Origin of the sequence: Halobacillus litoralis, from assembly GCF_020171725.1 — a bacterium.
Taxonomy (GTDB): Bacteria; Bacillota; Bacilli; order Bacillales; family Halobacillaceae; genus Halobacillus; species Halobacillus litoralis_F.
The window spans coordinates 1-115343 of record NZ_JAIVAJ010000007.1 but is presented as its reverse complement, the minus strand read 5'-3'; the positions used below and the strand labels follow the sequence as shown (position 1 = coordinate 115343).

Below are 115343 nucleotides of genomic sequence, written 5' to 3'. Positions count from 1 at the left end.
TTTACGTGGACGACTCAGGAGATAAGACCGTATATTTAACTTTCGATAATGGGTATGAGCAAGGCTACACGGGCCAAGTGCTCGACGTCTTAAAAGAAAAGCAGGTGCCGGCCGCATTCTTCATTACTGGGCATTACATTGAAAGTGCACCGGATTTAGTGAAACGAATGGCAGATGAAGGCCACTTGATCGGGAACCACTCCTGGAGTCACCCCGATTTTACAAAGGTATCAAAGCAGGAAATGAAAAAAGAGCTCGACCGGGTAGATGAAGCCGTTCAAAAACTGACGAAGCAGGAAACGATGTCGTTTGTCCGTCCTCCAAGAGGAACGTTCAATGAACAGACGATGGAATGGGCAAAAGAATTCGGCTATACGCATGCCTTCTGGTCCGTGGCGTTCAAAGACTGGGAAACGGATAAACAGAAGGGATGGGAATATGCGTACCACAGCGTCATGGACCAGATTCACCCCGGTGCTGTCGTTCTCCTCCATTCCGTTTCTCAAGATAACGCAGAGGCTCTGTCTCAAATGATCGATGAACTTCGTAAGCGTGGGTATCAATTTGGAACGCTGAATGACCTCGTTGTGAAAAAATATATCCCGTCGCCTATATGGGCCCTGTAGAACGTCCTTATCCTTAGGGAAGATTGGAAAACCGCTGTGATCTTTTACAGCGGTTTTTTATATTGGATGTACATCCTTTCAACAAAAGAGGTTATAAAAAGGTGGATTCAGGGAAAATAATAATCACAATTTTTTATGCAGGAAGAAGGAACTTCCCGAACGATGAAGAAGATGTATAGAAAAGGCGTATGATAAATATTGGTGGTAGGAAGGACGTTTTGGCATGTGGAAGGAAACGTTTACGGCAGAGAGTTTTTACGATTTTGATTACACATTATTGAGATGGGCGTTCGATCCGCTGACGAAGCTGAACAGGGAAGAGCGGTGGGTGGATGTCCCCGTACGGTTAGGTGATGAAAGGCATGTAGTCCGGGTTACAGGTTCCGGCACAACGGCAAATCCGACCTTCGACGTATCGAGTGAAAGCGAAGAAGCAAAAGCTTCGCTGCTTCAACATATCCAGAATCTATTTCAGTGGGACAAAGACTTAGAAGTCGTCCAGGAACACTTTATGCATACCAACCTAAAAGAACTCTTTCAGGCGCACCCAGGGACGCCGATCGTCAAAGACTTTCATTTGTATGACTGCTTAATGAAAGTGATCATTCATCAGCAGTTGAACATGAAGTTTGCTCATACGTTAAGTACGCGATTTGTCCACAATTTCGGAAGCGAAGTGGATGGCGTCTGGTTTTATCCGACACCGGAAGAAGTTGCAAATCTTTCCTATGATCAGTTGAGGGAGCTGCAGTTCAGTCAAAGAAAAGCAGAGTATGTCATCGACACATCCCGTCAAATCGCAGCAGGCGAGCTGGACTTGGAGCACTTATCGACTTTAACGGACGAAGAAGTGATGAAACGCTTAGTGAAAATCAGAGGCATCGGCCCTTGGACAGCTGAGAACTGGCTGATGTTCGGACTCGGACGAGAAAACTTATTCCCTAAAGCGGATATAGGCATTCAAAACGCATTGAAAGTTTATTTCGGCATGGACAAGAAACCTTCTTACGAGCAGATGGAAGAGTGGAGCGGAGCGTGGCCGCCTTATATGAGCTACGCGTCTCTTACATTATGGAGAAGCATCGAAGGGTAATAGAAAAAAGTCATATTATAGAAAGTCGACGCGTATATTGTTGTAAACAAGCCGTTAATAATTCCAATGTAAATATTCAAAAATTTCCTATTCTACGTTATAATGAAAAAGCATTGTAAAAAATGAACGGTAAAGGAAAGAGGTCTTAATATTGGTGATTAGAGAAAGGTATTCTGACCAAGTTCACAGCAATGAGATTTTGGAAGTTCTTAGCATGAATGCAACACCTGCATGTTTACTTGACCTGCGTAACCAAACGGTCAGCATCAATCAGGAAATGCAAGGATTTCTTCGTATAGATCAAACAGAGCTGCCCCTGTCGAAGTGGATGCTTCTTTTGCCTCAGTCAGCGCAGCAAAGACTGCAGCAACTGATGCATCGACTGATGACCGAAGGGTTAAAAGAAAAGGCAGTCCATATTTCTGAGTGGAATATGCAGTGTCAGCTGATCCACCTTACAAATGGCCAAATTGCTTTGACAGTTAAAAATGTCATTGGTGAAGAGCCGGTACAGCGGCAACAGACAGAGACTGAAAGCGGACAACCTTTGAAGGAATCACCTTTTAAACAGAGCTCGATGTCTTATTTAAAGGAAAAAAGCTTTTCGGAGCGTGTCGACGTGCAAAATCTGCTAAATCGATTTCCTGTAGGAGTAGCCATCATCAGTCATGAATGGGACATCATGTATGCGAATGAAAAGATGGAAGAGCTTACAGGCTTAACGTTTAAAGAGAGCCATCGAAGTAAATTATGGGATCTCTATTCAATTGAAGAGTACTATGATTTTTTTCAGCACTACTTGAGGGCGATGGAAAAACAGGAGAGCGTCGAATTTGAAGGATTCTTAAGCGATCGTCAAATAACAGTTGAAGTGACCGTTCATCCTTCTGAAAGTGGACTACTCATCTTTCTTCAAGATGTTTCGAGTCATAAACAACAGCTTCAGGCTTTGAAGGAATCAGAGGAAAGGTTTGCTATACTTGCGAACAACATGAAGGATGTCTTTTGGATTTCTGATGAAAACTTCAGTCAGATTCATTACTTGAGCCCGGCCTTCCAAAGTCTATTTGGTATGTCGAGAAGAGAGGCATTGTCTGATCCTGAGAGTGTGTTGAAGGTTGTTCATCCAGAAGACGTGAAACGGGTAAAGGCTGGGTTAGCATTAATGCGCTCCAAGAAACATCAGGTTGAATACCGACTCAAACCTCCGAATGGTGATGAAAAGTGTATGCTGACCAAAGGGTTCCCCGTGCAGAACCACGGGACGACCTATGTGATCGGCATCCACGAAGATGTGACAGAGAAGAATGAGATGGCTCGACTTAAGGAGAAGTCTCAGCAGCTTTCCACCATTACGCAGATGTCTGCGGGAATTGCTCATGAAATTAAGAATCCGTTGACGGCTATTAAAGGATTCCTACAGATTGGAGCGGCTAATCCAGAACTGCGTGACCATTACCAAAATATTATTCTAGACGAAGTGAACCGAATCGAAGCCATTGTGCAAGATTTCATGATGTTGTCTAAACCTAAAGCCTCTTTACAGAAAGAGGAGGTAGAACCAGGAAGTGTTGTCAACTACGTGACCCGTCTCCTTCAACCGGAAGCAGATGAGAAGAACGTCCAATTGATTTACAACCCGAAAAGCCTGAATGACACCATCAACACAGAACCGAAGCGTCTGAATCAAATTTTAATCAACCTGGTGAAGAACGGAATTGATGCGGTCGAACACGGTGGAATCGTCTCGATCGTAGCAGAACTTTCAAGCCAGGAGCTAACGCTTTCCGTTAGCGACAATGGACCGGGTCTGAGTGCACAGGAATTATCAAAAATCGGTGAACCTTTCTTTACGACCAAGGAGAAGGGAACCGGCCTCGGCGTTATGGTTACTAAGAAAATTGTAGGCGACCTGAGCGGAACGATCTCATATAAAAGTAAAAAAGGGGAAGGGACGAAAGTGACCGTCCGCTTACCTCGCTAAAAACAACAGCTGCGGCTGTTGTTTTTTTTGGTTGCTGAAAAAAGTTCTGGATGAAGTAGAGTGAGTCGTGGGGTGGAAAATAGCTCGCTTTCCGCGGCGGACGCCGAGCTACCTTGACTTCGTCTTCGGGGATCTCGCCATTGTCCGTATAATCCCGCAGGAGTCTCGCCATTTTCCACCCCACTTTGCGATAACGGTGGGTCCAGAACCTAGCAACGATTGGATTCTAAAACGTTGAACTGTGCGAATACCTAATATTTGAAGGGTCTATCCAGTGTATATCTAAAAAGTTGCTTTGCTTGCCTGATTAATGAATCAACCTGAGTACATTTGCGATCACGGTGAAAAAAACAGCTGCAGCTGTTTTTTTTTGTTGCAAATTTCTCATGGGTTCGACGAGAATCATCTAACGACCTTTGTTAGGACAAGCCTCTATACTATGCGAATTGTAGCAATATTTCAGCATCAATCGCTTACAAAAACAAAATTATTTTTTTACATAGAAATCTGTTTACAAACCGAATTCAGGGCTCTATAATCCCGATTGTACTACAATTTTCGTTCGACAAATTATTCATATTTCATAGAAAAAGGAGGCTTTCTGATGCTTAAGAAATTATGGTCATTTTTACTAATGAATATCGGTGCCCTGGGGGTTGCCGTCAATGTTCATTTCTTCCTATCACCTAATGATCTGGCTACTGGTGGGGTCAGTGGACTTTCAATCGTTCTTGCGAAGGTTTTCCCTGACATGTCTTTAGGACTCATTATGCTTATTCTTAACGTAATTCTATTCATTGTCGGTTTTATCTTTCTAGGGTTCCAATTTGGTGCAAAGACGATTTATGCAAGTCTCGCACTTTCCTTTATGGTATGGGGGCTAGAAGCCTTCTTCCCGATGGAGCAGGCATTAAGTGATGATCTGCTGATCCAGCTCATCATTGGACAAATCATTGCCGCCTCCGGTATGGCCTTAGTCTTTCATCAGGGAGCTTCTACAGGCGGAACGGATATTCTGGCTATGATTTTAAATAAATATTTCTCTATTGAAGTTGGAAAAGGGGTCCTATTCTCAGATATCGCAATTGCGACTTCTTCCATCTTCATCTTTGGTCCGACAGTCGGTATGTATGCCTTCTTCGGTGTCATTCTGAATGGACTCGTCATTGATTATGCCTTGCAGCAATTTGATAACAACAAGGAAATTGTCATCATCAGTCGTGAAAGTGATCTTGTAAGGCACTTCATCGTCAACCAGCTTGGACGTGGAGCAACGATCCATTATGCAAAAGGTGCTTTCAACCAAGAAGACAAAGAGGTCATCACGACAATTCTTAACCGTAAAGACTATACGCGTTTGAAGAAGTATATGACGGATATCGATAACAATGCCTTTATTACCGTCCACTCCATGAACGAAATCTTAGGACAGAACTTCAAGCGACTAGCCTAAATGAAGGAGCGGTGTTCATGCAGGCGGCAGTAAGAGGGAATCAATCCATGACAGAGGTTGTGTACCAGGCGTTGAAAGAAGCCATATTACTGCGCGACATTTCACCTGGTACCCAATTAGTGGAACAGACGATTGGAAAGACGATGAACGTTTCCAGAACGCCGATTCGGAATGCTATGAAAAAACTGAACCAGGAAGGCCTCGTTCAGATTATCCCGAACAGGGGAGCATTTGTAGTAGAACCGAGTGTCGAAGAAATTAAGCAGGCTTTTCATATGAGGCGTCAATTAGAGAAGATGACAGTAGAGTTAATTAGTGAAACGATGACGACAGAAGAGATAGAGAAACTCGAATCGTGGATCGAACATGAGAAGGAAACGTATCAAACGAGGGATATTTTACAATATATTGAGGTCAATAAGCAGTTTCATATGACACTGGTCCGACAGACCAATCACCCGTTCTTGATCGATTTCACAGAACGCATGCTGGATCAGATAAATGTATATTTAATGCTGTATGACGTATTTTATGATGAAAACTTGGATGAGAAGAAAAGGTTCAAGGAACATGAATGGATTGTAGAGGCGCTGAAAGAGCGGAATCTTCCCCGCTTATTCACCTTGGTCGATCAGCACATGGAAGAAAGTCTGGCATACATGGCTATCGACTAATCTGTACCATCCTATCTTAATGTCACCTTGAGGTCGATAAACGAAAGGCTGCGATCAAATGATGATCGCAGCCTTTTTTCTCTTTGAATTGAAAGTATTGCAGTCCAAGTGGTTGAGGATCAGTAGTGATTGGTGTGCGGGGCTATCTGATTCCGGCTTTTTTGCTTTTGGTTCGTTTCGATTGAATGAGTCTCATGCCGACGTGTGTGGAAGCAATGGTCAGGGTTAGCAGAGAAGCATACCCATACGTAAAGTTGTTCGTCACGAAAGAAAGGATAAAGAAGAAACCTACAAACAGTGTAGAAAGAAAACCAATCATGACGTAAACATTACTTCTCATGTCGGACACTCCTCAAATGGTTATTATGAAGAGTTTAATTCAATCTTAATTATCTGTCAATTTACTCGACTCAAATGAGTTGCCTTAAGCAAATATAGTATTTGAATAATTTTGAAAATTTGATATAATAATTCCGACAGACTGAACAGTCGTTCATAATGATAAGGAGGAATGGATGATGAATCGAGAACAGTTAATCGCTCCTGAAACGTACAACGTCGTCTCGGAATTCGAAGGGTATTCAAATGATTCCAACCGGAAGGCTCTTGTTTGGTTGGATGAAGCAGGTAGGCAGGAGGACGTTACTTACACTGAACTACTCGAACGAGCGAACAAAATTGGTAACGCTTTCTTGGAGAGTGGTCTTCAAAAGGGCGATAAGGTATTAGTGATGATTCCAAGGCTGATCAAAGCGTATGAAGTGTACATAGCAGCCTTAAAAGTCGGTATGGTCGTCATCCCTAGTTCGGAAATGCTTCGTGCGAAAGATTTACAATACCGCATGACTCATGGTGAAGTGAGCGCTGTCGTCAGTTATCATCCATTTACTGAGCAATTCGAGGGAGTACCTCAGGTCGACCAAGTGAAGAAGTTTGTTGTGGGAGGTTCTAATGAAGGGTGGATGGATCTGGATTCATTGATGGACGATCAGTCCACAACCTTAACGGCAACAGAGACATCAAGGGATGACATGGCCTTCTTGTCCTATACGTCAGGCACAACAGGCAACCCTAAAGGCGTCGTCCATACACATGGATGGGGATACGCTCACTTGAAAACGGCAGCCGATCAGTGGCTCGCCATCCAGGACGGGGACAAAGTTTGGGCGACTGCAGGTCCCGGCTGGCAGAAATGGATCTGGAGTCCGTTCCTGTCTGTTTTAGGTACGGGTGCTACAGGTCTCATTTATAATGGGAAATTCAATCCTACCACCTACTTGCAGCTTATGGACGAACAGGATGTGAACGTTCTTTGTTGTACCCCGACAGAATATCGATTGATGGCAAAGGTCGATAACTTGAATGACTATAAGCTGACGGGACTTCACAGTGCAGTGTCGGCAGGTGAGCCGCTTAATCGTGAGGTCATCGATACGTTCCAAAAGCATTTTAACGTAACCGTGCGCGACGGCTATGGGCAGACAGAAAATACGCTCCTTGTCGGGATTACGAAGGATATGGAAGTCCGTCCGGGCTCCATGGGTAGACCGACGCCTGGTAACCAAGTCGAGATTGTCGATGAAATGGGAGTACCCGTTGGAGTAGGAGAGGTCGGGGATATTGCCGTCCATCTCGATACACCTGCGCTATTCAAAGAGTATTACAAAGATCCAGAGCGTACATCGATGTCACGTCGTGGGGACTACTATGTGACCGGGGACCAAGCTAAAAAGGACGAAGACGGGTATTTATGGTTTGAAGGAAGAAGTGACGATATCATCATCAGCTCCGGTTACACGATTGGACCTTTTGAAGTAGAGGACGCCCTTGTCAAACACTCTGCTGTGCAGGAGTGTGCCGTAGTCGCCAGCCCGGATGAAGTAAGGGGAAGTGTTGTTAAAGCTTTTATTGTGCTTCGAGAAGGATACCAAGGCGATGAAGCGCTTATCTCGGAGTTGCAGCAGCATGTGAAAGAGTTGACCGCTCCATATAAATACCCGAGAAAGATTCAGTTCATTAAGGAACTTCCAAAAACAACATCCGGTAAAATCCGCCGTATTGAACTTCGGCAGAATGAGAAAGCCACACGTTGAGGTGTAGAGGAGAGGTTTCGTTTGGTTAGGAGAGCAGAATCGTCCGATGCCCGCGAGCTAGCTGAGTTGATGAGGCATCTAGGGTATGACACAACAGAAAGCGATATGGAAGAGAGGCTCACGCCTATCTTGTCTTCGGATCAGTATTTTACAGCTGTACAAGAAGAACAGGGGAGTCTCATCGGGATGATTGGGATGACACACAGCCACGCCTACCATAGTAATGAGACGCACGTCAGAATCATTGCTTTTGTCGTAAAGGAACAGGCCAGAGGTAAAGGGGCTGGGAGACAGTTGATGGTGGAAGCGGAGAGGTGGGCGGAGTCTAAAGGCGCAACCACTCTTATCTTAAACAGCGGGAACCGGAAAGAGCGTGAAGGTGCACACGAGGTTTATCAACATTTAGAGTTTGAAGGGCGGTCCACAGGTTTTTACAAAAAATTAACGTAATGCCCTCATCACCATTACGAAAAGAAGAGGCTGAGACATCACTGTCCCAGCCTCTTTTTACATCATTTCGCCCATAGTTCCATCAAGGTTCCATTCCGTCCAAGCAAAGGGTCTGCGGTTGGGTAAGGAGCATCAGGTATTTCCTGTATAGCCTGTTCATATTCGTGTTTTTCACCTGTTTTTAAATCAAATGGTTTTCCGAAAGGATAGGCTCCCAACACTTTGAAATCATCAGAGGCTCCCTGGTTTTTATGAGCAACACCAGCTGGGAGGATGAGCACGTCCCCCTTTTCGATATCAATGACTTTTCCTTGAGGGCCACCAAGGGTGATGGTCGCAGCACCTTCCAGTACCGCAAGGACTTCATGGGTTTTGCTGTGGTAGTGGTGGTAATCGAAGATACCACCTGTCCATTGGTTGGTCCATTCGTTTTGTTTAAACGTTTCCTCAATGTATGAAAAATCCTCTATGGCTTGTGAGTAGACGAGTGTTGGTAAGTATCTGTGATTTGGGTAATAGCCGTCATCATCAAAGAAATAACTGTGAAACGTAGCGTTCATTATGATCTCCTTTCCATTGACTTTCTCATATGAAAATTACCATATTATTCAACATCTAAACCTTTTCTCAAGAATCTTTGTTCCGAAATCAGGGAAAAGTATTTTATACTAGATGTGGGAAAGAAATCACTGAAGGAGAGAGCAGCTGATGAATAAATGGTTTACCCATATATTTAACCTTATAATCGGTGTCCTGATCATAGCAGAAGGCGCCGTGTATATTTTTTGGAACAACAAAGACGGTGAGTTGCACTTGCGAAGCATCATCATGACGATCCTGCTGTTCCTTGCCTGGGGGATGTCTTATCGAAAGCAGCTGACCAGTGAGAATCCAACAGCCTGGCTGATTGTGACGATCATTATTACCATTCCGATGATTCTACCTTGGCTGTTCTTCATTTAACAAAGTCAGAACAGCCATTTCACAATTCCTGCTGCCATGAACATGAGTGCCGATACGAGGTAAATGTAGCCTAGAATGCGATGCTTCGTTTCTTCGCTGAATGTTTCAGTAAATCCAGCAAATAATAGAAACAAGAGTCCTGCCAGAAACATCGTCACATCCGTGCTCGAAAAGGGAGGGCTTTTTGTTATGCTCCAAACTTCGACTGGGAGTGCGGTGTATAAAGGCACGTAAAGAGGATTAAAGGAATTTCTTATTCGTTCGAACGACATCAAAAATCGACACACCTTTCATGAAAACGGTTTTATTCGACAAATTGTAAATCTAATCTTGAATATCTTTTTTGTACAGTTTATACTGTATAATCGGTTGGAGGGAGCGGTAGTATGATACTTATTCAAACAGAGGCTGCTTAACTGGACTTCATCATTTGCGTTTGGACTACCACTATTATGCCATTAGACTGATGACTCAGGAAATATGTATTCGACGAAATCCACTACATTTTTTATTTATTTGCATGAGTCGTTATTTTCACTGAGAACAGGGTATGGTTATGTTATACCCCCTTTAAGCCTCGAACAATGCTCATTCCACTTCTTACTACTTCGGTAATTGAGTAACCTCGTATGAGTTCATGCAGAATGAACAAACTAAACAATATGGATGGAAAGAAAGGATGAAACTCATGAAAACAAGGTTGATTGATTGGCCGACATTTATCGGTGCATTCATTCTTCTGCTTGGCGTGACCATCCCATTGATTGCTTTCCCAGAAGCAGGAAAAGTAATCGTGGCGGATGCCAACGAGTTTATGACAAATAATTTTGGTGTATTGTATATGATCATGGGGCTGGTCATTTTTGCGTTCTTGATTTATGTAGCCTTCAGTAAAAATGGTTCGATCAAATTGGGAGATGAAGGTGAGAAACCTGAATTCAATACGTTCTCCTGGGCGGCTATGCTCTTCGCAGCTGGAATTGGTTCTAGTATCCTTTACTGGGCTGTTATTGAATGGGCCTATTACTATCAGGGACCACCATTCGGTATCGAGCCTAGTTCAAAAGAAGCGATTCAGTGGGCCTCTGCTTATGGAATCTTCCACTGGGGACCGATTGCGTGGGCAATTTACACACTGCCGGCACTTCCGATCGCCTATTTCTATTATGTGCGTAAGAAGCCTGTACTTAAGGTAAGTGAAGCGGTACGGCCTGTACTCGGAAAGAGTGTAGACGGTCCGCTAGGTAATGTAATTGACATACTATTCATGTTCGGTTTACTTGGTGGTGCGGGTACCACCCTTGCCCTCGGTACACCGATGATTGCTGAAGGGATCAACTCCCTGACAGGCATACCAGCAAACTTAGGGATGAAATCAGCGATCATGTTACTCTGTACATTGATATTCGCCATCAGTTCTTATTCAGGATTGAAGCGGGGAATTAAAGTGTTAAGTGACGTAAACTTATGGCTTTCAATCTTTATTCTTGTATTTATCTTTATCTTTGGACCGACTCGCTTTATTGCGGAGACAACGTTCAATTCTCTCGGAATCTTAACAGATAACTTCTTCAAGATGGCAACGTGGATGGAGCCGTTTGGAAATCTGTCTCAATTTGAAGAAACCAAATTCCCTGAGTCGTGGACGATCTTCTACTGGGCTTGGTGGCTTGTGTACGCACCGTTTGTCGGATTATTCGTTGCACGGATTTCAAGAGGGCGTACGATTCGTCAGATGGTTCTTGGTACGATGATATACGGGACACTTGGATGTATTTTGTTCTTCGGAATCATGGGGAACTTCGGATTGTACATGCAGTTAACCGGAAGCTTTGACGTTATTGCCTTTATGGATGAAAATGGGGCACCCGCCACCATTATTGAAATCATCAACCAATTGCCACTTGCGAAGTTCATGGTTCTTGCCTTCACTGTGCTGGCCATTATCTTCCTTGCGACGACGTTTGATTCATCTTCCTATATTCTGGCATCCGTTGTTCAGAAGAAAGTGGAAGGTGAACCGCTACGCTGGAACCGACTGTTCTGGGCGTTCTCATTGTGTATTATGCCTCTTGCACTCATGTTCCTCGGAGGACTCGATACACTGCAGACCGCAAGTATCGTCGGTGGTTTCCCGCTGATCTTCATTATGTTCCTGCTTGCGTGGTCGTTTATGAAAGCGTCGAATACCGACATCCGTGCTTCAGACGACTATGAACCGAGCACGATTCATATTGAACGATGGAAGAAGAAAGGCAAGAAGAAGAAGAAACGCTCCGCTTTGGAAGCGTTGGAAGACAAACCTGAGGACGATGAGCGATAAAATTCAAAAGACAGTCTCACTTAGTGGGGCTGTCTTTTTTTAGGATCTAGGAAATGATGAATTTTTGAGCCTTTACTAACGCCTGTCGGGTAAGCTGCGACTAGCTCTCTAAGCGCGTCAAACCCGCCTGGTGCCATTGTCCTTGAAAAAATTTGTGGTAAATAGGATTGTCATTTCCAGGGGAGGGAATAAGATAAGAAAAGGAGGTGGCGTTATGCTTTTGAATGCGATCGGGATGACAATTGTCGGCGTTGGTGTTCTGACGATCATGATTTTTGTAGCTTACAAGCTTTTCATTAAGAAAGAGTCCATCGATACTTCAAGTGCCTATACACCTTTTGATTACATTGCAGGCCAGTCCAACAGGGAATTTCATACGATGGAGGATTGGGTGCAGGAAGAGAAGGAAGGTGGAGACGATGCCTCCACGCCTTAACTTCTATAAGAAATCTCCAAGACTCATTAGATTGACTTCCTGACTGTCTGAAATCAACTGCTTTAACAAGTGAAGGTGATCCCCTCCTGTAAACACAAGGATCCGTTCGCCGGGGTCTGCCAAACGAAGCACATTCGCCGTTATGGCAAGATCCCGGTGGTGCCATTGCTTCAGCCAATGAACGCCTACACTATGCTGTCGATCCCCCACCTTAGCAATCTTCATATACAATTGCCTCATTCGTTCGAGGTAGTGATCCTCATTCATCGCTTGCAACTTCCCCAAGAACGTGCCGTGCTGTCCGCTCTCCGCCTGAAGTTCTTGATGGGTATGTACGATATCTTTGAACAAATGGGGTTGATGCTGCTTGGCCCATTCAAACACTTCTTCAAGGGATGGGGTAGACATATCGACGATTTCATCTACCGCGTGAAGCTCGGGGAGTTCGGCTTTCTTGGCGATTTGGAATCCGAACTGCTCGACTTCATCGTATGCTGGAGGAATCTGCCCGTTGATAAACTCGTTGTATCTCCTGTTCATTTCTTCTTCTACATAAAAGGATTTCTCAACCGCGATTTTATTCGGCTCAAATGCCGCTAAGGCTTCGTTGATTTTACGGATCTCATCTTGGTGTTCGTTGACAAGGGACGGTTCGACTGCCATGTGGACCATCCCAACGAGTAATACATCCGGCTTTTTCATGTCTTCATACCTCCTGTTGAAAAGTAAGGGATAACCTCTTCCCCGATCTCCTGCATGACATCCTTTACAGGGCGTTCATTTTTGGACAGACCAAGTATGATGTGGTTGACTCCAATCGCACGGTACTTTTCCAACAGCCCCTTCAAATGTTTGCTTCCAATCCGATACCCGGCTGGAATTTTCTCTGGTGGGTGATGGGGGTCCTCGGTTAATTCTAAGGGGAGAGGCATAACAAATGGACGAAACGTTTCGCCGTGATATACTTGCACCTTCCTTCGATATTGAGCAATGGTATCCTTCTGTTTGTCAGGGCTTTGAGGGTAGAACATCCAGCCATCACCGTGTTCTGCCACCCAGTCCAACGTCTGCTGGCAATATCCCGTCATAAAAACAGGGATATGATCGTGTGGTTTCGGTACTAGGTTCGATTTGTGGAGTTTTCCAAATGAAGACTCCCATTCAGGGTACTCGTTGTAGAGCGCTTCCTGGAAGTATCGGAACGACTCACGAAACCATTCGCTTCTTTCCATAATCGGAATGTTCAACCCCTCGAAGTCTTTCCTTCGATCGCCGGAAGATAAACCTAAAACGAAACGTCCAGGAAATAACCGGTCGATGCTTGCGACTTCCTTTGCCATCCGTAATGGGTGGCGGAGCGGGGCTACAAGGGCAGCTGTTCCAAGAGCGATCGACTGTGTGTTTGAAGCGAGGTATGTGAGGTAAATTAAACTATCAAAAATCTGACCTGTCGCAGCATCTTCAAATGTCGGGTCTTCTAGTAATACGTCCTGAAACCACAGGCAGTGAAATCCCAGTGCCTCTGCCTGTTTGGCACGTTCTACCTGCTCCGTCATTTCAGGAGGGGTATCTTGATAGTTTTCCATAGGAACAGAAAGTCCTAGTGTCAGCTTGTTTTCTTGAAAGAGTGATGGGTAAGTAATGGAATGCTTCAACGTCATCCTCCTATTTGGTCCGGTTTTCTTCATTATAAAATAGGTCCCTGTCCAAGTGCGAATAAGTGGATTTATAAAATAGAAAAAAGCGCCTCCTGAAGTCAGGAGACGCATCTATAATGGTTTGATTCTATAAGTACAGCTTACAAAAAGTAGATCGCAAGATAAAGGACTCCAGTCAGAACAGCAGAACCACCAGCAACACTCGCAATTTCAGCCGCGTCATATTGAATACGTTTTTTCATGGTTATAAGCCCCTTTCCAATTTTGAATCGTGTACTAATATAGACGGATGAGCCTGCCAGAAAGTTTCAGTTTTATTACATAATTATTTCAATTATATTTCAACAACAAACGACATCTTTTAATCCTGTCAACAAGGTCCGTGACAAAGATGGGTTTTGCTTTTATTGAATACGCTTACCTGGCGGCATTACAATAAAGACATAGAAACAGAACAAGAGACGAAGGAGGAATGGTTGATGAGTGATCAACAACAAGCAGGAGTGAGGGCAAAAGTCCAAAAGTTCGGTAGTTTCCTAAGTAGTATGATTATGCCGAATATCGCCGCTTTCATTGCCTGGGGAATTATTACAGCGTTATTCATACCAGATGGCTGGTGGCCGAATGAAACGTTAGCTGGTATGGTCGGTCCGATGATCAATTACCTATTGCCATTATTAATTGCTTTTACAGGTGGTCGATTGATTCACGGTTTACGAGGTGGAGTTGTCGGTGCAACAGCTACAATGGGGGTTATTGTAGGTTCACCTGACAGTCCGATGTTCTTAGGTGCGATGGTGGCTGGTCCGATTGCCGGTTACGCCATGAAGAAAGTCGATGAATTCCTGGAAGGAAAAGTCCGTCAAGGATTTGAAATGCTGGTTAATAACTTCTCAGCCGGAATTCTAGCAGCGATCCTTGCAGTTGGCTCTCTTTATACATTAAGCCCGTTGTTCGCTGGCATTACCGATTTACTTGGAGTAGGGGTAGACTTCCTCGTATCCGCAGGTCTACTGCCGTTGGCAAACTTATTCATTGAGCCTGCCAAAGTCGTCTTCCTGAACAATGCGATTAACCATGGGATTCTGACGCCGCTTGGCACGGATCAGTCGCTTGAGACAGGAAAGTCGATCCTGTTCTTGCTGGAAGCGAACCCTGGCCCTGGTTTAGGTGTCCTTCTTGCCTTCATGTTCTTTGGCAAAGGAACATCTCGTCAAACAGCTCCAGGTGCAGCGGTCATTCAATTCCTAGGTGGTATCCATGAGATTTACTTCCCGTATATTCTATCTAAGCCACTTGTTATTCTTGGTGCGATTGCCGGAGGTATTTCTGGTACAGCAACGTTTGCCTTCTTTAATGCAGGACTGACTGCAGCTGCTTCACCGGGTAGTATCTTTGCTGTGCTCGCGATGACAGCAAGAGACAGTTACTTCGGAGTCATTGCAGGTGTCGTTGTGGCAGCCGCCGTTTCCTTCGTTGTATCTTCTATTATCATTAAACTTAGCAGTAATGATGAGGAAGATGGCATTGAAGAGGCGACAGCTAAGATGGAAGGAATGAAAGGAAAGAAGAGCAGCGTATCGGGTCAGTTATCCGGTAAACAGACTGCTGATGCAAAGGCAGCGGTTGATGGTGTCCCTTCATTAAATAGAAAGAATGTAGATAAAATCATCTTTGCCTGTGATGCGGGCATGGGATCCAGTGCAATGGGCGCTTCCCTTCTTAAAAAGAAATTTAAAGAAGCATCCATTGACATTGATGTCACGAATATGGCGATTAACGACTTACCGCAGGATGTAGACGTCGTCATTACGCATAAAGACTTGACGGAACGTGCAGTGCAGAAAGTGCCGAATGCCCATCACATTTCTGTGGAAAACTTCCTTAAGAGTCCTAAATACGATGAGCTTGTAGAAGAATTAAGTGACGATCGTGCAGAAGAAACAGATGCACCTCTTGCAAAAGAGAACGTAGACAAGATTATCTTTGCCTGCGATGCCGGTATGGGGTCAAGCGCTATGGGAGCTTCCCTGCTTAAGAAGAAATTCAAACAGGCAGACATTGATATTGATGTCACGAACAAAGCAATCAACGATTTACCTCAGGATGTTGATGTCGTCATCACACACAAAGACCTGACAGAACGTGCGAAGCAGAAAGTGCCGCATGCACGTCACATTTCAGTTGAGAACTTCTTGAACAGCCCGAAATATGATGAGCTGGTCAATCAACTGAAGAACCAATAACCCTTGCAGCAGGAAAGGCCTTTAACTAGCCCTTTCCTGTCTTTGCTGAAAAGAAAGGAGGGGTTAGCTTTTGTATGTTTCAGCTCGAGAACGAAAAATGATTGAGTATCTGATTGAAGCGCGCGATCCAGTTCCCGTCAAAAAAATCGCTGAAGCTTTGGGGGTGAGTACCCGTACCGTCCATCGAGACCTGAATGGACTGGAGCAGACGCTCAATGATTATGACCTGTTTTTGCAAAAGCAGACGGGAAGAGGCATTCAACTCCTAGGTGAACAGGAGGGGATCAAGAAGCTCAGAGGTGAAATTCATGAGGCGCCTTCTTTGGATTATACACCTGATGAGCGGAAGGTTCTCATCTTATCTTGGTTGTTGGATGCGAAAGAACCAGTCAAACTGATGAGCTTAGCTTCGGACCTGGGAGTTACGGTAGCGACTGCGAGCCATGATCTTGATCAAATTGAGGAAGACCTCTCGGCTTTTGACCTTCAACTCGTTCGCCGAAGAGGATATGGCGTTGAAGTTGTAGGGAAGGAAGTCAACATACGCGAAGCCTTGCAGCGGATTATGATGCAGCACATGAGTGAATATGACTTTTTGAAGCTGTTGAAGCAGTATATGAGTGTTCAAACGGACCCCTCGGCCCTTGATGCCGTCACGGAACATCTGCTTGGGCTTGTAAGTAAGGAACAAATTCATACGATTGAAGAAGTCGTAGAGTCCTATCGTTCTGAACTCACCTATCCCCTTGCAGATAGTGCTTATATCGGATTGATCATTCACTTGGCTCTGGCTATGGAGCGGATTAAACAAGGTGAGGAAATTCAAATGGAACCGGAATATTTGAACGAGCTCCGTCCGACAAAGGAATTTGACGTCGCCCTTCAAATGATCAGGCAATTAGAGAAAGACTTGGATTTAGTCATTCCCGAAGCGGAGATTGGATATATTACGATGCACCTGATGGGGGCAAAAGCCCGTTACAATAAGGATTCGGTCATTGAAGAGAGCAGTCTTCGGATTGCCTTCAAGGCAAAGCAGCTCATTGAATATGTGTCGAATGCTTTGCAGAATGATCTGCAGAACTCAGAGAAGCTTCTGAATGATTTAGTCGTCCACTTAAAGCCTAGTTTGTATCGTATACAGCAGGGTATGGATATTCAAAACCCGTTGCTTCAGCAAATCGAAGAGGATTACACGGATTTATTTGTCATCATCGAGGATGCCGTGAAGCATGTGTTTCCGAAGCTTGCCTTTCCTAAAGAAGAAACGGCTTTTCTCGTCATGCACTTTGCCAGTGCTTTGTTGAATTTAGAGGAAACCAAAAGGATTCGTGTACTGGTTGTCTGCTCGAGCGGGATTGGGACAGCGAAAATTTTGGCAGCCAAGTTAAAGCGTCAGTTCCATGAAATTGAGACCGTTGATCATCAATCGTTATTCGATTTAAGAGGGGTTTCTTTGGATCAATATGACTTGATTGTTTCAACCATACCCATTGATCATTTGGACCACTACGTTCTCGTTAACCCGATGCTGAGCAAAGCGGATATTCATCGAATTGAACACAGAATCCGCAAGATTAGAATTATCGACAGCATGAGACGCCATGACGGACCTGAACAGGAAGTGAAAGACCAAACGCTTGAATCGGTCCGCCACTCGGTGACAGCGGTCCAACAATATATTCAGACGATCAGTCATTTGTTGAACAGCTTATACACCTTTCAGCCATATGAAAACGAAAAAGAGCATGTGATTGTTGAGGTGTGCCGGAAGCTAGAGGAGCGAGAGGCGATTCGACAACCAGACGAAGTGTCGGCTAAGCTGATTGAGCGCGAGTCTGTTGGTGGGCTCGGGATTCCGGATACCGGAATCGCTCTATACCATACGAGAAGTCATCATATTCCGAAGCCGTCTTTCAGTGTAGCGTCTCTGCAGCAACCGGTGGCGGTTCAGTCGATGACTGGCGAGACGATGGACGCTTCAGTATTCGTGTTCCTTCTGGCTCCTGAGAGTCTGAGTGGAGAGGGCCTGGAAGTCGTCAGCTATTTGAGCACGCTGTTCATTGAAGATCCGGCAAGTGTTGAAGTGATGAACAAAGGCAGCGAAGAACAGATGAAGGACTATGTATCCAATCAACTGCACCGATTAATGAAAGAAAAACTATCATCTTAAGAAAGGGAGAGTTCAAATATGACAAACCAAATTTTAACTGAAAAAACAATCGAACTGAATCAGAAGTTTTCTACGAAAGAAGAGGCAATCCGTTATGTCGGAGGATTGCTGAACGAGCAAGGCTATGTTGATGAGACGTATATCGAGAAAATGCTTGAGAGAGAAGAAGTGACATCAACCTTCATGGGGAACTATGTAGCGATCCCTCATGGTACAGAGGATGCGAAGAAGGCTGTAAAAGAAACGGGAATTGCTGTCGTCACCGTTCCGGATGGAGTGGACTTCGGTGGTGGTAACATCGCCAAGCTGTTGATCGGCATCGCAGGAAAAGGTGATGAACATTTAGAGATTCTATCTCAAATTGCAGTGGTTTGCTCAGAAGAGGAAAACATCGAGGCAATCTTGGAAGCTTCTTCTAAGCAGGAAATCATCGACATGTTCAGCGAGGTTGAATAAGATGAAAGCCGTTCACTTTGGAGCAGGGAATATCGGAAGAGGATTCATTGGAGCCCTATTGGCAGAAGCCGAGTACGAGACGATCTTTGTTGACGTTAATAAAGCCTTGATCGACGAATTGAATGAACAGAGGCAGTACACGGTCGAGCTTGCCGGAACAGGCAAATCGGAAACCGTAACCGAAGTCAGTGGCCTGCACAGTCAAGAGCAGGAACGGGAAGTCATCCAAGCGATTGCCGAGGCTGAATTGATTACGACAGCCGTCGGACCACACGTCCTGAAGATGATAGCACCGCTTCTTGCGAAAGGTTTACTTGAGAGAAAAGAAGAAGCGAATGTCGTTGCGTGTGAAAACGCCATTGGAGGCAGTGAGATCCTTAGGAAGCATTTGATGGAATCCCTTGATGAGACGCAGCAGTCTCACGTTCAGTCGCTTATCGGCTTCCCGAACGCTGCGGTAGACCGTATCGTTCCGGATCAAACGAATGACGATCTTCTGACGGTGAAAGTCGAACCTTATTATGAGTGGGTTGTAGAAACGAGTGCGATGAAAGGTACACGTCCTGATGTACCAGGCATCACGTATGTTGAGGATCTCGAGCCATACATCGAGCGAAAGCTGTTCACGGTGAATACAGGCCATGCTTCGACGGCCTATCTCGGTTTTAAGAAAGATTATCATTTGATCAAAGATGCCATTTCGGATGATTCGATTAAAGAGAAGGTAAGAGGAGCCTTGTCCGAGACGGGGGCTGTCTTGATTGAGAAATACGGGTTCAAAGAAGACGAACATCATCAGTACATCGAGAAGATCCTGAAGAGATTCGAGAACCCCGATCTTCTAGATGAAGTCGTCCGAGTAGGGCGGGCTCCACTAAGGAAGCTGGGTAAAGACGATCGTCTCGTCAAGCCCGCTTCTGAGTACGTTTCCTTGTTTGAGAAGACGCCGGACCATCTAGCGGAAGTGATGGCAGCTGCCTTGAGCTTCCACGTCGAATCGGATCAGGAAGCAGTCGAGCTTCAGCAGATGGTGGAAGAGAAAGGGGCGCTTCAAGCCTTTATAGCAGCTTCTGAACTCTCCTCAGAACATCCTGTCGTAGAAGCCGTCAAACAACACCTATAAAAGAAGACGAGATCAAGTAAAAGAAGCTCCCTTTTCGGTGCCGACTCCAGAAATTCTAAGATTTCCGGGGGCAACGCGAGGGGAGCTTTTTATATGCCTTTTCTGATCGGTTACGAGCTTTGTGATTTTCTGAAGGATTTCAAGGCATTGACGACATCTTGATCGTAATCTTCGAGGAAGTCGAGACCGTACCAGTACTCTCCATTCGTTCGTTTGCACCAAATGACATTGGCTGTCACACCCAATTCAACTCCAGCGAGTGTGGTTTGAATAAAGAATTGGACGGGTTTGTCTAATGGAATGTTGAAAGATGTGGCCAGTCTCATTCCGCCGGGGCTCAAATCTAAAATATGCGCCTTTCCAAAAGAGGACTGAATGGAGCGCCCGCCAAGTTTGACGATTCTATATTTCGCTTCTACTGGTTCGGTGAATTGATACCGTAACGTCTCATGGCGCCTATACCGCATCATTTTGTAATCCCCCCTGACATTCGCATAAATGTAAAGTGCTTGGAATTATAATAAATGTTACCATTAATTTCGGAATAGTTGAAATAAAAGTTAAGCAAAAGAAAGGGAATGAGTATGAAAACGTATGAGATGAAATGGGATTTGGATTCTCTCTTCAGTGGAGGAAGCGATTCAGAAGCATTGCAGCGATATGTAAAGAAGACGGAGGACGATGTTGCACACTTGGAACAGTTGGTCCAATCCTTTACCGCTCCGAAGCACATTGATCAGACAAAAGATTTCTTTGAAATTGTCGATCACATGCAGCTCGTTATGAAGGAATTGAGTGAGTTCGGTGCATTTGTCGGCTGCTTAAGCGCGCAGGATGTAAAGGATCATAAAGCAGGGCAGTGGCAGTCGAAGCGTACAGAAATGGGAGCGCGCTTCGGAAATACGGCGACGGCCTTTGAACAGAAGCTTGTCCAAGTGGATGATGCGACGTGGCAAGCCCTATTGAAGCAGCCTGAGGTGCAGGAGCTTTCTTTCGTGTTAAATGAAAAGAGAGACCGTGCCAAAGATTTGCTCGAACTCAGACAAGAGACACTCATGAATGACTTAGCCGTGGATGGTTATCATGGGTGGGGGCAGATGTATGACGCTCTTGTAGGGAGAATGACAATCGAGGTAGATGGAGAAGAATTGTCTGTCGGTCAAGCATCGAATAAGCTAGGTTCTGAGGATCGTACGGAGAGAAAAGAAGTATTTGAGAAATTGCAGAACGCTTGGGGTAGTCATTCGGATTTATTCAGCGAAACGTTGAACCATTTATCCGGCTTTCGCCTCCAAATGTATAAACATAGAGGGTGGGATAGTGTCTTAAAGGAACCGCTTGAGTACAATCGTATGAGTGAAAAGACGCTCAGTGCCATGTGGGAAACGATCAATGATTACAAACATAAGTATAAGAAATACCTCGATAAGAAAGCAGAGATGCTCGGACTTCTTAAGCTTAGTTTCTATGACGTGGAAGCTCCTGTAGGGGCAAGTCATCAGAAAATGGATTATCAGGAAGGGGCGGACTTTATCGTAGAACAGTTCCAGCGGTTCAGTCCTAAGATGGCTTCTTTTGCCGAGATGGCTTTTCAGAACCAGTGGATTGAAGCGGAAGACCGTCCGGGCAAGAGACCAGGAGGCTTCTGTACAAGTTTCCCAGATCATGAGGAGACAAGAATTTTCATGACGTATTCAGGCACTCCGTCCAACGTGGCGACATTAGCCCATGAGCTGGGGCACGCTTATCATCAGCATGTAATGAACGATATGCCGATGCTGAACCAAGGGTATGCCATGAATGTGGCAGAAACGGCTTCAACTCTTGCTGAAATGATCGTTGCAGATGCGGCCGTGAAACATGCGGAATCGGATGAAGAGAAGCTTACCTTGCTTGAGGATAAAGTGCAGCGCAGTGTCGCTTTCTTTATGAACATTCACGCCCGTTTCCTGTTCGAGACACGTTTCTACGAAGAAAGAAAATCAGGAGTGGTGTCAGCGGAGCGTTTGAACGAGTTGATGGTAGAAGCACAGAGGGAAGCGTACGCAGACAGTTTGGATGAATACGACTCTACATTCTGGGCCTCTAAGCTTCATTTCCATATTACAGACGTTCCGTTCTACAACTTCCCATACACATTCGGGTACTTGTTCAGTATGGGCATTTATGCCAGAGCGATGGAAAGTGGGGAAGCGTTTGAAGACCAATATATTTCCCTGCTTCGAGACACGGGGCGTATGAGCGTGGAGGACCTGGCGAAAAAACACCTTGATGTCGATATTGAAGAGAAGCAATTCTGGCAGGATGCACTTGAGCTTTGTGCAGCGGATCTCGATGAATTCATGGATCTTGCAGATAAGCTTTAAAATCTTTGAAAACGGGTATCTTCTAAAGAGAGACTTAAGGATATGAGGTGAGAAGATGTCTGAAGAAAAACGTATTCCAGAAGATCAGAAGGAAAGCCGTGTGCAGGAAGAACTGGACGGCTGGAAATTGACAGACGATAAGTTCATAACGAAGCGGTACCGTTTTGGGGAGTTTTTGACAGGTGTGCAGTTCGTTAATCACATTGCTGAGTACGCAGAAGATATTCAACACCATCCGTTTATAAGCATCGATTATAAAATGGTGACGTTAAAGCTTACTTCCTGGGAAGCAGGTGGACTGACGGAGCTTGATTTGAGCTGTGCGAAGAAATATGATGAGTTGTTCAAATCGATTACGGAATAAAAAAAGAAGGCGCTGATTCGAGTTCAGCACCTTCTTTTTCCTTCTATGTTCTGTTAACCGCAGTCGTCTATTTAACATTTCTCTATATACTATGTGATAGGTACAAAATCCTATATAGGTTAACAACTTTACTTTAACACAACAGAAGGAAGAAATCTAATACATTACAAGAAGAATATGGATTTTAACGAACTCCCGAAAGAAGTCTCCCTCTTCAAGCGTGTGAAGGGCGTAGCCCAACGGTAAGGGGGAGATGAATTTCGGTTGGGCGGGGAGCCCAAAAGTTCTTGTCATTTATCTCCATGTGGTATAATCAGTCTTATAACGTATAAAGGCTGATATGAGAATGAAGTTAGATAGTAATAATCATTCGGTGTTCTTGATGTATTACCATTTGGTATAGGTTGTGAAATATAGAAGGAAAGTCATTGATGACAAAATTTCAGACTATTCGAAAGAAAAGTTTGTATCATTGGGCGAGAAATACAACATTACATTGGTCAAATGGAACCATGATCTAGACCATGTTCATATTCTGTTCAAAGCCCATCCTAATACCGAACTGTCAAAGTTCATCAATGCCTATAAAAGTGCCAGTTCAAGGCTTGTCAAAAAAGAATTTCCTCTTGTGCGAAAAAAACTATGGAAAGAAATGTTTTGGTCAAGGAGTTTTTGTTTGTTGACCACTGGTGGTTCGCCTATTGAGGTGGTTAAAAAATACATTGAAAATCAAGGGGAAAAGTGAGGTGATTTGATATGGCTAAACTGAATAAAGCATACAAATTCAGAATTCATCCGACAGATGAACAGTCTCTGATGATCCGTAAAACCTTTGGTTGTGTTCGCTTTGTCTACAACAAAATGTTAGCAGAACGAAAAGAAACGTATGAAAACCTAAAAGACGATAAAGAAGCTCTGAAAAACGCAAAACATCCTACTCCTGCCAAGTACAAAAAAGAGTATGAATGGCTAAAGGAAGTGGACTCGCTAGCGTTGGCGAATGCACAATTAAATTTAGATAAAGCATATAAAGCCTTCTTCAAAGGAAATGCCAGGTTTCCGAAATTCAAAAGCAAGCGACATAGACAAAGCTACACAACAAATGTCGTAAACGGTAATATCGAGTTGTTGGATGGTCATATCAAATTACCTAAACTAAAAAAGGTCAAAATCAAGCAACATCGAGAAATCCCTTTCATGCACAAAATCAAATCCTGCACCCTTTCTATGACTGCATCAGGGAAATACTATATTTCTATCCTGACAGAGTATGAAAAAAAGATTGAAACCAAAGAGATCAAAGAAGTAGTTGGATTGGATTTTGCAATGAATGGATTGTTTGTTGATAGTGAGGGTGAGAAAGCCAATTACCCGAAATTTTATCGACAGATGCTTGATAAATTAGCAAAAGAACAGCGCAAACTTTCCCGAAAAAAGAAAGGCTCTTCGAATTGGAATAAGCAGCGCATCAGAGTTGCCAAAATCCAAGAAAAAGTCGCTAATCAACGAAAGAATTTCCTCCACCACAAGTCTAAACAATTAGTATCAGATTATGATGCTGTTGTGATTGAAGACCTAGACATAAAAGGCATGTCACAAGCACTCAAATTCGGTAAAAGTGTCGCTGACAATGGTTGGGGGATGTTCACCTCTTTCTTGCAGTACAAACTAAAAGAACAAGGGAAGCAACTTATCAAAATAGATAAATGGTTCCCATCCACAAAAACTTGTTCGAACTGTGGTTCAGTAAAAGAAATCCAACTGTCAGAGCGTACTTATCAGTGCACTTGTGGTCTAAACCTCGATCGAGATTACAATTCAGCACTCAATATCAAAAAAGAAGGCATTCGCATATTACCAAGTGCCCAATAAAAAATATAAACTTTTGGAACAAGAGGGTTAGCTTGGTCCATTTCGTCAGCTAATAAAAGTGGCGATTACCCAAGAAGCCCCCACTTCAAGCAACCCCTAAGGGTGGTAAGTGGTGGGAGTAGTTCACCGTTCTTGTAACAATTCTACATGCCTGCGTTCGATGAGTGAAAAGTCATCTAATGGGAAGGCAATGGTCGAGACTTGTTCCTCAGTAAACGGATGGACGAAGGTCAACTTCGCCGCATGCAGGGCTTGGTTGGTGTCATAACCTCGGCTGCCTCCATACAATTCATCTCCAAGAAGTGGGTGTTTTTTGTGGCTCATGTGTACCCGGATTTGGTGGGTGCGCCCGGTTTGAAGCTGCAGCTTTACAAGTGTTGCTTTCAGAGAAGGATTATAGTCCAGGCACTCATAATGGGTTTCTGCTTCCTGACCATTCGGGGACACGCGTCTTCTCGTAGGGTGGTGACGGTCCTTTCCGATGGGCTCGCGGATCGTTCCTTTCTTCGGTTTCACTTTTCCATGGGCCCAGGCTAGATAGGTCCGTTTGATTTTCCTCTCCTTTAGCTCTTCACCAAGCATGGCAATCGCTAGGTCATGCTTCGCGAACAAGACGGCTCCTGAAGTGTCCTTATCCAGACGATGGACATATTTAGGTGTTGAAAGAATCCCGTTCACCTGGAAGTACCCGGCTACGGCGTTGACCAGGGTGTCGGTCTGTTCTGAACTGTTCGGGTGTGTGAACATTCCGGTCGGTTTGTTGACGACGAGTAAATGATCGTCCTCATAAAGGACGTCGATATTGATATAAGTCGGCGTTACCTCCAATGGCTGCGGGGCAAAAACCCGAATTCTGAGAAGGTCACCGGTTTTAACGGTCGTATCTTTCCAGTGAACGACTTCATTATTAATTGTCACTTCTTTGTTTGTGCGGAAGCGGTGAATCAGCTTCCTCGGAACATTCCACCGTTTTTTCATGATCTTTTCGACGGTAATGCCGTTCCATTTCTCGGGAACCGTCACTTCGAGCCATTCACCAATACGTTTTGTTTTCATAAGTCAGCACCTAACTTTGCATAATAGTACCTGTAGTGTAGGAGATTATTCGCTTTTACGCAATCTAAATATTGTTCAGGTATCGTAGTTTATTGTATTTATGTTATAATTGACAAGTTGAATAAAAAGTGAACGAAAGAGGTGTGTGCTTCCATGCAACACAGAAATGATATTCGTAATATAGCCATCATCGCGCACGTTGACCACGGGAAAACAACTTTAGTGGACCAAATGCTTCACCACTCTGGTACATTCCGTGATAACGAACACGTCGATGAGCGTGCTATGGACTCAAATGATTTGGAAAAAGAGCGTGGTATTACAATCCTAGCGAAAAATACCGCGATTAACTATAACGACACACGTATTAACATCCTGGATACACCTGGACACGCAGACTTCGGTGGCGAAGTTGAGCGTATCTTGAAAATGGTAGACGGAGTACTTCTAGTCGTTGATGCTTATGAAGGTTGTATGCCACAGACGCGCTTTGTACTGAAGAAAGCGCTAGAGCAGAAACTGACGCCTGTCGTTGTCTTGAACAAAATCGACCGTCCGAACGCCCGTCCTGAACAAGTGGTCGATGAAGTTCTTGACTTGTTCATCGAACTGGGTGCAGACGATGACCAGCTGGACTTCCCAGTTGTCTATGCTTCTGCCTTGAACGGAACTTCTGGTGATGAGCCTGAAGACCAGCAGGAAACAATGGACCCGATCTTCAAGTTGATCATGAACAACATCCCAGCTCCAGTAGATACGAAAGAGGATCCACTACAATTCCAGGTAACGCTGCTTGATTACAACGATTACCTTGGACGTATCGGAATCGGCCGTGTCTTCCGTGGATCGATCAAAGTCGGTCAGCAGGTTTCTCTTATGAAGAAAGACGGATCTGTGAAAAACTTCCGTGTTTCTAAATTGTTCGGCTTCATCGGCTTGAAGCGTGTTGAAATTGAAGAAGCGAAAGCTGGAGACATCATTGCGCTTGCGGGTATGGAAGACATCAACGTAGGAGAAACCGTCTGCCCGCCTGACAATCAGGAAGCAATGGAAATTCCTCGTATCGATGAACCAACGCTACAAATGACGTTCTTAGTAAACAACAGTCCATTTGCCGGTCGTGAAGGTAAATATGTAACGGCTCGTCAAATCGAAGAGCGTCTAATGACTCAGTTGGAAACAGACGTAAGTCTACGTGTTGACCCAACAGACTCTCCGGATGCCTTTACCGTATCCGGACGTGGTGAACTTCACCTGTCAATCTTAGTTGAGAACATGCGTCGTGAAGGCTTCGAGCTTCAATTGTCCAAGCCACAGGTTATCCTGAAGGAAATCGACGGAGAAACATGTGAACCGGTTGAGCGTGTTCAAATCGATACACCTGAAGAGTACCAAGGTGCGGTTATGGAATCGATCGGTTACCGTAAAGGTGAAATGCAGGATATGGTCAACGACGGAAATGGACAAGTCCGCCTTGAGTTCATCGTTCCTTCCCGTGGATTGATCGGATATGCGACAGAATTCATGACGCAGACACGTGGTTACGGAATCCTGAACCATACGTTCGACGGTTACGCTCCTATGACAAAAGGTCAAGTAGGAGGACGTCGTGAAGGTGTGCTTGTTTCCCTTGATAAAGGAAAAGCATCCACTTACGGAATTATGAACCTGGAAGACCGCGGTGTTATTTTCGTCGAGCCTGGTACAGAAGTGTACGAAGGCATGATCGTCGGAGAGCATAACCGTGAAAACGATCTGACTGTAAACATCACAAAAGAGAAGCACTTGACTAACATCCGTTCTGCGAACAAAGATAATACGTCAAGCATTAAGAAAACGCGTAAGATGACACTTGAAGAAGCGATCGAATACTTGGATGATGACGAGTATTGCGAAGTTACGCCTGAAAGTGTACGTCTTCGTAAGAAGTATCTTAATGAAAGCGAACGTAAACGTGCGGCCAAACAGAAAAAGCTTCAAAACGCTGAGCAGAAGTAAGCACTCAGTTTTGTAAAAGAGCAGGATTCATTCCTGCTCTTTTTTACGTTGTCGAGAGGTTCTGGATGGAATTGAGTGTGTTGCGGGGTGGAAAATAGCTCGCTTTCCGGGGTCTCACGCTGTACCTTTATCCCACAGGAGTCTCGCCATTTTCCACCCCACTTTGCGATAACAGTGGGGCCAGAACCTAACGGCAACTGGAGTCTAAGGTGTTTTCTTATCACTTTGTAATAGAAACCTTATCCCTGTTCTAATGTAAATGTAAAAAACGCCCTGAACCAATGTGGTTCGGGGCGTTTTGGTTATTGTACTTCGATAGCCTTATCTTTGTGACCGTGGATGTCCTGGTCGGGTTTTTCATAATGGACGTTGATGTTGTAAGTACCCGGACTCGGGAATTCATAGGCTGCCTTGTACTCACCTGGGTTGGATTCTTCAGCATCGATAAATTGATGGGCTTCAAGTTGATCAGAGCTGATTTCGAAGCGGACAACCCCATCTTCAAAAGGCACTTCCATATGATTGATGTGTGTGACAAGTTCGCTCTCTTTTCCAGAGGTGAATGCTTCTTCTGTTTGGATGTGGACCATGAACTTCCCATCATTCTCACCATGGTCATGACTTTGTCCCTCGGGATGTTCAGATGGTGCAGCATCTCCTTCTCCGACCTGGAAGCTCTCTTTAGGCATGGTGTGTAAATCGGCTACTTGTGTATGAGCATAGAGTTGATAGCTTCCTGCTTTTTCGAAAGTGTACTCAATTTGGTAGACGCCGTCCCCGACATGTTCACTTTCAATGGTAGTGGAAGCCTCTTCACCATCCGCTTCATTCCAGATTTCGAAATCTACATATTCAGCATCTTCGACCGGCTCTCCGCCTTGGGTAACCGTGGCCTGAATCGTCGTCGCTTCGTTGACAGGCAGAGGATCTTCTTCAAACCCTACCTCAACTTCTGGAATAGGCGCTACTTCCTCAGTGCCTTCGCTTTCATCGCCGTGTGAGGTTGAATCCTCTTCGGAAGCGCTGGACCCACAAGCCGATATAAATAAAATGATCAATAAACTGAAAAATAATTTCTTCATTCATGTCATCTCCCTTTTCCTAATCAGGATATCATGAACATTCTGCCCTTGTAAGGAGAAGTTAAGTCAATATGATGACAATCGTCTAGTAGGGTTTTCCTGATTCGGAGAGAGGGCGGGCCTGGATAATGGTAGGTGCCCGAATTCATTGCAATAGAAAAGAGCGTCCGTTAAGAACGCCCTGGTGCTCATAGATTTTCCATCAATTTTTTAGCAATCCGATCGTAGTCATCCCGATCGATCCCTGGTGCGAATTCTTCCGGCAGATCATCCAGGTCAGGAATCGGTGCTCCTTTCGGTGTTCCTTGAATGACTTTTAGCGGCTGGCCATTTTCGGGGTTTGTGCCTTTCCAGATTTTATTGATGTCCTTGTAGTCGGTATCGCTCCACGTGTACAAAATGTTGTCCAGTCCTTGATCAAGGTAAGGACGGGCATAGTCGAATTTTGAATTGTCGAGGTCGGGGACCGGGAGCATTTTTTTCACGTCCACCCCTGTAGCAATTTCGAGTGCTTTGGCGTATGCAAGGGCATGGGTGCCGCCTCTGACAAGTAAGTATCCGATCATCTCTCTTGCGGTCGGGTGATCGGTCATTTCATAGACGCGCATCTTATGGGTCCGCGCACCGAGTTCGAGAAAAAAGTTATGAAGCAGATCGAGCACCAGGTTGCCACTGTTGAATACATTCTCCCCCGTCCAAGGCTGTCCCATAGAGTCGTAGGGGAGAGCGGTCTGAGCGGAAGCGATGAACTGGTAGGTGTCTCTTTTATTCAATCCGTTTTGTAAGGGCGTAATATCCGGATCGCCTGTAAACGTCACACCGCGAGTCAACAGGTTGATGGAGTTGTTGACGAGCTCCACATGGCCGAACTCTTCTGCTGTGATGCTTGCGACCAAATCATAGAAAGGACGGAATTTCTTTTTGTTGCGGAAACCGAAGGACTGATACATATAGTTGTTCAGCGTCGACATCTCTCCGAATTTTCCACCAAGCAGCTGTTGAACTGCTGAAGCAGCGTTTGCGTCACCGTGTTCAGGAATCGTCAGGGCAATCTGCATTCGATCAAGTCTTTTAAACATAACATCCTCCTTTATCGCCTGTCAGGGTGCACCCAGACGATTTGTTGAGTCCTGACAAAGAAAGGCGTGCCACTGACTTCCACAACAATGTGGTCCGGCATGACCGTTTTAAGGATTCCTCGAACAGAACCTTGGGTCGTCTGCGCGACGATGGCCCCGCCTTGGATCGAGAGTAAAGTATGATAGACGTAAGGATCAATCGCCGAATTGAGAGCAACGTTCTGGGAAGGGTTGTTCATCCAGTCATCTCCTTTAAAGGTTGTCTATTAGGATGTATATGTTAGATGTGAAGAATTAAGCATGATGGAATGGAAAAGGTTCGTTTTCATATAAAAAACCAAGTAACATTACGTTACTTGGTCATTCTCCCAGTCGTACGTATAGAAGCGTTCATTTGTGACCCACTTCATGGCTTCCGGATCTTTGGTTTTAATGCCTTCTTCCAGCATTTCAAGCATACGGGCCGTTTGAGAAATGTGGGCGCGCATCGCATTCAGTTTTTCTTCCTGAACGGCTTGGATATCGTGGACTACATCCGGCTCTCCGAGATTCTCTTCTGTATCGTTTGCAAAGGCGACGGCGTGGAATGTAGGGCGGTCTTCTTCGTCTATTTCACGGAGCGCACGGACGACAGCTCTTGCTGTAGCCTCGTGGTCTGGGTGAACCGCATATCCGGGATAGAAGCTGATGACAAGGGATGGATTCAGTTCATCGATCAATTCACGAACCATATTCTTCATCTCCGTGTCATCTTCGAATTCGAGCGTTTTATCGCGTAACCCCATCATACGCAGGTCTGTGATTCCCATTGCTTCTGCCGCCTTTTTAAGTTCCTTGCGGCGGATATCAGGTAACGTTTCCCGGGTGGCGAATGCCGGTTTCCCGAGGTTACGACCCATTTCTCCCAGTGTAAGGCAGGCGTATGTGACGGGCGTTCCTTGTTTTATATAGGAAGTGATTGTTCCAGACACGCCGAAAGCTTCATCATCCGGGTGGGGGAAAATCACCAGTACATGGTTCTCTTCTTTTAACATGAGATTCACTCCTTAGAAGAATTCTACTTTCATATTATCACGTACATGAGCGGATTTTGAAAGTCATTTGATTGTTGACTTTTCACATCAATCCTTCTATGATGGAGGAGGAACTGCGTGTTCCGTCACTATTCCTTTGAAAGAGGAGAATGATGTATGAGTGTGGTCGTTCTTAACTAATCCATCAATTGGATAACGTCTTGTTCAAAAGATGTGCCTCAAGCACGTCTATTTAATGTTGGACAAGAGTAGTTAAGAACGAGCATAAGCGTAGCGATCAAATCAGGAGCTATGACTGCTTTTTCAGTCATAGCTTTTTTTATGCCCAGGACGAGGTCCAGGGCTGTTGATCATCCAGTGACGGACACGTACGTCGCGGCGAGCTTATTTCAGCTTGCCGCGTTTTTTTATACTCTCAAATATTGAAAGGATTTTACCATTGAATACAAGAACATTTGAAACGCTTGAATACCATTCTATTCTTCAGGAAATCAGTGCGTACGCGATGACGGAAGAGGCGAAGCAAACCATCCTGAATATGAAGCCGGTTCGTGATACGAAGCAGTTGGAGAGGTGGCATGAGGAGGTGGAGGAAGCCGTCGCGATTCTACAGGTGAATAGTCATATTCCGGTTCACCACCTCGGGGATGTTTCACAAATGATGGAACAAGGCAGCAAAGGGCTATACATCCGCCCATCCCAATTCGGAAGCTTGATTTCCTTTCTGGATCACTGTACGAAATTGAAGCGGTTTATGGAGGACAAAAACTTAATAGCACCGACGATCCATCTGTACGCTCAATCGATTGCAGATTTGACCACACTGGAAGAGGCCATCCATGCTGTGATACGCCACGGCCAGGTCGATGACTATGCGTCAAAAGAACTGACAAAACTAAGAAAACAAATCAGAGTCAAGGAAGAACGCCGTGGGGAGAAGCTCGAATCGTTGGCGAAGAAGTATCGTACATTCATGCAGGAATCTCATCCTGTGATGAAACACGGTCGCTACACGCTGCCTGTAAAGCGAGAGAATCGCAATAAAGTAAAAGGGTCCGTTGTCGATCAATCATCTTCTGGTGCAACGTTGTTCATAGAACCTGCGGAAGTGACGGATGCTCAGGAAGAGCTTCACTTACTACAAATGAGTGAGGAGAATGAAGTGGAACGTATCCTCTATGACCTTACGAGTCAGGTGCTGGGTCACGAACATGATGTTCAGATTGCGATGGAAACGATGCATCAGTATGACCTGTTGTTCGCAAAAGCCAAATACAGTAGAAAGATCAAGGGAGTCGCTCCTGTATTTTCCGAAGGGTTCACCATTGTGCTGAATGAGGCAAGGCATCCTTTACTGGGAGAACAAGCCGTTCCTCTTACCATAGAGATGGATGAAACGGAGCAGGCCCTTCTGATTACCGGGCCGAATACAGGCGGGAAGACGGTCACGCTGAAAACGGTAGGGCTGCTATCACTAATGGCTCAATCCGGTATTCCAATCCCTGCAAAAGAGGGTAGCAAGCTTCCTATTTTCCAATATGTACTCGTTGATATTGGAGATGGTCAAAGTATTGATGAGAACTTGAGTACTTTCAGTTCAAGACTCGTCAATTTGATCGAGATCTTAAGGCAGGCCAACGACCACTCCCTGCTTTTACTTGATGAGATCGGCTCTGGTACAGACCCTCGTGAAGGGATGGGGCTTGCGACAGCAATACTCGATCAGCTGTCAGAAAAGGGTTCGACGATTCTTGCGACCACGCATTACGGAGAAATGAAGGAGTACGCGGACCGGAAAGAAGGTTTCATAAACGGGGCGATGGAATTCGACCTCGAAACGCTTCAGCCGACTCATCAGCTGCACCTCGGAACCTCAGGGAAAAGCCAGGCCTTTGATATTGCCCTGCAGCTTGGCCTTCATCCTGATATTCTCGAGCATGCTTATGAGATTTCCTATCAAGATTCAAGACCTTTCAACATTGAAGAAAGTAGACTAAAGGAAGATGGTTACAGCCAGCAGGTTGCCCGGAACCGCTATGGTCGTCAGATAAAAGGATCTTCTAAAAAAGAGAAAGCCAAACCGAAGTTCAAAATGGGAGACAACGTTCAGATTCCGTCAGAAGATGAAATCGGCATCGTTTACACGGGACCGGACGCAAGGGGCAATTACCGTGTCCAAGTGAAAGGCGAGAAGCGGACTTACAATCATAAGCGGTTGAATCTCTATATCCCGGCAGAGGAGCTGTACCCGGAGAATTACGATTTTGACATCATCTTCAAATCGAAAGCATACCGCAAAGTAGATAAGGAGCTTGGGAGAAAACACGTCGATGGTCTGACGCTTGATGAGGAAGAGTAATTTCTAGGGTGGAATGCTCCATTCGTGCTATGATGAAGGCAAATCATCGTGATAAGAGGTGAACAGCATGAAGAAATGGGGCATTTGGCTCGGACTCATTGTGTTGATCGGAATCTTCGTCGTTCCGGAAGCGTATGCCTATTTAACGAAGCGTAATTACGAGAGTGAAGCGATGACAGAGGTGCCGGAAGGGTATGAAGTCGCTACGCTTGCAGGAGGCTGCTTTTGGTGTATGGAACCTCCTTTTGAAAATTTGAAGGGCGTCAAAGAGGTTGTGTCCGGTTATACAGGTGGTTCGGAAGAGAACCCAACCTATGAAGAGGTAGCTTCAGGAGGCACCGAACACATTGAGTCGGTTCGCGTGTACTTCGATCCGGACACCATATCGTACGAACAGATTCTGGATGTGTTTTGGAGACAGATCAATCCAACAGACGACGAAGGACAGTTTGTCGATCGTGGGTATCAATATACAACGGCCATCTTCTATCATAACGAGCAGCAGAAAGAAACCGCCGAACAATCCAAGGAAGAAATCGCTTCGACTGAGCAGTTCGGTGGAGAGATCGTAACGCCGATCCGTGAGGCAGGCACGTTCTATGAGGCCGAAGAATACCATCAGGACTACTATAAGAAAAATGAACTGCGCTATGATTATTACCGCGGCAATTCCGGCCGAGATGATTACTTGAACCAAGTCTGGGGAGAAGAGCGCGAACTGGATTTACCGAAAAAAGAAAATATCGAGTGAAAAAACACCCCTTCACACAGCTGTGTGAAGGGGTGTTGTCGTTTGAATTAATACTGTTCCGTTTCTTGTGGAATGGAAGGATTAGCATCCGTATCCATTTCAGTAAATCCTACATAGCTGAAGGCTGCCACCATCAACAACAGTACAGCGAACAAAAATTTCCTCATTTCTACTTGCCTCCATTTTACCTAAAAACCGAAAGATCATTCAGCAAAAAGCGACAAAAGAAAGGGTTTACCTGTCGATTTTTGCCTGTTTCCTATTTATATTGTACGTCGAACTCTCTTTGAATTCAAGAGAGTAATCAGAATTATGAAACAAGCTTCAAACCGACGACACCTGTAATGATGCACAATATGAACAGCACTCTTTTCAGCTGGACGCTCTCTTTGAAGAATAGAATGCCGAGCAGCACGGTGCCGGCGGATCCGATTCCCGTCCAAATGCCGTAAGCTGTTCCGATCGGAAGCTGCATCAGCGATACAGATAAGAAGTAAAAGCTTGCCCCCATGGAAACAATAGCAAGAATCGTGTACCTTTTATTCGTAAAGCCCTCTGAAAGCTTCAAGAAAAACATGGCTGCCATTTCGCCGGTTCCGGCGATCAGTAAGAATACCCATGCCATCATCATCTCCTCCTTATGCACTCTCCTCAGGAGAACTTGTTAATTTCAATCCAATAATACCTATGATTAAAAGAGCAATAAAAAAGACCTTTCCGGTGTTTGTATCATCACCCAGAAATGTCATACCGATAATGGCCGTTCCTGCTGCGCCGATTCCTGTGAATACGGCATACCCGGTGCCGATATCAATTTCTTTGACCGCTTTCGTAAAGAAGTAGAAGCTGACGAAAATCAATACGACCGTCACGATTGAGATGACGGGTTTCGTGAAACCGTCGGACAGCTTCAGTCCGACAGCCCAGCCGATTTCAAACACGGCACCAATGAGTAGATAAATCCATGCCATACCATCGCCTCCCTATGCCTGGATTCCGAGCCAGAATATACTCCAGCTCGCCTCTTTGCGTTTTTCAAAAAGCTCCTCTGGATAAAAGTTTTCTTCCAGAAACAGTCCATCAATCAACGTGTAGAATGCGCTTGTCATCGTGTCAGTCGGCAGGTCACGCAGAACGTCTTCTCGTTTGCCTCGTTCTATAATCGGCTCGAGCACAGACGTCAAATATTCCTCGACTAAAAGGAAGACCCGTTTAATTTCCCCCTCGAAGTTATCCGGTGGGAAGAACGTGACGCGTTTAAAGAAAAGCCCTTCAGTGGAACTCGACATATGGGCCAGATACTTTTTGTATAGGGTCGTGAGTTGATGTTCGATGTCGTTTCCCTCATAAGTGGTCACTTCGTGTTTCAAAACTTCGACCTCGCGTTTCGCTACGTCATCCAGTACAGCCATAAAGATCGCTTCTTTATTCTTGAAATGGTTGTACAAGGATGGTTTCTTGATCCCCACATTGTCTGCAATCATGGCGAGGCTCGTGTTCTCATAGCCGTGGTTTGCAAATAAGTGGAGACTTTCATCTATAATTTGTTGTCTTTTCATACCATCACCTCATCACTAACTAACGGTTGTTAGTTTCTATTTTACCACGCGTTTTCAACCGTGTCCAGCTTCCGGAATTCGACACGTTTAGTCAAGGGTATGTTCGGGAACAATACTAGTAATGTACTTATTTACTATTACTTTGCCTACTAAGGAGCGGGATTCGTGAACAAATACAAACTGGACCGATTCGAAGGCATGTACGCAATTTTGACCCAGGAGCATCCATACCGCATTGAATTGTCTGTACTGAAGGAGCGATTAGTTGCTTTAGCGAAGCCGGGGGATGAGCTCTACATCGATTTCGATGTGATGGGGAACTTGAAAACGATTAAAGTCATTGAAGATGTAGATAAGTTGGAAAAAGCATAATAGGGAGGGCATCAGGGTTTGTAACTCTGGTGTCTTTTTTGTGTTTGAATGACCGCTTGAACCATTACGGGTGGCTCGTAGTTCTGATATAATACATACAAACAAACGTTCTTTTTCTGGAGGGTTACGTATGGAGGAGTTACTAAAAGGGTTGAACGAGGCTCAGCAGGAAGCCGTCGTTTCAACAGAAGGGTATGTACGTGTCATTGCCGGTGCCGGATCCGGGAAAACCCGTGCATTGACTCATCGGTATGCCTTTATTGTGAATGAACTCGGAATCGACCCGGGGAATGTCCTTTCTGTGACATTTACAAACAAAGCATCCCATGAGATGAGACGTCGAGTGAAGAAAATGATTGGCGGAGAACAGGATACGGGGTTCATTACGACGTATCACGGGTTCTGCGTCAGGGTTCTTCGGGAGGACATCCACAGGCTGTTCTATCCGAAGAATTTCGTGATCCTCGATGTGGAGGATCAAAAGATCTTGCTTAGAGAGATCTTTGAAGAGATGGAACTGAAGATGAATGATAAGACCTTCAAAAGAATTCTTGATAAGATCGGCGTTTTGAAGGGGAATACCCACTATGTCCATCAAATGATTCTCAGAGGGGAAATGCCAAGGCTTGAGGATGCAGGCGATTTGGACGGTCAGATCATCCAGCGTTATTTGAAAAAGCAGAAACGCGTGTACGGTCTCGATTTCGATGACCTTTTGAACTTTGTTTTCGTTCTATTTGAACAGTATAAAGAAGTGCTCGAGAAGTGGCAGGAGCGGTTGTTTTATATCCAAGTGGACGAGTTTCAGGACAGCAGCCTGAAACAGTTCGAGCTTGTCAAAATGCTTTCTGCCCAACATGGGAACTTGTTCGTTGTCGGTGATCCTGACCAGACGATTTACGAATGGCGCGGGGCGGATCCAAAATATATGGTGGACTTCGATCAGTATTTCGGCGAAGTGCAGACGATTTTCTTAAATCAGAATTACCGATCCACCCCGCAGATTCTATCGCTCAGCAACGCTTTGATTAAGAACAATTACTTCCGTGTCGACAAAGATATGACGACAGAGAACCCAGAGGGGATCAAAGTCGTGCACTATCACGGGAAGAGTGAGCTTGAGGAATCAAAGTGGGTCGTTCAGCGAATGAAAGAGCTCGTGGAGAACGGGGCAGAGTACCGTGATATCGCTGTATTGTATCGGGCGAACTACCTGTCGAGGTTTATAGAACAGGAATTGATCCAGCAAAATATAGAGTACACGATTTTCGGGGGCTTCAAGTTTTTTGACCGTCTGGAAATCAAAGATGCCCTCGCCCACTTAAGAATGATCGCAATGGAGGATGACTTGTCCTTCTCCCGTATCGTCAATGTTCCGAAACGGCAAATCGGAAAAAAACGTATGCAGTTTATCAGGATGCGGGCAGAGGAGGAAGGTCTGTCCTATTATGATACGCTGAAGAAATATGTGGACCATGACCGGCTCAGAAGAACGGGGGCACGCGATTTCATCGAAGCCATTGAATCGCTGAAAAAGAGAAAAGAAGATCTATCCGTTTCTGAACTGCTTCAGGAAGCGATGCAGCTGACAGGTTATGAAGCTTACCGCCGGGAGGACGGCGACCAGGAAAGACTTGATAACCTGACAGAACTACTTCACTCGATTGTTCAGTATGAGCAGACGCTGGGAGAGAACATCGATCTGGATGAATATTTGCAGATGATCAGCTTATATACGGATAATGAACGGGACGATCAAGTGAATTCGGTCAAGCTGATGACGATTCATACGGCTAAGGGACTCGAGTATCCGTATGTTTTTGTTGTCGGGATGAATGAAAGTGTCCTGCCGAATGTCCGTGCACTTCGAGAGCGGAAGGAACGTGCCCTTGAAGAAGAGAGAAGGCTCACGTATGTAGCTGTGACACGAGCGGAGAAAGAGTTGTACATGACGGAGTCGGAAGGCTTTCAAAATGGCGGCCAGCGCAAATACCCGTCGCGGTTCATCTTTGAAGTCGAAGATGGACTATATGAGCGTGTCGGCGATCTGGATGAGTCATTGATTGAGGAGGCGAAGGAATACATTCGTGCCTCACACCGCCAGACGAAGGAAGTGGCGGCTTCAGGGTTTGAGGTTGGAACAAGGGTTTCACATCCGGTCTTTGGAGCGGGGACTATTGAGGAAATCGATGAGAAGAAGAATACGTACCTGGTATTCTTTGATAAGATGAAAGCACCACGTCCGATCAGCCGGAATTTTAAAAAGCTGGAAAAAGTTGAGGACGCTTAGAGGGGGATGAATGTGTACGTTCCAGAGGATTCTCTGATTGTGTTCGGCATTGTTTTGATTGGCATTATTTTTGTAAGATGGATGCTTGTGGCATCCTTGAAGAGATGGTCGAACAAGGACCCTGATCGAATGAAGGTTTACCATATCGGGAAAAGCATCGCCAATTGGCTGATGATCTACGGAACGCTTGTATATGTGTTGTTTTACTTCAGAACGTCGGATTGGATGTTCCAGTCCCTTTTCTCGGTAGGCTCTGAACCTGTTTCAGTCTTTCTGATTCTGATTGCTGTTCTAATCATCCTACTGACGAGTCGTGTTTCCAGTCTTGTACGACGCTATATCTTTCCGGGAATCTACAAAAGGTACGAGTTAGACAGAGGAGTACAGTTCACCTTTGATAAAGCCTTTCATTACGTTGTGATGGTACTGGCGATTGTGGTCAGCTTATCGACAGTCGGCTTTGAACTGAGTGCGCTCACTGTCTTTGCGGGTGTCGTCGGTGTCGGAATCGGTTTCGGTATGCAGAATATCGCCTCCAATTTCATCTCCGGCATCATCCTGCTTTTTGAAAGACCGATCAAAGTAGGGGACCGTGTCATCGTCGACGATATTATCGGCGATGTCGAGAGAATCAACATGAGGGCTACGATTATCAAGACATTGGATAATGAACATATTATTGTACCGAACTCCTATTTTCTCGAGGAGCAGGTGATCAACCGTTCTTACAGCGATAAAGTCATGAGACTCGTCATTCCGGTCGGCGTGGCTTACGGAAGTGACGTTCAGCTGGTGAGGGAGTTACTGCTTCAAGTCGCGAAGGATGAGGCAGAGGTCTCGCCATCAGTAAGGGGGCTGCCGGAGCCGTTTGTGAACTTCAAGGAGTTTGGGGATTCCTCCCTGAACTTTGAGCTTTTCGTTTGGATTTCGGACCCTACACTTGTCATCAAACTGCGAAGCGCGATGAATTTTAGGATTGATGAAATCTTTCGGAAGCATAATGTCGAGATTCCGTTTCCACAACGTGACCTGCATGTCCGCAGCATAGACGCTTCGGTTACAGAGCAATGGACGAAATGAAGGTTCATGAGTTTCGAGATGAAAAAAGACAGGCTGATGGCAGCCTGTCTTTTCTTTGTATTAGATGGAGTTTGCGATGCTGAGTGTTTGTTGTGGTCGTTCTTCTGAATCACTGAAGTATTCAACCTGGTAGATGGTGTCTTCATCACCGTTGTACCATTCGATGTAATAAGAGTCCCCACGATCCTCAGCTCCGGCGACGGAACCCGAATTCAAGTTCAGCTGATTCTCTAAGTCCTGTAGAATATTCCCCGGCTCATAGATCGTTGTCACAACGAGACGGTCAGATCCGTCAGATTGGTATTCCACCATGGTTTCGTTTCCTTCCGTTTCAGCTGCAACATTAGAAACCGTGAAAGGTACATCATTCGGAAGGCCGAGCTTTGACTGCTGCTCTTCTGAGAGTGATTCAACGCCTGTGGCGAATGAATCAGGATACGATTCTTTTAGATCATTGACTCCGAGGTCCTGTGAGGAACAACCGATCAGGAGCAGGAAACCCAAAAATACGAGCATTTTCTTCATTATTTTTCACCCCTTGCTACTATCCTCACCATAGTTTAGCAAAGTTTTGATCGGTGTGAAAAATTTTTTGAGAATTTAATAAAAAGTGAAACGAAAATCTGTTACAATCGTATTAATCTATAGAGACGAGAGAAAAATACGACCGGTGAAATGATTGAGGGAAAATCAACAAGAAGGAAGGTACAAGCATGGAAGCCATTCAAGTACGTTCATTTCAGGAAAATGATTTTCAAACCGTTCAGCAGTTAAACAAAGAAGAGGGATGGACCAATTTAGTCGAGAAACACGATGAAACGCTCTGTTCATGGTTGAACTCAGAGCCAGCTTTAATTGCCATGGATGGTAACGAAATCATTGGATATCTCCGAGGGCTTACAGACAGTACCACAACCCTCTATGTATGCGAGCTTCTAGTAAAAAAAGAATACCGTAAAAACGGCATCGCGGAACGTCTGGTCAATGTAGCACACGAATGCTATCCAAGTACGCGAGTGGAGATGCTGGCGACACAGGAATCCCAGGGCTATTACGAAAATAATGGCTACCGGGCTTTTTATGGGTACCGAAAAGCAGCAGAAGAATTATAAGAATGAAACCCGAGGCTTACATAAGCTTCGGGTTTCTTTTATGGGCTTTCCGAGGCTTGTTGGTCGTCAATGTGGCATTGCGCCATAAACTCTAGCAATTCTTTCTCTCGTCCCTCTAAAGGTCTTTGGAGTTTGTACTCGAATTCCAACAACAGTTCGTAAAAAATCTCATCGTAGGCGTCCAAGTTATCTTCCCTCTTTCTGAAAGTTCTTAAGGTAAATAATTCCATGAGCGTCTGTAATATTATATATTCTCTCAATAGAAAGAAAATCCTTCTTATCAGAACTTGGGAAAGCCTAAATTTTAAAAAGGGCGTTAAGGAAGCTTATAAGCTCTATATTTCCCGATTCAAGTAAGATGTTCCATATAGAGGGTTTGAGTTCGTTCATTTCCTATTGGTCGATGTAGTGAGCCAGTTTAGCAGACACGGAGCGCGGCATGAACTTGGCTGCATAGGCGATGGATTGATTCGCAGACCCCGGGATGATGACACGCTTCCCTTTTACGAAACCAAGGAATCCTGCTTTGGCAACTGTTTCAGGAGCCATTGTCGTGTTCACAAGTTTGGTATGCTCAGCGTTTGCTGTTTTGAAGAAGTTGGTATCTGTTGCGCCAGGACATAGAGTGGAGAATGTTATACCTGTGCCTTTGTATTCTTCGACAAGGGCCTCCGTAAAGGATAGGACATACGCTTTTGATGCGTAATAGACGGCCATCTTCGGACCGGGCTGGAAAGCAGCCGTGCTCGCGATATTCAATACCCCTTTTGGAATATCATATAATGGAGCGGCTTGAATATCGTCTAAGAATAAGTGAGTAAGCTCTGTGAGGGTATTGACGTTGACTTGAAGCATTTTCTGTTGGTCGAGCAGCGGCAGCTCCCCGAAGTTTCCGTTCAGTCCGAATCCGGCATTATTCACGAGTACCTCGACTGTTAAATCCAATTCTTTCACTTTTTGATAAAGGACTTCAGCAGACCCCGGCGTAGAAAGGTCTTGAGGGATGACGGTTACCGTTTGGCCCTTAAGTTCTTCCTGAAGGTCCATCAATTTTTGTTCCGATCTTGCCACGATAATTAAGTTGTAGCCTGCTTTGGCAAAAAGGTGGGCCAGTTCATAGCCGATTCCTCCTGAAGCTCCTGTAATTAATGCAGTCGGTTTCATGGTTTTGAATCTCCTTTGTTAAGAAATTTGAATCACTTAACAAAAGAATATAGTTTTGCGGGGCAACAAACAACTATTTACTACATTTTGGATGGCTGTTGACATTATTGTCTGAATTTTATAGACTGTTAGAAAGTATTTTAGTTGAGTAGAGATGAGAATGAGCAGAGAAGAGTTGAGGTAGTAACGAGGATGAGTTCAGCTGAGTGAGCACAGGGAGGGGATACGTGTATCTTCATCGCCTGGCCGTATTAACCGTATCATCCACACCTTTTATACCCTCTGGCGCCTCATTCTCCATAACACAATGGAGAGGTGAGCACATGACCACATTTGAAACCTTTAAGAAAGATGCCCTTGAGCATCAAACCATCCCTTTTATCAAATCTTTTTATACCGATACATTGACGCCGATTCATATGTTTCATGCTTTAAAGGATGAAGCCGTCTATATGCTTGAAAGTCAGGACCCTGAGTCTCCTTGGTCCAATTATTCCTTCATAGGATTGAACCCGATGCTTGAGATCAAGGAAGCGGAATCTTCTTTTGTCATCCACGACTTTCAGGAAGAGACAGACCGTTCGTCCCCTTCTTTCAGGCAGGCATTCGAATCGGTTGTGGAACAGCTGAATGTGAAACAGCCCGACCTTCCTTTACCGTTTAAAGGAGGCGGGGTCGGCTATATCAGCTATGATGCCATTTCAGATTTCGAACCCGTTCCGAGACCCGAAAGCGACCCGATGGATCTCGCAAACTATCATTTACTGTTTTGCCAGACTCTGATTGTTTTCCATCACAAAACGAAAGAGACGACGATTATCGATTATGCAAGAGTTCAAGGAGATACCGAATCGGCCTACCGTGAGTCCAAGGACCGTGTGAAGCATGTGGAAAGTCGTTTTCGTTCCCATTCGCCGCTTCCTGATCTCATGCTTACAGACGATCAACCTGTCGATCAGGCGGTCACATTCACAAGCAATTACGAGCGGGAGAAGTTCAAGGAGGATGTAGAGAGGATCAAGGAGTATATCCGGTCCGGAGATGTCTTCCAAACCGTCCTCTCACAACGGTTCCATACGAAAACGAAACGAACGGGCTTTGAACTATACCGGGTTCTGCGGAATGTGAATCCATCCCCGTACATGTTCTATCTGACGTTCGGCCAACTCGAAGTCATCGGTAGCTCTCCTGAGCGGCTGTTGGAGGTCCAGGACAACCGACTGGAGATCCACCCCATTGCCGGCACAAGGAAACGTGGAGTAACTGAAGAGGAGGACAATGCCCTCGCTGAGGAACTTCTATCTGATGAAAAAGAAAAAGCGGAGCACCGTATGCTGGTGGATTTAGCCCGGAATGATATCGGCCGAGTCAGTGAGTTCGGGAGTGTAGCAGTTCCTGAATATATGACGATCGGAAGGTTCTCGAAGGTCATGCACATCATCAGCAAGGTGACCGGCAGGCTTCGTGAAAATATCTCACCCATTGACGCGATGATTTCCGCCTTCCCGGCAGGTACATTATCCGGTGCACCTAAAGTACGGGCGATGCAGATCTTGAGAGAACTCGAACCGACGGCACGGAACCTATATGGAGGCGGGATACTATACTTAGGTTTTGATGGAAACATCGATTCCTGCATTACGATCCGCACGATGACAAAGCTTGATGAGGATGTCTACATTCAAGCGGGAGCAGGCGTCGTGGCGGACTCGGACCCAGAAGCGGAGTATGAGGAAACATTGAATAAGGCGAGTGCCTTAAAGCAGACGATCGAACTAGCTGAGCAGATTTTTGAGACGAGACGAGAAGGAGTGGAGACGAAATGAAACAAGTGTTAAGTCGAGTGGTAGCAGGAGAATCGTTGAACGAAGCAGAGGCTTTTCAAGTGATGAATGCCATTATGAATGGCGAGGTCAGTCAAGGCCAGCTGATGAGCTTCTTGAGCGTCCTGAGACACCGCGGGGAAACCGTAGACGAGATGGCCGGGTTTGTGCGTGCCATGCGTGAGAATATGACAAAGCTTCCTATTGAAGATGACGGCGTCGTAGATACATGTGGAACAGGCGGAGATGGCGTTTCGACGTTCAACGTCTCGACTGCGGTTTCCATCGTACTTGCTGCCATGGGCGTGAAGGTAGCTAAGCATGGCAACCGGAAAGTTTCGTCCACGAGCGGAAGTGCCGACGTACTGGAAGCGCTCGGAATCCCGATCGACACGACACCAGAAGAAGGAGCGAGAGCGTTAAATGAAAAGGGGATGACCTTCATGTTCGCTCCTCTGTACCATCAGGCGATGAAGCACGCAGGTCCAGCTCGGCAGGAGCTCGGTTTTCGTACCGTGTTCAACCTGCTCGGACCTATGTCCAACCCAGCCAATGCGAAGCGTCAGCTGATCGGCATTTACGATACGGCTCACGGTGAGAAGATGGCAGAAGCGTTGGATCAGTTAGGGTCCAAGCACGTCCTGCTCGCAACAGGAAGCGACGGAATGGATGAGATTACGATTACAGGCGAAACAGACATTGTCGAGTTGAAAGACGGAACGATCTCCAGGTTCACCATTTCACCGGAACAGTTCGGCTTGAAGCGTGGGAAACTTGAAGACATTCAAATCGAAACGAAAGAAGAGAGTGCAAGCATCATTTCGCAGGTCATGAACGGTACCGCGAATGAAAGTGCGATGACGATTGTAACCCTGAACGCTGCTGCAGGTCTTTATGTAGCCGGAAAGGTACAGGATTTACAGGAAGGCGTAAACTCCGTGCAGCAGAAGATTATGGACGGCACAGTGAAACGCTATTTAGATTCGATTGTAGTTGAAAAGGAGAGACGTCAGTATGCTTGATACGATTTTAGCTGTGAAAGAAGAAGAACTGAAAAAACTTTACCTTCCGGAAGAACAGGATGTTCCGAGGGTTTCTTTATACAAAGCGCTCGATGAATCCCCTTTTTCGGCGGGATTGATTGCAGAAGTGAAGAAAGCTTCTCCATCGAAAGGGATCATCCGGGAAGATTTCAACCCGGTCAAGATTGCGCGCGATTATGAGAAAGGAGGCACACAGGCGATTTCTGTACTCACGGACCATCAGTTTTTCCAGGGGCATCGTGATTTCCTGACAGATATCAAAAAGGTAGTGAATGTGCCTGTATTGCGTAAAGACTTCATTATTGATGAGGCACAGGTGGTCGAGAGTGCTTTGATCGGAGCGGACGCCATCTTGCTGATTGGCGAAGCCCTTGAACCAGAGAAGCTGCATGACTTGTACGAAAAAGCTTATGAACTGGGGCTGGAAGTACTTGTCGAAGTGCACGGCGAAGAAACATTGGAAAAGGTGCTCGCTCAGTTCACACCTAAAATCCTCGGGATCAACAACCGAAACCTGCATACATTCGAAACGAAGCTCTCTCAAACAGAGCGTATGGCTTCGCTTGCGCCGAAGGAGTCCCTGCTCGTATCGGAAAGCGGCATTTTTACGAATGAAGACGTGGAGAAGGTAGCGGGGTATGGTGCTAAAGGTGTACTAGTCGGAGAATCGCTGATGCGTCAGCAGAACGTCGAACAAGCTGTTCAGCAATTGATGAGGGGAGTGAACGTCAAATGAAGGAACCGATCGTGAAATTATGCGGAAATCGATCTCTATCAGACCTTTCCAAAACATCGTCCTCGAAAGCAACCCATCTCGGTTTCATTTTTGTGAAGCGAACGAAGAGATATGTCAGACCCGAACAAGTCGGTCGTTGGTTGAAAGAAGTGAGACCGGGACAGAAATTGGTTGGTGTGTTCGTTGATCCGACCATTTCAGAGATTGATGAAGTACTCCGCTTCGTACCGCTGGATGTCATTCAGCTTCATGGGAGTGAAACGGTCGGCACGCTGCTGAGTGTAAAAGAAGCGACAGGGCTGCCGGTATGGAAAGTCATCCATCATCAACAGGACGGGGAGAAGCAGATGGAGATCTTCCAGGGCGTCGCCGATGGCTATGTCATCGACTCAAGAGTGAAAGGTGCCCACGGTGGAACAGGAGTCCGGTTTGACTGGGAGGCGATTCCCGGGTACAAGACGATGGCGGCTGATCAAGGCGTTCCTTTCCTCATTGCAGGAGGCGTGAACCCGGATAACGTCGGGGAGTTGCTCGAATTCGAACCAGACGGCATTGATTTATCAAGCGGCAGTGAAACGAATGAACAAAAGGATATTGGTAAGATTCAAAGAATCATGAAGGAGGTCGAACGCAATGTTACAAGTATTTCCTGATGTAAGAGGAAGGTTCGGAGATTTTGGTGGAAAGTATGTCCCAGAAACGCTGATGGGACCACTTCAAGAGCTCGAGGATGCCTTAGATGAAGCCATGAACGATGAAGCGTTCTTAGATGAATATCATCACGTCCTTCAGGAATACGCAGGACGCCCAACGGCGCTTACGTACGGTGATAAGATCACGAAGGAACTTGGTGGAGCGAAGATTTATTTGAAGCGGGAAGACTTGAACCATACCGGAGCCCACAAACTGAACAATGCCATCGGTCAAGCGCTGTTGGCGAAGCGTATGGGGAAAAAGAAGATCATTGCTGAAACAGGTGCTGGACAGCACGGTGTAGCTTCGGCGACCGTTGCGGCTAAATTCGGCCTCGAATGTAAAGTGTTTATGGGCGAGGAGGACATACGCCGCCAGGAATTGAACGTCTTCCGTATGAAGCTTCTCGGAGCAGAGGTCATCTCCGTATCGAGCGGGAACGGGACGCTTAAGGATGCAACGAACGAAGCGATTCGCTATTGGGTGGCCAACTGTGAAGATCACTTCTATTTGATCGGGTCCGTTGTCGGCCCTCATCCCTATCCACGTATGGTCCGTAACTTCCAGCGTGTGATCGGAGATGAATCCCGCGAACAGTTCCAAGCGGTCGAACCCGTCTTACCTGACCGGATCTATGCGTGCGTCGGTGGTGGAAGTAACGCGATGGGAATGTTCTACCCATTTCTTGAGGATGACGTGGAGCTCGTCGGAGTAGAAGCGGCAGGAAAAGGTACCGATACACCTGAGCACGCGGCTACACTGACGAAAGGGACACCAGGCGTCATTCATGGATCCCTGACGTATTTGATGCAGGATGAGAACGGGCAGATTACAGAACCTTATTCCATCTCTGCGGGTCTAGACTATCCCGGTATCGGACCGGAACACGCGCACCTTTTCAAGTCCAAGCGCGTCCGCTATGAAGCGATTACCGATCAGGAAGCACTGGACGCCCTGAAGCTGTTAACGGAAACAGAGGGCATCATCCCTGCGATCGAAACGGCCCATGCTTTAGCGCAGGCCTTTAAAGAAGCCGGAAGCATGTCAGAGGCTCAAACGATTTTGATAAACGTATCGGGTCGAGGGGACAAAGATATGGCGACTCTGATGGATCACTTCAAAGAGGAGGTCGACCATGCTCACTAAGACCGCATTTCAAGGAAAATTAACAAAAACGGAAAATTTGTTCATTCCATTCGTCGTAGCAGGAGATCCGAGCCCTGAACTGACGATTGAATACGCGTTAAGACTACAGGAACAGGGGGCCGATATCTTGGAGCTCGGCGTGCCGTATTCGGATCCACTTGCAGACGGTCCTACGATTCAACGGGCTGCCAAGCGAGCTCTGAATGCGGGCATGAGCTTGAGAAAAGCCATCCGTCTTGTCCCGGAACTGCGCAAGCACGGTCTGGAGATTCCGGTTGTTATTTTCACCTATTACAATCCCGTGTTACAAGTTGGACATGAAGATTTCTTTGAGCTGTTGGAGGAGAATGGCGTGGAAGGTGTACTAATCCCAGACTTGCCGTTTGAGGAAAGCGAAGAGGTTCGTACGCTCGCTGAAGAGAAGTCGATCGAGTTCATTTCATTAGTCGCTCCGAACTCGGATCAGCGAATCAAACAGATTGCGGAGAATGCTAAAGGCTTTCTCTATTGTGTCTCTACTCTCGGTGTTACGGGAGAACGGAACGAGATGAGCAAAGAGGCGTTTGACTTTATCGAGCGGGTGAGAGAGCACAGTTCGGTGCCGGTCGCCGTTGGATTCGGAATTTCGAACTATGAACACGTGAAGCTTGTGAATGAGTACGCAGACGGCGTAATCATCGGGAGTAAAATCATTCGTGTCATTGAAGCAGGAATAGAGAAAGTAGAGCAAGGGAGAAGAGAAGAGGCCCTTCAGGACTTTTCACAGGAAATTGAAAAACTGATCAAGGGGTAAGGAGAAGAGAGGAGCTGAGCCGAGTTGATTTATATGATCGATCATTACGATAGTTTCACGTACAATCTTGTTCAATACCTTGGCGAGTTGGGAGAAGAAGTGATTGTCAGAAGAAATGATGGGATCGATTTTGAGGAGCTTGAGGAGTTGGATCCTGATTTGATCTTCCTTTCACCAGGACCATGTTCCCCGGATGAGACAGGAGATACGCTGCGCGTCATTGAACAATTCAAGGAGCGGAAGCCGATCTTCGGAGTCTGCCTTGGGCACCAGGCAATTGCTCAAGTGTTCGGTGGCAAGGTAGTCCGTGCAGAAAAGCTGATGCACGGCAAAACGTCGAACGTCTTCCACGATTCAAGAGGCATTTTCGAAGGGGTGTCCAATCCGATGGAAGCGATGCGCTATCATTCACTCATTGTTGATTTGGAGGGACTACCTGAGTGCTTTGAAGTGTCAGCGGCAACCGTCGATGGGGAAGTGATGGCAATCCGGCACCTGGACCTGCCGATTGAAGGCGTTCAGTTCCACCCTGAATCGATCGGAACAAATGATGGAAAGCAACTTGTACGCAATATCATTCATAATCGTATGAAAACGATGATTTAAAGGAAAGGGTGGATGCTTCATAAGGAGCATCCACCCTTTTTATTTGTAGGACTTTAGATGTATTTTTGCAGACTATTCTTACCCTGCGAACGCTTTTTTTCACGGAAAGTTCTAAAAATAAACGCAATTTCTGAATCGAGTGAAGCGATAGGGATGAGCGGTCGTGGAAAAAATATACTTATAGAGAAATGGCATTCCATTTCCTTCGAAAAACCTGCTTTGATGCGGTTTTTACAAGATTTGAATTTGTGTTACGGTAGGTAGCGTCGCAAATGAGAGCGATTTATCACATCGGCCGGTTGATAAGAATACTCATCAAGATCACTATTACAACAATCTAGGAGATGATGGATAAGTCATGGAATTGACACAGGATCCAACGCTGTTATGGTTCATAGCTATTTATGGAGTCATAATGGTTGGTATCGGAATATTTATGTCGAAGAAAGTAGCGGGTAGTGAAGACTTCGTACTCGCTGGAAAAAGTCTGGGCCCCTTCGTACTTATGGGTACATTGTTAGCAACATGGACAGGTAGTGGAAGTATATCTGGTGGGGAAACGTCAATGGCGTTCAGCTATGGAATTCTTCCATCCTTGATGATGATGCTCCCAACGTTAGTCGGAATACTTATATTATATGTAGTAGCTCCTAAAATCCGTGAGTATGGCAAGTTCACTGTATCAGGGATCTTAGAAGCGAAATACGGACGAGCATCCCGGAACATTGCGAGTGTTATTATCATCCTTGCCTACGTCGGCATTGTATCTTATCAGATGAAAGGCTTCGGATTCATATTAAATCTTACGACGGGAATGAGCGTGCAGTCCGCCGATCATTTTCCTTGCGATGATCGGCGGACTGCGCTCTGTATCCCAAACCGATGCAATCAGTGGCTTTTTGATGGTCGGTGGACTCATTATTACAGTACCTACGATTATTGCCGTAGCAGGTGGCTGGGGTGAGATCGTTGCGAACGTACCAGAATCACACATGAGCGCAACAGGCGGTCTGACAACCATCCAAATGATTGGTTATTTACTTCCGTCTCTGTTCTTACTGCTCGGTGACCAGAACATGTACCAGCGTCTGGCGTCCTCTAAAGGGAACAAATCAGCCAAGCGTGCCCAAATGGGATGGTTGATCGCGATGCTGTTCATCTCACCATCGATTTCAGTCATTGCCTTTGCATCCCGTTCACTATTCCCGGATATCGATCCAGGAATGGCATTGATGGCGACAACGGTTGCGATGCCTGTCGCAGTCGGAGGTATTCTTCTGGCAGCTGCCGCATCCTTTATCATTACAACAGGGAACTCGTACCTGCTGTCAGCAGCTACGAACCTGACCTACGACTTGTATGGTAAATATGTGAACCAGGAAGCTTCAGATAAAAAACTCCTGACGATGACTCGAATCTTCATCGTTGGATTAGGATTATTTGCATTTGTCATCATCAGCTACTTCCCAACTGTGTTAAGTGTACAAATGTATGCCTACACCGTTTACGGAGCAGGATTGACACCAGCTGTTCTCGCTGTATTCTTCTGGAAACGCGTGAATGCAATCGGAGGAGTATCTTCCATGATTGCTGGTGTCGTTGCGACATTGACGTGGGAAGTGTTGTTACAAAAACCGTTTGAAGTCAATAGTGTTGTCGTAGCCGTACCGGTTGCTGTCATCGTATTGATTGTCGGAACGCTGCTGACAACGAATTCAAACCAACAAAAACGTGAAGTGGCATAGAAGGCTTGATGATTGTCATCCCCCTCGGTAGTAGAGGGGGATTATTATTTTTTGAAAATAGAGAAAGAAGGGCTTGAAATGGAAGAGGAGATTCGTATATAATAGATTTTGTCGGAAATAACAAAATACGGGGCATTAGCTCAGCTGGGAGAGCGCTACACTGGCAGTGAGCGAGCTGCACGGTCGACCTCCTAATGCTGCTGCGTAAGCATTTAGCCCTTTTATTGTACAATAGTCATTTCAAGACCATATATCGAGATAGTTGACCTTCTTACACAAATACGTAAGGAGGATTTTTTATGTTAATTGAAATGAGTTTCAAAGAGCTTATTGCAGAGAAAAGGTTTCAAGGGTTAACCGAGAACAGTGTCAGGTCATATGAGAACTTGTTCAGACACTTTGGGAGATGGCTTCAAGAGAATGATATCGAACATACACAAGACCTAACATCACAGACCATCAAAGCTTATCTGCTTCATTGTAAGGAGAACGGAAACAAGCCCAAAACCTTTAACAGTAAGCTTAAGCTTATTAGAGCGTGGGTGCGTTGGATGTTAGATGAAGAGATTATAGAAAAGGATATCTGCAAGAACATCAAGCTAGTTAGAGAAGATGACTCACCTAAGATTGTACGTGAAGAAGACATACAATTAGCTCTTAGACATCTGAGAAGAATGAAGAGGCGAGAGGACAGTCTCTACTCAATCCGCAACCATGCTATCATGATTACGCTTATTGGAACGGGGCTTAGAGTAACTGAGTTAGTCAGCCTAGATTGGAATGACATCGACTTCAATGACTGGTTAATCACCATACAAAAAAGTAAGAGTAGGAGAAGCGGTTCTGTCCCCCTTTCAGAGGCTCTTGCGAAAGAATTAAAAGTATATAAGAGTTATGTAGACAATCGCTTTAAAGATATGCCAGAAGCGGTATTTGTCAACAACGAAGGAGAGCGGCTAACAAAGAATGGTGTTCAGCTATTTATTAAACGCCTGAAGAAAGAATTAGGCATAAAGGGGACATTTTCACCACATGCTATGAGAAATGTCTTTATTAAGAGATTATTATTGAACAAGGCGAATTTGAGAGAGATACAGTTATTAGCAAGACATTCTAAGATTGAAGTTACAAGGCAGTATATCGGCTACTTTCAGCATGAGTTAAAAGAGGTGCTAGATGAACATGACCCATTAAAAGGACTGCTTTAGGATAAAATCACCCTTAAGAGGGGTGATTTTATCTATCCAGTTTCCAACTGAATCTAATTGGTCTAATAGAGGGGATGATTATTAGATAAACAATAAATATAACCAGTATTGTCGTTAGAACAATAGAGGTAATCTTTAACCATTCACTTACATCTATAGTGAATATGATTAAATTTGCTGGGGTTAGAAGCAGTGTGAAAATATTTAGACCTAATTTAAAGCTATTGTTAGTATCTCTGAGAGCATTAGTTTCACTTATCATTTTTATCTTTCTATACTCACTTACTTTCTGATAAAGTTTGTCATGCAATGTGTTTAAGACAATAATGATGTCTTTAGGATAATTAATCTTATTCATTGTAACGGATAAACAAGAGATACTAGCGTTACTTCTAACTATGAGAAGCGCTTTACTATGAATAAATACTTTAAAAGCTTCGAAATTATCTACTCTTAGAAATTTTTTTACTAGCTGATAATCTTCAAAATCTGGTTCTTGCAGTTGAACGTGTTCTTTATCTCTGAAGTAGCCTTTAATGCTTGTGTTATATATTTCAATAATTACGTCTACTGGGAGACTTTCTAAGAATTTGAAAGAATAGAGGTGATTATAAGCTAAAGACTCAAACTCATTACTCAGATAACTAGAAAGCATTCTTAGTATGTTTGCATCATTAACTATGTCTAACCAATATAAATAAAAGTTCACATTAAACCTATTACAAAAGTTAATTGTTTTTTCTGCTGTATTAGGTTTAAGAGGGTTGAAATTTATCAAAAAATGAATTTCAGAATCATCATCGTCTTTTGCAAATACAATGTATTCGTTTTGAAGTCGAGCAGTATAACCAATTTCTTTTGTATGAAATTGCAAGTTTAACTCCTCTAAGAATACCTCAATCATCTTATATGGATATACTTCAATAGTGTTTGTTCTTTTCAAGCATATTCCGTCATTCACTAGCTCATTTAGGTAAGTCATATCCTGTTCTGGGAAGTTCTTCAGAAAATTTTCAATGCCAAAAAATACTTTTTTACTAGCATGCACCTTATATGTGGTGAGAATTTCCGTAAATAGTTCATATTTACGCCCCAATATCACTTTTAATCATTCCTGCACTTTTTATTTTTGTATCCAAACTTGCAAGACAATCTCTAACACTATTCTCGAAATAAACCTCACACTCACCAATGATGTTTTTTAAGATAGTATAAATTTCAGTAATAGAGAGATTGAAAATCTTCTCAAAGAATTGCTCTGTATATGTGTTAAATGCAAGTTCACCACTATATTCTGAAGTACCCTCAAAATTGATATTATTGATTAAACAATAATAGAAAGTATTTTCAATAAGTGTTAGAAAAATAATCTTGTCATCTGGAACTATTGACTCTAAAGTGTCTTTGACATCGGAATAGCTTTTTTTAAGAGTTAGTTTTGTTAATGCCTCTGTTGAAGTGTATCTATCTCTTGCGTTTGCAAGGATTTGTTTTTCATAATTTAATGTTAAATAATCAAATTGTAAAAGTTTGGTTAATTCATAGATGAAATCGTCAATATCATGAGGTTCAAGTGTCTTTACTCTAGATACAATTTTACCTTCTTGACCATCAATCATTAGTGACTTATTAGAATGTTTTGATAAGATTACCTTTATGTGAGAGATGTCATATTTTTGATAAAGTTCTCGTACTTCGTCTTGTTCCATGGTTTCTCGAAAATCTGTAGGGTTCATTATATCTACTCCAACAGTTAGGCGTCCTTCGATTTGAAAGGTTAATCGCGAAGGGATAGATTTATCAACTAACAAAATACTTCTTAGAGAATGGTCCTGTAGAGGTGTTGGTTCGTAATTGCCCGAGTTCCTTAACGTACACTTTAAAACCGAATTAATGAACTGACTTTTTTGCTTGGCAGTGTGTGTGTAATCTGAATAATTTGTCACTAAAGCAATATAACATTCTGGGTAAACTCTAACCTCAGTATGTAATAAACTATCATTAGTATTATCTTTATAAAAATTATTGTGAGGACTAGTGAACCTTACGTCAACTACAGTTTTCTTCTCACGGGTTGAGTGGAAGAAATATTCAATTGATAAATTATCAATATCAAAATCAAGGTGATTTTCTTTCAGGTGCTCTAGCTTGTCAATTAACTCATCGTTACTATAATAATGTCCTGTGAATTGATATAGGAGACCGTTAAAGTCCTTATTAGGTGGAGTAATCATAAAAAAGAATTCGTCTACCTTTTCGAGGAACTCTTCAAAATCATTATCATTAAGTTCACTGGATATCTTGAACAAATAGTAACCATATGCATCTACATTTGCGGGGGCTTCACTTACCCATCTCTTATCCATTGAGAACAAGAAAAGACGATATAACATTGGGTTAGGTAAAATACTTAGCTTTTCCCATAAGGTATAGTTACTATGCCTAGTGAAAAATAGCTTCTGTTCTCTACTCATCAGTAACATCTTCCCTTGTAACTGTATTTGTCATTCCGTTTACAAAATCAGTAGCTCTTTTTAAGTTGGAACTACTTGCGCTTTTTGTTAATTCATCAATAGTTTTCTGAAGCTCTTCTATTGAGGTATTTACTGAATCAGAATTACTTAATAGTTTATTGACACTTGTTATTACAATGTCTCTATTTACCCTTTTTCTACCTTGGCGTTCTAGAGCATCTATAACCTCATATGAAAATACCGATGTGATAAGCTTAAAATATTCTTGTATAGTCTCTAAACCTTTTTTTGAGAAGCTAATATTAATGCCTTCTAGCTCAGCAATTTCTTTCATTAGCATCTTAACTCTTTTTTGAACTAATAGATAAGAGGCATCTTGGCTGATTTCTTCGGTTTCGTCATTTTCCTCTGATTCATGTGCCAATTGACCATCTTCTTCTTCAAAAAGCTCTTCTTTATCATCCACAAAAAATCCCCCTTTTCCACAAATTATAACATTTACTGGTATTATTGTCCTCAATTGGTTTTTGACTACAGTACAGAATGTGAAGTAGTCTATTTGTTGGTGAAGGGGGGTCCTTTACAGTTTCAATACACTCAAGAGAGAATTGTTTCGATTGAATACTTGTAGCAAGAAACCCAATATTACAAATGCCCGATACGACATTAAGAATAGAGGCACTTTATTATGAGATTGCTGTTCAAATAACGTGGAAATTATTATTCCTATTGTCAAAAGTGTATAACAGATCTGTAGGAAAACACTACAGAAAATGAGGCGCCCAAAAATGGGGGCTATTTTTATGCTTGAAATTAGGAAGGATGAGACTGAATGAGAATTAATGTAGTAGATGCACCGTGTGGTTATGGAAAAACATCTTGGGCAATTGAGTATATGAGTGAAATGAGTATAGAGTCACACTCTTTTATTTACATCACTCCATTTTTATCTGAAATTGATAGAGTAAAAGGTGCTGTGAGGAACAGGGAGTTTTATTCGCCAGCCAACAAGAAAGGAGAAACAAAAATGGATGACCTACACAAATTGCTTGGCGAAGGTAAGGACATTTGTGCAACCCACTCTCTCTTTCAAATGGCGAATGCAGAAACGAAAGAACTGTTAAGAATAAATAACTATACTCTATTGTTAGATGAAGTAATGAACGTCATTGACCAAGTACCATTAAAGAAGGACGACATTGACTTATTAATGAATGCTAGCGTGATTGATATTAAACAAAATGACAACGGTATAGAATTCGTAGAGTGGAACAACGAAAAGAAGCATTATGATACAGAGTACAACAAAATAAAAAAGTTAGCTTTGACAGGAAACTTACTATATGTGAACAGATCTGCGTTGATGTGGCGCTTCCCTATTGAGGTATTTAAATCCTTTCACGATGTTTTTATCATGACCTATTTCTTTAAGGGGCAATTACAGAAAGCTTATTATGATTTATATGATGTTAAATACAATTATTTTTCGGTGAGGCTGACACAAGATGGATACAAGCTGGTTCCTTACGTGAGGAGAGAAAGGCAAGATAAGGAGCACTTGAGCAGCTTGGTAAATATTTATCAAGGACCATTGAACAAAGTTGGTGATAAACCTTTCTCCTTGTCGAAGAGTTGGCTTGAAAAGCAAAACAACAAAGATAAAATCTCCACACTAAGAAGAAATGTGTACAATTATTTAATGAATCAATGTAAAGCCAATTTAAGTACCACAATGTGGACTACTGTAATAGGTGGAGAGAGGGAGACCATTAAAAAGAAGGTCTCTCCAAAGAGTTACAAGAAGGCGTTTGTATCAATGACGGAACGAGCTACTAACCAATATAGAGAAAAAAAACACCTTGCTTATCTAGTAAATAGATATATGAACCCTATCCATAAAAAGTTCTTTGAACAGTATGGAGTGAGTATTGACGAGAAGACTTGGGCATTATCAGAACTTATCCAATGGGTCTGGAGAAGTCAAATCAGAGACAGAAAGCGTATAGAATTGTATATACCAAGTAAGAGAATGAGACAGTTGCTTGAAGATTATCTAACTAGTGACTCATATGAAGATGCGCCTGTTGAAGCGGAAGTGGATAATTACCCGACAGATTGGCATCTAGAGTATTTAGGCGAAGATTCTGCCTAAACATTGTATTGATTGTCTGTGTTATTAGGGGATTTGAATGGCATCTCTTAAGGATAAAAGTATTAAAATATAACGTGATTCAGAAAATTGAAAGCCTGCTTTCAATTTTAGACGAGTAGCCTGCATCGCAGGCTGCGAGGCAGGGCTGAAGTTTAATGTCTTTTTAATAATTAGTTACCACTTAGAATGCAAAATACTTGGGGGTGCTGGACCAACTTCGCAAACTGCTACGTTTCACTACGCAGTTCACGAACCTACCGCACCACCCCCAAACCCCCTCACGGTTTGGAAGTTATTTTTAATATTTTAACTTATGGATTATTTTCTTTATTAAAAGATGAAAGTATTATATAATTAATATAAATAATTATAATGGGAGGATATATATGGGTGGGGATAGATGGGTGGTTTTTGAAGAGGACTATCTAAGAGTAAATTACCTTACTGTTGATATAGATATTCTAGCTAAGACCCTTGGAAGGACCAGGAATTCAGTGATATTAAAAGCAAATAGAATGGGGTTAACAAAGACGAAAATTTGGAGTGAAGAGGATTTTGAAAAATTAGTTCATTTCATTGATTGTGGTATGAGCATTGAGGAAATTGAAAATGCATTCGAAAATAAGTTCACTAAACAGCAGATAATTTCAAAAGCACATAGTAATAGTTTAACTTTTAAAGCGTGGTCTAAAAAAGAGGACGACATTCTTATAAGTGAGTATCCTTATAGTTCAATGTCAGATTTAAAGCAAAAGCTTCCAAAACGAAGTGAGCTAGCAATTAAATCAAGAGCAAATAAGTTGCAATTGAAAAAACAATTGTCTTGGACAACTGAACAAGAAGAAGAATTTAGTTTCTTATACATTAAGAATGGAATTAAGGGGGTATTAAGTAAGTTCCCTCATATGAAAAAGGGTACTATCGTCTCAAAAGCACAGAGGCTAGGACTAAGTAGTCCTAGGAATTGGAGTACTGAAGAGCTAACAATTATTCTAGAGTCTGACAATAAGAAAACCATAAATGAATTATTGCAACTGCTTCCTAATAGAACTAAGAATAGCATCTTTTTAAAAGCTAATGAGTTAGAGGTAAGTGTAAGGAAGTCTACTCACCTACTGACTTATGAATTGGAACAAAAGTTTATACTTGATTATCCTGAGCATACAATGGATGAGATGTTAGGTTTATATCCAAATTTAAATGAACAACAAATCTTGAGATTGGGTAAAGAGCATGATTGTGAACCTCTAAAAAAAGAAAGAGCTATAGAAGCAAAATGTGTTGTATGTCAAAATACATTGCCCACAACAAACGAATTCTTTAAATTAGGTAAATCAATTCGGACTTGCAGAAGTTGCATGTCAATCAAAGAACAGACAAGAACCTACAAAGAGAGGTTCGGAATAATATTAGGTTTAGGTGGAGTAGACTCTATTGACATTATTCAGTGGTATGAGTACTTATTTACTACACCAAATGGCAAAAATTTAGGTAGACTACCACTTAAATTGTGCACAGAGGAGAATTTTAAAAAAATATGGAGATATGCTATAACTAAAAAACTAAAATATAGTACGCGTAGTGAATTACTATGCTTGAGTCAACAAGAACTTCTAGAAATTAGAGTCCCCAGTAAAAATAAAGAAGGGAGGTATTACAAGGTCATAGAAATATTAAATATGGCTTTTCCAGAACTTCAAATCCAGCCATGGGAACTAACACACAAAGAGTCAAATTACTTTGATAACAAAGGTAAAGTGTATGATGCTTTAGATTGGCTTGTAAGTAAGTACAACTTTACAATTGAAGATATCTTGAAAAATAAACTAAATAGAACATTGGTTCAAGAAGAAAGTTTACACACCTTAACAGTTGATTACCAATATTTATCTGATTTAATCAATGAACAATCCTCAAGACTAACAGAAATATATAATTTTACTGATATTTTAATCTGGTATATTTCGGAAAAATATGGTCTTACAAAATCTTATTCTGATTTCAAGCAAAAACCAAAAAAATATATGAATATTAAAGACAATGCTAATTATGAGTTGAGAAAGTTTGTGGATTCCTTGTTCGAGCAGGGGATTCTTAAAAAAAGAAGTTTCAAAAAAGACCTGAGAAGTATTTTCAACCCCACAGTCCTTTCAGAGTTAGGACAGTATCAATTAATTACAGCAGTCTCTTATCATTATAATACTGTAGTTTTTTATGAGTGGCTTAATGAGCTATTTCCTGACTGGAATTTAACCCCTAAAGATTTTAAGCAAATTATTTCATTTGATGGATTTAAACTTGATTCTCAACTGGAAGCGGACTTTTATTCTTTTGCTAAGCAAACACTGAATTTAGATATTAATATTATAGGTCGAAATAATCAGCAGTATAAATTCGAGAATACAAAAGATGATGAGAATTATATTCCAGACTTCTATGTCGAGGGTATATTTGAGCATTCTGATAAGAGTTTGTTAATCGAGTTATTTGGGATGTATAAACCTTTACAAGATATAAGAAATTCTCAAGTTCTTAGAGATTATCATCATAAAACAAGCAGGAAGAACAAATTTTTCCATAGCCTTTCTGAATTTGAGTATATTGGAGTCTTTCCTCAAGATTTAGAGAATAATTATGAAGGTTTTAAAAACAAACTCAACAATTTGGAAGCTGACAATCATTCTGTAAGTTAGTTGAATGAAAACTCAATTTTATTGATTTATATACGTGGCATTTTTATAGGAGGGTAACGATGGATGGATAAATGTTTGAGGAACTCATAGAGGTTTTATTAGGAGAGATGGGGGTTGAGGCTGAATTAACTGATAAGTCAGGTGATGGTGGAGTTGACATTATAGCAACGCCACCATCACCTGTATTTAAGGGGAAGTATTTGGTTCAGTGTAAATACTGGGAGAACCAACCCTTGCAAGAAATAACAAAAGAGAATTTGCATTACACTAGTAACCCACAATTTGAGCTTGATAAATATAGATACTTAATGAGAGGTGATTAAACCCATGATTTAAAGAAAGGTGAGTTTGAAATAGACTATAGTGCTCATAAAGAGCGTTTCACTAAGTGTATATTTTCCAGATTGTTTATTGACTTAAATGGGTGACTACATTACACTTAGTTGTGTGATAATTTATTGTGAAGTGGTCAACCGCTTTTAAATATGGTCATAGACACTGTAATGACAATAACAAAATACGGGGCATTAGCTCAGCTGGGAGAGCGCTACACTGGCAGTGTAGAGGTCAGCGGTTCGAGCCCGCTATGCTCCACTATACACAAGAAAACGGCACTGAGGTGTCGTTTTTTTTGTGTGCTTTTTTATAAATGCGCTATCATTCGATCAAACTAGAAAGCGAAGTCCACTTGACACGCAACTATATGGTTGCATATGATGAGAGTATGAAAAACGAAAATCAGGATGTATTCAAAGCCCTTGCGGATCCGAATCGAAGAATCATGTTGGATGAGCTGTTCGAACGCAAAGAAATAACACTGTATGAATTGACGGTGAGGCTGACAAGCAAGCATAATCTGACCATTTCCAGACAGGCCATTTCGAAACACCTCGCTCTCCTTGAAGCCGCAGAGCTGGTCGTGTCTGAAAAGGAGGGGAAGTACAGGAAGCTCGTCTTTAATCCTACACCCCTTGAGGACATTATGGCTAGGTGGAGGGAGTAGCACATCAAGCAAGGAGGTCCACTCGTATGAAAATCATTGTGACCAGTATTTTTGTGGAAGATCAGGATCATGCGCTTAATTTTTATTCCGAAACATTAGGCTTTGTAAAGAAGCAGGATGTCCCGCTCGGCCATCACAGGTGGATTACAGTCGCTTCGCCGGAGGAAGAAGGAGGTACGGAACTGCTTTTAGAGCCGAACGATCACCCTGCCTCTAAAGAATTTCAACAGAAGATTTTTTCTGAAGGCATCCCTGCCACGATGTTCGGAGTCGAGAACGTCTATGAAGAATACGAACGATTAACTGAAAAAGGGGTGCAGTTCACGATGAAGCCTGCGGAAATGGGCGGCGTCACGTTAGCTGTATTCGATGATACGTGCGGCAACCTTATTCAAATCACGCATCAATAAGGAGGGGGCTTTTTAATGGAACAAGCGGTTCATACTTCCTTTGAAAATCTAAGTGATCCAGACAGAAATATTCAATACGGTGCTTTTATGAAATTGTTAGAGATAACTGATGGGGAAGTGGATTGGGCCTATGACGTTTGGGATCAGCTCGTTCATGACTTATCAGAAGGGGACAATCATGATCGGTCGAGAGCGGCCCAGTTGTTATGTCGATTGTCTCAAAGTGATCCTGACAAACGGATGCTGCATGACTTTCCGAAAGTGTGGGAAGTCACGAAGGATAAGAAATTCGTGACGGCAAGACACAGTCTACAATCTATCTGGAGGATTGCCTTAGGTGGTCCAGAGCAGAAAGACATGGTCATTCGCTATTTGAAAACCCGGTTTATCGAAGCTTCGGAAGAGAAGCACTCAACCTTGATTCGTTATGATATCATAGACAGCTTACGTACACTGTACGACCGCACAGATGATGAGCAAATCAAGGAACTTGCTTTAGATTTGATTGAGAAAGAAGACGACGTGAAGTACAAGAAAAAGTACAAAACGAGATGGAAAGCTTTCTATAAGTGAACTCTTGAAAACTTCTTGCGAAATGCAGGAAGTTTTTTTTAGTCTATTGGAATTAGTTCAATATACCAATTATTGAAAAATCAGAAAATTAAACGCATAATTTCCACACTTTTATGCTAAAGTTGTAGTTGGATATTGTGGAAGCGTTTGCACAAGGTTTCTCTATTCATGAAAAAGGAAATAAAAGAAGGAGAGTGGTACATATGAGGAGGAAGAAACTTGTGGCGATTATGAGTAGTGTGGTGATGCTCGCGTCCGTTTCACCAGCGACATCGATATCACTGGAGGGACAGGCTGTCGTGCATGCTGAAACGTCTGTTGAACAACCAATTCCTGAGGATCATGTGCGTATTCATTACAAGCGTTTAGATGGAGAGTATGACGGGTGGGGACTGCATCTTTGGAACGCGAACGGAGATCATCCGGCAATCGATTTCAGCGTAGACTGGGGGGCACCTGTCTTATTTGATGAAACGAGTCCGTGGGGAGCGTACGTAGATGTACCCGTCGTCGACATTGAGCATGGACTGAATTTCATCGTGCATAAAGGCGATATGAAGGATACACCGAACGATCGCAGTTTTCCTGATTCGGGAGCCAATGAATTTTGGATTGTCCAAGGAGAAGAGGACGTTTTTCTTGAACAGCCTGAAATTGGAGTAGAAGTTACTTTTGCTGAAATGCAGACCTTAACGAAGATTGATGCCTATCTAAGCCGAGTTGAACAAGCTTCTGCTGCGGACTTTACGTTAGAAGATGAGTCTGGTGCAGCGATTCCACTTGAGGGGATCAATAGGGATGGCCAGAAAGTGGAACTTCTTCTCGGCGAATCGTTGGACATTACGAAGTCTTATACGATCACGTATAAGGGAGAGAAAGAGGAGGTTCAAGTCGACTGGTCGTTACTGGACGAGCAGTTTTCCTATGATGGGGATGACCTCGGTGCTTCTCTTCATCAAAACGGCTCTGCGTCCCTGAAGGTATGGTCCCCGACAGCGGAAAGTGTATCGGTCGTGCTTTATGACAAAGACGATCAATACCATGTGGTAAAAGAGAACATCCCGATGACCAAAGAGGCCGGGGTTTGGAGCGTTGTGCTTAATGAGGACAATACGGGGCTTCAGGACTTGAAAGGTTACTATTATCAATATGAGATTACGAATGCGGGAGAGACGAAGCTCGCACTCGATCCTTATGCCAAGTCGATGGCAGCATCAAGGGATGATGACGCCGATACCGTTGGGAAAGCGGCGATCGTAGACCCTTCCTCAATTGGACCGAAGCTTGATTTTGCGAAAATCAAAGGCTATGAAAAGAGAGAAGATGCGGTGATTTGGGAAGCGCACGTACGCGATATCACCTCTGATCCTGATCTCGAAACAGAAGCACAAGTTGGAACGTTCGACGCTTTTGGGGAAAAGCTCGATTATCTTAAAGAGCTTGGTGTGACGCATGTTCAGTTACTGCCTGTGATGAAATATTACTTCGGAAACGAGTTGGACAAGGAACTTGAACTCGAGTTTTCCTCATCTGGCAACAACTATAACTGGGGATACGACCCCCACAGTTATTTCGCCTTATCGGGGATGTATTCAGAGCGTCCGCAAGATCCGGAAGCTCGTATTGCTGAATTCAAGCAGCTCGTAAAAGAAATTCATAAACGTAAAATGGGTGTCATCCTTGATGTCGTCTATAACCACACCGCTAAAGTCAGCATACTGGAGGACCTTGTGCCGGATTATTATCACTTCATGGATGAAGAAGGCCAGACGAAAACCGGTTATGGCGGTGGAAAAGTAGGAACGACGCATGAGATGTCCCGTAAATTAATGGTCGATTCGATTAAATATTGGGTGGACGAATTCAAAGTGGACGGCTTCCGGTTTGACCTGATGGGAGACCTTGATGCGGAGAGCGTCCAACTGGCTTATAATGAAGCGAAAAAGCTGAACCCTGATATTTTGATGCTTGGAGAAGGGTGGCGGACGTTTGACGGGGATGGAAGTTCAGAAAGTGAAGTGACCCCCGCTGATCAGGACTGGATGGGAGACACGGACAGTGCAGCCGTTTTCTCTGATGAGATGCGTAATGAACTGAAATCTGGATTCGGAAGTGAAGGGGAGCCGCGTTTCATTACAGGAGGCGCTCGTAACATTGAGACCATCTTCCAGAACATCAAAGCTCAGCCCGGCAACGTTTCAGAGAATAATCCCGGTGATATCGTCCAGTATATTGCAGCCCATGATAATCTGACGCTTCACGACGTCATCGCTCACTCCATCCAGAAAGACCCTGCGCATCATGAAGAAGAGATTCAGCGCAGAATTCGAATCGGTAATTCTATGATTCTATTGAGTCAGGGCGTTTCCTTCCTCCATGCAGGACAGGAATACGGACGGACAAAGCAGTGGAAAGAAGAAGGGGAGCCCGAGGCCAAGTCAACGTACATGGTCGATGAAAATGGCGAACCATTTGAACATCCATACTTTATCCACGACTCCTACGATTCTTCAGACATCATTAACCAATTCGACTGGGATAAAGTGACGAATGAAGGGATTCAGAAAGAAACGATGGAATACACGAAAGGTCTTATTGAGCTGAAACGGTCAACCGATGCTTTTTCTCTAGGTTCAGAAGAGCTGGTCAACGAGAATGTCACGCTCATCGATGCTCCGGAAATCGATGAGGAAGATCTGTTGATTGGATATAAAAATGTCACAACAGACGGCAAGAATTCCTACTATGTATTCATCAATGCCGACAATCAGGAACGAACGCTTACTCTATCTGAATCCTTATCCAAAGGGAAAGTACTTGTCGATCGTGACAAAGCAGGTACGAAAAAAATCAAGCACCCAACTGGGGTGATGTTGAAGAAGGATAAAGTAACCCTTGCCCCACTGACAACCGTTGTCGTTAAAGTAAAGAACAAATAACAAAGCTTTAAAACGCTCTCTGAATCTTTAGAGAGCGTTTTTTATGCGGTTAAAGAGTCTATAAATCGGTTTATCGTTTATAGGATGAAAATTAAGGAAATAGAAGAAAGGTTACTTATAATGGGAAAGGTGGGAAAAGAATGGCTAAAGAAAAGGTCAAAAATCGATGGTTGATTGCATTGTCGGCAGTAGGGATTCACATCTCAATCGGCTCTGTTTATGCATGGAGTAACTTTACTACTCCATTGAGTGAAGAGTTCGGCTGGTCTTCAAGCCAGGTTCAGCTCACGTTCAGCCTTGCTATTTTGTTTCTGGGATTGTCGGCTGCGTTCTTGGGCTGGTTTGTTGAGAAATACGGGCCGAGGGTCGCGGGGATTACAGCCGCTGTCTTTTTCGGAATCGGCGTCGCAGGTTCAGGAATTGCCGTGAACGTAGGTTCTTTGTGGCTGTTGTATGTCTTTTATGGCGTTCTTGGCGGAATCGGTTTAGGGGTCGGTTACATTGCGCCTGTATCCACGCTGGTAAAATGGTTTCCGGATCGACGCGGGCTTGCTACAGGAATGGCGATTATGGGATTCGGCTTTGCAGCTGCGATTGCAAGTCCGATCATGGATTACTTAATTAGTAATGCCGGCATAGCGGCTACGTTTTACACGCTCGGCATCAGTTATTTCGTCATTATGATTTTGTCATCTCTCTATATTTCCCGTCCACCAGAAGGATGGAAGCCTGATGGCTATCAAGAGGATGAGGCAGAAGACAGCGATTCTCAGGACCTGGCGAATCTGACGGCCAAGGAATCGTTGAAAACGAAGCGGTTCTATTACTTGTGGATTATGCTGTTCATCAACGTAACGTGTGGAATTGCCGTGATCTCAGCGGCTAAACCTCTTGCTCAAGGCAGTATCGGAATGTCGGCTGCAGCCGCGGCGACACTGGTCGGTGTGATGGGGATTTTCAACGGAGCCGGTCGAATCGGCTGGGCGAGTGCATCTGACTATCTGGGACGTGGGAATACGTATGTCACCTTCTTTGTCATTCAGATCGCCTTATTTATCGTCTTACCTTTTACGTCGCTGGCCTGGATTTTTGTCGCGGCGCTGGCTGTGATTTACACCTGTTATGGAGGCGGTTTTGCCACCATCCCTGCCTTTATCGGGGACTTGTTCGGAACAAAGGAACTGGGCGCGATCCACGGATACATTTTAACAGCGTGGGCGGCAGCCGGACTTGTCGGACCGCTGTTCTCTGCATGGATGCAGGATACGACGGGAAGCTATGAAAACAGTTTGATTTACTTTGCCGGGTTGTTTGTCATCGCCCTGATTGTTTCGATTTTGACGAAGCGTGATGAGAAGCAGAAGCGTGAAAAGCTCAAACAAAGTAAGAGTGCCTAATCGTCTTGTGGTTTCGGACAAGGGCGATGGGGGAATTCTCATGATGAAGGAGGGACCATCATCATGTTATACATTCTCGTTATTTTTCTCCCGCCGCTCGCGGTGCTGTTTACGGGTAGGCCATTCACGGCCCTGCTCAATTTGTTGCTGACGCTGCTGTTTTATGTGCCTGGCGCGGTTCATGCCGCTGTTGTGGTCAAAGGTCATTATGATGCTAAAAAAAGAGGTGCCTGAATGCAGGCACCTTTTCGTGTGGATCTATACACCTCGTTTATTACCCCAAACGAGCGCATGTACTTGTGGGAGGACACGCACGCGGTTCAGTTTCTTCGAGGCAACAACTTGATCTATGAGCCATTCATACTGATCCAGTAAGTGACTGGCTAAGTTGGCCGGCTGATTTTCTTCAAGGTCATCATTTCCGACTTGCAGGAAGAAAGGGACATCCGGGTATCGTTCATGTACTTCTTCAGCGTATTGGAGGTCTGTTTCGTCAAAAATGACAACCTTTAAGCTTGTATGGCTTTGACGGCCATGATCTTTTAAGCTTGCGATGATTTCATCAAGGACAAGCCAGTTCGTTTTCATTTTAGAGCTTGGTGGCTTCGGAGAGATCGTCAAATCATCAATCTTCGTAAACCAATCCTGCCAACGGCTCCCCTGGGTTTCCAGGGCAACTTCGATTCCACGTTCGTGGAGCGGTTCAATCAGCTCATGCAGATTTTTAAGCAGGGCTGGGTTTCCGCCTGAAATGGTGACGTGGTCGAACTGTTCTCCACCGGTTTGCAGGAGGCGGTCCACGATATCACCAGCTGTTAACCGTTCAATGTCTTCTTTAGCAGAGCCGTCCCAAGTGAAGGCCGAGTCGCACCAGGCGCAGCTGTAATCACAGCCGGCTGTACGGACGAACATCGTCTTCCGACCGACGACCATTCCTTCCCCTTGAATCGTCGGACCGAAGATTTCAAGTACCGGGAATTTATTCATTCGTCATCCACTCCCGTCTCGCTTCTGCAAAGCTTGTCGGCGTCTCATACAGCTTCACAAACTCCACACGACACCCTTGAGGGTGCCCCTGCAGCGCTTCCTCCATTTTTTCGAAAATCCACACGACCATATTTTCAGCCGTTGTGTTCATGTTTGGCAGCGTATCGTTCAAATAACGGTGGTCCAAGTGAACCTCGATTTGCTCTTTCCATATTGTTTTGATATCACCGAAATCCATTACGATGCCGATCTCATCGACAAACCCACTGATGCCAAAGATGGCTTTATACGTATGCCCGTGGAGGTTTTTACACTTTCCTTCATAACAGTGAAGGTGGTGGGCGGCATCAAAGGTGAACTCCTTGCTGACCATCACGCGTTTCTGGTGATACGTCAGTTCTTCCCGTTTGATGTCTTCATCGATTTTCTGCAGGTTCTCTACGATTGTAAAGCCGAACATTACGCATTCCTCTCTTTCTTATCCAAGTAGTCATTTAAACCGTTTTGTCGCAGCTCGCAGGCCGGACATTCTCCGCAGCCATCACCGCGAACTCCGTTATAGCACGTCAGCGTCTTGTTGCGAACGTAATCAAAGGCCCCTAATTCATCGGCCATTTCCCACGTTTCCGCTTTGTCGAGCCACATGAGTGGTGTATGCACAACAAATTCGTCATCCATCGAAAGATTCAATGTGACGTTCAGTGATTTGATGAACACGTCACGGCAGTCCGGATAGCCGCTGAAGTCCGTCTCACATACGCCAGTAATGACGTGCTTGGCTCCGATTCCACGTGCCAGAATCGTTGCGAAGGATAAGAATAACAGGTTGCGTCCTGGTACGAATGTAGAAGGGAGTTCTCCGTCTTCACCGTCTTTCACTTCGATGTCATCACGCGTTAACGCATTCGGCGCCAGCTGATTCAACAAGGCCATATCCAGAACGTGGTGCTTCACCTTCTGTTCTTCTGCGATTTCTTTGGCCACTTCGATTTCTGCTTTGTGGCGCTGATCATAATCGAATGTGACGACTTCTACATGATTGAACTTCTCAAGTGCCCAGAACAGGCAGGTCGTACTATCTTGGCCGCCGCTGAATACAACGACAGCTTTCTCGTTTTTTTTCATAAAAAAATTCTCCTTCCATACTAGAAAAAGAGAATTCTACTCACCCAAAAACATAAAAAAACCATACCTAAGGCAAGGTATAGTTCCATCCTTAGTTTTTTATAGAGGGTGTAGCTAGAACCTCTCCCGCTTCGAAAAACGGACTTTTATTTAATTTCATACTTGAATAGTGTAACACGTCATGAAAGGAAAAGGAATAGGAAGGGGAAGAAGAGTGGAGATCACGAAAAGTTTGTGAAAATGTTCACAAATAAGTGATTCAACGCCTCGTTTTTCCATTATAATGAAAGTATAGATTAGAGGGGTGATGGCATGGACTTTTTGCAGACAATGACGGCGCTGATGCGTGTTCTTGCTGTATTGATCTTGTTGGTGATGTTACGCTTGCCCGCTGTTAAAGCAATGCCTATTAGTCTCATTGTTGTGGGGGTTCTTTCGGTAATGGTGTGGAAGGTTCCTTTGATTCGAGTAGTTGCTGCCTCTATAGAAGGTCTCATGATTGCAGTTTCAATTCTATGGATTGTATTTGGAGCCATTCTTCTATTGAATACGTTGAAGCACAGTGGAGCACTTGAGACAATCCGGTTCGGGTTTTCTCATATTTCTTCTGATCGACGGGTGCAGGTGATCATCATTGCCTGGCTGTTCGGTTCCTTCATAGAAGGAGCGGCAGGTTTTGGTACTCCAGCTGCCATTGCGGCCCCGCTCTTAGTAACGCTGGGCTTCCCAGCTCTTGCTGCAGTATCTTTGGCGCTGATCGCCGATAGCAGCTCTGTATCATTCGGTGCAGTCGGAACACCGCTGATTGTAGGGGTCGATCAGGGGTTAAGACAAGGGGCAGACATTGCAGCGCCTGTTCAACAGGGATTGCAAGGCCAAGCGATGACGGAGTATATACAGGGAGTTGCTCAATCTGCCGTCATGATGGATTTGTTCATCGGGACATGGATTCCGCTTATCCTCGTCATCATGTTGACGAAGTTGTTCGGAGAGAATCGCTCGATTAAGGAAGGACTCGAAGTGTGGAGGTTTGCTTTGTTTGCAGGACTGAGTTTTACTGTTCCGGCATTTCTGGTCGCTACTTTATTCGGTCCGGAGTTTCCTTCCATCATAGGCGGACTTGTTGGATTAGCGATTGTCGTACCAGCTGCTAGGAAGGGGTTTCTTTTACCTGATCAAGCTTGGGACTTTCCTAAAATAGAGGAAGAGGAGGGGACGGGGGAAGTGGTCGCTATGGTGGAGCGCATGCCGTTGCATAAAGCTTGGGTTCCATACATTCTTGTCGCTCTTATGCTGGTTATCACACGCTTAGAGATCCTTCCCTTCAAGCAATGGCTGCAAAGTGTGAAAGTACAGTGGGATGATATTTTAGGAACAGGGATTTCGACTTCTTTTGAACCACTCTATCTTCCTGGTAGTTTATTCTTCGTGGCTATGATTCTAACCATCCTCTATCACAGAATGAATCGTAAGGAAGTGAAAAGGACGATTACGACTTCTGCCTCTTCTATGCTGGGAAGCGTCGTCGCTTTAGGGGCTGCTGTACCTATGGTGCGGATCTTCATCAATTCTGGTGTGAACGAAGCTGACCTTTTAAGTATGCCCATGGAGCTTGCGGTTCTGGTGTCAGAAGCCGTTGGAGGAGCATGGCCGCTTGTCGCGCCTGTTATTGGTGCGCTTGGATCTTTCATTTCTGGCAGCGCCACGTTCAGTAACATGATGTTTTCCCTGTTCCAATTTAGTGCAGCGGACCAAATTGGTTTATCAGGACAATCTGTCATCTCTCTACAAGTACTCGGATCTAATGCTGGCAACATGGTATGTATTCTTAATGTTGTCGCAGCTGCTTCTGTTGTAAACCTTGTTGGAAGAGAAGGAGAGATCATCCGAATCACGATGGTTCCGATGTTGTTCTACGTGGTGTCCGCAGGGCTCATTGGAACATGGTTCTTGTACATGATGTGATCTATACCGGAGGAGGGGCGCTCTTTCCTCTGGTTTGTTTTTGGAGAATGACTTTTTTACATTTATCCGTTGACATCTTGTGTTACGCATGTATAATTATAAACAACAGATAATAAATATACATTTTCAAAGACGAAGAAAGTAAGATGACGATGAATCGAACAGCGAACCGGGGGTTGGTGGAAGCCTGGTGGTCACGACATCTGAAACGCACTTCCGAGAAGTTCGGTGAACATAAGTAGCCGGAACCGGGTACACCCGTTATCAGTATCAAGTTGGTCTATACATTCATAGACAATGAGAGTGGCACCGCGGATTATTCAAATGACGAATCCGTCTCTCCCTACCCTAGGGAAGAGACGGATTTTTTTGTACCTATAAAAAGGAGGCAGTTAACATGACAAAGCCAAAGGTTGTACTAGCATATTCAGGTGGATTAGATACATCGATTTCAGTTAAATGGATTCAGGAGAAATACGGATACGACGTCATTGCATTAGGTCTTGATGTCGGAGAAGGGAAAGATCTTGAGAAGATTCGTCAGAAGGCGTTGGACGTCGGTGCCATCAAAGCGATCATGGTGAATGCGAAAGAGCTTTTGGCGGAGGAATATTTAATGCCTGCTCTGAAAGCGAATGCTCTATATGAAGGGAAGTATCCTTTATCCTCAGCTTTATCGAGACCTCTGATTTCCAAGTTGCTTGTTGAAGTAGCGGAACAGGAGGGAGCCGTCGCTGTGGCTCACGGCTGTACAGGTAAAGGAAACGATCAGGTTCGGTTTGAAGTATCCATTCAAGCGCTGAATCCGGAACTTGAAGTCATTGCTCCTGTACGTGAGTGGGGCATGAACCGTGATGAACAGCTCATCTATGCAGAAGAAAAAGGCATCCCGGTTCCAGTCAATAAAGAGAACCCTTTCTCCATCGATGCAAACATTTGGGGACGTGCCTGCGAGGCAGGAGTTCTTGAGGATCCTTGGCAGGAAGCACCGGAAGCGGCCTTTGCCTGGACGAATCCAATCGAAGAGACACCGGACACGCCGGAAACGATCGAGATTGATTTTGAAGAAGGAAAGCCTGTTGCACTGAACGGTAAGAAGATGGATCTCGTACCGCTCATTGAGTACTTGAATGAACTGGGTGGAAAGCATGGTGTCGGAAGAATCGACCATACTGAGAACCGCCTTGTCGGAATCAAATCAAGAGAAGTGTATGAGAACCCGGCTGCCATGATTCTGATCAATGCGCACAAAGAATTGGAATTCCTGACGTTGACGAGAGAGGTTTCTCAATATAAAACGAATGTCGATCAACAGCTATCCAAGATCATCTATGATGGTCTATGGTATTCTCCACTTCAGTCTGCGCTATCAGCATTTGTTGATACGACTCAAAAGGTGGTTACAGGTACGGTGAAGGTGAAGCTGTTCAAAGGTCACCACAATGTCATCGGCAAGAAATCACCACTAAGCCTGTACAATGAAGAATTGTCCACATATTCCAAAGGAGATGCATTCGACCATAATGCAGCTGTCGGCTTTATCAAGCTTTGGGGACTTCCGACGAAAGTACACGCGGATGTTCATAAGAAAAAGCCACAGGTGACGGTTCATGACTAAGCTTTGGGGCGGTCGGTTCACAAAACCGACCAACAAATTAGTAGAAGAATATACGTCATCGATCGGGTTCGACCAGAAGCTCGCCGTTCATGACATTAAAGGAAGCCTCGCTCACGTCAGCATGCTGGGTGAGTGCGGCATCCTTTCCTCAGAAGAGGTAACAACGATCTCGAACGGCCTGCACACCATCGAGAAGAAAATTGCAGCAGGCGAAGCCGAATTCAACGTAGCCGATGAAGATATTCATATGAATATCGAACGGATGTTAATTGAAGAAATCGGACCTGTCGGAGGGAAGCTGCATACAGGGCGTAGCCGTAACGATCAGGTTGCAACCGATATGCACTTGTACTTGAAAGAGAAGACACAGGAATTCATCCAGCAGTTGGAGAATGTGCAACAAGCTCTTCTCGCACAGGCAGATCAGCACGTTGAAACGATTATCCCGGGCTACACGCACTTGCAGCGGGCCCAGCCGATTTCTTTTGCCCATCACCTGCTTGCCTACTTCTGGATGTTCGAACGGGATAAGGAGCGTCTTCAAGACAGTTTGAAGCGGATCAACTGGTCGCCGCTCGGTGCTGCAGCTCTTGCCGGCACCCCTTATCCAATCGATCGTCAAATGACGTCGGATGCCCTTGGGTTCGACCGACCGTATCCGAATTCATTGGATGCCGTCAGTGATCGGGACTTTATTTTAGAATTTTTATCGATTTCTTCTATTTTGATTACGCACATTTCCCGTTTGTCAGAAGAGTTGATTCTATGGAGCAGTCAGGAGTTTGACTTCGTAGAGTTAGATGATGCGTTCTGTACAGGGTCGAGCATCATGCCGCAGAAGAAGAACCCGGATGTTCCAGAACTGTTGCGTGGAAAGACAGGAAGAATTTACGGGAACCTTATGGGACTGTTGACGCTCTTGAAAGGTCTTCCTCTCGCTTACAACAAGGATATGCAGGAGGATAAGGAAGGCATGTTCGATACAGCGGAGACGCTGGACGGCGCATTATCGCTTCTCGCTCCGATGATTGAGACGATGGAAGTGAAGGCGCACAACACACGTCAGGCCGTCAACGAAGACTATTCGAATGCGACAGACATTGCGGATTACCTGGCTCTTAAAGGGTTACCGTTCCGTCAGGCCCATGAGATCATCGGCCAGATTGTTTTGTATGCCATCAATCAGAATAAGTACCTGCTCGACCTTTCTATGGAAGAGTATCAGAAGTTCTCTCCACTGTTTGAGAAAGATATCTATAAGAAGCTTGCACCAGATCAAGTCGTGGCCGCCCGTCAGAGTGAAGGGGGCACTGGATTTGAACAGGTGAAACAACAGCTTCAATTAGCGAAAAAAGCACTCGTTTAAATGAACGAGTGCTTTTTACATATTGTCGAGAACTTCTTAGGCGAAGTGGTGTTGGCGAAACAACTCTCTTTCCATGGGCTACGCCCCGAGTCACATCACTCCCTTTCGGTCGCTGTGGGGTCTCATCTGTACTCCGCTCCCATAAGCGTCTCCTTGTTTACCAACACCTTTATGAGGAGGGGGCAGAACCTCTTATGCTACCGTCCGAAAAAGGCGATTATGGCACAGAATAACGTTCGGCTTTCCGCATCCCCGCTCGGTTCTGTTCCCACTACTTAGGTATAGTGGGGTGGAAAATGGGGAGACTCCTGCGGGATTAAACGGACAATGGCGAGATCGAACCCAAAGGAACAAGGATGTTCGAACTAAAACCGCCACATCGTGTGGCAACGTCGAACGACCCAACGTCCTGTTGGGCCGCCGCGGAAAGCGAGCTATTTTCCACCCCGCTGTCCACTAACTAGTAACAGAACCATTCTCCATACTTTTGGTGTCGCATTCGGCATTTGCCTCTGGGTGGATGAAAACGTTTGAAATGGCGGGGGAGAGGTTATTATAAGAAGTATGTATAAATAGAGGAGGACGTTTACATGACGAAGCATATCGAAGCATTTTTTCAGACGGAAAACGATGCAGAAAGCGCAAAGGCGGACTTGCAGGAGCTTGGAATTGAGAAGGAAATCGTAGAACCGATTCCGGAGAGCGTGGATACACTGCCTATTATTCCGGTAGCCGGCTCGTCGAATACGGGAGCAGCAGGAGCTTTCAGTTATGATGACATCGTTCATCCGTCATCAGATGAGACAGGGAAGAAGCATTTGACGCACGTGCTGCACTTTTACTTGAAAGACGAGCAGTTCGATCGTGCCATCGAAAAGATTAAAAAGCATAATGGTCACATGGACGAAAAGTTTCTATAAGAAAACGGCCTGATTAGGGGCCGTTTTCTTTACATATATAGACTTGCTAAAAAGATTCCGATTGTCTCCTGATAAATCTCATCGAACTGACTGAGCGGGAGTGGGTTCACGCCACGGCCGAGTTCGACTGTGAAACCGGGTTTCCGGTACACTAGGATGAACCAGTCTTTATATCCAGCGAAGCTGTACACATTACGGATCGGCTGGTATCCGCTCACCCGTTCGAATTCATTGACGATCACGAGGGACTGAGGAGGCTCCAGCCCTTCATACCCCCAATAGATCACTTCACCCTGTGTGTGGAACGCGAGCATTTTCTCGAACTGTCTTTCCTGTGCCAGCTCTGCCATGGCGATGGCTTCCGGTTCGGTGAGCGGCTGATAGCCTGGGAAGTCACGGGGGGAGGGCTCTTTCGGTTTTCTTTCCGCTTCGATTTCCCAGTTGGCAGGATACTGGTTGTTCAAATCCACTCCCCGGATATTCGCTTTCCATCCTGAGAAGGCCATATTTCCATTATTGATTTGAAGAGCCTGCTCCCCGAACGGACCTTGTGGAGGTCCATCTAAGACGAGGTCGACACCATCGGGGTCCACCATCGGCACAATCGACAGCGTGACCTCTTCGTAGAATGGACCAACATCCAGGCCACGAATCGTCTCCCCGTTTGTCAACGCCAGCAGGTAATCGTTCAAAAACTGCATGATGACCGCTGTTGTAATCCACTCGTTTGCATGGAACGAGCCATTCCAGTGCACCACTTTCGGGCCCTTACCAATCTGCAGTTCAATTAAATCCTTCCCCATGACACTTTGCCCGATGGACTCAGACCTTACAAAAGGGTAAAGAGCAAGCAGTCCATTCAAATCACTATTGAGAACGGTAGAATCATAACTCTGATTTCCGTTGACAATCCGGCTCGTCACGCGGCTCGGTACTTGAATGAGAAGTCCGATCGGCATGTTCTGTGGATTGACATTCTGATTCAAGAGAGCAAGAGAATCCATGGAGATTCTCCGGCTGCTTGCTATTTTCCAAAATGTATCGCCTGCTTCAATAGTGTATGGTTCACTTCTATACCCCGGGATTCTAACGGTCTGACCAATGGCCAGTGCGGAAGGGTCCACTCCAGGGTTCGAATCGATGATAAACGTCAGGGGAACATTAAATAACTGAGAATAATACCACAACGAATCACCGCTTCTGACATTGACGTCCACTCACATAACCTCCTACGTTAATCAACTAATTTATATATATGGAAAAAAGAAAACAACCATGATAGGAAATCATGTACAATACTAGGAGAGAGATTAAAGAAAGTAGGTACGGACATGACATCATTTGAACAACTGGGTATTACACAACATTATGTGAAACAATTAAAGAATCAAGGGATTTCTTCCCCGACACCGATTCAGGAGCAGTCGATTCCGATTATCCGAAATGGTCAGGATCTTATTGCGGAAGCTCAGACAGGTACAGGGAAGACATACGCTTTCCTTCTGCCGATTCTTGAGAAAATCGATCCATCTGAAGAGCACGTGCAGGCCTTGATTGTGGCTCCGACGCGTGAGCTTGCGTTGCAGGTTACGAAGGAAGTAGAGAAGCTGAAGCCTGAGGGTGCTCAGGCATTGGCAGTCTATGGCGGACAGGACGTAGCGAAGCAGGCGAAGAAGTTGAAGGGACAGGCCCATATCGTCGTGGCTACACCAGGTCGTCTGCTTGACCATCTGGCACGCGAAACCGTCTCATTAGATCATGTCGGAACGGTCGTACTTGATGAAGCCGATCAGATGCTTGAGGTCGGGTTCCTTCCTGACGTGAAGCGTATTATGAAGCATACACCGGAGGAGAAGCAGGTCCTGCTGTTCTCGGCAACCATTACAAAGCAGGTCCAGTCTCTTGCCAACATGCTGCTGAATAACCCGAAGCGGGTGAAGGTGGAAGCGGAAAAAGTCACCCTCACGAATATTAAGCAGTTAGTATATGAAACGACGGACCGGGCAAAGCAGCAGACGCTGATTACGATTATGCAGGAGCACCGTCCTTTCCTCGCCGTCATTTTCTGTCGGACGAAACGCCGTGCAAGTAAATTGAACGGAGCGCTGAAGCGGGAGGGGTTTGAATCGGATGAGCTTCACGGAGACCTTTCTCAGGCGAAACGGGAAAAAGTGATGCAGCGCTTCCGTGATGCTAAGATTCAATATTTGGTGGCGACAGACGTCGCGGCCCGTGGATTGGATGTCGAGGGTGTCACGCACGTCTTCAATTATGATATCCCGCAAGATCCCGAGAGCTATATCCACCGTATCGGACGTACGGGTAGAGCTGGAGGGAAGGGACTCGCCATCACATTCGCTTCACCGAAAGATCGTCCAGCACTGAAACAGATTGAGAAAGCGATCGATGAACCACTCGTTCGCCGTTCGCTCGACACGCTGTCTCCAAAAAAAGAAGAGAAATGATAAACTCCCGCCTGGTGCATTCCAAATGAATGCATCAGGCTTTTTTTATCTCATGGAGTAAGGCTCTAGAATGAACATTTTTACTAGTTGCCTGACACGTTCTTTAAATGGGCTCCGAAAAGATAAACATTGTAGACGTGATTGAAATATGATACTCTAAAGATGTAATTCCAAGTTAATTGATTGGAATTATAAACATTAAGGGGATGAGAGCATGGGAATCGAATTCGTCGACCTGTTTGATCAATGGGCGAGTTCATATGATGAAACCGTTTCTGGCCATGATCCGGAATATAGGGAAGTGTTTGAAGGGTATGAAGAGATGCTTCAGCAGCTGGCTGATTTATCGATATCTCCTGTTATGGAATTTGGTGTAGGTACAGCGAATTTGACGAGAAAAATCATCGATCAGCATAAGGTTGTGTTCGGAATTGAACCTTCCAAAGAGATGAGACGTATTGCAAACGTGAAATGCCCGGAAGCAGCCATTTATTCGGGAGACTTTCTTCAGTATCCCAGTTTGATGACCCCTGTCAGCTCGATCGTAAGTTCTTTTGCTTTTCATCATTTAACGAAAGAAGAGAAAGAACAGGCCATCGAACGATTCTTCCATCAACTCGAGCCAAACGGACAGGTCGTCTTCATTGATACGCTTTTCAAGAATGAGACACATAAGCAACAGCTGATTATGGAAGCCGAAAAGCAAGGATTCCTAAATTTAGCACAGGATTTGCAGGAAGAATACTACCCTTATCTAGAAGAACTTAAAGAGATGTTTCTGCAGCAAGGTTTTGAAGTATCTTGTAAGCAGCTCAACAAATATGCCTGGCTGATTCAGGCAAAAAAAGGAGAATGAATGATGCCACAAATGAATGTAGAAAGCTTTAACTTGGACCACACGAAAGTCAAAGCACCATATGTACGCCTTGTTGGTGTGACAGAAGGGGACAATGGCGACAAGATTTATAAGTACGACCTACGAATCAAACAGCCGAACCAAGAACATATGGAAATGCCTGCGCTTCATTCATTGGAACACTTGATGGCAGAGAACAGCCGTAACCACCACGACCGCATCATCGATATCGGACCAATGGGCTGCCAAACGGGTTTCTACATTGCCGTACTTAACGATGACAGCTATGACAACATTCTCGAAGTCATCGAAAAAACATTGAATGATGTACTTGAAGCGGATGAAGTACCTGCCTGCAACGAAGTTCAATGTGGATTCGCTGCGAGTCACAGCCTTGAGGGTGCACAGGAGCTTGCGCGCGAGCTCTTGAATAAACGTGATGAATGGACGGAAGTCTTTTAATAAGAAGGGTGAAGGAATATGGGCTATGTTAAAAATGTGCAGTCCTTGATCGGGCGCACACCTATGATTGAAATCACCCATTCCAATATCCCGAATGACGCACGCATTTTCGCAAAGCTCGAATTTATGAACCCAGGCGGCAGTATTAAAGACCGTCTGGGTTTAAAACTGATCGAGGATGCTGAGAATCGTGGGACGCTGAAGCCTGGGGGTACAATCATTGAACCTACTGCTGGAAATACTGGAATAGGCGTCGCCTTAGCTGCTATTGGAAAAGGGTATCGTGTCATCTTTGTAACACCTGAAAAGTTCAGTCGTGAGAAGCAGACGTTGATGCGTGCCTTAGGGGCAGAAGTCGTCAACACGCCGACTGAAAAAGGAATGAAGGGCGCCATTGAACGGGCAGGAGATCTTTGCCTGGAGATACCAGCGTCCATCAGCTTAGAGCAGTTCAACAATCAGGCGAACCCTGATACGTATTATGAAACACTGGGACCTGAGATTTATCAAGACATGGACGGTGACCTGGATGTTTTTCTTGCGGGTGCAGGGACCGGCGGCACGTTCATGGGAACAGCACGGTACTTGAAAGAACAAAAAGCTTCCATTCACACTGCCATTGTGGAACCAGAGGGCTCGATCCTGAATGGAGGTCCTTCAGGTCCACACAAGACCGAAGGAATCGGAATGGAGTTTCTTCCTTTTTATATGGATCCATCATATTTTGACGCAATCCATACGGTGACGGATGAAGTCGCCTTCAAACGCATGAAGGAATTAGCGATCAACGAAGGGCTGCTCGTCGCGAGCTCTTCAGGAGCGGCGTTCGAGGCGGCACTCAGAGAAGCGGAACGGGCAGAACCCGGAGCAAAAATCGTAACTATTTTTCCTGACAGCAGTGAACGCTACTTAAGTCAGGGTGTCTATGAAGAGGAGTGACGTTATGCGAAAGAAAACACAATTGATTCATGGTGGCATCACAGGTGATGAGAAGACAGGTGCCGTGTCTGTACCGATTTATCAAGTCAGTACTTATGCACAGGATGGTGTAGGAAAGCATAGAGGGTACGAGTATTCGAGAACGGGGAACCCGACTCGTTTTGCCTTGGAGGAATTGATTAAAGATCTCGAGGGAGGTCACCGCGGATTCGCGTTCGGTTCAGGGATGGCAGCGATTACAGCTGTTCTGATGACGTATAAGCAAGGAGATCACATTATCTTCACTGACGACGTCTACGGAGGAACGTACCGCCTTGTCAGTCAGGTGATCACGCGCTTCGGTCTAGAAGCGAGCTTCGTCGATACGAGTGATCCAGCGAATATCGAAAAGGCGATGACAGAGAAGACAAAAGCGATCTATGTTGAAACGCCGACGAACCCACTCTTGAAAATTACCGATTTGAAAAAGGTATCAGAACTGGCGAAGTCCAAAGACCTTCAATTGATCGTCGATAATACGTTCAGCACGCCTTATTGGCAGAACCCGATCGAATTCGGCGCCGATATCGTCCTTCATAGCGCAACGAAGTACTTAGGGGGGCATAGCGATGTCGTGGCAGGTCTTGTCGTCGTCAACTCTGAAAAGCTCGCGGAAGAGGTTCACTTTGTATTGAACTCCTCTGGCGGTGTGCTTGGACCGCATGATTCCTGGTTATTGATGAGAGGGATTAAAACCCTCGGCATTCGTATGGAAGAGATCGAACAGAACACGAAGCAGTTCGTCGAATTCCTTCAGGATCTTCCGGAAGTGACGAACATTTATTATCCGGGCCTTGCCACTCACAAGGGGACTGAGATCCATCAAAGCCAAGCCACTGGAAATGGTGGTATGATTTCCTTTGATGTCGGAAGTGGTGAAAAAGCGGACCAGGTGCTTCGGAATGTCCGGTACTTCACATTGGCAGAAAGCCTGGGAGCAGTCGAGAGCCTGATTTCCGTTCCTGCGATGATGACGCACGCTTCCATTCCACCTGAGCGCCGCAAAGAATTGGGCATCACAGATGGTTTGGTACGCGTATCAATCGGGCTGGAAGATATTGAAGACTTGAAAGAAGACTTTTTGCAGGCCTTACGTAAATAGTGGAATGTAGAGGATGCGGTCATCATTGATGACCGCATCTTCAGATGTTGAAAAGGTTCTGGATAAAATAGAGTGAGTCGTGGGGTGGAAAATAACTCGCTTTCCTGCGGCGGCCCAACAGGATGTTGGGTCGTTCGACGTTGCCACAGGACGTGGCGGTTTTAGTTCGAACATCCTTGTTCATTGATGTCCTCAGACTTCGTCTTCCGGGGTCTCGCCGTGGTCCGTGCATCCCGCGGGAGTCTCGCCATTTTCCACCCCACTTTGCGAGAACAGTGGGTCCAGAACCTAACGATAACTAGAGTATGAAGCGATTAATTGTGCGAACACTCAGTATTGGAACGCTCCATCCTCGTATAACTACAGAATTTAAGATACTCGAAAAGATGAAAGAATCAACACGAGGCGGACATTCTCAACAGTCTGAAGATGTATGGTGAACGCTTCTGTTACAAATGCGGTGGAAAGCGAGTTGTTTCGCCAACACTGCTTCTCAAGCTTTAAAAGAACGAGAAGACTTTCTCGACAACCAAAAGGTGCGGTCATCAAGGATGACCGCATCTTATTTTTTAGGACTTGAACTTGCGATGAAGTAGCTGTATAGCTCGCCATTCAAGTGACAGACTAAGAAAAAAAACCAGGAGTGACACCATGGACTATAAACATTACCAAAAGCAGCTTGAGGAACGTAAATATGAGGTGGAAAAGCGTTTGATGGAGCATGACAAATTCGGAATGGAACGTGGGTTTGCGAGCGATATGGCTTCTGGAGAGCTGTCTCAGTACGATAATCATCCAGCTGATTCTGGAACAGAGCTGTATGAGCGGGAGAAGGACATTGCACTTTTAGCGCATCTAAGGGAAGAGCTCTCCGATATTCAGTACTCTTTGAAGCAGATGGAAAAGGGGACGTATGGGGTTTGTGAAGAGACAGGTAAGCCGATTCCTGAAGATCGTTTGGAAGCATTGCCGACAGCGAGAACGGTTGCCGATGCTTCTACGAATCAAGACATTTCTACTGACCGCCCCGTAGAGGAAGAGGTGCTTCACGACATGGAAAGTGCGTATGGACAAAGCAGCTCTGACTATAATGAAGAAAATGCCTACGAGCAGGTCGCCAAGTATAATCAGTCCAGTATGACGTATGATGGCTCGTCTAATATGGATAGCGAGGACAACATTGGGTATGTAGAAGAGTTCGAGTCCTTTGTATCGACGGATATGGAAGGGAACACAGGCCCTGACAGTGTCCATTTCGAGCGGAATGTCCACTACGATCAGTACATGGATGAAATGGACGAAAAAGAATAAGGAAAAGGAGATCCTCTCTTCGGAGGACCTCCTTTTTTAGTACCCTACTTCAATAGAGGCGTTGACGATATACATCAGATCGTTTTTATCCTGCTTTTCCTCAAGGAAAATCCCGCTGGATGTCAGCATGCCGCCGTCCATCACTTCGATTTTCACTTCGCCATAAGGGATGGCTTTTCGTACTTCATCATGATCGAGCTTGTCCTTGTCACAGGGAAGGGCAAGTTTCACGTTGATTTTCATGTTATCTAATGATTGCTCAGGCAGCACGGTTCGGATACCTGGCATCGAGTTTGTATGAATGGCATTCTTGATGGCGCGCACTGAGGCTTTTGTAATGTCCTGCCCGTGCACATCGGTTCCCATTCCCGTTTGAATAAACATTAATTGATCCATGATTCAACCTCCTTCATGCGCTTATTTTATCACAGCCCTGTAGAGGATTTGTAAACAGAGGGCTCATATTATTAAAGTTTTTGAAATATTGTTGACACATCTTTCTCACTGTCTGTATAATCTAAAACTATAGTCATAAAGCATACTAAATTGATAGGAATTATGAACATAAGGGTGAGTCGTCTTGTTTTTAAAAATAAACAACGCTACGAAGTCGTTCGATAATGAGTTCGAGGTCTTCTCCGATCTTGATTTGACGATTGAGGAAAATCAATTTGTCTCTTTGCTTGGACCATCAGGGTGCGGGAAGTCGACACTGCTTTCCATGGTTGCCGGCCTGGAATCCGTAACGGAAGGTTCCATCGAACTCGATCGACAGAAAATAACGAAAGCAGGACCGGACAGAGGCATGGTCTTTCAACAGCCTTCTTTGTTTCCATGGCTGAATGTAAAAGAGAACGTCATGTTTCCGATCAAAAAGCAGAAAGATGCGGAAGAACGGGCAGAGAAGTTCCTCAAGATGGTTCACTTGAGCCGTTTCCAGAATAACTACACGCATGAACTCTCGGGAGGGATGCAGCAGCGTGTTGCCATCGCTCGTGCGCTGGCAATGGATCCCAAAGTGCTGTTGATGGATGAACCCTTCGGAGCACTTGATGAACAGACACGCCACATCCTTCATGAGGAATTGATGAAGATCTGGCAGGAGACGCAGAAAACGATTTTGTTTGTTACTCATAGTATTCAGGAAGCGATCAAGTTGTCAGACCGGGTCGTTGTAATGGGAACCCGCCCAGGACGCATCATCGCCGATTTCCACATCGATATTCCAAGACCGAGGAAGCGGGATGACGAGGAAGTTATCAAGCTAGAGAGAAAAGTGATGGATCTCCTGGAGGGAGAAATCAATAAAGTATTGAAGGAAGAACTCAGTCATGAAGGTATTTATTAAACGGTTATTATTTTTACTGGCCATAATGGGCATTTGGCAGATCGTGTATTACTCGAACGTCTTCCCGGATATCGCGTTTCCATCCTTAATACAGGTATTCGGTTCATTAATTAATGGATTCTCAGACGGAGATTTGATCAAAGCACTGGTGGCAAGCTTTAAACACTTGATTATCGGGCTGTCACTCGCTCTTGTTATCGGTACAGTCATTGGTGTGATTCTTGGGAAATCGACGCAGGCGGATGAAACTGCCGGCATGTATTTGATTGCCTTGCAGAGTATTCCGAGTATCGTCTGGGTACCGTTGTCCATATTAATCTTCGGTTTCACAGAATTTGCTGTTGTCTTCGTTGTCGCTCTTGGAGGAACATTTGTTATGGCGTTAAATGTAAGGTCTGCCATCCATAACGTTCCACCGCAGTTAGTCAGAGCGGCAAGGACGATGGGAACAAGTGGGTTTTCACTATTTTACCGTGTGGAAGTGCCATCAAGCGTTCCTTACTTTATCACGGGGATCCGCCTGGCATGGGCATTCAGCTGGCGTGCATTGATGGCAGGAGAATTCCTTAGTAATGGGCCGGGTCTCGGCTATTCCCTGAGGTTCGCACAGGACTATGCAAGAATGGATCAAGTTATTGGCATTATTATGATCATAGGTGTTATTGGAGCCGTCGTGGACCAACTCGTCTTTTCGAAATTAGAGAAGAATGTCATGAAGCGATGGGGCTTACTGAAATCATAAAAGGAGTGGAGAATTCTTATGAAAAAGCTGTGGTTATTACTCGTATTACTGCCTCTTACGGTGTTAGCAGCCTGCGGAAGCAGTACGGGTGGAGCTGAAGAAAGCGGAGATCAAATTACAATTGGATACTTCCCGAACATCAATCACGTAGCGGGAATGGTAGCGGAAGAGAAGGATCTTTATACAGAAACTCTTCCAGATGGAACAAACGTGAAGTACCAATACTTCCCGGACGGCTCTTCCTTTATGACAGCCATTGAAACGGGAGAAATTCAAGGTGGTCTGGTTGGACCAGGACCGGCTATGAACCACTTTACGAGCGGAGCAGAAGTGAACATCGTCGCAGCAGGTTCAACGGGTGGTACTGTGATTATGGCAAGAAACGGTGCTGACATTTCTTCACCAGAGGACATGGCAGGCAAGACGTTCATTTCACCACGTGTAGGGTGTACACACGACGTGCAATTTGAAACGTTGATGAAGCAGGAATACGGCATTACGTCAGACCGTGTTGATGGAGAGATGAAGCATGTGACAGGAAAGCCGGCTACGTACGCAAGCTTATTCGAAGCAGGTAAAGTGGATGTCGCAACGGTACCGGAACCATGGGCTTCATCAATTGAAGCAGAAGGAAACGGAACTGTTCTCATCGACACACCAGAAGTGGCTTATGGAGAGACACTTCCGGCAGCCGTATTTGTAACTTCGAAGGATCTTGTTGAAAATAACTCAGAAATGGTTCAAAACATCGTGGACGCACACAAGAAAGCCACTGAGTTCATTCAAGAAAACCCAGAAGAATCAAAAGAGATTGCCATTAAGAAAATCAAAGAAATCACAGATCAGGAACTATCTAAAGAAGTGATCGACAATGCCTGGAATCGTATCGACTTCACATATGAAGTGGACGAAAAGCACCTTCAGGACTTCGCCAACTCTTCTTATGACCTAGGGTTCCTTGAAGAAAAACCTGACCTGACTGGTTTGGTTGACCTTTCATTCTTAAATTAATACGAAAAAAATCCGGAGTCCATTCAGGGCTCCGGATTTTTTATATTCTACAGAACGGACTGTGAGAATTAGGTGCAGCGTCGGGGAATGAAACGCGCATAGACTCGATTTTACGCGCATAGATAGCAGGTGGGCGCCCATAGAAATCGACCGGCCGCGCATAGCCTGCGTTTGAACGCGCATAGCGTGTCAATGAGCGCGCTTAATAACAAGCGCACCAGCCGGAATCTATAAATGTCCATAAAAAAGCCGGAATCCCACCCGTATAGGACTCCAGCGTATGGCACTTCCATTCATCATGCATCTACAGCTGTTTTTTGCGGTTCGAATAGGTGCATCGTCCAAGAACCGATGTCTTTGAACCCGAGGCGTTTATAGATCGTACCAGCTTTCGGGTTATCGTAAAACAGACAGAGGCTTTTTCCTTCTGCTAGTAAATCCTCACACAAACGGTTCATGATCAAGCTCGCATAGCCTTTCTGAGTGTGATCCGGGTGTGTGCAGACACCGACAACCATAGCAGCAGCTGAATTCTCGGCAGTAGTGGAGGCGGCGGATACGAAATGGCCGCCATCTTGTATGACATATGTACGGGAGGAGTGGTTTTCCATTCCCGCTCTTAGGTCATCTTCACGCGTATCTGATTCTTCAAAGTCATCAATCTGATCATGGAGCTTAGCAATGTTCGGGACGTCGTTTAGTCCTGCCAGTTTGACATCCTGGTCACGCTTCGGGAAAGGAAACGGTTCAAGAGTATCCATCTTAGCGTAGTACAAATGACGCGAGTGCTTCTTGTTTCGGTCGATATGAGGAAGAATCAGCTTCGTCATCTCATCGAGACCGGAAAGTTCTCTGAAATCAGGGTCTTCGCTTATGATTTGTCCGAAACGTTCAGCATCAAATGGCTGGTCGGCATAACATATGTAGTTGCTGCGGTATTTCAAGAGTACCGCAATCAATTCTCTATCGTCGTTGTACTCTCCCCAGAGCTTCTGGAAATCCTGGTGGAAGCCGAAGTTCTCAATATCGCTGATAAGAAAAAGGTTCTCAGCGGGTTTTTGCAACAGAAGGCGCTCGCACGCCTTCTGGTCCTGTTCGGTTAGTAAACGAATCACCAAATCCCTCCTACGTTAAAGTCTATATATTATACCATATATTTCCTCGTGAAAGGGTTACTCTCCTTGAAAACTTTGGATCCAGGAAAGCAGTTCATTCGCAGGGAGCGGTTTAGAATAGTAGTACCCTTGAATAATTTGGTTTCCTATGGCCGTGAGATGCCGAAGTTCTTCTTTTGTCTCTACTCCTTCTGCGATGACCTCAAGGTCGAGATTCTCCGCAAGGTCGACAATCGATTGAACGATGGCTCCGTTTTTTGGGTTGCTTTCGACATTACGAATAAAGCTGCGATCAATTTTTAGGCATTGAATCGGGAACAGACTTAAATACTTCAAAGAAGAGTACCCTGTACCGAAATCATCAAGTGCCACGGTGACACCTAAATCCTGAAGGTGATGGAGGTTCTCGATTGTATAGTCTTCATGATCCATCGCCATTGTCTCTGTAATCTCCAGTCTAAGCTTTTCAGGTGAAATGCCGCTCTCGTACACAACGCGTTTTACGTGGGTCAAAAACTCCGGATGCTGAAATTCAATGGCTGAAATGTTGACTGATACGCAAATGTCTCCCATCCCTTGATGATCCAGTTCGATGGCCTGGTGAACAGCCTTCTCAAGAATCCATTTCCCTAAAGGAACGATAAGCCCTGTCACTTCAGCTAAAGGAATAAATTCGTTCGGTGGGATGACCCCTTTTTCAGGGTGGGTCCAGCGGACAAGTGCTTCTATGCCAGTGACTTCTTTTGAAAAAGGGTGGACTTGAGGTTGATAATACAGCTCGAATTCTTCGTTCTCCAAGGCCTTAGCTAAATCCATGTGGAACCATTGCTGCTCAAACTCATACTCGTCGAAAGAAGGGCGGTAGAATGTAATCATACTCCGCCCGAGCCGCTTAGCTTCTGTGTTGGCTCTGTGACCGTTTCGGACTATGGTTGCTGGACTGTCCCCGTCTTCTGGGAAGACAACCACTCCCGTGCTGACTGTAATGAAAAACTCTTGACCGTCCACCATAAGTGGCTCCTTCAAGGACTCAAGGTACTTATGTATCCTTTTATAGAGGGCATTTTTCACCTCGGTATCATTCGTTACAATGGCAAAGCCATCATAATCAAGCCTCGAAATAAATTCGCCTTTTTGTAACGCTGACTTCAGTCGCCGGGTCACGGCCATCAGCAATTGGTCTCCGATCCGGTATCCAAGTCGCTCTGTCATTTCTGTAAAACCATCTATATCTAAATAAATCAGGGCAAAATAAGATCTCCCATCCGCTTGATCCATTCTTGTATCCAAATGCTCTTCAAGGGCGTTACGGTTAGGTAGATGAGTCAAATAATCATAATAGGCAAGTTCCTTTGCCTTCTTCTCTGCTTTACGCCTTTTAATGTGTTCATTAATGAACGCGATCATATCGCCGATCGATGTCGCAAAAGCTTCTTCATCAAAACTCCAGTTTCTTGAATCGTCGTAATGTTCACAGCAAAGCACACCAATTGTTTTGCCACCACTGATAATCGGAATATCCATCAAGGCTTTGATATTGAGAGGGGCTAAGTAATCCTCCAGTAATTCATGAACGCGGAAGTCATCGGATGTCTGTTCCACCACAATGGATCGATTCTCTTCCAGGCTTGAAAAGTATGCAGGGTAATGAGCTTTCTGAAGGCCTTGAGCGTTCTTGAACTTCTTTGAAGGATGGTCATAGAGTGCACGACATTCCAACGTTGTTCGATCCTCGCTGAAGAACCATACGGCTACTCGGTCTACCTGCAGCGTTTCCGCTGTTGATTCACAAATCATTTGAAAGGCAGGGACTAAATCAATGGACGTTAAACGAGCATCCTTCATCAATCGCATAAAGTCTGATTGCTGCCTTCGTATTCGCTCTTCAATGTAAGATCGATGGTTCCAGTCCGACTTTGCAGATTGAAGGTGAGACAGGTATACATTCAGGCACGATGTAATCGTACGAAGAGCTTCTTCGTCTTCCGGGGTGAATGGAGTATGGTGGATGAGGACGAGAGCTCCTAAAGGTTGATGCTCTTCTTGCTCAAGGAGCATCGCATAACTTGCCGCATCCTCTCCATAAATCGATGCATCAAGCTGGAAAATTTCTTGAGATGGGAGATTCAGGATCGTTTCTCTTCTAAGTGTAGATAAGGGATAAATGTTTGAGTTGCGGACGAATTCTTTATAAGGGAAGATGGTCCTTCCTGATTTTTCCTCTAAAAGGTAGACAGTTGCTGCATCACATTCAAAATACAAGCTGGCCTGCTCTAATATGTAATGAACCGCATTTTTATCATTCCGACCTTGTAATGAAGCAAGTAGCTGTTTATTAAAATCACCGTGACCGTTTCTCATGGGTGATCCACTCCTTTATCAAACAAATGAACTACTCTTATAGTACCACAACTGGTCGGTGTGTTTTGCTAAAAAACGACCTTTTTCTCCCTTTAAGATTGCAGATTTGGGTCACACTATAAAAGTAGGAGGGATTATGGTGAAACGATTGATTCTTTTAGTGATCATTGGTGTTATTGTCTTGCAGCAAGCTCCTTCCGTTCATTCGGAAAGCTTATTTCAAATCAAAAGAAAAGACCAAGTCACACAGGACTGGGAAATCCACGTCGACTATCCGATATTTGATCAGTTGAAGAATAAAGAGCTTCAAAATAAGGTGAACCACTCCATAACGAGTAAACTGGATCGTCAGTTTGACATGGTTCAAAGAGGAGCAGATGAAACGCATAATGGCCCGATCCTGTACTATGAGGAGTCGGATGTCTACATGGAGAAGGATTTCTACTCTGTTGTCATGACCTCCCATGTATCCAGAAACGACCAGAATCATTCTTCCGTTTCGTCCATCAACTTTGAAAATGGAAAAAGGAGCGAATTGCTCCCGTTGACGGAAGTCGTCTATATGGATGAGTTAAATAAAGAAGTGAACAGGATAATGGCACAGGATGTGGAGACGTATTCAAGCGATACATTTGATAAGGTCCGAGAAGACACGGCTTTTTATATTGAGGACAACCATCTCGTTTTGATTTTCAATAAATTTGAGGTGGCGGCAGGCGTTCAAGGAACCCCACAAATGCAAATCCCGCTTGATGCGGTGAAGAGAGTGGAGGAGGATGTCCCGAAAGCTCCACTTCCATCGTCGAAGTATTTGTAAAATAGAAGACGCTTAGAGTGTCAGACTCTAAGCGCTTCAAGGGTTCTCATGCAAGATTATACATAATTAAACCAGACGAGGTTTTCTCCCGTCTGGTTTTTGAAATACGATAAAATTAGGCTTCCAACGCTTCTTCGCTCTCGTTTTGCTCGCCGTAGTAGTGAAAGAGATACTGCTCTTTCGTAATGACGAACAAATCGTAGACATCTTCATTACGGTTGATCCAATGGAAGACATCAACAAACGTATCGTTCGCTTCACTAATATAAGGGATTTTGAGAGCGGCTTTCATAGACCGCTGGTTGGTGCGTCTGATTTTCATAAAGATCGCTTCAATACCCAGTTGGAAGAACAACTCCTCAAAGAATGCCTCTTTCGCGACCTGATTGTAACCTTTGCCGAAGTACGGCTGGCCGATCCAAGTGGCGAGGAACCCTTTGTTTTCTGTGATATCGAATAAATTAATAGTGCCGATCGGCTGCTCCCACTCATCAAGGATGGTACGTGAGATCAATTCACCTCGGTCTTCAGCTTCTATGGTTTGCTTGGTTAAGAAATAGAACTCGTCGCTTGAAGCGGCTTTATGGCGGACATACGGAAAAACTTCTGGATGACTCATCAGCTCGAAAAGGACCGGAGCGTCATGCAAATCACGTTTTTTAAGCATAAAAAATCCCTCCTTGATGGTTGGAGGGTGATCAGAAAAAGGGCATGGACAAATAGCCAGCCGTCAGTCAGTTCGGGACCACCCTCGAATTTTTATCAATTGCACACAAAAATTCGGGGTGGGAATCGAACCCACTAGAACCAGTTAGACTGGTGGCGCACCATTTGCCTTCCCTACACTATACGACATTTACTTATACCCTTATCATAATCGATTGGAAGGAAAAAGTGAATGATTTTTTTATTTATTTTTTGGTGGTCATTTTTCGATGTTTACTGTTTATAATCACTTGCTGTAAGGGTGGTGTAGACAGCAAGGCGCTCCGTATAACCGCTTGCCTCTTGATCATAAGGACCCGTGCATGTGATCAGGTTTAAAGCCCGCTCATTTGTAGGACCGAACAGGTCACGGATAGGGGATTCCTCTACAGGATAGGCGGCCACTTTCTCAACAGTAAAAGTCATCTTGGAACCGTCTTCTCCGTAAACGAATATCTCATCTCCAGCTTTCAGTTCTTTTAAGTCATAAAATACGGCAGGGCCGCTTTGACCGTCTACGTGACCAGCGATAACAGCATTTCCGATACGGCCGGGTTTCGTACCAGGCTCAAACCAACCGACTCTCGTCACACTGTCAGGAACAGCCATGCCTCCATTATCGGTATATCCTTCAGGGCCGATAGGAGCATCTACTCCGATCGAAGGGATTTCAAGACGTGTAGGGACAATGCCTGTCTGATCGTCTTGTTGAACCACAGTCGCGGGTTCATAATTTTTCTTGATCGGTTCATTTTCTATCGTATCTCGTTTTAGTGGTGGAGGTTCTTCCGATTGTTTTTGTTCCGCTTCAAATGAAGAAAGAACCCTGGCCTCCTTGGCAGGTTCATCCAGTAATTGAAAACTGACGATGAATACAAGGAGACCCAGGGCTATTGAATAGAGAATGTGTTTCATTTATTATGCTTCAGAACGTTTACGGAAGAATACAAATCCTGCACCCATAGCCAGCACACCTAGAAGGGCTGCATATGCGAAGGCGTTATTTGTATCAGCGGCTCCACCGAATCCAGTTTCAGGCATGGAAGAAGGCATTGCAGAAGAGTCTTCCAGAAGTAGAACATCAGGACTGTCAGCTGTTCCTACAGCAAAGGCACTATAGACTTTACCAGACTCGAGTGTAGTACCTGACAGGTCAAGAAGTTGAGTTCCGTCTGTTGTACGAACTTCAAGGTCGTATGTTCCAGCTTCCAATTCACCGTAATCGGTTACCATCGGGAATTCAGCACCAGAGAATACAGCGTCTCCACCGATTGGTCCAACATCAACAGCAGGTGCTCCCGGGATGAAGTGACCGACACGAACTTTAGCCATTCCTTCACTTGCTTCTGTTTCATCTTGGGTGATTTTCAACTGAAGATTCTCAAGGTTGTCAATCGCAGCAGCCGTATAAGCCATACCAGCTTCTACTGTCGCGTTAGCAGAAAGGACAGGGTCCTGTTCGCCCATAGTTCCAGCAGCATAAATTTCGATCGTATGTTCACCGGCAGGTAATTCCATGTAGTCCGTAGCAGCTTTGAATTCTGCTCCTTCTACAACAGCACTTCCATCGACGTACACATCAACAGCAGGGGCGTCAGGGGATGCGTGGATGATCCGGACCATCGCCATGTCTCCGCCTGAATGGTTATCTGCAAAAGCAGCAGGCGCAAACACTCCTAAGACTAAAACGAACGCAGCGAGAGACGACAATAATTTCTTCATGGTATTCCACTCCTCAATTTTTTATATATGAAACGCCGAGGCATAACCTCAACTTTCATTACAAGGTTTACGGGTTATACAACCAGTAGAAAGAGTTCGTGTAACTAATGTACAACCTTTGTATAACTACTTATTCACCGGAACCCCCACCCCTAAACACAGCAATGTGCTTTTTGAAAATAAAAAAACATCGGGAGGAATTCCTTCCGATGTTAGAATGCAACATTATTCCTGATAATATACAAGATTTCCATCAATCATCGTCCAAAGCGGTTTAGAAAGAAATTCGAAAGGGTGCCCGGACCAAAGAACGACATCAGCGTCTTTTCCTTTTTCGATAGACCCGACACGGTCATCGACACCGAGGTTTTTCGCTGGAATGATCGTAATCCCTCTGAGAGCGTCTTCCACATCAAGCCCTTCACGGGCGGCAAGAGCTGCACAGATGTTCAAGTATTGAATCGGTGTGTAAGGGTGGTCCGTCGTAATGGACACTTTAATTCCATGTTCATGAAGAATGTTATACGTCTGCCATGTCTTGTTACGCAGCTCAATTTTGGATGCTCTCGTAAAGGTAGGCCCTACGCTTACTTGCAAATCTCTATTCGCCAGTTCATCGGCGATCAAATGCCCCTCTGTACAATGTTCGATTCTTAAGTCGAGATCAAACTCATCTGCAAAGCGAAGTGCCGTGATGATATCATCTGCACGGTGAGCGTGAATACGTACGGGGATCTCCTTATTCAATGCTTGCAAAATCGGCTGTACTCTCAAATCGGGATCTGGATCCTTCATGGCACAGTAAAAGGTTTCACGCAGTGTTCCCATAATGCCGAGTCTTGTAATGGATGCGTTCTTGGATTGGGAGTGAACACGCTTCGGATTTTCTCCTAGTGCCAGTTTCAACCCGGCTTTGTCCCTGATAATCATTTGATTGATGGTATGGCCGACGGTTTTGATTACAGAGGTTGTGCCTCCGATGATGTTCGCGCTCCCTGGCATAATGTGAGCAGTGGTTACACCAGCTTTTCGTGCATGGAAGAATGCGGGGTCCAATGGATGGGCGCCGTCAATGGCACGGAGGTGAGGGGTGATGGCTTCAATAGTCTCGTTCGCATCACTTCCAGCCCAGCCGGTTCCTTCATCGTATAACCCCAGATGCGTGTGGACATCTACAAACCCCGGATAGAGATCCTTTCCTTTACCATCGATGACTTCTGAGTGCTCCGGGTACGGAATGTCTTTACCGAAATCATGGATTTTGCCGTTCTGGATATGAACGCATCCGTTATAGATGGTCGGGGATGTTATCGGGTGAATCGTCACGTTTTTTATTACCGTATTCATAAGACATACAGCCTTTCAAGGTAGTTTACTTCTATTATACTGGAAAATTGGAAAAAATGAGCATAAAAAGAACGGAGTGGTGACTCCGTTCTATTAATCGTTTAATATCGAATCGAGTGCTGGTTTCAGTTCCGGGTATTTGAAGTTGTATCCGTGCTCGATGGCTTTCTTTGGAATGACGGATTGTCCGTCGAGCAACAGTGTACTCATTTCCCCGAGTGCCAGCTTCAGAGCTGGGGAAGGGGCTGGAATCCAGTGTGGCCGGTTCAGCACTTTTCCGAGCGTTCGTCCAAAGTCTTTATTCCGGTGAGGGTTGGGAGCCGTTCCGTTCACCGGTCCTTCCACATCTTTGTTATGAATCGTGAATTGAATCAATCCAACGACGTCATCAATGTGAATCCAAGACATCCACTGCTCACCGGAGCCAAGGTTACCGCCAATCATGAATTGGTATGGAAGAATCATTTTTTGCAGGGCGCCTTCATCACCAAGGATGATGCCGAAGCGGATATAGGTTGTACGCACACCGTACTCCTTCGCTCTCGATGCGGTTTCTTCCCACTTTTCCACCACGTCGGCTAAGAAATCACGGCCGGGTTCTGTGGTTTCTTCTGTGAACGTCTTCGTTTTCGACTGTCCATAAAAACCGACCGCCGAAGCGTTGACGAGAACTTCAGGTTTAGGGTCTAACTGTTCAATTAAATCGAGTACTCCTTCGGTCGCTTGAATTCGACTGTTCAAGATAGACTCTTTTCTCTCGTCCGTCCATCTGCCGCTGTTCAGCGATTCACCCGCCAAATTAACGATGGCATCAATAGTAGGAAGGGCAGCAGCCGGGTTGAATGAATCCTTCAGCCATCCTACGTACGTAACGTTTTCTGTATCAGTATGCTGATCAGGGCTCCGCGTGAGTATGTACACATGGTGTCCTTCGTTGACCAACTGTCTGGTCAATTCGCTTCCGACGAAGCCTGTTCCACCTGTCACTACAATATTCATAACTCTTTCCTCCTTATTGCTTTTATCCCTCTATTACGATAGGTAAAAGGAGCGGTTCTTATTCGTGACCGAGTAAGCCTTAAACGGTACAATATACGTAAAGGGGTGAAGGTGTTGGCTAAACTTACTCGGATCACGACTCAGAAGAAAAATAAGAACCGCTATAATATCTACTTAGATCATGGTCGTGGTGAAGACTACGGCTTTAGTGTGGATGCTGATGTCCTGGTAAAATACAGACTGCAAAAAGGTATGGAACTTGATGATGCGACAATAAATGCGTTAATCCAAACAGATACTATACACAAGTCCTATACCCTTGCCATTAACTACTTAAGCTATAGAATGCGCTCAGAAAAAGAGATGCGTCAATATTTACTAGAAAAAGAAGTAGAACCTGAACATGTAGACGAAATCATCAAACGACTGTACAACGAGAAGCTGCTGGACGATCAGGAATTTGCAAACTCTTTGATTAGGACGAGGGTCATGACCTCGAGCAAGGGTCCGTTGCTTTTAAAAAAAGAACTGATTGAAAAGGGCGTTACAGCTATGCAGGCTGAAGAGGCGCTTCAGTATTATCCTTTTGATCGTCAGCTTGAAAAGGCGTCCAAATTTGCAGAGAAGAAGATGCGGCAGGACAGCAGGAAATCCCGCAAGCAGCAGATACAGAGTGTCCAGCAGACGTTGATGCAGAAAGGCTTCTCAGGAGATGTCATTCAGGAAGCCCTTGCGTCCCTGCCTGAAGAAGAGGAGAATGACTCAGAATGGGAAGCGGTCGTGTATCAGGGGGAAAAGCTTGTACGGAAATATGAGAGGAAAACAGAAGGTTACGAACTGAAACAGAAAGTCAAAGCAGGGTTGTATCGAAAGGGGTTCCCGTTCGATTTGATCGATCGATTTTTAGAAGAATACGTAGATAACTGAATATGTGCTCAATCTGTGTTATTATTTTACAAGGATAGTAATAGGAAATTTTCTAAATGATAGGTCCTGATGATCCCGTTTTCATACAAAATGTTGTATACTAATTACCGTGACAAATGAACTATTGCAGGTGGAGGTTAATGCATGATCTATCAGAGAAGGATCTATAAGATAGAGCCGGATCAATACGAAGTATTTACTCAATTCTTTCATGAATATATATTGCCGAATCGATTAGGGCACGGAGCAAGAATCGTCGGGAGGTTCACGACACTGAACCGTGATGAAGTGACATCAATATGGGAGTACGATTCCTATGAGGACTTTGAGCAGATTGAAGAGAAGTTGAAGCAGTCTGAATTATATAGTAAAGCTCAAAGAAGACGGAAAGAATTAAGCCCCTTCTTCGTAGAGAAGCACGTCGACTTTGTTGAGGCGACGGGAGATTATCATTTTCCGAAGCATATCGTTTCCGTCGCCGCCTGTATTACGAATGAAAAAGGAGAAGTGCTCCTCGTGAAAAATGAACACCGAGATGACACTTACGAGATTCCAGGCGGCAGGATGGAGTGCGGCGAGACGCTCGACCAAGCGGTCAAACGAGAGATCTTAGAAGAAACCGGAGTAGAAGTTAACATTACAGGCATAACAGGGGTTTACCAAAACCTTACTTTAGGCGTAGTCTGCATTGTTTTCAAAGGAGAATATGTATCCGGTGAACTGAGCATCCAACCTGGTGAAACACAAGAGGTGCGTTTTGAAGAAGTGACGGAGACGACTCTGAATAACCTGATTACTAAAGAGCATTTTCGCGTTCGATTGAAAGATGCACTGAATCAAAACCCGGTCAGTCTGGAAAGCTATTCAGTCCGACCTTATCAAGTCTTATATCGGCTTGAAAATGAAGAAGCTGCTGACGAATGATGTCAGCAGCTTTTTATGATTTTTCTATTCTTATATAAGGTTTTTCTTCTCTAAATCCTCAATCGCCTCGTGCACGTGATCGACGACCGTTGATGCTCTTTCTGTCACTTTCTCATGAGCAGATGACATGACATAGCTGTGCTCTGTCAATTCAAACATGGCAATGTCATTGAACGAATCTCCGACGCAGGCAATCTCATGAGGCTCAAGACCCAGCTTTTCAATCAGAGCACGCAGGCCGGTACCTTTATTGATGGCCTTAGGCATTAAATCGACACATGTTTCATGTGAAATGAAGCTGTCGACTTCGTCTCCGAATGTCTGCTCCATCCGTTTGTACGCCTCCATGACATCTTTCTCCTGACCATGAAGGGAAATTTTAGATGGATGAATGTCTGACCCGAACAAATTCCTCATATTCGGTTCTACGATAATATCATGGAACAATTGCTCAGAGATGATATCGATCCATTTACTATGTTCCTCGGTGTACGTTTCCTCTGCTGTTGAAACGGTTTTGACCATCGGCTCGCTGTCTATCGCCTTCATGACCTCAGAAGCCGTCTGCTGATCGAACGTCTTCGAGTGAACGTGTTCTTCTTCTGCATCGAACACAAACGCACCGTTCTGACTAACTCTATGACCTGCTACGCCAACGCGTTTGAGTACTTCTTTAATTTCGTGATCCATTCGCCCGGAAGCAACCGCAAGTGGGGTGCCCTTGTCGATCAGACGACGGACCGCATCAATATCTTCGTTTTTTATAAAATGGTCCATTCCTAATAATGTACCATCAAGATCACTGACAAACAGTTTAATCATGGATGGACTCCTTTCTTCATTTGAACCTGTTCTGCACGAAGAGTATTGTACAGTACATAAGGGGTTTTAAACAAATAGGAAGTTTCACTCGTCTACTTGTCAAAACGAAAAATGAGAGATAGGATAGAGTTTATGAATAGACTGTAAACGCTTTTAACAGCAAGTGGGGGACGTATGATGGAGCAGCATGTAAAAATTAAGAAAGTGCTGAACAACAATGTCATCATTGCCGAGCATCCGTTGCATAAAGAAGTCGTCCTGATTGGAAAAGGTATTGGCTTTAACCGCAAGAAGGATGATGACATATCGTTCAGCAAAGCGGATAAGACTTTTCTACTGAGTAACGAGAAGGAGAAGGAGCAGTATGTGAACCTGTTGCCTTACATTGATGAGGGGCTCATCGATTTTATGAATGATGTCCTTGTTCATGTAGAGATGAGAATGGGGCAGGAGTTGAACCAGCATATACACGTCGCTCTTACAGACCACTTGGCGTTCGCGATTAACCGGGCCAAGCAGGGCATGGAATTCTCTAATCCGTTCTTGTTGGAGATTGAGTCTTTGTATCCAAAGGAATACCAGATTGCTATGGAAGTCGTGACGATGATCTATGATCAGATGGGGATTCAATTCCCAGAAGGGGAGGTCGGCTTCATCGCGCTGCACATCCACAGTGCCGTGACGGACAAGACACTGCGCGAGATCAACAGGCATAATCAGTTGATTACGAAGTTGGTTTCTCTTGTTGAAGACACAATGGGGCTTGAGATCGATAAGAATAGTGTGGATTATCACAGGCTGGTTCAGCATTTACACCGCGCCATTGACAGGGTGCATCAAGATGAAGCGGTGGGCGATGAAATAAAACTCGCGAAAATGTTGAAAGAAGAATATCCGGTATGCTATAATTTAGCATGGAAGTTAATCAAAGTGATGCAGAAACAGTTAAATAAACCTGTGGATGAATCTGAAGCGATCTATCTGACGATTCATTTGCAACGTCTAACCCATAAATCTTAACATACGTGTTACTGACTCGATCAGGCATGAGTATTAGAAGATCAATTGGTTACCTTAAGGTGGAGTGTACCCTTTTAAGGAACCATGTTCTTCAGTACTCATGCCTTTTTTTGTTTTTATTTATTCTTAAGCCGCCAAGGCGGCTTCTCTTAACCTGATCGATGTAACCGTTTTATTTTTCTGAAAAATATGGGAGCTGTTTTTTCATCACAATATAAAAGGAGGAAACATCATGTTCAAAAATGCTTTTGGAACATTGCAGAAAGTCGGTAAAGCGTTAATGACGCCGGTCGCACTGCTTCCTGCAGCAGGTATCCTGCTTGCATTTGGTACGAGCTTTGCACAAGACGACTTTGTTGATCGAGTTCCGTATTTTGGTACCCCTTGGGTGCAGACTTTGTTGGAAGTCATGGCATCGGCGGGTGACGTTGTGTTTGCCAATCTGCCGCTCTTATTTGCAGTGGGTGTTGCGATTGGTCTTGCTAAAGGTGATGGTGTCGCTGGACTGGCGGCGATCATTGGTTACTTAATTATGAATGTTGTTATGGGGGTTCTTGGCGGGGTTACGCCGGAAATGACGAGTGAACCTGCTTATGCGAACGTACTTGGAATACCCACGCTCCAGACCGGGGTCTTCGGAGGTATCATCGTTGGTATATTAGCTGCCTCCTTATACAATAGGTTTTTCGATATACAACTCCCGCAGTTCCTTGGGTTCTTTGCTGGTAAGCGTTTCGTTCCTATTGTCACAGCTTTCTCGGCTTTATTCTTAGGAATTGTGATGTTAGGTCTTTGGCCATATGCACAATCAGGTTTGAATGCACTATCAAGACTTATGCTTGAAGGAAACCAGACGATCTCGGCCTTCTTCTTCGGTGTGATTGAGCGTTCATTGATTCCGTTCGGTCTTCACCATATTTTCTACTCACCATTCTGGTTTGAGTTTGGATCTTACACGAATGCCGCAGGAGAAATTGTACGCGGTGACCAACAGATCTTCTTTGCACAATTAAGAGACGGTGTAGAATTCACTGCAGGAACATTCATGGTTGGTAAATTCCCATTCATGATGTTCGGTCTTCCGGCAGCTGCGCTTGCGATTTATCACACAGCTAAGCCTGAACGTAAAAAAGTCGTCGGCGGAATCATGGCATCAGCTGCCCTGACTTCTTTCCTTACAGGTATCACAGAGCCGATCGAATTCTCATTCCTATTCGTTGCACCTGTCCTGTTCGGAATCCACGCTGTGTTTGCAGGATTCTCCTTTATGATCATGGAGATTCTGGGCGTCAAAATCGGTCAAACCTTCTCAGGTGGTCTGATCGACTTCATTCTGTTCGGTGTTTTACCTAACCGTACGGACTGGTGGTGGGTCATCATCGTTGGTCTCATCTTCTCTGTTGTGTACTACTTCGGATTCCGCTGGGCCATTCTGAAGTTCAACTTAGCGACACCTGGTCGTGAAGATGCAGCAGAAGATGAAGAGGACGACGGAGAAGTCGGCGACCTGCCATTCGAAATCCTTGAAGCGATGGGTGGGAAGAAGAACATCAGCCACCTGGATGCATGTATTACACGTCTGCGTGTTTCTGTAAATGATAAAGACGATGTAAACAAGAATCGTTTGAAGAAACTCGGGGCGTCAGGCGTCATGGAAGTAGGAAACAATATCCAAGCCATCTTCGGACCTGTATCCGATACACTGCGCGGTCAGATGCAGGATATCATCGACGGTAAGACACCTCGTTCACGTGACGATCAATCCGATATGATGAACGATAAGAAACAAGCAGAAGCACCTGTAACAAAAGGTGAGCTTGAGTTTGTCAGCCCGATCACAGGAACGATCATGCCAATCACAGAAGTACCGGATCAGGTCTTCTCAGGTAAAATGATGGGCGATGGCTTTGCAATTGAGCCGCAAGATGGTAAGATAGTTTCGCCGGTAAACGGAAAAGTGCTGAATGTCTTCCCAACAAAGCATGCGATCGGTTTAGAAGCGGATAACGGGATGGAGATCCTGATCCACATCGGAATCGATACAGTAGGCTTGAAAGGTGAAGGATTTACAGCTATGATTTCAGAAGGAGACGAAGTGAAACAGGGGCAGGCATTGATGGAAGTCGATCTTGACTTTGTAAAAGACAATGCGCCATCCATCGTCACTCCGATCGTATTCACGAATCTTCAGGAAGACCAGTCTGTAAATGTCAAAGCATCAGGGCAAGTTAAACTTAATGAGCCGGACATTGTAGAAATAAAACAATCGTAAGGAGAGATTATCATGGCAGAACAAACAATGACGATCACAGCAGCAGACGGCGTTCACGCACGTCCAGCGACAGCTCTCGTACAAGTAGCGGGACAATACGAATCAGATGTTAACATCGAGTACAAAGGAAAGTCAGTTAACATGAAGTCCATCATGGGCGTTATGTCTCTTGGAATTCCGAAAGGTGCTGAAGTGAAGTTCTCAGCAGCTGGTTCTGATGAAGCAGAAGCTGTAGAAGCTGTTGTAGCGAAAGCTAAAGAAGAAGGTCTTGGAGAATAATCCAGGATAAGAAGCCGGCCTTGAGGGTCCGGCTTCTTTTTTTAGTATCTTTGAATCGCTAAAAGGTTTTATCCTTTTGATGAAGTTCATAGAAAAAAACCGGACGTTGCACCCAGTCAGGGTGTAGTCCGGTTTTTTTTATGGATCGAATCTCACCTATTTATCAATATAGATGGCTTCTCGTCCATCATCTTCTTGAAAGATTTGTTCCGCTACACCTTCAGGTCCCTTTAAACGGTCCGGATTATCAACATGATCCGTCTCGTTCCAGAAGGGTGTATTCATGCCACCCATATAAACCGCAGTAGCAGAGATCTCTTCATTTTCCCACTCTTTGTGAAGACTTTCTGTAAACCCTCTCACTGCGAATTTGCTGGCGCAGTACACACTTTCGTGATTTTTTCCGCGCAGACCGGCGGTAGAGATGATGTTCAAGACACGCCCTTTGGACTCTTTCAGCTTCGGATAAGCCGATTGAGTCATAAGGATCGTTCCTTTGATATTCGTGTTCAGGGTATCTTCCACGTCCTCAACGGCTAGTTCTTGGAGTGAGCCGAACAAGCCGATTCCGGCGTTATTGATCAGTACATCGATTTGATCGATTTGGCGCAGCGCTTCGGTAATCGAAGCGGGTTCTGTGACGTCGCAGATCAACACTTCAGATCTGCCGCCTTTATTCTTGATTTCATTTTGAGCGATGAGTAAATTCTTCTCTGTCCGCCCTGCTAGAAATACTTGATGACCTTCCTCTGCGTAGCGGTGGGCTAAAGCCTTACCAAGCCCCGTGCCAGCTCCAGTAATCAGCACATTCCCCATACGATCTCCTCCTTTTCCTATACGTATATCTATTGTGAACAAACCCTGTTAAAATGTAAAGAAACAGAGAACAGGGGGATGAAAATGGAAAAACGATATAGCCAATATTCGCAGGGAGAATTACGCGCGGAAATTGCAGAACTAACGGAGAAGGCCCAGAAAGCCGAACAAATGGGAATGGTCAATGAATACGCTGTACATAAACGGAAAATCATTATGGCAAAATCCTATATGCTTGACCCGAAGGAGTTTAAATCCGAAGAAACGTATGAGATTGACGGGGACCCGGATCACGATTTCTACATCGATTACATGAACGGTGTCTTTGCCTGGGGATTCCGACAGACAAAGGCGGGAGAAAGAGTATCCGGCGACGAACACGAAGCCCTTCCCGTTGCCATGCTAGGGGAGAAGAAGTAAAAACCTTACTTACAATTTTAAATCCATTGGACCTGAATAATCATTGCAGAAGTTGAAGCTTCTAAACAAAACCTGGCTTGAGGGTAAAAGGGAGCAGGGTAACGATAAATATGTGGTTCTGTTCCGCTATTTATGCACAGTGGGCTTCTCAAAAAGCCAGACTCCTGTGGGATAAAGGTGCATCGTGAGACCCCGGAAGGCGAAGCCTGAGGAGGCTCACGGTACCCCACGGAAAGCGAGTTGTTTGAGAAGCCCGCTGAACACATACTGTTAACAGAACCGCGAACGTTTATAAAAAGAGGCTGGAACCTACTTTGGGTTCCAGCCTCTTTGCTTAGCTTCGTTTTCGGGCTTGAACTTGGGTGATTTGTTCAGACAGCGTCTGTTCCGTTTCACCATTTACCCGGTGGTTGAGGTGCTTGTTGTTTCTATGCTCAGCAAATGCGTTCTTCTTTTCCTTGAATTTATGCTTAGCCACGACGATTCCTCCCGACCTGATTAATGTCTCGCTCTCTAGAGTGAGCCGCTCGACCTTGTGGATCACTGTTGATCTGTCCGTTAGGTCTTTTCGCTAGATATTCGCTTTGGTCTGCTGGAGCGTGGGAAATATGAGCTTCTGGAAAATCCTTCGCTTTGTTTCGCATGAAAAAGCCTCCTTTGTCTCTTGGTGAGACAAGATTAGTTTGTGTTCAGTCCGTCATTCTATGTGTTACAATACAACTGAAATCATTGCCAAGAGGAGCTTTGAATAATGAATGAAAAATATCAGCAGTTAGCTGAACGCTTATATGAAAAGAGCGGAAACTTAACGATTGAAGAGGCGCGGACCTGGGTTGAACTGCTTTGGGAAGACTTCGAAGCCACCTATGCCAAGGCCGGTTATGAATACCAAGGCAAAAAGGTGACGGAACAGATTGTCACTCAGTGGATTGAACAGTATGGGCCGAGGCTTCATGATTTTGTGGCGACAAACCCTAAGTATAAGGAACTTCTTAATAAAAGAGGCCCTTTACAGTAACAAAAGAACCGTGCTGACCTTACGGGGCAGCGCGGTTCTTTTCATGAGAATGCTTAAGCTTTTGCGATATTCAGTTTGTCCTGCAGCTTCTCCTCTGTGAATACCCATCCTGTGTAGGAATTCAGGATCTTCAAGTTCTTTTCTCCGTGTTCGTCATCGATTTGAGCGACGGCTACGAATGGATATCGCCCCTTAGATCTGTAACGCAGGTCAATGAACCGAACCTCTGTGTACTCGTCATAATACGTGATTTCATAACGATACACTGGAGAAAATGAGAGAAAAGCTTTAATATTATGATCGGTCAACGCTTTTTGGACAACTGGATCATCGTAATCGATCGGTTTGTTGACGAATTGATCCAGAATGGTAATATGCCCATTCTCAGCACGCCCCACGTAATAATGACTTGGGGTCGTAATCGCAATCCGCCAGATGTTTTGTTTAATCGTCGGAGAGGTGGCGATCTGCTGAACATCGTCGAAGTGGTGGTGAATGACTTTGACAAGTTCACGCTTATCGAAGTATCGTTTCACATAATAGAGGGCGATGACGAAATAAATGATCAGCCACATCCAACCGGGATGTGCCCCTAAGTTCCAAGCCACGATTCCTGCAAGGTGCATAATGAAGATGTAAGGATCGAACGTATTAATAAATCCATAAGCGACCCAGCGCTTTGTGAATGGTCTATATGCCTGTGTGCCATACGCATTGAAGATGTCGACAAAGACGTGCAGAATCACAGCCAAAAACGTCCATAACCATAGGTGCAGGAAGTTGACTTCCGGAACAAATAGATAAATGAGACTTGGAATCGTGATTCCCCAAAGCGCAACAGCGGGGACCGAATGGGTAATGCCTCTATGGTGTCTTATATAGACAGCGTTATTCTTAAGTTTTAATACGGTATCGCAGTCCGGGGCCTGTGACCCTAGAAGTGTACCGACTAATACAGCATTAAACATGGTGGGATCCTGCTGTACGACGGGATCCATTGTTGCAATCCCAGCAAGGGCGACCCCCATGACAACGTGTGTACCTGTGTCCAACGAAATACCTCCTTTGACTATACGGAGTTCTAAGTAAGTTTATCATGAAGGATGATGATACATGAACAATCAAGAACGAGCGAACCAAACATTGAACGAATTCGATATACAATCTTTTCAAGAGGATCTGATTCAATGGTTTAAAAAGGAACAAAGAATTTTACCTTGGAGAGAGAATCAAGATCCTTACCGAGTGTGGGTATCAGAAATTATGCTCCAACAGACGAGGGTTGATACGGTCATTCCGTATTTTAATCATTTTATGGATAAATTCCCGACCCCTGAAAGCCTGGCCGAAGCCGATGAGCAGGAGGTGTTAAAGGCTTGGGAGGGTTTAGGGTACTATTCCCGTGCACGCAATTTGCAAACCGCAGTCCGCGAAGTGGTGGAGGAATACGGAGGCGTTGTCCCAAGCGACCCTGGTGAGCTTGGATCTCTGAAGGGAGTCGGTCCCTATACAAAAGGAGCCATTCTAAGTATTGCCTACGATACGCCTGAGCCTGCTGTGGACGGTAATGTCATGAGGGTGTTGTCGCGGATTCTGAATGTAGATGACGATATTGCGAAGCCGAAGACGAGAAAGTTATTTGAGGAATTAGTGAGAGGAGTCATCTCTGATAAGGACCCTTCTTCCTTTAATCAAGGGATGATGGAACTTGGCGCCATGATCTGTACACCGAAAAGTCCTTCCTGTATGTTATGCCCTGTACAGGAATATTGCAGGGCGTTCGACAAAGGGATTGAAACGACGTTACCTGTGAAGTCCTCCAAGAAGAAGCAGAAGAAAATCCCATATAAGTTGATTCTGATCGAGAATGAAAAGGGAGAGGTTTTGATTGAACAGCGCCCTGGAGATGGACTCCTTGCTTCGTTATGGCAGTACCCTATGATCCCGATGAAAGACCTGGGCCCCGAGTCTGCCAAAGTGTGGTTTTTGGACGAATATGGGCTTGATATCGAATGGAAAGAGAAGCTTGAGGAGGTAAAGCATGTATTCTCTCATTTGATTTGGGAAATGGAAGTCGTACGAGTCACTCTTAAAGGGGGAGAGCTCAATAGAGAGCGTGCCCGTTTTGTAGAAAAACAGACCATCGACGACTATCCATTCCCCGTATCACATCAAAAGGCGCATAAATATGTTAATCCGTAACAGGGTGCGTACCGTGAGTCCACGTCGCTTCTTTATGTTCCAACCCGCCACGCTGCTTGATTTCTTCATTAATCTCTCTAAGCATCGTTACTCCTTCTGCATTTAAGTAAGGAGCTGCTTGAGACAATGCGTAATGAAAGTAGCCTAGTTCTTTTTCCTGCCAGGAGCTTTTAGCTTCCATACTCAGGGCGGAAAGGTCTCTGCCAACGTACATGCTATCCCTCCTTTTTCGTATATTCTGCTCTGCAATGCGGTGCTTCATACGAGAGAATGGGGAGTGATGACTTAATAATCAGGCAAAAACAGGGTGTAATACATTTGTAACTATATTGTAATGAAAGCCTGCAACCCCAGTAGTGACAAGGGGTGCAGGCTTTTTGTTGACTAATGTAGAAGTTTGGAGCTATTTACAAGTATACGAAAAGCATGAATAATAAGTAACAGATGATTGATGACATAATTCAGAAAATAATTTCGATATACATAAAAGAGAGGGTTTTTTTAGTGAATAAAAGAAAGTTGATGACGGCTGTTTGCGGTGCGGTTTTGGGTGCTTCACTATGGGGAACGACAGTATTTGCCGATGAGACGCATGAAGTAAGTGCGGGTGAATCATTATGGAAGATCAGTCAGAAATATGACGTATCCGTTTCTGACATTAAATCTTGGAACAACCTGTCTGGCAACGGAATCAGTGCAGGTCAGAATTTAGTTGTAAGCAAGGAAGATGGTTCTTCTGAACAAAAAGATGGACAACACACTTACACAGTGAAAAGCGGTGACTCTCTTTGGAAAATCGCAACGATGCACGGAATGTCGGTTGCGAGCTTGAAAGACCAGAACGGCCTGTCGAGCAACTGGATCAGCTCAGGTCAGAAACTTGCCGTAAATGGTAAAGCAACGAGCGCCTCTACTCCTTCAAGTACCACACAGGCTGCCGTCTTAAACGCAGGTGGATTGATTGAGGAAGCGAAGAGTCATATCGGAACACCATACGCATGGGGTGGAACGACTCCAGGAGGTTTCGACTGCAGTGGATATTTGAACTATGTGTATCAAAAAGCCGCTGATGTGGATCTTCCAAGAACGGTCGCATCGATCTATGCTGATGATCGTATGGAAAGTGTCAGCAGCTCTGATCGTAAGCCTGGAGACCTTGTCTTCTTTGAAACATACAAAGCAGGTGCTTCTCACGCTGGAATTTATGTTGGAAATAATAAGTTCATCCATAGCAGCAGCTCAAGAGGAATTCGAGTTGACTCTCTATCCAGTGGATACTGGAGCCCGCGTTATCTTGGAACAAAACGAATTGCTGATTAATCCTCTCACAACGACGCTCGCATCTGAGCGTCGTTTTTTTTGTGTATTGATTTCTTTGAACTTTTTTATCGTTTGTTGGTTTAAAAATCGGAAACCTGCGCACAATAATTTTTGCGGAGGTGATAAACATGGCTAAGCAACCAAAACAACAAGGTAAAACAGCAGCTGGTACTGACAAACAACATGTCAAACAGCAAAACCAACAAGCTTCTCAAGGTCAGCAACAGTACGGTGCTGAATTTGCATCACAAACTGATGCTCAACACGTAAAAGAGCAGAACCAACAATCTCAGGCGAAAAAGAAATAACCTGAGTAAGAGTGGCTTGTCCAGGCTGTTCGATTAGTCTGTATAAACCCCGAAACGAAGAGGTCGTCCAACTGTGGACGGCTTCTTTTTTTTATCCGCATAAACAAATGCTGTATAAGATAGACGAATCTGCAGTTGAATTAGTTTCAATCGATAACGATAGTCGTTATAATAGACAGAAGGTAAACGGATAAAAAAGGGAGGGGGATCGTATGCCCGGCCCAGAGGCAGGAAAACATATTGAAATCCAGAGCTATAAACACAACGGTAAGTTGCACCGCGTGTGGGAGAGCTCCATGGTTTTAAAAGGGACAAGGCATGTCATCATTGGTGCTAATGACAGGACGACAGTGACCGAAAGTGATGGAAGGCGCTGGATTACACGAGAACCCGCCATCTGTTATTTCCACTCCAAGTATTGGTTTAACGTGATTGGGATGCTCAGAAATGATGGGGTTTATTATTACTGTAATATCAGCTCGCCCTTCGTGTTTGAAGATGGATCGATCAAATACATTGATTATGATTTAGATCTGAAAGTATTTCCCGATATGACATACAAAATCTTAGATGAAGATGAGTACGAAATTCACAAGAAACAGATGAACTATCCGCATGTATTAGACCGAATCCTTTATAATAATATGGATGTCCTCATTCGTTGGGTGAGACAGAGGAAAGGTCCCTTTTCACCGGAGTTCATCGATCAATGGTATGAAAGGTATTTAACATATCGATAATAGGTGGATGCGCACTTCTATGAAAGTGCGCTTCCTTGTTGTTTAGAAAGAAGGTGTTGGTTATCGATAGTATCAAACGATATTTACAATTCGTCCGTCCTTATAAGGGGAAAATTTTATTCACCGTCCTGATAGGAATCGTTAAATTCTCGATTCCTTTGCTTATGCCGTTAATCATTAAATATGTGATCGACAACATCATCAACGCAGAGGACATGGCGGATCCTGCGAAACTTGACCAGTTGTTGTGGATTATGGGGGGAGCCTTTGCTGTTTTCCTCATTCTGCGTCCGCCGATTGAATACATCCGTCAATACCTGGCTCAATATATAGGAAGTAAAATCCTATATGACATCCGTGAAAAGCTGTTTGACCACATTCAGCGTTTGAGTCTACGTTTTTATTCCAAGACGAAGACGGGAGAAATCATTTCAAGGGTCATACACGATGTGGAACAGACCAAAACATTTGTCATCACCGGATTGATGAACATATGGCTTGATATGATTACTATCGTCATCGCCATTATCATCATGTTGACGATGAATGTGTGGTTAACCCTCGTATCCATAGCTTTATTCCCGCTGTATGGGTTTGCTGTGAAGTACTTCTATGCGAGGTTACGAAAGTTGACGAGAGACCGTTCCCAAGCGCTTGCTTCCGTACAGGGGCACTTGCATGAACGTGTGCAAGGGGTACCGGTGACGAGAAGCTTTGCGCTTGAAGACCATGAACAGCGCTTGTTCGACAAGCAGAATAAGAACTTCCTGGATAAAGCCTTGGTTCATACGAACTGGAATGCTTATACGTATTCTGTTACGAATACGATTACTGATTTAGCTCCATTGCTTGTCGTTGCGTTTGCGGGTTATCAAGTCATCAGTGGTGATCTGACGGTAGGTACAATGGTTGCCTTCGTCGGTTATATGGACCGGGTGTATAATCCATTAAGAAGACTCGTGAACTCTGCTACCGTTCTGACTCAGTCCATCGCTTCCATGGACCGTGTCTTTGAATTCGTAGATGAGAAATACGACATTGTAGATAAACCCGGGGCTAAATCACTGGATCATGTCCATGGTGATGTTGAATTCGACCGGGTGAGCTTCCGTTACGATGAGGATGAACCTCTTGTGTTGAAAGATGTTTCCCTTTCCGTGAAGAAAGGAGAAACGATCGCCTTCGTCGGTATGAGTGGTGGAGGTAAATCGACGCTGATCAGTCTGATTCCGAGGTTCTACGACGTGACAGAAGGAAAGATCAAGCTGGATGGAGAAGACATTCGGGATGTCCAGTCCCGCTCTCTCCGTGATAAGGTCGGTATGGTCCTCCAGGATAATATTCTCTTCAGTGAATCGATTGAAATGAATATTAAAATGGGGAACCCTGAAGCAACAGATGAAGAAGTGATCGAAGCGGCAAAAGCAGCGAACGCTCACGACTTCATCATGAGTCTGCCGAACGGATACGATACGTTGGTAGGCGAACGCGGCGTGAAACTTTCTGGAGGGCAGAAACAGCGGGTAGCCATCGCCAGGGTCTTCCTGAAGAACCCACCGTTGCTTGTTCTGGATGAAGCGACTTCAGCTCTGGACTTAGAAAGTGAAAGCTTGATTCAAAATGCGCTGGAGCGTCTGGCTTCCGATCGTACAACCTTTATCGTCGCCCATAGATTATCGACCATTACACATGCTCATCGTATTGTGCATATAGAGAATGGTGAGATCGTTGAAGTCGGCTCTCATGAAGAGCTGATGCAGAAGAAGGGGCATTACTTCGATCTTTATCAAGTTCAGAAGCTGGATGAAGGTGAACCGGAATATACGGAACGATAATGAGGTTCACAATATATTAAAAAGAACCGAAAAAAGCTGTTGCATGATGTGCAACAGCTTTTTTTTGCTTCTTTTACTTGTCTTGTGTCTGAATAAAATCATCTTGGTGGTGATTCTGATAACTTTTCAACAGTCGCTTCAACTTCTCAAGCTGATAGTGGTATTCCATCAGCTGGGATGCCAGCGGGAGGAAGACGAGCTTATCAGGGTTATTACTCTCTTCATACACGGCCATTAATCGTTCCACAAGCATCGGAATGTCCGGATCTTCGATTTTTCTTAGCGATTGCTTGTGCGTTCTCTTAATCCGTCCCTTCAGGCTGAGTACCAGCTTCTCGTGAGCGTTGATCAATTTATCAAGTTCGCCTACAACGGCATCTTGGAAGTCTTCAGGGATCTGTTCGATTTTATGGTCGAGCCTGTAGAAGGCTTTCAATACATCGAATGATTTCTTCGTTGTTGTGATGAGCTGCCGGAATAAGACCAGTTTTCTTCCTTTGGAGAAGCGGGTGCCTTTGAAGTAGGTACGTTCCTCCGAGTAAAGCAGGTAAGTGTGATCGACCCATCGCATATCGTCCTGGATCCTTGTAATTTCGTATTTCAAAGCAGGTTCATCGGAGAGCTGCCTTGTTGTCACGCGAAGCCATTGCAGAATATCGGTGGTCGCCTCATCGATTTTCTTGAATAATCGTGTTTCGTACCTTGGTGGCAGGAAAACGAGGTTAACGATGAAGGCGGCAAGAATCCCGAGCAGCATGGAAGAGAAACGTGACGCGCTGAAGTATAGAAAGGTCTGATCGGTTGTATCCATCAATGCGATGACGGCTACAACGGCTAACGAGATTGTATTCTCATTCATTTTCATCGTAGTTGTGACTCCGATGACGATAATGATCGCAAATCCTACAACGAAAGGATCGTTTCCGAGAGTGAATACGGCAACGACAGCAATCAATGCTCCGATAATGTTTCCTTGGACTTGTTCAATAATGGACTGATAAGACCTGTAGATGGAAGGTTGGATCGAAAATACGACAGCGATGGCAGCGAGTAATGGAGAAATGAAATCGAATAAGTGTCCAATATACAACGCAATACCTACGGCAAGACCCGTCTTCATCATACGTGCGCCTAACTTCATAACGTGCATCATCCTTCTTAAAGATATGTAAAGACATCAATGAGATTATTATAACGGATGTCCTTATCATTCGTACCCATTTTTTATAAATTCAACACAAAAAAGAAGCCTGTGCAACCAATCATTGCACAAGCTTGAGGGGATTCAGTAAAAACTGAAACCTATGAAAAGGGAAAGAAATGAAACAAAGATCATAATTCGTGGGAATTTTCAGAATTATGTGTATATAATAGCATGTGGATTTGAATTTTTCAATAGTTCTTCTGTAAAAAATAAAATTCTCATGCGCAAAAAAGAGTGGGGAATCAAAACTCCCCACTCGATTTTTCTACTTTTTCATTTTGTTGAATACGCGATCAATGGCTTGAAGGGTCTGAGTGATATCTTCGTCTGTATGAGCCGTGGTCAGGAACCATGCTTCATATTTAGACGGAGCCAGGTTGATTCCCTCTGCAAGCATCAAATGGAAGAACTCGGCGAACTTTTCTCCGTCTGTGTTTTCTGCCTGCTCATAATTCTCTACCTTTTCGGTGGTGAAGTAGACGGTCAAAGCTCCTTTGAGTCGGTTAATCTTAATGTCGATTCCATGCTCATCTGCTGATGAAAGAATGCCATCCTCAAGGCGTTTACCAAGGAGATCCATTTTCTCGTAAACCCCTTCTTCCTGCAACACTTCAAGACAAGCGATTCCTGCAGACATCGAGGCTGGATTCCCGGCCATTGTTCCAGCTTGATAGGCTGGTCCTAATGGGGCAACTTGTTCCATAATATCTGCTCTGCCTCCGTATGCACCAATCGGTAAGCCACCGCCGATGATTTTACCCATCGCGGTCATGTCTGGTTCGATGTCCAGAAGCTGCTGGGCACTTCCGTATGTAAAACGGAAAGCTGTAATCACTTCATCGTAAATCACGAGTGCTCCTGCATCGTGTGTCAGACGGTTCACTTCCTCAAGGAATCCTGGTTTAGGTTCCACAATTCCGAAGTTCCCGACAATCGGTTCGACGAGTACGCCTGCAATTTGATCGCCGAAACGTTCCAGTGCTTCCTTGAAGGGTTCGATGTCGTTGAACGGGACTGTAATGACATCTTGCGCAATCGAAGCAGGGACACCTGCTGAATCCGGAGTTCCGAGCGTAGAAGGACCGGAACCTGCTGCTACTAAAACAAGGTCGGAATGCCCGTGGTAACAACCTGCGAATTTGATGATCTTGTTGCGACCAGTGTAAGCGCGGGCTACGCGGATGGTCGTCATGACGGCTTCCGTACCTGAGTTGACGAAGCGTACACGTTCCAATGAAGGGATTGCATCCTTCAGCATTTTAGCGAAGCGGTTTTCAAGGACTGTCGGAGTTCCATAAAGAACGCCGTTTTGCGCCGCTTTCGTAATCGCTTCTGTTATGTGGGGGTGGGCATGTCCGGTAATGATAGGACCGTAGGCACCTAAGTAATCAATGTATTCATTTCCGTCGACATCAAAAAAGTGCGACCCTTCCGCACGGTCCATGTAGACAGGTGTACCTCCACCCACTCCTTTGTATGCACGGGAAGGGGAGTTTACTCCGCCGACAATGTGCTCGGTTGCTTCATTATATAATTGTTCTGACTTTGTATAATTCATTTAAAAATCCTCCTGTTTCAAACATTCCCTACCATTGTAGCATGGACCATCACATTAAGAACAAAAAACTCACTTTCATGTTCGGAAAGGAAGAGACCCTGATGGATGAATAAGATTGGGGTAGAGGGAATTTATCAACATAAAAACTCCCTCCCACATTCGTGAGGAGAGAGCTTTATGTGTTCATGTTGTGCACGTTCTATGGTTCGTTTACGTAAGAAAAACAGCAACATCAGGTTGCTCACTTATGACTTAGTATACAAACGCTGCACCAACGATGATTAGAAGGATGAAAAGAACAACGATCAGCGCGAATCCGCCACCATATCCGTAACTCATTCATAATCCCCCCTTTCCATTGGTTTACTGTATCTTATGCAACACTTCAGTAGAGGACTGTGCGTTCGCCCGTTCCAGGAAAAACATAAATTTATAGTGTAGGGCATACACCAAAATGAAGAGGTGATTTGGACAAGGAGGTTGTACATGGTTACCGTCATCGTGTCGGCGTTATGCCTTGTAATTATTTCAGCTGCGCTCAGGCAGCTCTTTTCATCCTTGGAATTTGAACATCGGATGTTTTCTTATCATTTATTCGTTTCCATCCTGCTGCTTTATACCATTATCCTTATCGGATTCGGGATCATATATTTTGTTCTTATGAAAGAGGGGATAGGAGTTTATAGGGAGGAGCTGGACGATGGCTCGTTGGATTGGATGCATGAAATGGCCAGGAGTCTATACTTCAGCGGAGTGACACTTTTCACGGTAGGGTATGGGGATATGATTCCAGTAGGAGTGGGACGGGCGCTCGCCATTATTGAAGCGATGGTCGGTTACTCTCTCCCAGCTGCATTAGTAGCCAAGGTCTGGCAAAATTATAAAGAAGATCGCTGAGATTGGAAGTTTACATGCATATCATGTACGCTAATAATAAGTACAAGCTATCAAGGAGGAATTTCACTATGGCAATTGAAAAAGGAAAGCAAGTACCAGACTTTACACTCCCGGCCAACAATGGCGAGCAGGTTTCATTATCCGACTATAAAGGAAAGAATGTTGTCCTTTATTTCTACCCGAAAGATATGACGCCGGGCTGCACGACAGAAGCATGCGACTTCCGTGATCACCACGAGAGCTTCGCGGATCTTGATGCTGTCATTCTCGGAGTCAGTCCAGACCCTGTTGAATCACATAAGAAATTCATTGATAAACACGACCTTCCGTTCCTGCTGTTAGCTGATGAGGATCATAAGCTGGCGGAAGATTACGGAGTATGGAAGCTTAAGAAGAACTTCGGTAAAGAATATTACGGCATTGAACGTTCCACATTTATCATTGATAAAGAAGGAAACCTTGCCGAAGAGTACCGCAAAGTGAAAGTGGACGGCCACGTAGAGTCTGCTCTAGAATTCATCCGTGAAAATCTTCAGTAGCAGAATGGAACCATAGCCTCTACGGCTATGGTTTTTATGTTTCATACCATTTATTAAAAGGGGGAAAGAAGATGAAAGTCGTTTCAGCTATTAAAAGGGTACCGGATGAAATACGCAGTCGGCTGACCGATCGTTTTACTGATGTTGAATTTATGTTCTGCCACGGCATAGAGGAGGCGGAGCCTTATCTCGAGGAAGCGGATATCTTTCTTACATATGGAGAGGACTTAACCCCTGAACGAGTGAAATCAGCAGAACGCCTTAAGTGGATCATGGTATTATCGGCAGGGATGGATCGTATGCCATTTAAGGAGATCGAAGAGCAGGGCATTGTGGTTACAAATGTCCGTGGCATTCATGCGAAGCCGATGGCGGAATATGCCATCTCTATGCTGCTTCAAGTCGAACGGCAGGCTAAGGTCCTGATCGAGCAGGAAAAGAAGCACAACTGGAACCGAAGGACCGTCATGACGGAAATCGGTGGGAAAACGCTGCTTCTACTAGGCACAGGAGCCATTGCTCAAGAAGTAGCCCGGCTCGGAAAAGCGTTTCACATGCGTACGTTAGGGGTATCAAAGTCTGGAAACTTGAAGTCTCACTTTGACGAGACCTATTCAATAGAGAAGTTGGATCAAGTGATTCATGAAGCGGACTATATCGTTGCGGCGCTGCCGAGTACGAATGAGACCATTCATCTTCTTAAGAATCGCCACTTTCAATCCATGAAGAATCATGCTGTTTTCTTGAACATGGGGAGAGGGGACCTTGTTTCGACGGAGGTGCTTTTAAATGCCGTACGGAACGAGTGGATTGGACATGCTGTGCTCGATGTATTTGAAGAAGAGCCTCTTTCAGAAGGGCATGCACTTTGGGATGAAGAAAGAGTGACGATTACACCACACTTATCGGGCATCTCACCCCACTATGTTCCAAGAGCCTTTGAGATGTTTGAAAAGAATCTTGAAGTTTATGTAACAGGTCAAGGAGATATGCTGAATATAATAAATCTGAAGCGGGGGTATTGAAATGAGAATCTATACAAGATCCGGTGACAAAGGAGAAACATCTCTTATTTATGGTCAACGCGTGCCGAAAGACGATCTGAGAGTGGAAGCTTACGGAACATGTGACGAAGCGAATTCTGCAATCGGATTGGCGTTGAGTCATTTGAAGCATGAAGAGTGGGAAGGAAAAGCAGCCTTCATGGAGGACATGCAGAAAATACAGACGGTTCTTTTCCATGTCGGGGCAGAACTTGCGACACCGAAGGGGAAGGATGTCATGTGGGAACTGAAGAAGTCGCATATCGATGACATGGAGAAGGCGATCGATTCATGGGACCAGGAGCTACCTCCTCTCAAGAACTTCATTCTTCCTTCTGGTCACGAAACGTCGGCTGGTCTGCACTTGGCAAGAACGGTTGTTCGTAGAGCCGAACGATCTGCTGTAGGGCTCGGCGACCAAGTCGGGAATCCGATGGTTGTAACGTATTTGAATCGATTATCTGATTTGTTATTTGTAGCAGCTAGGTACGTGAATAAACAGGTGGGCGGCAAAGAAACGCCACTTAACCCGGATGTGTAAATCCTGCTGAAAGACTCGCTGCTCATGATTGACAACATAATTACAGAAAGGTTACACTGTTTATAAGGATTCTAATCTAATAATATTATAAATCAAGAATCAGTTCATGAAAGCGAGGTGCATGACCGTGTCTACCCATCGACTCCAAGAAGCCATCGATACACTGAAAGGATCTGGAGTACGGATTACACCACAGCGTCATGCGGTGCTTGAATACCTACTGAATTCTATGACTCACCCTACAGCTGATGAAATTTACAAGGCATTAGAGAGTAAATTTCCAAACATGAGTGTGGCAACGGTGTACAATAACCTGAGGGTATTCCGTGAAATCGGTCTAGTCCGAGAGCTCACCTATGGGGACTCATCAAGCCGCTTTGATTGCAATACGACAGACCACTATCACATCATCTGCGAATCATGCGGTAAAATTGTAGACTTCCATTACCCAAGTTTAAATGAAGTTGAATCATTAGCTGAACAGGTGACTGGATTTAATGTAAGTCATCATCGCATGGAAGTGTATGGAACGTGCTCTGATTGCCAATCAGAAAATACTCACTAAACTGAAAGCATCGTGCTTTCAGTTTTTTTGTTGTCTGAATTTCATTTCGTCGGGTAGCATCTCGGAAGTTTAACGCCGAATGGACCCAAACCCATTCTTGACAATATAAAAAAACCCGCTGCATTGAGCGGATTTTTTGAACGTCAGTATAGACTTACGATTGGTCAGGTGCCGTTTTGCTATGTCGTTTTGAGTTGTATTTCTCATCAAACTCTTTGCCTTCCAATGATTTATCCATGGTTAACGGCTGATCACAGTGCATACATGCATCTACACGCCCAAGCATCTTGGTCGGTTTCTCGCAGGATGGACATACAATTTGTACAGTTCGCGTCGAAAGCATTCCGATCCAGAAGTAAACGACGGTACTTAATCCGACAAACCCCACCCCGAGAATCATGAACAGTGCCATTAGCCACATTGTGCTTTTAAAAAGAAGACCGATGTACATAACTCCAATCCCGGCGAAAATGAGCCAGAATGCAAAGGAGCGAATCTTATTGATCTTGCTGCTGTATTTCAGAGCCACGCTGGTCCCTCCTAACTCTTCTACAAGGTAGTATAGCACATTTAATATGTACAATTATAATTGGAAAAGAGGATTTCAGGAAAAAATATAGAATAGGAAGTAAGGAATTGATTTGAATATGGGGGACCAGGAAAATGGAAGATCTACTACGCCCGATCTATCAAGAACGTGCGAGCCAGAGTAATACGATGGGAATATTGATTTTGGAAAAGAAGCGGCCGATTAGTCCAGTTACGGACAACTTTGATGTTATTTTGTTCGTTGTGGTGAAAGACCCAGAGGAAGATTGGTATGTAAAGCACTATGAATTTGAGAATAAATCTGCTGCTATGCATACAGTGAGTGAAAGACTTCTTCAGAGCTGGATCGACACGAGCTCTTACCGGCGAGCCGTAGAATGGGTCATCAATGGGACGGTGATTTTTGAGAGAAATGATTATATTACGGACCTAAAAGACCGGTTGAGAAGTTTTCCGCAAGATAAGAGGGATTTAAAGAAAGGTATTGAATTTGCAAAGCTGATCCGAAGCTATTCGGAAGCGAAAGATTTATATGATACAGGTCAGTATTTGGATTCATTCAGTCAGATGGTGCGCTCGCTTCATTATCTGGCGAGGCTTGCGATTATTGAAAAAGGATTTCACCCAGAGGTAACCGTCTGGAATCAAGTGAGGAGAATTGAACCTGAAATCTACAAGTTATATGAAGAATTAATTGAAAGCCATGAACCAACAGACAAACGAATCCAGTTGATGATCCTGGCTGTAGAGCATTCAGTCAGTAAAAGGTCTTTATCCAGTGCAAGGCATTTGCTTCAATTAATGGATGAACGAGAACAGCCTTGGACATTCGGTGAATTAAAGAACCATCCTGATATCCAGCACTACATTCTGGACCTGTCATCTATGATCGAATATCTGGTCGAAAATAAAGTAATTGAAGTCATCCTACAAGAAACAAAAGGGGTAGGTATCTATCACAGAACTTATAAACCAGTTGAAGGCATCCTTTCTTAATTGAATGAAAAGAGGACACTCCCTTCCCCAAATGAAGGATCTATTTGAGGAAGGGGATTTTTTTAGTGAAAAACCATTGACGTTTCTATTTATCCCGTGCTATATTATTAAACGTCGCATTAAGACAGCGACACACAACAAAACAAATCAAATACCTTTTTCAAAAAAGATATTGACTTTGTCTTGTTGGATGTGATACATTATTAGAGTCGCTGAAAACGAAAGCGAACATATCGAAAAAAAACATTTCAAAAAAGTTGTTGACAGCAACGAAACGAAATGTTAAGATGTAAAAGTCGCTGTTTTGAACAGCACACAACATTTTGATCTTTGAAAACTGAACGAACCAACCAGTACGTCAATATTTTCTTCTTAGTGAAGAAAAGACAACGAGCACATTTCGATGTGCAAATGAGCAAGTCAAACTTAACTTTTATGGAGAGTTTGATCCTGGCTCAGGACGAACGCTGGCGGCGTGCCTAATACATGCAAGTCGAGCGCGG

Annotated in this window: 117 protein-coding genes, 1 tRNA gene, 1 rRNA gene and 1 other annotated feature (1 of these 120 running past the window's edge); of the genes, 78 read left to right on the top strand and 41 right to left on the bottom strand. The window is 44.6% G+C overall.

Annotated elements, in window-relative coordinates; all coding sequences use genetic code 11:
* From pdaA to LCM20_RS14965, 5 genes are all read left to right on the top strand, one after another.
* Window positions 1–626 carry the 3' portion of a delta-lactam-biosynthetic de-N-acetylase gene (pdaA, locus tag LCM20_RS14985; protein ID WP_225196295.1) on the top strand. It extends 151 nt beyond the left edge of the window, so 626 of the gene's 777 nt are visible here — the last part of the coding sequence; its start codon lies beyond the left edge, outside the window; the stop codon is at window positions 624–626.
* A gap of 223 nt (window positions 627–849) precedes the next feature.
* Window positions 850–1719, top strand: a complete 870-nt coding sequence (locus LCM20_RS14980) for a DNA-3-methyladenine glycosylase family protein (protein ID WP_225196294.1) — start codon at window positions 850–852, stop codon at window positions 1717–1719.
* Between the two features lie 214 nt (window positions 1720–1933).
* Complete coding sequence (locus tag LCM20_RS14975) at window positions 1934–3703, top strand: PAS domain-containing sensor histidine kinase (RefSeq protein ID WP_225196293.1); 1770 nt, start codon at window positions 1934–1936, stop codon at window positions 3701–3703.
* Between the two features lie 604 nt (window positions 3704–4307).
* Window positions 4308–5156 (top strand): YitT family protein, encoded by an 849-nt coding sequence (locus LCM20_RS14970; RefSeq protein WP_225196292.1) that lies wholly within the window; start codon window positions 4308–4310, stop codon window positions 5154–5156.
* A 17-nt stretch (window positions 5157–5173) separates the two neighbouring features.
* Entirely contained in the window at window positions 5174–5830 is a 657-nt protein-coding gene (locus LCM20_RS14965; RefSeq protein ID WP_225196291.1) for a GntR family transcriptional regulator, read from the top strand.
* 142 nt (window positions 5831–5972) lie between these two features.
* On the opposite strand, the gene LCM20_RS14960 is transcribed toward LCM20_RS14965, so the two are convergent.
* A complete protein-coding gene (locus LCM20_RS14960; protein ID WP_225196290.1) occupies window positions 5973–6170 on the bottom strand; it encodes a hypothetical protein in 198 nt (65 codons plus the stop codon).
* Window positions 6171–6348: 178 nt separating this feature from the next.
* Here LCM20_RS14960 and mbcS point away from each other — a divergent pair, with 178 nt between their 5' ends.
* On the top strand, window positions 6349–7923 hold the full coding sequence (gene mbcS, locus LCM20_RS14955) for an acyl-CoA synthetase MbcS (RefSeq protein ID WP_225196289.1): 1575 nt from the start codon (window positions 6349–6351) through the stop codon (window positions 7921–7923).
* A gap of 21 nt (window positions 7924–7944) precedes the next feature.
* Window positions 7945–8373: a GNAT family N-acetyltransferase gene (locus LCM20_RS14950; RefSeq protein ID WP_225196288.1), complete on the top strand. Its 429-nt coding sequence runs from the start codon at window positions 7945–7947 to the stop codon at window positions 8371–8373.
* Between the two features lie 62 nt (window positions 8374–8435).
* Here the strand turns inward: LCM20_RS14950 and LCM20_RS14945 are convergent, their stop codons facing one another.
* Entirely contained in the window at window positions 8436–8933 is a 498-nt protein-coding gene (locus LCM20_RS14945) for a cupin domain-containing protein (protein ID WP_225196287.1), read from the bottom strand.
* A gap of 148 nt (window positions 8934–9081) precedes the next feature.
* On the opposite strand from LCM20_RS14945, the gene LCM20_RS14940 reads away from it, so the two are divergent.
* Window positions 9082–9336 carry a hypothetical protein gene (locus LCM20_RS14940; RefSeq protein WP_225196286.1) on the top strand — a complete coding sequence of 85 codons (255 nt, stop codon included), beginning with the start codon at window positions 9082–9084 and terminating at the stop codon, window positions 9334–9336.
* A gap of 5 nt (window positions 9337–9341) precedes the next feature.
* Here the strand turns inward: LCM20_RS14940 and LCM20_RS14935 are convergent, their stop codons facing one another.
* Window positions 9342–9494 carry a hypothetical protein gene (locus LCM20_RS14935; RefSeq protein WP_225196285.1) on the bottom strand — a complete coding sequence of 51 codons (153 nt, stop codon included), beginning with the start codon at window positions 9492–9494 and terminating at the stop codon, window positions 9342–9344.
* 530 nt (window positions 9495–10024) lie between these two features.
* Here LCM20_RS14935 and LCM20_RS14930 point away from each other — a divergent pair.
* Together LCM20_RS14930 and LCM20_RS14925 are read left to right on the top strand one after the other, a co-directional pair.
* Window positions 10025–11659, top strand: a complete 1635-nt coding sequence (locus LCM20_RS14930; RefSeq protein ID WP_225196284.1) for a BCCT family transporter — start codon at window positions 10025–10027, stop codon at window positions 11657–11659.
* A gap of 214 nt (window positions 11660–11873) precedes the next feature.
* Window positions 11874–12095: a DUF3951 domain-containing protein gene (locus LCM20_RS14925; RefSeq protein ID WP_225196283.1), complete on the top strand. Its 222-nt coding sequence runs from the start codon at window positions 11874–11876 to the stop codon at window positions 12093–12095.
* A 3-nt stretch (window positions 12096–12098) separates the two neighbouring features.
* On the opposite strand, the gene LCM20_RS14920 is transcribed toward LCM20_RS14925, so the two are convergent.
* Both LCM20_RS14920 and LCM20_RS14915 read right to left on the bottom strand, forming a co-directional pair.
* A complete protein-coding gene (locus LCM20_RS14920; RefSeq protein ID WP_225196282.1) occupies window positions 12099–12797 on the bottom strand; it encodes a DUF5694 domain-containing protein in 699 nt (232 codons plus the stop codon).
* A complete protein-coding gene (locus LCM20_RS14915) occupies window positions 12794–13756 on the bottom strand; it encodes an LLM class oxidoreductase (RefSeq protein ID WP_412098005.1) in 963 nt (320 codons plus the stop codon). The genes LCM20_RS14920 and LCM20_RS14915 overlap by 4 nt, the downstream gene beginning before the upstream one ends.
* A 476-nt stretch (window positions 13757–14232) precedes the next feature.
* On the opposite strand from LCM20_RS14915, the gene LCM20_RS14910 reads away from it, so the two are divergent.
* The 4 genes from LCM20_RS14910 (at window position 14233) to LCM20_RS14895 (ending at window position 19751) form a co-directional block, all read left to right on the top strand.
* Window positions 14233–15999 (top strand): PTS mannitol-specific transporter subunit IIBC, encoded by a 1767-nt coding sequence (locus LCM20_RS14910; RefSeq protein ID WP_225196280.1) that lies wholly within the window; start codon window positions 14233–14235, stop codon window positions 15997–15999.
* 70 nt (window positions 16000–16069) lie between these two features.
* Window positions 16070–18172 carry a BglG family transcription antiterminator gene (locus LCM20_RS14905; RefSeq protein WP_225196279.1) on the top strand — a complete coding sequence of 701 codons (2103 nt, stop codon included), beginning with the start codon at window positions 16070–16072 and terminating at the stop codon, window positions 18170–18172.
* Window positions 18173–18190: 18 nt separating this feature from the next.
* Entirely contained in the window at window positions 18191–18628 is a 438-nt protein-coding gene (locus LCM20_RS14900; protein ID WP_225196278.1) for a PTS sugar transporter subunit IIA, read from the top strand.
* A gap of 1 nt (window position 18629) precedes the next feature.
* A complete protein-coding gene (locus LCM20_RS14895; protein WP_225196493.1) occupies window positions 18630–19751 on the top strand; it encodes a mannitol-1-phosphate 5-dehydrogenase in 1122 nt (373 codons plus the stop codon).
* A 110-nt stretch (window positions 19752–19861) separates the two neighbouring features.
* On the opposite strand, the gene LCM20_RS14890 is transcribed toward LCM20_RS14895, so the two are convergent.
* Window positions 19862–20221: a PilZ domain-containing protein gene (locus tag LCM20_RS14890; protein ID WP_225196277.1), complete on the bottom strand. Its 360-nt coding sequence runs from the start codon at window positions 20219–20221 to the stop codon at window positions 19862–19864.
* Between the two features lie 129 nt (window positions 20222–20350).
* On the opposite strand from LCM20_RS14890, the gene LCM20_RS14885 reads away from it, so the two are divergent.
* The 4 genes from LCM20_RS14885 to LCM20_RS14870 all read left to right on the top strand — a co-directional run bounded on the left by LCM20_RS14885 (window position 20351) and on the right by LCM20_RS14870 (window position 24353).
* The gene (locus tag LCM20_RS14885) at window positions 20351–22117 is read left to right on the top strand and encodes a M3 family oligoendopeptidase (RefSeq protein WP_225196276.1); all 1767 of its coding nucleotides are present in this window, start codon (window positions 20351–20353) and stop codon (window positions 22115–22117) included.
* A 55-nt stretch (window positions 22118–22172) separates the two neighbouring features.
* Complete coding sequence (locus LCM20_RS14880; protein ID WP_225196275.1) at window positions 22173–22481, top strand: 4a-hydroxytetrahydrobiopterin dehydratase; 309 nt, start codon at window positions 22173–22175, stop codon at window positions 22479–22481.
* Window positions 22482–22887: 406 nt separating this feature from the next.
* On the top strand, window positions 22888–23226 hold the full coding sequence (tnpA, locus tag LCM20_RS14875) for an IS200/IS605 family transposase (protein WP_225196274.1): 339 nt from the start codon (window positions 22888–22890) through the stop codon (window positions 23224–23226).
* An 11-nt stretch (window positions 23227–23237) separates the two neighbouring features.
* Complete coding sequence (locus tag LCM20_RS14870; protein WP_225196273.1) at window positions 23238–24353, top strand: RNA-guided endonuclease TnpB family protein; 1116 nt, start codon at window positions 23238–23240, stop codon at window positions 24351–24353.
* Between the two features lie 123 nt (window positions 24354–24476).
* Here the strand turns inward: LCM20_RS14870 and LCM20_RS14865 are convergent, their stop codons facing one another.
* The gene (locus LCM20_RS14865; protein ID WP_225196272.1) at window positions 24477–25409 is read right to left on the bottom strand and encodes an RluA family pseudouridine synthase; all 933 of its coding nucleotides are present in this window, start codon (window positions 25407–25409) and stop codon (window positions 24477–24479) included.
* Window positions 25410–25562: 153 nt separating this feature from the next.
* Between LCM20_RS14865 and typA the strand changes: the two genes are divergently transcribed.
* Window positions 25563–27407, top strand: a complete 1845-nt coding sequence (gene typA / locus LCM20_RS14860; RefSeq protein ID WP_225196271.1) for a translational GTPase TypA — start codon at window positions 25563–25565, stop codon at window positions 27405–27407.
* Between the two features lie 302 nt (window positions 27408–27709).
* Here the strand turns inward: typA and LCM20_RS14855 are convergent, their stop codons facing one another.
* The 4 genes from LCM20_RS14855 to bshB2 form a co-directional block, all read right to left on the bottom strand.
* On the bottom strand, window positions 27710–28489 hold the full coding sequence (locus tag LCM20_RS14855; protein ID WP_225196270.1) for a FixH family protein: 780 nt from the start codon (window positions 28487–28489) through the stop codon (window positions 27710–27712).
* Between the two features lie 188 nt (window positions 28490–28677).
* Window positions 28678–29568 carry a manganese catalase family protein gene (locus LCM20_RS14850; RefSeq protein ID WP_225196269.1) on the bottom strand — a complete coding sequence of 297 codons (891 nt, stop codon included), beginning with the start codon at window positions 29566–29568 and terminating at the stop codon, window positions 28678–28680.
* A gap of 11 nt (window positions 29569–29579) precedes the next feature.
* Entirely contained in the window at window positions 29580–29807 is a 228-nt protein-coding gene (locus LCM20_RS14845) for a YuzF family protein (protein WP_225196268.1), read from the bottom strand.
* Window positions 29808–29915: 108 nt separating this feature from the next.
* A complete protein-coding gene (bshB2, locus tag LCM20_RS14840) occupies window positions 29916–30602 on the bottom strand; it encodes a bacillithiol biosynthesis deacetylase BshB2 (RefSeq protein ID WP_225196267.1) in 687 nt (228 codons plus the stop codon).
* A gap of 439 nt (window positions 30603–31041) precedes the next feature.
* On the opposite strand from bshB2, the gene LCM20_RS14835 reads away from it, so the two are divergent.
* On the top strand, window positions 31042–32961 hold the full coding sequence (locus LCM20_RS14835) for an endonuclease MutS2 (protein WP_225196266.1): 1920 nt from the start codon (window positions 31042–31044) through the stop codon (window positions 32959–32961).
* Window positions 32962–33028: 67 nt separating this feature from the next.
* On the top strand, window positions 33029–33712 hold the full coding sequence (gene msrA / locus LCM20_RS14830) for a peptide-methionine (S)-S-oxide reductase MsrA (protein WP_225196265.1): 684 nt from the start codon (window positions 33029–33031) through the stop codon (window positions 33710–33712).
* A 310-nt stretch (window positions 33713–34022) separates the two neighbouring features.
* Here msrA and LCM20_RS14825 read toward each other — a convergent pair whose 3' ends face one another.
* The 3 genes from LCM20_RS14825 to LCM20_RS14815 are packed head-to-tail and all read right to left on the bottom strand — an operon-like array spanning window position 34023 to window position 35271.
* A complete protein-coding gene (locus LCM20_RS14825; RefSeq protein WP_225196264.1) occupies window positions 34023–34337 on the bottom strand; it encodes a DMT family transporter in 315 nt (104 codons plus the stop codon).
* A gap of 13 nt (window positions 34338–34350) precedes the next feature.
* Window positions 34351–34683, bottom strand: coding sequence for a DMT family transporter (locus LCM20_RS14820; protein ID WP_225196263.1), 333 nt, complete (start codon window positions 34681–34683; stop codon window positions 34351–34353).
* Window positions 34684–34695: 12 nt separating this feature from the next.
* The gene (locus LCM20_RS14815) at window positions 34696–35271 is read right to left on the bottom strand and encodes a TetR/AcrR family transcriptional regulator (protein WP_225196262.1); all 576 of its coding nucleotides are present in this window, start codon (window positions 35269–35271) and stop codon (window positions 34696–34698) included.
* Window positions 35272–35436: 165 nt separating this feature from the next.
* On the opposite strand from LCM20_RS14815, the gene LCM20_RS14810 reads away from it, so the two are divergent.
* The 3 genes from LCM20_RS14810 (at window position 35437) to LCM20_RS14800 (ending at window position 39013) form a co-directional block, all read left to right on the top strand.
* Window positions 35437–35643 (top strand): hypothetical protein, encoded by a 207-nt coding sequence (locus LCM20_RS14810; RefSeq protein WP_225196261.1) that lies wholly within the window; start codon window positions 35437–35439, stop codon window positions 35641–35643.
* Window positions 35644–35773: 130 nt separating this feature from the next.
* Window positions 35774–37933, top strand: coding sequence for an ATP-dependent helicase (locus LCM20_RS14805; protein ID WP_225196260.1), 2160 nt, complete (start codon window positions 35774–35776; stop codon window positions 37931–37933).
* A gap of 6 nt (window positions 37934–37939) precedes the next feature.
* Complete coding sequence (locus tag LCM20_RS14800; protein ID WP_225196259.1) at window positions 37940–39013, top strand: mechanosensitive ion channel domain-containing protein; 1074 nt, start codon at window positions 37940–37942, stop codon at window positions 39011–39013.
* A 60-nt stretch (window positions 39014–39073) separates the two neighbouring features.
* Here LCM20_RS14800 and LCM20_RS14795 read toward each other — a convergent pair whose 3' ends face one another.
* Entirely contained in the window at window positions 39074–39529 is a 456-nt protein-coding gene (locus tag LCM20_RS14795; RefSeq protein WP_225196258.1) for a hypothetical protein, read from the bottom strand.
* 197 nt (window positions 39530–39726) lie between these two features.
* Between LCM20_RS14795 and LCM20_RS14790 the strand changes: the two genes are divergently transcribed.
* Window positions 39727–40125: a GNAT family N-acetyltransferase gene (locus LCM20_RS14790; protein ID WP_225196257.1), complete on the top strand. Its 399-nt coding sequence runs from the start codon at window positions 39727–39729 to the stop codon at window positions 40123–40125.
* 393 nt (window positions 40126–40518) lie between these two features.
* Here the strand turns inward: LCM20_RS14790 and LCM20_RS14785 are convergent, their stop codons facing one another.
* Complete coding sequence (locus LCM20_RS14785; RefSeq protein WP_225196256.1) at window positions 40519–41289, bottom strand: SDR family NAD(P)-dependent oxidoreductase; 771 nt, start codon at window positions 41287–41289, stop codon at window positions 40519–40521.
* Between the two features lie 323 nt (window positions 41290–41612).
* Between LCM20_RS14785 and trpE the strand changes: the two genes are divergently transcribed.
* The 10 genes from trpE (at window position 41613) to LCM20_RS14740 (ending at window position 51082) form a co-directional block, all read left to right on the top strand.
* Complete coding sequence (gene trpE, locus LCM20_RS14780; protein WP_225196255.1) at window positions 41613–43115, top strand: anthranilate synthase component I; 1503 nt, start codon at window positions 41613–41615, stop codon at window positions 43113–43115.
* Window positions 43112–44134, top strand: a complete 1023-nt coding sequence (trpD, locus tag LCM20_RS14775) for an anthranilate phosphoribosyltransferase (RefSeq protein ID WP_225196254.1) — start codon at window positions 43112–43114, stop codon at window positions 44132–44134. Before trpE ends, trpD begins: the two co-directional genes overlap by 4 nt.
* Complete coding sequence (gene trpC / locus LCM20_RS14770; protein WP_225196253.1) at window positions 44127–44891, top strand: indole-3-glycerol phosphate synthase TrpC; 765 nt, start codon at window positions 44127–44129, stop codon at window positions 44889–44891. The genes trpD and trpC overlap by 8 nt, the downstream gene beginning before the upstream one ends.
* Window positions 44888–45544 carry a phosphoribosylanthranilate isomerase gene (locus tag LCM20_RS14765; RefSeq protein WP_225196252.1) on the top strand — a complete coding sequence of 219 codons (657 nt, stop codon included), beginning with the start codon at window positions 44888–44890 and terminating at the stop codon, window positions 45542–45544. The genes trpC and LCM20_RS14765 overlap by 4 nt, the downstream gene beginning before the upstream one ends.
* A complete protein-coding gene (gene trpB / locus LCM20_RS14760) occupies window positions 45525–46730 on the top strand; it encodes a tryptophan synthase subunit beta (RefSeq protein ID WP_225196251.1) in 1206 nt (401 codons plus the stop codon). Before LCM20_RS14765 ends, trpB begins: the two co-directional genes overlap by 20 nt.
* The gene (trpA, locus tag LCM20_RS14755; RefSeq protein WP_225196250.1) at window positions 46720–47523 is read left to right on the top strand and encodes a tryptophan synthase subunit alpha; all 804 of its coding nucleotides are present in this window, start codon (window positions 46720–46722) and stop codon (window positions 47521–47523) included. Before trpB ends, trpA begins: the two co-directional genes overlap by 11 nt.
* Before the next feature lie 24 nt (window positions 47524–47547).
* Window positions 47548–48129: an anthranilate synthase component II gene (locus tag LCM20_RS14750; protein WP_225196249.1), complete on the top strand. Its 582-nt coding sequence runs from the start codon at window positions 47548–47550 to the stop codon at window positions 48127–48129.
* Between the two features lie 358 nt (window positions 48130–48487).
* Window positions 48488–49093: a sodium:solute symporter family transporter gene (locus tag LCM20_RS20210; RefSeq protein WP_318247318.1), complete on the top strand. Its 606-nt coding sequence runs from the start codon at window positions 48488–48490 to the stop codon at window positions 49091–49093.
* Window positions 48978–49874, top strand: a complete 897-nt coding sequence (locus LCM20_RS20205; RefSeq protein ID WP_318247317.1) for a sodium:solute symporter family protein — start codon at window positions 48978–48980, stop codon at window positions 49872–49874. The genes LCM20_RS20210 and LCM20_RS20205 overlap by 116 nt, the downstream gene beginning before the upstream one ends.
* Window positions 49875–50173: 299 nt before the next feature.
* Window positions 50174–51082, top strand: coding sequence for a tyrosine-type recombinase/integrase (locus tag LCM20_RS14740; RefSeq protein WP_225196248.1), 909 nt, complete (start codon window positions 50174–50176; stop codon window positions 51080–51082).
* Between the two features lie 28 nt (window positions 51083–51110).
* Here LCM20_RS14740 and LCM20_RS14735 read toward each other — a convergent pair whose 3' ends face one another.
* The 3 genes from LCM20_RS14735 to LCM20_RS14725 are packed head-to-tail and all read right to left on the bottom strand — an operon-like array spanning window position 51111 to window position 54022.
* A complete protein-coding gene (locus tag LCM20_RS14735) occupies window positions 51111–52178 on the bottom strand; it encodes a hypothetical protein (protein WP_225196247.1) in 1068 nt (355 codons plus the stop codon).
* Window positions 52168–53556, bottom strand: coding sequence for a hypothetical protein (locus tag LCM20_RS14730; RefSeq protein ID WP_225196246.1), 1389 nt, complete (start codon window positions 53554–53556; stop codon window positions 52168–52170). The genes LCM20_RS14735 and LCM20_RS14730 overlap by 11 nt, the downstream gene beginning before the upstream one ends.
* Entirely contained in the window at window positions 53549–54022 is a 474-nt protein-coding gene (locus LCM20_RS14725; protein ID WP_225196245.1) for a hypothetical protein, read from the bottom strand. Before LCM20_RS14725 ends, LCM20_RS14730 begins: the two co-directional genes overlap by 8 nt.
* A gap of 366 nt (window positions 54023–54388) precedes the next feature.
* Here LCM20_RS14725 and LCM20_RS14720 point away from each other — a divergent pair, with 366 nt between their 5' ends.
* From LCM20_RS14720 to LCM20_RS14675, 10 genes are all read left to right on the top strand, one after another.
* Window positions 54389–55708, top strand: a complete 1320-nt coding sequence (locus tag LCM20_RS14720) for a hypothetical protein (RefSeq protein ID WP_225196244.1) — start codon at window positions 54389–54391, stop codon at window positions 55706–55708.
* Between the two features lie 386 nt (window positions 55709–56094).
* Window positions 56095–58401 carry a hypothetical protein gene (locus LCM20_RS14715; RefSeq protein ID WP_225196243.1) on the top strand — a complete coding sequence of 769 codons (2307 nt, stop codon included), beginning with the start codon at window positions 56095–56097 and terminating at the stop codon, window positions 58399–58401.
* 71 nt (window positions 58402–58472) lie between these two features.
* The gene (locus LCM20_RS14710; RefSeq protein ID WP_225196242.1) at window positions 58473–58724 is read left to right on the top strand and encodes a restriction endonuclease; all 252 of its coding nucleotides are present in this window, start codon (window positions 58473–58475) and stop codon (window positions 58722–58724) included.
* Between the two features lie 198 nt (window positions 58725–58922).
* Window positions 58923–58995: transfer RNA gene (locus LCM20_RS14705), tRNA-Ala, on the top strand.
* Window positions 58996–59125: 130 nt separating this feature from the next.
* Window positions 59126–59404, top strand: coding sequence for an ArsR/SmtB family transcription factor (locus LCM20_RS14700; protein ID WP_225196492.1), 279 nt, complete (start codon window positions 59126–59128; stop codon window positions 59402–59404).
* Between the two features lie 26 nt (window positions 59405–59430).
* Window positions 59431–59814, top strand: a complete 384-nt coding sequence (locus tag LCM20_RS14695) for a VOC family protein (RefSeq protein ID WP_225196241.1) — start codon at window positions 59431–59433, stop codon at window positions 59812–59814.
* 15 nt (window positions 59815–59829) lie between these two features.
* Window positions 59830–60387: a hypothetical protein gene (locus LCM20_RS14690; protein WP_225196240.1), complete on the top strand. Its 558-nt coding sequence runs from the start codon at window positions 59830–59832 to the stop codon at window positions 60385–60387.
* Window positions 60388–60617: 230 nt separating this feature from the next.
* The gene (locus tag LCM20_RS14685) at window positions 60618–63326 is read left to right on the top strand and encodes a pullulanase (protein WP_225196491.1); all 2709 of its coding nucleotides are present in this window, start codon (window positions 60618–60620) and stop codon (window positions 63324–63326) included.
* A 140-nt stretch (window positions 63327–63466) separates the two neighbouring features.
* The gene (locus LCM20_RS14680; protein ID WP_225196239.1) at window positions 63467–64723 is read left to right on the top strand and encodes an OFA family MFS transporter; all 1257 of its coding nucleotides are present in this window, start codon (window positions 63467–63469) and stop codon (window positions 64721–64723) included.
* 63 nt (window positions 64724–64786) lie between these two features.
* Window positions 64787–64957, top strand: a complete 171-nt coding sequence (locus tag LCM20_RS14675; protein WP_225196238.1) for a YqaE/Pmp3 family membrane protein — start codon at window positions 64787–64789, stop codon at window positions 64955–64957.
* Window positions 64958–64981: 24 nt separating this feature from the next.
* Here the strand turns inward: LCM20_RS14675 and queE are convergent, their stop codons facing one another.
* Genes queE through queC form a run of 3 tightly spaced genes read right to left on the bottom strand, consistent with a single transcriptional unit; the run spans window position 64982 to window position 66835 of the window.
* A complete protein-coding gene (gene queE, locus LCM20_RS14670) occupies window positions 64982–65710 on the bottom strand; it encodes a 7-carboxy-7-deazaguanine synthase QueE (protein WP_225196237.1) in 729 nt (242 codons plus the stop codon).
* Window positions 65703–66170 carry a 6-carboxytetrahydropterin synthase QueD gene (gene queD / locus LCM20_RS14665; RefSeq protein ID WP_225196236.1) on the bottom strand — a complete coding sequence of 156 codons (468 nt, stop codon included), beginning with the start codon at window positions 66168–66170 and terminating at the stop codon, window positions 65703–65705. The genes queE and queD overlap by 8 nt, the downstream gene beginning before the upstream one ends.
* Window positions 66170–66835, bottom strand: a complete 666-nt coding sequence (gene queC / locus LCM20_RS14660) for a 7-cyano-7-deazaguanine synthase QueC (protein WP_225196235.1) — start codon at window positions 66833–66835, stop codon at window positions 66170–66172. Before queC ends, queD begins: the two co-directional genes overlap by 1 nt.
* Window positions 66836–67147: 312 nt before the next feature.
* On the opposite strand from queC, the gene LCM20_RS14655 reads away from it, so the two are divergent.
* From LCM20_RS14655 to LCM20_RS14640, 4 genes are all read left to right on the top strand, one after another.
* Window positions 67148–68800: an L-lactate permease gene (locus tag LCM20_RS14655; protein ID WP_225196234.1), complete on the top strand. Its 1653-nt coding sequence runs from the start codon at window positions 67148–67150 to the stop codon at window positions 68798–68800.
* 120 nt (window positions 68801–68920) lie between these two features.
* Window positions 68921–69144: a binding site (T-box leader), on the top strand.
* A 53-nt stretch (window positions 69145–69197) separates the two neighbouring features.
* Window positions 69198–70418: an argininosuccinate synthase gene (locus LCM20_RS14650; RefSeq protein ID WP_225196233.1), complete on the top strand. Its 1221-nt coding sequence runs from the start codon at window positions 69198–69200 to the stop codon at window positions 70416–70418.
* Window positions 70411–71784, top strand: a complete 1374-nt coding sequence (gene argH, locus LCM20_RS14645; RefSeq protein WP_225196232.1) for an argininosuccinate lyase — start codon at window positions 70411–70413, stop codon at window positions 71782–71784. Before LCM20_RS14650 ends, argH begins: the two co-directional genes overlap by 8 nt.
* Before the next feature lie 590 nt (window positions 71785–72374).
* Entirely contained in the window at window positions 72375–72704 is a 330-nt protein-coding gene (locus LCM20_RS14640; RefSeq protein WP_225196231.1) for a hypothetical protein, read from the top strand.
* 29 nt (window positions 72705–72733) lie between these two features.
* Here LCM20_RS14640 and LCM20_RS14635 read toward each other — a convergent pair whose 3' ends face one another.
* Window positions 72734–73921: a M14 family metallopeptidase gene (locus LCM20_RS14635; protein WP_225196230.1), complete on the bottom strand. Its 1188-nt coding sequence runs from the start codon at window positions 73919–73921 to the stop codon at window positions 72734–72736.
* Window positions 73922–74035: 114 nt separating this feature from the next.
* Between LCM20_RS14635 and LCM20_RS14630 the strand changes: the two genes are divergently transcribed.
* The 6 genes from LCM20_RS14630 (at window position 74036) to LCM20_RS14605 (ending at window position 79878) form a co-directional block, all read left to right on the top strand.
* On the top strand, window positions 74036–75169 hold the full coding sequence (locus LCM20_RS14630; RefSeq protein WP_225196229.1) for a DEAD/DEAH box helicase: 1134 nt from the start codon (window positions 74036–74038) through the stop codon (window positions 75167–75169).
* Between the two features lie 214 nt (window positions 75170–75383).
* A complete protein-coding gene (locus LCM20_RS14625) occupies window positions 75384–76025 on the top strand; it encodes a class I SAM-dependent DNA methyltransferase (protein ID WP_225196228.1) in 642 nt (213 codons plus the stop codon).
* A complete protein-coding gene (locus LCM20_RS14620) occupies window positions 76026–76487 on the top strand; it encodes an S-ribosylhomocysteine lyase (RefSeq protein WP_225196227.1) in 462 nt (153 codons plus the stop codon).
* Between the two features lie 18 nt (window positions 76488–76505).
* Entirely contained in the window at window positions 76506–77426 is a 921-nt protein-coding gene (locus tag LCM20_RS14615; RefSeq protein WP_225196226.1) for a PLP-dependent cysteine synthase family protein, read from the top strand.
* A gap of 4 nt (window positions 77427–77430) precedes the next feature.
* Complete coding sequence (locus LCM20_RS14610; protein ID WP_225196225.1) at window positions 77431–78567, top strand: bifunctional cystathionine gamma-lyase/homocysteine desulfhydrase; 1137 nt, start codon at window positions 77431–77433, stop codon at window positions 78565–78567.
* Window positions 78568–79218: 651 nt separating this feature from the next.
* Window positions 79219–79878 (top strand): TraR/DksA C4-type zinc finger protein, encoded by a 660-nt coding sequence (locus tag LCM20_RS14605; RefSeq protein ID WP_225196224.1) that lies wholly within the window; start codon window positions 79219–79221, stop codon window positions 79876–79878.
* A 36-nt stretch (window positions 79879–79914) separates the two neighbouring features.
* Here the strand turns inward: LCM20_RS14605 and LCM20_RS14600 are convergent, their stop codons facing one another.
* Window positions 79915–80274, bottom strand: coding sequence for a Lin0512 family protein (locus tag LCM20_RS14600; protein ID WP_225196223.1), 360 nt, complete (start codon window positions 80272–80274; stop codon window positions 79915–79917).
* 184 nt (window positions 80275–80458) lie between these two features.
* Between LCM20_RS14600 and LCM20_RS14595 the strand changes: the two genes are divergently transcribed.
* Genes LCM20_RS14595 through LCM20_RS14585 form a run of 3 tightly spaced genes read left to right on the top strand, consistent with a single transcriptional unit; the run spans window position 80459 to window position 82979 of the window.
* The gene (locus LCM20_RS14595; protein WP_225196222.1) at window positions 80459–81226 is read left to right on the top strand and encodes an ABC transporter ATP-binding protein; all 768 of its coding nucleotides are present in this window, start codon (window positions 80459–80461) and stop codon (window positions 81224–81226) included.
* Window positions 81210–81968, top strand: a complete 759-nt coding sequence (locus LCM20_RS14590; protein ID WP_225196221.1) for an ABC transporter permease — start codon at window positions 81210–81212, stop codon at window positions 81966–81968. Before LCM20_RS14595 ends, LCM20_RS14590 begins: the two co-directional genes overlap by 17 nt.
* 18 nt (window positions 81969–81986) lie before the next feature.
* Window positions 81987–82979, top strand: coding sequence for an ABC transporter substrate-binding protein (locus LCM20_RS14585; RefSeq protein ID WP_225196220.1), 993 nt, complete (start codon window positions 81987–81989; stop codon window positions 82977–82979).
* 296 nt (window positions 82980–83275) lie between these two features.
* Here LCM20_RS14585 and LCM20_RS14580 read toward each other — a convergent pair whose 3' ends face one another.
* On the bottom strand, window positions 83276–84094 hold the full coding sequence (locus LCM20_RS14580) for a GNAT family N-acetyltransferase (RefSeq protein WP_225196219.1): 819 nt from the start codon (window positions 84092–84094) through the stop codon (window positions 83276–83278).
* A gap of 57 nt (window positions 84095–84151) precedes the next feature.
* Complete coding sequence (locus tag LCM20_RS14575; protein WP_225196218.1) at window positions 84152–86455, bottom strand: sensor domain-containing phosphodiesterase; 2304 nt, start codon at window positions 86453–86455, stop codon at window positions 84152–84154.
* A 136-nt stretch (window positions 86456–86591) separates the two neighbouring features.
* Here LCM20_RS14575 and LCM20_RS14570 point away from each other — a divergent pair, with 136 nt between their 5' ends.
* Window positions 86592–87272 carry a DUF3298 and DUF4163 domain-containing protein gene (locus LCM20_RS14570; protein ID WP_225196217.1) on the top strand — a complete coding sequence of 227 codons (681 nt, stop codon included), beginning with the start codon at window positions 86592–86594 and terminating at the stop codon, window positions 87270–87272.
* 115 nt (window positions 87273–87387) lie between these two features.
* Here LCM20_RS14570 and LCM20_RS14565 read toward each other — a convergent pair whose 3' ends face one another.
* The 5 genes from LCM20_RS14565 to LCM20_RS14545 all read right to left on the bottom strand — a co-directional run bounded on the left by LCM20_RS14565 (window position 87388) and on the right by LCM20_RS14545 (window position 92045).
* Window positions 87388–87939 carry a GNAT family N-acetyltransferase gene (locus LCM20_RS14565; RefSeq protein WP_225196216.1) on the bottom strand — a complete coding sequence of 184 codons (552 nt, stop codon included), beginning with the start codon at window positions 87937–87939 and terminating at the stop codon, window positions 87388–87390.
* A 272-nt stretch (window positions 87940–88211) separates the two neighbouring features.
* Window positions 88212–88892, bottom strand: a complete 681-nt coding sequence (locus LCM20_RS14560) for a class F sortase (protein WP_225196215.1) — start codon at window positions 88890–88892, stop codon at window positions 88212–88214.
* 3 nt (window positions 88893–88895) lie between these two features.
* Window positions 88896–89699: a DUF4397 domain-containing protein gene (locus LCM20_RS14555; RefSeq protein ID WP_225196214.1), complete on the bottom strand. Its 804-nt coding sequence runs from the start codon at window positions 89697–89699 to the stop codon at window positions 88896–88898.
* Window positions 89700–89924: 225 nt separating this feature from the next.
* Entirely contained in the window at window positions 89925–91046 is a 1122-nt protein-coding gene (locus LCM20_RS14550) for an amidohydrolase (RefSeq protein ID WP_225196213.1), read from the bottom strand.
* 93 nt (window positions 91047–91139) lie between these two features.
* Complete coding sequence (locus LCM20_RS14545; protein WP_225196212.1) at window positions 91140–92045, bottom strand: TIGR01777 family oxidoreductase; 906 nt, start codon at window positions 92043–92045, stop codon at window positions 91140–91142.
* Between the two features lie 114 nt (window positions 92046–92159).
* Between LCM20_RS14545 and recX the strand changes: the two genes are divergently transcribed.
* Together recX and LCM20_RS14535 are read left to right on the top strand one after the other, a co-directional pair.
* Window positions 92160–92972, top strand: coding sequence for a recombination regulator RecX (gene recX / locus LCM20_RS14540; protein WP_225196211.1), 813 nt, complete (start codon window positions 92160–92162; stop codon window positions 92970–92972).
* 144 nt (window positions 92973–93116) lie between these two features.
* Window positions 93117–93896: an NUDIX domain-containing protein gene (locus LCM20_RS14535; RefSeq protein ID WP_225196210.1), complete on the top strand. Its 780-nt coding sequence runs from the start codon at window positions 93117–93119 to the stop codon at window positions 93894–93896.
* Between the two features lie 30 nt (window positions 93897–93926).
* Here the strand turns inward: LCM20_RS14535 and LCM20_RS14530 are convergent, their stop codons facing one another.
* The gene (locus LCM20_RS14530; protein ID WP_225196209.1) at window positions 93927–94718 is read right to left on the bottom strand and encodes an HAD family hydrolase; all 792 of its coding nucleotides are present in this window, start codon (window positions 94716–94718) and stop codon (window positions 93927–93929) included.
* A 177-nt stretch (window positions 94719–94895) separates the two neighbouring features.
* Here LCM20_RS14530 and glcT point away from each other — a divergent pair, with 177 nt between their 5' ends.
* The 3 genes from glcT (at window position 94896) to LCM20_RS14515 (ending at window position 98289) form a co-directional block, all read left to right on the top strand.
* The gene (gene glcT, locus LCM20_RS14525; protein WP_225196208.1) at window positions 94896–95738 is read left to right on the top strand and encodes a glucose PTS transporter transcription antiterminator GlcT; all 843 of its coding nucleotides are present in this window, start codon (window positions 94896–94898) and stop codon (window positions 95736–95738) included.
* A 232-nt stretch (window positions 95739–95970) separates the two neighbouring features.
* Window positions 95971–98010 carry a glucose-specific PTS transporter subunit IIBC gene (gene ptsG / locus LCM20_RS14520; protein ID WP_225196207.1) on the top strand — a complete coding sequence of 680 codons (2040 nt, stop codon included), beginning with the start codon at window positions 95971–95973 and terminating at the stop codon, window positions 98008–98010.
* Between the two features lie 12 nt (window positions 98011–98022).
* Window positions 98023–98289 (top strand): phosphocarrier protein HPr, encoded by a 267-nt coding sequence (locus LCM20_RS14515; protein WP_225196206.1) that lies wholly within the window; start codon window positions 98023–98025, stop codon window positions 98287–98289.
* A gap of 156 nt (window positions 98290–98445) precedes the next feature.
* On the opposite strand, the gene LCM20_RS14510 is transcribed toward LCM20_RS14515, so the two are convergent.
* Window positions 98446–99105: an SDR family NAD(P)-dependent oxidoreductase gene (locus LCM20_RS14510; protein WP_225196205.1), complete on the bottom strand. Its 660-nt coding sequence runs from the start codon at window positions 99103–99105 to the stop codon at window positions 98446–98448.
* Window positions 99106–99189: 84 nt separating this feature from the next.
* Between LCM20_RS14510 and LCM20_RS14505 the strand changes: the two genes are divergently transcribed.
* Window positions 99190–99525, top strand: coding sequence for a YfhH family protein (locus LCM20_RS14505; protein WP_225196204.1), 336 nt, complete (start codon window positions 99190–99192; stop codon window positions 99523–99525).
* Window positions 99526–99859: 334 nt separating this feature from the next.
* On the opposite strand, the gene LCM20_RS14500 is transcribed toward LCM20_RS14505, so the two are convergent.
* Both LCM20_RS14500 and LCM20_RS14495 read right to left on the bottom strand, forming a co-directional pair.
* Entirely contained in the window at window positions 99860–100003 is a 144-nt protein-coding gene (locus LCM20_RS14500) for a YpzG family protein (protein ID WP_225196203.1), read from the bottom strand.
* Window positions 99996–100169, bottom strand: coding sequence for a small, acid-soluble spore protein K (locus LCM20_RS14495; protein ID WP_225196202.1), 174 nt, complete (start codon window positions 100167–100169; stop codon window positions 99996–99998). The genes LCM20_RS14500 and LCM20_RS14495 overlap by 8 nt, the downstream gene beginning before the upstream one ends.
* Window positions 100170–100276: 107 nt before the next feature.
* Between LCM20_RS14495 and LCM20_RS14490 the strand changes: the two genes are divergently transcribed.
* Window positions 100277–100543 (top strand): YfhJ family protein, encoded by a 267-nt coding sequence (locus tag LCM20_RS14490; RefSeq protein WP_225196201.1) that lies wholly within the window; start codon window positions 100277–100279, stop codon window positions 100541–100543.
* 53 nt (window positions 100544–100596) lie between these two features.
* Here the strand turns inward: LCM20_RS14490 and LCM20_RS14485 are convergent, their stop codons facing one another.
* Entirely contained in the window at window positions 100597–101595 is a 999-nt protein-coding gene (locus LCM20_RS14485; RefSeq protein ID WP_225196200.1) for a metal-dependent hydrolase, read from the bottom strand.
* Window positions 101596–101656: 61 nt separating this feature from the next.
* Between LCM20_RS14485 and mutY the strand changes: the two genes are divergently transcribed.
* Window positions 101657–102745, top strand: coding sequence for an A/G-specific adenine glycosylase (gene mutY, locus LCM20_RS14480; RefSeq protein WP_225196199.1), 1089 nt, complete (start codon window positions 101657–101659; stop codon window positions 102743–102745).
* On the opposite strand, the gene LCM20_RS14475 is transcribed toward mutY, so the two are convergent.
* Window positions 102735–102959, bottom strand: coding sequence for a cytosolic protein (locus tag LCM20_RS14475; RefSeq protein WP_225196198.1), 225 nt, complete (start codon window positions 102957–102959; stop codon window positions 102735–102737). The genes mutY and LCM20_RS14475 overlap by 11 nt on opposite strands.
* Window positions 102960–103249: 290 nt before the next feature.
* Between LCM20_RS14475 and LCM20_RS14470 the strand changes: the two genes are divergently transcribed.
* The 4 genes from LCM20_RS14470 (at window position 103250) to LCM20_RS14455 (ending at window position 106948) form a co-directional block, all read left to right on the top strand.
* Window positions 103250–104065 carry an NlpC/P60 family protein gene (locus LCM20_RS14470; RefSeq protein WP_225196197.1) on the top strand — a complete coding sequence of 272 codons (816 nt, stop codon included), beginning with the start codon at window positions 103250–103252 and terminating at the stop codon, window positions 104063–104065.
* A gap of 128 nt (window positions 104066–104193) precedes the next feature.
* Window positions 104194–104373, top strand: a complete 180-nt coding sequence (locus LCM20_RS14465) for a gamma-type small acid-soluble spore protein (RefSeq protein WP_225196196.1) — start codon at window positions 104194–104196, stop codon at window positions 104371–104373.
* Between the two features lie 212 nt (window positions 104374–104585).
* Window positions 104586–105113 (top strand): DUF402 domain-containing protein, encoded by a 528-nt coding sequence (locus LCM20_RS14460; RefSeq protein ID WP_225196195.1) that lies wholly within the window; start codon window positions 104586–104588, stop codon window positions 105111–105113.
* Window positions 105114–105175: 62 nt separating this feature from the next.
* Complete coding sequence (locus tag LCM20_RS14455; protein WP_225196490.1) at window positions 105176–106948, top strand: ABC transporter ATP-binding protein; 1773 nt, start codon at window positions 105176–105178, stop codon at window positions 106946–106948.
* A 73-nt stretch (window positions 106949–107021) separates the two neighbouring features.
* Here the strand turns inward: LCM20_RS14455 and LCM20_RS14450 are convergent, their stop codons facing one another.
* The 3 genes from LCM20_RS14450 to LCM20_RS14440 all read right to left on the bottom strand — a co-directional run bounded on the left by LCM20_RS14450 (window position 107022) and on the right by LCM20_RS14440 (window position 110049).
* Window positions 107022–108089, bottom strand: coding sequence for an FUSC family protein (locus tag LCM20_RS14450; protein WP_225196194.1), 1068 nt, complete (start codon window positions 108087–108089; stop codon window positions 107022–107024).
* Window positions 108090–108417: 328 nt separating this feature from the next.
* Window positions 108418–109710 carry a glutamate-1-semialdehyde 2,1-aminomutase gene (locus LCM20_RS14445; protein ID WP_225196193.1) on the bottom strand — a complete coding sequence of 431 codons (1293 nt, stop codon included), beginning with the start codon at window positions 109708–109710 and terminating at the stop codon, window positions 108418–108420.
* 252 nt (window positions 109711–109962) lie between these two features.
* Window positions 109963–110049, bottom strand: a complete 87-nt coding sequence (locus LCM20_RS14440; RefSeq protein WP_074735040.1) for a YjcZ family sporulation protein — start codon at window positions 110047–110049, stop codon at window positions 109963–109965.
* 147 nt (window positions 110050–110196) lie between these two features.
* On the opposite strand from LCM20_RS14440, the gene LCM20_RS14435 reads away from it, so the two are divergent.
* From LCM20_RS14435 to perR, 5 genes are all read left to right on the top strand, one after another.
* Window positions 110197–110607 (top strand): potassium channel family protein, encoded by a 411-nt coding sequence (locus LCM20_RS14435; RefSeq protein ID WP_225196192.1) that lies wholly within the window; start codon window positions 110197–110199, stop codon window positions 110605–110607.
* Between the two features lie 68 nt (window positions 110608–110675).
* Window positions 110676–111146 (top strand): thioredoxin-dependent thiol peroxidase, encoded by a 471-nt coding sequence (gene bcp / locus LCM20_RS14430; RefSeq protein WP_225196191.1) that lies wholly within the window; start codon window positions 110676–110678, stop codon window positions 111144–111146.
* Window positions 111147–111217: 71 nt separating this feature from the next.
* The gene (locus LCM20_RS14425) at window positions 111218–112171 is read left to right on the top strand and encodes a D-2-hydroxyacid dehydrogenase (RefSeq protein WP_225196190.1); all 954 of its coding nucleotides are present in this window, start codon (window positions 111218–111220) and stop codon (window positions 112169–112171) included.
* Window position 112172: 1 nt separating this feature from the next.
* Entirely contained in the window at window positions 112173–112730 is a 558-nt protein-coding gene (locus tag LCM20_RS14420) for a cob(I)yrinic acid a,c-diamide adenosyltransferase (RefSeq protein WP_225196189.1), read from the top strand.
* Between the two features lie 121 nt (window positions 112731–112851).
* Window positions 112852–113295: a peroxide-responsive transcriptional repressor PerR gene (gene perR / locus LCM20_RS14415; RefSeq protein ID WP_263622136.1), complete on the top strand. Its 444-nt coding sequence runs from the start codon at window positions 112852–112854 to the stop codon at window positions 113293–113295.
* 154 nt (window positions 113296–113449) lie between these two features.
* Here perR and LCM20_RS14410 read toward each other — a convergent pair whose 3' ends face one another.
* The gene (locus tag LCM20_RS14410; protein WP_225196188.1) at window positions 113450–113824 is read right to left on the bottom strand and encodes a YgzB family protein; all 375 of its coding nucleotides are present in this window, start codon (window positions 113822–113824) and stop codon (window positions 113450–113452) included.
* A 134-nt stretch (window positions 113825–113958) separates the two neighbouring features.
* On the opposite strand from LCM20_RS14410, the gene LCM20_RS14405 reads away from it, so the two are divergent.
* Entirely contained in the window at window positions 113959–114840 is an 882-nt protein-coding gene (locus LCM20_RS14405) for a nucleotidyltransferase-like protein (protein ID WP_225196187.1), read from the top strand.
* A 432-nt stretch (window positions 114841–115272) separates the two neighbouring features.
* A 16S ribosomal RNA gene (locus tag LCM20_RS14400) occupies window positions 115273–115343 on the top strand; the annotation flags it as partial.

Coding starts and splice junctions, on each gene's coding strand:
- LCM20_RS14615 (WP_225196226.1), top strand. CDS start 76,506: ATGGGCTATGTTAAAAATGTGCAGTCCTTGATCGGGCGCACACCTATG.
- trpB (WP_225196251.1), top strand. CDS start 45,525: ATGTTACAAGTATTTCCTGATGTAAGAGGAAGGTTCGGAGATTTTGGT.
- LCM20_RS14570 (WP_225196217.1), top strand. CDS start 86,592: ATGGTGAAACGATTGATTCTTTTAGTGATCATTGGTGTTATTGTCTTG.
- LCM20_RS14895 (WP_225196493.1), top strand. CDS start 18,630: ATGAAAGCCGTTCACTTTGGAGCAGGGAATATCGGAAGAGGATTCATT.
- LCM20_RS14885 (WP_225196276.1), top strand. CDS start 20,351: ATGAAATGGGATTTGGATTCTCTCTTCAGTGGAGGAAGCGATTCAGAA.
- LCM20_RS14970 (WP_225196292.1), top strand. CDS start 4,308: ATGCTTAAGAAATTATGGTCATTTTTACTAATGAATATCGGTGCCCTG.
- LCM20_RS14710 (WP_225196242.1), top strand. CDS start 58,473: ATGTTTGAGGAACTCATAGAGGTTTTATTAGGAGAGATGGGGGTTGAG.
- LCM20_RS14720 (WP_225196244.1), top strand. CDS start 54,389: ATGAGAATTAATGTAGTAGATGCACCGTGTGGTTATGGAAAAACATCT.
- LCM20_RS14460 (WP_225196195.1), top strand. CDS start 104,586: ATGCCCGGCCCAGAGGCAGGAAAACATATTGAAATCCAGAGCTATAAA.
- bshB2 (WP_225196267.1), bottom strand. CDS start 30,602: ATGTTAAAAGAAGAGAACCATGTACTGGTGATTTTCCCCCACCCGGAT.
- LCM20_RS14890 (WP_225196277.1), bottom strand. CDS start 20,221: ATGATGCGGTATAGGCGCCATGAGACGTTACGGTATCAATTCACCGAA.
- LCM20_RS14565 (WP_225196216.1), bottom strand. CDS start 87,939: ATGCTTAAAAAACGTGATTTGCATGACGCTCCGGTCCTTTTCGAGCTG.
- mutY (WP_225196199.1), top strand. CDS start 101,657: ATGAACAATCAAGAACGAGCGAACCAAACATTGAACGAATTCGATATA.
- LCM20_RS14435 (WP_225196192.1), top strand. CDS start 110,197: ATGGTTACCGTCATCGTGTCGGCGTTATGCCTTGTAATTATTTCAGCT.
- LCM20_RS14850 (WP_225196269.1), bottom strand. CDS start 29,568: ATGTTTAAAAGACTTGATCGAATGCAGATTGCCCTGACGATTCCTGAA.
- LCM20_RS14700 (WP_225196492.1), top strand. CDS start 59,126: ATGAAAAACGAAAATCAGGATGTATTCAAAGCCCTTGCGGATCCGAAT.
- LCM20_RS14640 (WP_225196231.1), top strand. CDS start 72,375: ATGACGAAGCATATCGAAGCATTTTTTCAGACGGAAAACGATGCAGAA.
- trpC (WP_225196253.1), top strand. CDS start 44,127: ATGCTTGATACGATTTTAGCTGTGAAAGAAGAAGAACTGAAAAAACTT.
- glcT (WP_225196208.1), top strand. CDS start 94,896: ATGGAGCAGCATGTAAAAATTAAGAAAGTGCTGAACAACAATGTCATC.
- typA (WP_225196271.1), top strand. CDS start 25,563: ATGCAACACAGAAATGATATTCGTAATATAGCCATCATCGCGCACGTT.
- LCM20_RS14405 (WP_225196187.1), top strand. CDS start 113,959: ATGGAAGATCTACTACGCCCGATCTATCAAGAACGTGCGAGCCAGAGT.
- LCM20_RS14680 (WP_225196239.1), top strand. CDS start 63,467: ATGGCTAAAGAAAAGGTCAAAAATCGATGGTTGATTGCATTGTCGGCA.
- LCM20_RS14795 (WP_225196258.1), bottom strand. CDS start 39,529: ATGCTCGTATTTTTGGGTTTCCTGCTCCTGATCGGTTGTTCCTCACAG.
- LCM20_RS14425 (WP_225196190.1), top strand. CDS start 111,218: ATGAAAGTCGTTTCAGCTATTAAAAGGGTACCGGATGAAATACGCAGT.
- msrA (WP_225196265.1), top strand. CDS start 33,029: ATGAAGAAATGGGGCATTTGGCTCGGACTCATTGTGTTGATCGGAATC.
- LCM20_RS14530 (WP_225196209.1), bottom strand. CDS start 94,718: ATGATTAAACTGTTTGTCAGTGATCTTGATGGTACATTATTAGGAATG.
- LCM20_RS14805 (WP_225196260.1), top strand. CDS start 35,774: ATGGAGGAGTTACTAAAAGGGTTGAACGAGGCTCAGCAGGAAGCCGTC.
- LCM20_RS14785 (WP_225196256.1), bottom strand. CDS start 41,289: ATGAAACCGACTGCATTAATTACAGGAGCTTCAGGAGGAATCGGCTAT.
- LCM20_RS20210 (WP_318247318.1), top strand. CDS start 48,488: ATGGAATTGACACAGGATCCAACGCTGTTATGGTTCATAGCTATTTAT.
- LCM20_RS14870 (WP_225196273.1), top strand. CDS start 23,238: ATGGCTAAACTGAATAAAGCATACAAATTCAGAATTCATCCGACAGAT.
- LCM20_RS14690 (WP_225196240.1), top strand. CDS start 59,830: ATGGAACAAGCGGTTCATACTTCCTTTGAAAATCTAAGTGATCCAGAC.
- queD (WP_225196236.1), bottom strand. CDS start 66,170: ATGTTCGGCTTTACAATCGTAGAGAACCTGCAGAAAATCGATGAAGAC.
- LCM20_RS14495 (WP_225196202.1), bottom strand. CDS start 100,169: ATGCGAAACAAAGCGAAGGATTTTCCAGAAGCTCATATTTCCCACGCT.
- LCM20_RS14765 (WP_225196252.1), top strand. CDS start 44,888: ATGAAGGAACCGATCGTGAAATTATGCGGAAATCGATCTCTATCAGAC.
- LCM20_RS14575 (WP_225196218.1), bottom strand. CDS start 86,455: ATGAGAAACGGTCACGGTGATTTTAATAAACAGCTACTTGCTTCATTA.
- LCM20_RS14465 (WP_225196196.1), top strand. CDS start 104,194: ATGGCTAAGCAACCAAAACAACAAGGTAAAACAGCAGCTGGTACTGAC.
- LCM20_RS14715 (WP_225196243.1), top strand. CDS start 56,095: ATGGGTGGGGATAGATGGGTGGTTTTTGAAGAGGACTATCTAAGAGTA.
- LCM20_RS14560 (WP_225196215.1), bottom strand. CDS start 88,892: ATGAAACACATTCTCTATTCAATAGCCCTGGGTCTCCTTGTATTCATC.
- trpA (WP_225196250.1), top strand. CDS start 46,720: ATGCTCACTAAGACCGCATTTCAAGGAAAATTAACAAAAACGGAAAAT.
- LCM20_RS14445 (WP_225196193.1), bottom strand. CDS start 109,710: ATGAATTATACAAAGTCAGAACAATTATATAATGAAGCAACCGAGCAC.
- LCM20_RS14585 (WP_225196220.1), top strand. CDS start 81,987: ATGAAAAAGCTGTGGTTATTACTCGTATTACTGCCTCTTACGGTGTTA.
- LCM20_RS14610 (WP_225196225.1), top strand. CDS start 77,431: ATGCGAAAGAAAACACAATTGATTCATGGTGGCATCACAGGTGATGAG.
- LCM20_RS14620 (WP_225196227.1), top strand. CDS start 76,026: ATGATGCCACAAATGAATGTAGAAAGCTTTAACTTGGACCACACGAAA.
- LCM20_RS14515 (WP_225196206.1), top strand. CDS start 98,023: ATGGCAGAACAAACAATGACGATCACAGCAGCAGACGGCGTTCACGCA.
- LCM20_RS14900 (WP_225196278.1), top strand. CDS start 18,191: ATGACAAACCAAATTTTAACTGAAAAAACAATCGAACTGAATCAGAAG.
- trpD (WP_225196254.1), top strand. CDS start 43,112: ATGAAACAAGTGTTAAGTCGAGTGGTAGCAGGAGAATCGTTGAACGAA.
- LCM20_RS14910 (WP_225196280.1), top strand. CDS start 14,233: ATGAGTGATCAACAACAAGCAGGAGTGAGGGCAAAAGTCCAAAAGTTC.
- LCM20_RS14450 (WP_225196194.1), bottom strand. CDS start 108,089: ATGAAGTTAGGCGCACGTATGATGAAGACGGGTCTTGCCGTAGGTATT.
- LCM20_RS14605 (WP_225196224.1), top strand. CDS start 79,219: ATGGACTATAAACATTACCAAAAGCAGCTTGAGGAACGTAAATATGAG.
- mbcS (WP_225196289.1), top strand. CDS start 6,349: ATGAATCGAGAACAGTTAATCGCTCCTGAAACGTACAACGTCGTCTCG.
- LCM20_RS14815 (WP_225196262.1), bottom strand. CDS start 35,271: ATGAAAAGACAACAAATTATAGATGAAAGTCTCCACTTATTTGCAAAC.
- queC (WP_225196235.1), bottom strand. CDS start 66,835: ATGAAAAAAAACGAGAAAGCTGTCGTTGTATTCAGCGGCGGCCAAGAT.
- LCM20_RS14490 (WP_225196201.1), top strand. CDS start 100,277: ATGAATGAAAAATATCAGCAGTTAGCTGAACGCTTATATGAAAAGAGC.
- LCM20_RS14730 (WP_225196246.1), bottom strand. CDS start 53,556: ATGAGTAGAGAACAGAAGCTATTTTTCACTAGGCATAGTAACTATACC.
- LCM20_RS14790 (WP_225196257.1), top strand. CDS start 39,727: ATGGAAGCCATTCAAGTACGTTCATTTCAGGAAAATGATTTTCAAACC.
- LCM20_RS14825 (WP_225196264.1), bottom strand. CDS start 34,337: ATGGCATGGGTATTCTTACTGATCGCCGGAACCGGCGAAATGGCAGCC.
- LCM20_RS14630 (WP_225196229.1), top strand. CDS start 74,036: ATGACATCATTTGAACAACTGGGTATTACACAACATTATGTGAAACAA.
- LCM20_RS14535 (WP_225196210.1), top strand. CDS start 93,117: ATGATCTATCAGAGAAGGATCTATAAGATAGAGCCGGATCAATACGAA.
- LCM20_RS14960 (WP_225196290.1), bottom strand. CDS start 6,170: ATGAGAAGTAATGTTTACGTCATGATTGGTTTTCTTTCTACACTGTTT.
- LCM20_RS14475 (WP_225196198.1), bottom strand. CDS start 102,959: ATGTACGTTGGCAGAGACCTTTCCGCCCTGAGTATGGAAGCTAAAAGC.
- LCM20_RS14600 (WP_225196223.1), bottom strand. CDS start 80,274: ATGGATCAATTAATGTTTATTCAAACGGGAATGGGAACCGATGTGCAC.
- LCM20_RS14980 (WP_225196294.1), top strand. CDS start 850: ATGTGGAAGGAAACGTTTACGGCAGAGAGTTTTTACGATTTTGATTAC.
- LCM20_RS20205 (WP_318247317.1), top strand. CDS start 48,978: ATGATCGGCGGACTGCGCTCTGTATCCCAAACCGATGCAATCAGTGGC.
- LCM20_RS14625 (WP_225196228.1), top strand. CDS start 75,384: ATGGGAATCGAATTCGTCGACCTGTTTGATCAATGGGCGAGTTCATAT.
- LCM20_RS14695 (WP_225196241.1), top strand. CDS start 59,431: ATGAAAATCATTGTGACCAGTATTTTTGTGGAAGATCAGGATCATGCG.
- LCM20_RS14925 (WP_225196283.1), top strand. CDS start 11,874: ATGCTTTTGAATGCGATCGGGATGACAATTGTCGGCGTTGGTGTTCTG.
- bcp (WP_225196191.1), top strand. CDS start 110,676: ATGGCAATTGAAAAAGGAAAGCAAGTACCAGACTTTACACTCCCGGCC.
- LCM20_RS14920 (WP_225196282.1), bottom strand. CDS start 12,797: ATGAAAAAGCCGGATGTATTACTCGTTGGGATGGTCCACATGGCAGTC.
- LCM20_RS14505 (WP_225196204.1), top strand. CDS start 99,190: ATGGAAAAACGATATAGCCAATATTCGCAGGGAGAATTACGCGCGGAA.
- LCM20_RS14865 (WP_225196272.1), bottom strand. CDS start 25,409: ATGAAAACAAAACGTATTGGTGAATGGCTCGAAGTGACGGTTCCCGAG.
- LCM20_RS14685 (WP_225196491.1), top strand. CDS start 60,618: ATGAGTAGTGTGGTGATGCTCGCGTCCGTTTCACCAGCGACATCGATA.
- LCM20_RS14975 (WP_225196293.1), top strand. CDS start 1,934: ATGAATGCAACACCTGCATGTTTACTTGACCTGCGTAACCAAACGGTC.
- perR (WP_263622136.1), top strand. CDS start 112,852: ATGACCGTGTCTACCCATCGACTCCAAGAAGCCATCGATACACTGAAA.
- LCM20_RS14545 (WP_225196212.1), bottom strand. CDS start 92,045: ATGAATATTGTAGTGACAGGTGGAACAGGCTTCGTCGGAAGCGAATTG.
- LCM20_RS14510 (WP_225196205.1), bottom strand. CDS start 99,105: ATGGGGAATGTGCTGATTACTGGAGCTGGCACGGGGCTTGGTAAGGCT.
- argH (WP_225196232.1), top strand. CDS start 70,411: ATGACTAAGCTTTGGGGCGGTCGGTTCACAAAACCGACCAACAAATTA.
- LCM20_RS14930 (WP_225196284.1), top strand. CDS start 10,025: ATGAAAACAAGGTTGATTGATTGGCCGACATTTATCGGTGCATTCATT.
- LCM20_RS14420 (WP_225196189.1), top strand. CDS start 112,173: ATGAGAATCTATACAAGATCCGGTGACAAAGGAGAAACATCTCTTATT.
- queE (WP_225196237.1), bottom strand. CDS start 65,710: ATGAATAAATTCCCGGTACTTGAAATCTTCGGTCCGACGATTCAAGGG.
- trpE (WP_225196255.1), top strand. CDS start 41,613: ATGACCACATTTGAAACCTTTAAGAAAGATGCCCTTGAGCATCAAACC.
- LCM20_RS14655 (WP_225196234.1), top strand. CDS start 67,148: ATGGACTTTTTGCAGACAATGACGGCGCTGATGCGTGTTCTTGCTGTA.
- LCM20_RS14650 (WP_225196233.1), top strand. CDS start 69,198: ATGACAAAGCCAAAGGTTGTACTAGCATATTCAGGTGGATTAGATACA.
- LCM20_RS14590 (WP_225196221.1), top strand. CDS start 81,210: ATGAAGGTATTTATTAAACGGTTATTATTTTTACTGGCCATAATGGGC.
- LCM20_RS14440 (WP_074735040.1), bottom strand. CDS start 110,049: ATGAGTTACGGATATGGTGGCGGATTCGCGCTGATCGTTGTTCTTTTC.
- ptsG (WP_225196207.1), top strand. CDS start 95,971: ATGTTCAAAAATGCTTTTGGAACATTGCAGAAAGTCGGTAAAGCGTTA.
- LCM20_RS14550 (WP_225196213.1), bottom strand. CDS start 91,046: ATGAATACGGTAATAAAAAACGTGACGATTCACCCGATAACATCCCCG.
- LCM20_RS14820 (WP_225196263.1), bottom strand. CDS start 34,683: ATGGCATGGATTTATCTACTCATTGGTGCCGTGTTTGAAATCGGCTGG.
- LCM20_RS14675 (WP_225196238.1), top strand. CDS start 64,787: ATGTTATACATTCTCGTTATTTTTCTCCCGCCGCTCGCGGTGCTGTTT.
- LCM20_RS14880 (WP_225196275.1), top strand. CDS start 22,173: ATGTCTGAAGAAAAACGTATTCCAGAAGATCAGAAGGAAAGCCGTGTG.
- LCM20_RS14555 (WP_225196214.1), bottom strand. CDS start 89,699: ATGAAGAAATTATTGTCGTCTCTCGCTGCGTTCGTTTTAGTCTTAGGA.
- LCM20_RS14940 (WP_225196286.1), top strand. CDS start 9,082: ATGAATAAATGGTTTACCCATATATTTAACCTTATAATCGGTGTCCTG.
- LCM20_RS14855 (WP_225196270.1), bottom strand. CDS start 28,489: ATGAAGAAATTATTTTTCAGTTTATTGATCATTTTATTTATATCGGCT.
- LCM20_RS14965 (WP_225196291.1), top strand. CDS start 5,174: ATGCAGGCGGCAGTAAGAGGGAATCAATCCATGACAGAGGTTGTGTAC.
- LCM20_RS14945 (WP_225196287.1), bottom strand. CDS start 8,933: ATGAACGCTACGTTTCACAGTTATTTCTTTGATGATGACGGCTATTAC.
- LCM20_RS14740 (WP_225196248.1), top strand. CDS start 50,174: ATGTTAATTGAAATGAGTTTCAAAGAGCTTATTGCAGAGAAAAGGTTT.
- LCM20_RS14915 (WP_412098005.1), bottom strand. CDS start 13,756: ATGACGTTGAAGCATTCCATTACTTACCCATCACTCTTTCAAGAAAAC.
- LCM20_RS14800 (WP_225196259.1), top strand. CDS start 37,940: ATGAATGTGTACGTTCCAGAGGATTCTCTGATTGTGTTCGGCATTGTT.
- LCM20_RS14845 (WP_225196268.1), bottom strand. CDS start 29,807: ATGAACAACCCTTCCCAGAACGTTGCTCTCAATTCGGCGATTGATCCT.